Annotated in this window: 69 protein-coding genes and 1 pseudogene (1 of these 70 only partly in view); 50 read left to right on the plus strand and 20 right to left on the minus strand. The window is 60.0% G+C overall.

The annotated features are described in order from the left end of the window. Positions 1-1,020 carry the 5' end (the start) of an FdhF/YdeP family oxidoreductase gene (locus tag HNO82_RS06195; RefSeq protein ID WP_175343094.1) on the minus strand. The gene continues 1,302 nt to the left of window position 1, outside the view, so the window shows 1,020 of its 2,322 coding nt (coding positions 1-1,020); it begins with the start codon at positions 1,018-1,020; the stop codon falls past the left edge of the window. A 359-nt stretch (positions 1,021-1,379) separates the two neighbouring features. On the opposite strand from HNO82_RS06195, the gene HNO82_RS06200 reads away from it, so the two are divergent. Genes HNO82_RS06200 through HNO82_RS06215 form a run of 4 tightly spaced genes read left to right on the plus strand, consistent with a single transcriptional unit; the run spans position 1,380 to position 4,481 of the window. After that, positions 1,380-2,393 carry an acyl-CoA dehydrogenase family protein gene (locus tag HNO82_RS06200; RefSeq protein ID WP_249776951.1) on the plus strand — a complete coding sequence of 338 codons (1,014 nt, stop codon included), beginning with the start codon at positions 1,380-1,382 and terminating at the stop codon, positions 2,391-2,393. Beyond that, positions 2,381-3,166 carry a PIG-L deacetylase family protein gene (locus HNO82_RS06205; protein ID WP_175343096.1) on the plus strand — a complete coding sequence of 262 codons (786 nt, stop codon included), beginning with the start codon at positions 2,381-2,383 and terminating at the stop codon, positions 3,164-3,166. Before HNO82_RS06200 ends, HNO82_RS06205 begins: the two co-directional genes overlap by 13 nt. After that, a complete protein-coding gene (locus HNO82_RS06210; protein WP_175343097.1) occupies positions 3,163-3,756 on the plus strand; it encodes an SAM-dependent methyltransferase in 594 nt (197 codons plus the stop codon). The genes HNO82_RS06205 and HNO82_RS06210 overlap by 4 nt, the downstream gene beginning before the upstream one ends. Positions 3,757-3,803: 47 nt before the next feature. Continuing rightward, entirely contained in the window at positions 3,804-4,481 is a 678-nt protein-coding gene (locus HNO82_RS06215) for a glycosyltransferase family 2 protein (RefSeq protein WP_175343098.1), read from the plus strand. On the opposite strand, the gene HNO82_RS06220 is transcribed toward HNO82_RS06215, so the two are convergent. Continuing rightward, complete coding sequence (locus HNO82_RS06220; protein ID WP_175343099.1) at positions 4,478-5,896, minus strand: YihY/virulence factor BrkB family protein; 1,419 nt, start codon at positions 5,894-5,896, stop codon at positions 4,478-4,480. The two genes, HNO82_RS06215 and HNO82_RS06220, sit on opposite strands and share 4 nt — an antisense overlap. Positions 5,897-6,264: 368 nt before the next feature. On the opposite strand from HNO82_RS06220, the gene HNO82_RS06225 reads away from it, so the two are divergent. Next, entirely contained in the window at positions 6,265-7,698 is a 1,434-nt protein-coding gene (locus HNO82_RS06225) for an NAD-dependent succinate-semialdehyde dehydrogenase (RefSeq protein ID WP_008326977.1), read from the plus strand. 92 nt (positions 7,699-7,790) lie between these two features. Here HNO82_RS06225 and HNO82_RS06230 read toward each other — a convergent pair whose 3' ends face one another. The 3 genes from HNO82_RS06230 to HNO82_RS06240 form a co-directional block, all read right to left on the minus strand. Then, positions 7,791-10,724, minus strand: a complete 2,934-nt coding sequence (locus HNO82_RS06230; RefSeq protein ID WP_175343100.1) for a DNA translocase FtsK — start codon at positions 10,722-10,724, stop codon at positions 7,791-7,793. A 154-nt stretch (positions 10,725-10,878) separates the two neighbouring features. Further along, complete coding sequence (locus HNO82_RS06235) at positions 10,879-11,448, minus strand: DNA-3-methyladenine glycosylase I (RefSeq protein WP_034350509.1); 570 nt, start codon at positions 11,446-11,448, stop codon at positions 10,879-10,881. 30 nt (positions 11,449-11,478) lie between these two features. Next, the gene (locus HNO82_RS06240) at positions 11,479-12,492 is read right to left on the minus strand and encodes a serine/threonine protein kinase (protein ID WP_175343101.1); all 1,014 of its coding nucleotides are present in this window, start codon (positions 12,490-12,492) and stop codon (positions 11,479-11,481) included. Positions 12,493-12,617: 125 nt separating this feature from the next. On the opposite strand from HNO82_RS06240, the gene HNO82_RS06245 reads away from it, so the two are divergent. Next, on the plus strand, positions 12,618-13,313 hold the full coding sequence (locus tag HNO82_RS06245) for a UPF0149 family protein (protein WP_175343102.1): 696 nt from the start codon (positions 12,618-12,620) through the stop codon (positions 13,311-13,313). A 105-nt stretch (positions 13,314-13,418) separates the two neighbouring features. Here HNO82_RS06245 and orn read toward each other — a convergent pair whose 3' ends face one another. Then, positions 13,419-13,988, minus strand: coding sequence for an oligoribonuclease (gene orn, locus HNO82_RS06250; protein ID WP_008326970.1), 570 nt, complete (start codon positions 13,986-13,988; stop codon positions 13,419-13,421). A 174-nt stretch (positions 13,989-14,162) separates the two neighbouring features. Between orn and HNO82_RS06255 the strand changes: the two genes are divergently transcribed. The 3 genes from HNO82_RS06255 to rsgA are packed head-to-tail and all read left to right on the plus strand — an operon-like array spanning position 14,163 to position 16,810. Further along, positions 14,163-15,446, plus strand: coding sequence for a M48 family metallopeptidase (locus tag HNO82_RS06255; RefSeq protein ID WP_175343103.1), 1,284 nt, complete (start codon positions 14,163-14,165; stop codon positions 15,444-15,446). Positions 15,447-15,506: 60 nt separating this feature from the next. Further along, positions 15,507-15,863, plus strand: coding sequence for a 4a-hydroxytetrahydrobiopterin dehydratase (locus tag HNO82_RS06260; protein ID WP_175343104.1), 357 nt, complete (start codon positions 15,507-15,509; stop codon positions 15,861-15,863). Further along, positions 15,863-16,810: a ribosome small subunit-dependent GTPase A gene (gene rsgA, locus HNO82_RS06265; RefSeq protein ID WP_175343105.1), complete on the plus strand. Its 948-nt coding sequence runs from the start codon at positions 15,863-15,865 to the stop codon at positions 16,808-16,810. Before HNO82_RS06260 ends, rsgA begins: the two co-directional genes overlap by 1 nt. A gap of 12 nt (positions 16,811-16,822) precedes the next feature. Here the strand turns inward: rsgA and HNO82_RS06270 are convergent, their stop codons facing one another. Further along, positions 16,823-18,931: a TonB-dependent siderophore receptor gene (locus HNO82_RS06270; RefSeq protein ID WP_175343146.1), complete on the minus strand. Its 2,109-nt coding sequence runs from the start codon at positions 18,929-18,931 to the stop codon at positions 16,823-16,825. A gap of 445 nt (positions 18,932-19,376) precedes the next feature. On the opposite strand from HNO82_RS06270, the gene argF reads away from it, so the two are divergent. The 3 genes from argF to ppnP all read left to right on the plus strand — a co-directional run bounded on the left by argF (position 19,377) and on the right by ppnP (position 22,044). Further along, complete coding sequence (gene argF / locus HNO82_RS06275) at positions 19,377-20,291, plus strand: ornithine carbamoyltransferase (RefSeq protein ID WP_175343106.1); 915 nt, start codon at positions 19,377-19,379, stop codon at positions 20,289-20,291. 61 nt (positions 20,292-20,352) lie between these two features. Further along, positions 20,353-21,687, plus strand: a complete 1,335-nt coding sequence (gene argG, locus HNO82_RS06280) for an argininosuccinate synthase (protein ID WP_008326964.1) — start codon at positions 20,353-20,355, stop codon at positions 21,685-21,687. Positions 21,688-21,729: 42 nt separating this feature from the next. Continuing rightward, positions 21,730-22,044 carry a pyrimidine/purine nucleoside phosphorylase gene (gene ppnP / locus HNO82_RS06285; RefSeq protein ID WP_145606412.1) on the plus strand — a complete coding sequence of 105 codons (315 nt, stop codon included), beginning with the start codon at positions 21,730-21,732 and terminating at the stop codon, positions 22,042-22,044. A 78-nt stretch (positions 22,045-22,122) separates the two neighbouring features. Here ppnP and murB read toward each other — a convergent pair whose 3' ends face one another. Beyond that, positions 22,123-23,154: a UDP-N-acetylmuramate dehydrogenase gene (murB, locus tag HNO82_RS06290; RefSeq protein ID WP_008326962.1), complete on the minus strand. Its 1,032-nt coding sequence runs from the start codon at positions 23,152-23,154 to the stop codon at positions 22,123-22,125. 136 nt (positions 23,155-23,290) lie between these two features. Between murB and HNO82_RS06295 the strand changes: the two genes are divergently transcribed. The 5 genes from HNO82_RS06295 to HNO82_RS06310 all read left to right on the plus strand — a co-directional run bounded on the left by HNO82_RS06295 (position 23,291) and on the right by HNO82_RS06310 (position 26,148). Next, the gene (locus HNO82_RS06295) at positions 23,291-23,776 is read left to right on the plus strand and encodes a YajQ family cyclic di-GMP-binding protein (protein ID WP_034333613.1); all 486 of its coding nucleotides are present in this window, start codon (positions 23,291-23,293) and stop codon (positions 23,774-23,776) included. A 352-nt stretch (positions 23,777-24,128) separates the two neighbouring features. Next, positions 24,129-24,689 (plus strand): PAAR domain-containing protein, encoded by a 561-nt coding sequence (locus HNO82_RS06300; RefSeq protein ID WP_175343107.1) that lies wholly within the window; start codon positions 24,129-24,131, stop codon positions 24,687-24,689. Beyond that, positions 24,689-25,456 carry a hypothetical protein gene (locus tag HNO82_RS06305; protein ID WP_249776953.1) on the plus strand — a complete coding sequence of 256 codons (768 nt, stop codon included), beginning with the start codon at positions 24,689-24,691 and terminating at the stop codon, positions 25,454-25,456. The genes HNO82_RS06300 and HNO82_RS06305 overlap by 1 nt, the downstream gene beginning before the upstream one ends. Further along, complete coding sequence (locus HNO82_RS22090; protein WP_217509823.1) at positions 25,453-25,932, plus strand: hypothetical protein; 480 nt, start codon at positions 25,453-25,455, stop codon at positions 25,930-25,932. The genes HNO82_RS06305 and HNO82_RS22090 overlap by 4 nt, the downstream gene beginning before the upstream one ends. A gap of 27 nt (positions 25,933-25,959) precedes the next feature. Continuing rightward, the gene (locus tag HNO82_RS06310) at positions 25,960-26,148 is read left to right on the plus strand and encodes a hypothetical protein (protein WP_175343109.1); all 189 of its coding nucleotides are present in this window, start codon (positions 25,960-25,962) and stop codon (positions 26,146-26,148) included. A gap of 125 nt (positions 26,149-26,273) precedes the next feature. On the opposite strand, the gene aroG is transcribed toward HNO82_RS06310, so the two are convergent. From aroG to HNO82_RS06330, 4 genes are all read right to left on the minus strand, one after another. Further along, complete coding sequence (aroG, locus tag HNO82_RS06315) at positions 26,274-27,347, minus strand: 3-deoxy-7-phosphoheptulonate synthase AroG (protein ID WP_008326955.1); 1,074 nt, start codon at positions 27,345-27,347, stop codon at positions 26,274-26,276. A 551-nt stretch (positions 27,348-27,898) separates the two neighbouring features. Then, the gene (tldD, locus tag HNO82_RS06320; RefSeq protein ID WP_175343110.1) at positions 27,899-29,359 is read right to left on the minus strand and encodes a metalloprotease TldD; all 1,461 of its coding nucleotides are present in this window, start codon (positions 29,357-29,359) and stop codon (positions 27,899-27,901) included. A 25-nt stretch (positions 29,360-29,384) separates the two neighbouring features. Next, positions 29,385-30,191, minus strand: coding sequence for a carbon-nitrogen hydrolase family protein (locus HNO82_RS06325; RefSeq protein WP_175343111.1), 807 nt, complete (start codon positions 30,189-30,191; stop codon positions 29,385-29,387). 90 nt (positions 30,192-30,281) lie between these two features. Then, complete coding sequence (locus HNO82_RS06330; protein WP_175343112.1) at positions 30,282-34,574, minus strand: YhdP family protein; 4,293 nt, start codon at positions 34,572-34,574, stop codon at positions 30,282-30,284. 319 nt (positions 34,575-34,893) lie between these two features. Here HNO82_RS06330 and glnE point away from each other — a divergent pair, with 319 nt between their 5' ends. Further along, positions 34,894-37,608, plus strand: coding sequence for a bifunctional [glutamate--ammonia ligase]-adenylyl-L-tyrosine phosphorylase/[glutamate--ammonia-ligase] adenylyltransferase (glnE, locus tag HNO82_RS06335; protein ID WP_175343113.1), 2,715 nt, complete (start codon positions 34,894-34,896; stop codon positions 37,606-37,608). A gap of 99 nt (positions 37,609-37,707) precedes the next feature. On the opposite strand, the gene HNO82_RS06340 is transcribed toward glnE, so the two are convergent. The 5 genes from HNO82_RS06340 to tkt all read right to left on the minus strand — a co-directional run bounded on the left by HNO82_RS06340 (position 37,708) and on the right by tkt (position 43,152). Beyond that, entirely contained in the window at positions 37,708-38,436 is a 729-nt protein-coding gene (locus HNO82_RS06340) for a class I SAM-dependent methyltransferase (RefSeq protein WP_034350506.1), read from the minus strand. 175 nt (positions 38,437-38,611) lie between these two features. Then, on the minus strand, positions 38,612-39,124 hold the full coding sequence (locus HNO82_RS06345) for a hypothetical protein (protein ID WP_008326936.1): 513 nt from the start codon (positions 39,122-39,124) through the stop codon (positions 38,612-38,614). A gap of 237 nt (positions 39,125-39,361) precedes the next feature. Further along, complete coding sequence (gap, locus tag HNO82_RS06350; RefSeq protein ID WP_008326926.1) at positions 39,362-40,375, minus strand: type I glyceraldehyde-3-phosphate dehydrogenase; 1,014 nt, start codon at positions 40,373-40,375, stop codon at positions 39,362-39,364. Positions 40,376-40,567: 192 nt separating this feature from the next. Further along, a complete protein-coding gene (locus HNO82_RS06355) occupies positions 40,568-41,095 on the minus strand; it encodes a GNAT family N-acetyltransferase (protein ID WP_175343114.1) in 528 nt (175 codons plus the stop codon). A 14-nt stretch (positions 41,096-41,109) separates the two neighbouring features. Further along, positions 41,110-43,152 carry a transketolase gene (gene tkt, locus HNO82_RS06360; RefSeq protein ID WP_349627552.1) on the minus strand — a complete coding sequence of 681 codons (2,043 nt, stop codon included), beginning with the start codon at positions 43,150-43,152 and terminating at the stop codon, positions 41,110-41,112. A 160-nt stretch (positions 43,153-43,312) separates the two neighbouring features. On the opposite strand from tkt, the gene HNO82_RS06365 reads away from it, so the two are divergent. From HNO82_RS06365 to HNO82_RS06460, 20 genes and pseudogenes are all read left to right on the plus strand, one after another. Beyond that, positions 43,313-44,038, plus strand: a complete 726-nt coding sequence (locus HNO82_RS06365; RefSeq protein WP_008326917.1) for a 16S rRNA (uracil(1498)-N(3))-methyltransferase — start codon at positions 43,313-43,315, stop codon at positions 44,036-44,038. Between the two features lie 121 nt (positions 44,039-44,159). Further along, positions 44,160-44,498, plus strand: coding sequence for a type II toxin-antitoxin system RelE/ParE family toxin (locus tag HNO82_RS06370; RefSeq protein ID WP_175343116.1), 339 nt, complete (start codon positions 44,160-44,162; stop codon positions 44,496-44,498). Next, positions 44,495-44,776: a helix-turn-helix domain-containing protein gene (locus HNO82_RS06375; RefSeq protein WP_008326915.1), complete on the plus strand. Its 282-nt coding sequence runs from the start codon at positions 44,495-44,497 to the stop codon at positions 44,774-44,776. The genes HNO82_RS06370 and HNO82_RS06375 overlap by 4 nt, the downstream gene beginning before the upstream one ends. A gap of 325 nt (positions 44,777-45,101) precedes the next feature. Next, entirely contained in the window at positions 45,102-46,931 is a 1,830-nt protein-coding gene (gene atzF, locus HNO82_RS06380) for an allophanate hydrolase (protein ID WP_175343117.1), read from the plus strand. 22 nt (positions 46,932-46,953) lie between these two features. After that, positions 46,954-47,967, plus strand: coding sequence for an ABC transporter substrate-binding protein (locus HNO82_RS06385; RefSeq protein WP_008326910.1), 1,014 nt, complete (start codon positions 46,954-46,956; stop codon positions 47,965-47,967). Between the two features lie 7 nt (positions 47,968-47,974). Beyond that, positions 47,975-48,820 (plus strand): ABC transporter permease, encoded by an 846-nt coding sequence (locus tag HNO82_RS06390; RefSeq protein WP_175343118.1) that lies wholly within the window; start codon positions 47,975-47,977, stop codon positions 48,818-48,820. Further along, positions 48,817-49,674, plus strand: coding sequence for an ABC transporter ATP-binding protein (locus HNO82_RS06395; protein WP_034350020.1), 858 nt, complete (start codon positions 48,817-48,819; stop codon positions 49,672-49,674). The genes HNO82_RS06390 and HNO82_RS06395 overlap by 4 nt, the downstream gene beginning before the upstream one ends. 58 nt (positions 49,675-49,732) lie before the next feature. After that, positions 49,733-50,830: a BMP family ABC transporter substrate-binding protein gene (locus tag HNO82_RS06400; RefSeq protein WP_034350017.1), complete on the plus strand. Its 1,098-nt coding sequence runs from the start codon at positions 49,733-49,735 to the stop codon at positions 50,828-50,830. Positions 50,831-50,851: 21 nt separating this feature from the next. Beyond that, positions 50,852-52,000, plus strand: a complete 1,149-nt coding sequence (locus tag HNO82_RS06405; RefSeq protein ID WP_175343119.1) for an ABC transporter permease — start codon at positions 50,852-50,854, stop codon at positions 51,998-52,000. Then, positions 51,993-52,913, plus strand: a complete 921-nt coding sequence (locus tag HNO82_RS06410; RefSeq protein WP_008326900.1) for an ABC transporter permease — start codon at positions 51,993-51,995, stop codon at positions 52,911-52,913. The genes HNO82_RS06405 and HNO82_RS06410 overlap by 8 nt, the downstream gene beginning before the upstream one ends. A gap of 24 nt (positions 52,914-52,937) precedes the next feature. After that, a complete protein-coding gene (gene biuH, locus HNO82_RS06415; protein WP_175343120.1) occupies positions 52,938-53,633 on the plus strand; it encodes a biuret amidohydrolase in 696 nt (231 codons plus the stop codon). 1 nt (position 53,634) lies between these two features. Then, positions 53,635-55,203, plus strand: coding sequence for an ABC transporter ATP-binding protein (locus HNO82_RS06420; protein ID WP_175343121.1), 1,569 nt, complete (start codon positions 53,635-53,637; stop codon positions 55,201-55,203). Continuing rightward, on the plus strand, positions 55,200-55,883 hold the full coding sequence (locus tag HNO82_RS06425) for a cysteine hydrolase family protein (protein WP_175343122.1): 684 nt from the start codon (positions 55,200-55,202) through the stop codon (positions 55,881-55,883). Before HNO82_RS06420 ends, HNO82_RS06425 begins: the two co-directional genes overlap by 4 nt. After that, positions 55,880-56,257, plus strand: coding sequence for an oxalurate catabolism protein HpxZ (gene hpxZ, locus HNO82_RS06430; protein ID WP_008326892.1), 378 nt, complete (start codon positions 55,880-55,882; stop codon positions 56,255-56,257). Before HNO82_RS06425 ends, hpxZ begins: the two co-directional genes overlap by 4 nt. A 34-nt stretch (positions 56,258-56,291) precedes the next feature. Continuing rightward, positions 56,292-56,993: a GntR family transcriptional regulator gene (locus tag HNO82_RS06435; RefSeq protein WP_175343123.1), complete on the plus strand. Its 702-nt coding sequence runs from the start codon at positions 56,292-56,294 to the stop codon at positions 56,991-56,993. 184 nt (positions 56,994-57,177) lie between these two features. Then, positions 57,178-58,155: a bifunctional riboflavin kinase/FAD synthetase gene (locus HNO82_RS06440; RefSeq protein ID WP_008326885.1), complete on the plus strand. Its 978-nt coding sequence runs from the start codon at positions 57,178-57,180 to the stop codon at positions 58,153-58,155. Positions 58,156-58,278: 123 nt separating this feature from the next. Beyond that, positions 58,279-61,173, plus strand: coding sequence for an isoleucine--tRNA ligase (gene ileS / locus HNO82_RS06445; protein ID WP_175343124.1), 2,895 nt, complete (start codon positions 58,279-58,281; stop codon positions 61,171-61,173). 74 nt (positions 61,174-61,247) lie between these two features. Continuing rightward, a complete protein-coding gene (gene lspA, locus HNO82_RS06450; RefSeq protein WP_008326883.1) occupies positions 61,248-61,763 on the plus strand; it encodes a signal peptidase II in 516 nt (171 codons plus the stop codon). Between the two features lie 62 nt (positions 61,764-61,825). Further along, on the plus strand, positions 61,826-63,022 hold the full coding sequence (gene coaBC / locus HNO82_RS06455) for a bifunctional phosphopantothenoylcysteine decarboxylase/phosphopantothenate--cysteine ligase CoaBC (protein WP_008326879.1): 1,197 nt from the start codon (positions 61,826-61,828) through the stop codon (positions 63,020-63,022). Between the two features lie 71 nt (positions 63,023-63,093). Next, positions 63,094-63,342: pseudogene (locus HNO82_RS06460) on the plus strand (dCTP deaminase/dUTPase family protein); the annotation flags it as partial. 331 nt (positions 63,343-63,673) lie between these two features. Here the strand turns inward: HNO82_RS06460 and HNO82_RS06465 are convergent. After that, the gene (locus HNO82_RS06465; protein WP_175343126.1) at positions 63,674-63,958 is read right to left on the minus strand and encodes a helix-turn-helix domain-containing protein; all 285 of its coding nucleotides are present in this window, start codon (positions 63,956-63,958) and stop codon (positions 63,674-63,676) included. Positions 63,959-64,061: 103 nt separating this feature from the next. Next, on the minus strand, positions 64,062-64,544 hold the full coding sequence (locus HNO82_RS06470) for a protein-tyrosine phosphatase family protein (protein WP_175343127.1): 483 nt from the start codon (positions 64,542-64,544) through the stop codon (positions 64,062-64,064). Positions 64,545-64,721: 177 nt separating this feature from the next. Here HNO82_RS06470 and HNO82_RS06475 point away from each other — a divergent pair, with 177 nt between their 5' ends. From HNO82_RS06475 to HNO82_RS06495, 5 genes are all read left to right on the plus strand, one after another. Continuing rightward, the gene (locus tag HNO82_RS06475; RefSeq protein WP_175343128.1) at positions 64,722-65,054 is read left to right on the plus strand and encodes a helix-turn-helix domain-containing protein; all 333 of its coding nucleotides are present in this window, start codon (positions 64,722-64,724) and stop codon (positions 65,052-65,054) included. A 545-nt stretch (positions 65,055-65,599) separates the two neighbouring features. Then, complete coding sequence (locus HNO82_RS06480) at positions 65,600-66,571, plus strand: HamA C-terminal domain-containing protein (protein ID WP_175343129.1); 972 nt, start codon at positions 65,600-65,602, stop codon at positions 66,569-66,571. Next, complete coding sequence (locus tag HNO82_RS06485; RefSeq protein ID WP_175343130.1) at positions 66,564-69,131, plus strand: DEAD/DEAH box helicase; 2,568 nt, start codon at positions 66,564-66,566, stop codon at positions 69,129-69,131. Before HNO82_RS06480 ends, HNO82_RS06485 begins: the two co-directional genes overlap by 8 nt. 209 nt (positions 69,132-69,340) lie before the next feature. Beyond that, on the plus strand, positions 69,341-69,973 hold the full coding sequence (locus HNO82_RS06490) for a hypothetical protein (protein ID WP_175343131.1): 633 nt from the start codon (positions 69,341-69,343) through the stop codon (positions 69,971-69,973). Between the two features lie 56 nt (positions 69,974-70,029). Beyond that, on the plus strand, positions 70,030-70,398 hold the full coding sequence (locus tag HNO82_RS06495) for a DUF2513 domain-containing protein (RefSeq protein ID WP_175343132.1): 369 nt from the start codon (positions 70,030-70,032) through the stop codon (positions 70,396-70,398). A gap of 3 nt (positions 70,399-70,401) precedes the next feature. Here the strand turns inward: HNO82_RS06495 and HNO82_RS22455 are convergent, their stop codons facing one another. Continuing rightward, positions 70,402-70,650: a TraB/GumN family protein gene (locus HNO82_RS22455; RefSeq protein WP_217509824.1), complete on the minus strand. Its 249-nt coding sequence runs from the start codon at positions 70,648-70,650 to the stop codon at positions 70,402-70,404. Between the two features lie 1,187 nt (positions 70,651-71,837). On the opposite strand from HNO82_RS22455, the gene HNO82_RS06505 reads away from it, so the two are divergent. The 7 genes from HNO82_RS06505 to HNO82_RS06535 all read left to right on the plus strand — a co-directional run bounded on the left by HNO82_RS06505 (position 71,838) and on the right by HNO82_RS06535 (position 87,163). Beyond that, on the plus strand, positions 71,838-73,031 hold the full coding sequence (locus HNO82_RS06505) for a Fic family protein (protein WP_175343134.1): 1,194 nt from the start codon (positions 71,838-71,840) through the stop codon (positions 73,029-73,031). Between the two features lie 2 nt (positions 73,032-73,033). Next, positions 73,034-74,245, plus strand: a complete 1,212-nt coding sequence (locus tag HNO82_RS06510; RefSeq protein ID WP_175343135.1) for a Fic family protein — start codon at positions 73,034-73,036, stop codon at positions 74,243-74,245. Continuing rightward, the gene (locus HNO82_RS06515) at positions 74,242-75,573 is read left to right on the plus strand and encodes a HipA domain-containing protein (protein WP_175343136.1); all 1,332 of its coding nucleotides are present in this window, start codon (positions 74,242-74,244) and stop codon (positions 75,571-75,573) included. Before HNO82_RS06510 ends, HNO82_RS06515 begins: the two co-directional genes overlap by 4 nt. Positions 75,574-75,932: 359 nt before the next feature. Then, on the plus strand, positions 75,933-80,528 hold the full coding sequence (locus tag HNO82_RS06520) for an NACHT domain-containing protein (protein WP_175343137.1): 4,596 nt from the start codon (positions 75,933-75,935) through the stop codon (positions 80,526-80,528). 2,059 nt (positions 80,529-82,587) lie between these two features. Then, the gene (locus HNO82_RS06525; protein WP_175343138.1) at positions 82,588-83,643 is read left to right on the plus strand and encodes a tyrosine-type recombinase/integrase; all 1,056 of its coding nucleotides are present in this window, start codon (positions 82,588-82,590) and stop codon (positions 83,641-83,643) included. A 2-nt stretch (positions 83,644-83,645) separates the two neighbouring features. Beyond that, positions 83,646-85,544, plus strand: a complete 1,899-nt coding sequence (locus HNO82_RS06530) for a hypothetical protein (protein WP_175343139.1) — start codon at positions 83,646-83,648, stop codon at positions 85,542-85,544. Positions 85,545-85,546: 2 nt separating this feature from the next. Next, entirely contained in the window at positions 85,547-87,163 is a 1,617-nt protein-coding gene (locus tag HNO82_RS06535) for a site-specific integrase (RefSeq protein WP_175343140.1), read from the plus strand. Positions 87,164-87,181: the final 18 nt, after the last annotated feature.

The following is an 87,181-nucleotide window of genomic DNA, read 5'->3' on the forward strand; positions in this document are numbered from 1 at the left end:
CCACTGGGCCGCGCGCGCGGCCGCCGCGAATTCCTCGAAGCCACTAGTGTGTTCCTCGATGAAGGCCACGTCCAGCAGGCGCGGCAAACCTTCAGTACGGGCGCGGTCGTCGCGTTCCAGGATGCGCTTGGCCATGCCGATGGCGGCGGCAGTGTCGCCACCGATCCTGATCTGCACATATTGCGAACTGATGTCGGTATGTACGGGGGTGATCATCTCCTTGGGCGATTGCGGATTGACAAAGCGCTCCAGGCCGCGTTCGCGCAAGGGATTGAAGGTGATCACCGGGACGCCGCGCTTGCGCGCCTGCTCCAGTGGATGCAGCATGCGCGGGGCATTGGTGCCGGTGTTGTGACCGAAGAAGAGGATGCACTCGGTCTGCCCGAAATCGTCCAGCGTGACCGTGCCCACCGGTACGCCGATGGTCTGCGGCAGCGCCACCGATGTGGATTCGTGGCACATGTTGGAACTGTCCGGCAGGTTGTTGGTGCCATACATGCGCGCCATGAGCTGGTACAGGTAGGAGGTCTCCAGCGAGGCGCGTCCGGAGGCATAGAACACCACCTTCTTCGGATCCATGGCACGCAATTGCGCGGCGATGTCATCGAAGGCCTCGTCCCACGAGACCGGCAGATAGCGGTCGCTGGCGGCGTCGTATTTCATGGGCTCGGTGAGGCGACCGGTGGATTCAAGTTCGAGATCGTTCCAGCTTTCCATCTCGGCCACGGTATGCCGGGCGAAGAAGTCAGGCGTGGCACGCTTGCCGGTGATTTCCCAGGCGGTGGCCTTGGCGCCGTTCTCACAGAATTCGAACAGATGCGGATCCGCCGGCTTGGCCCAGGAACAGCTGACGCAGGCAAAGCCATCGGGCTTGTTCTGCTTCATCAGGATGCGCGTGCCAGTAGCGATCACGTGCTCCTGCTGCAGAATGGCACCCAGTGCCTTGACCGAGCCCCAGCCACCGGCGGCGTTGTTGTATTCGTCGAAATGGGCTTGTTCGGGGATATCCTTGGTTTTCATGTCGCTTCTCCGAGCGTGACAGTTTCGTGGGGGGACGCCCTGCGTAATCACCTGGTCGCCCTTTGGCGCAGCGCATGAACATCTTCTGACATCTTCTGCGTCCGGAGCTTCATGATGAAAGTGACGACGCAATTTGGCTGTAGGCGCTGCACCGATTTTCAGCGCTCCGCATTCCTACAGGCAGCGCTGCGACATGCCCCTGCGCTAATGAATTCCTACGGCAAACACGGCAGCGCGCCGACATCTTGCCAGCGCGAATACGCGCATACTGCCTCCCATTGCACAGCCTGTGCGCTTGATCTTTTCCCCGCATCATGATGAGCAGCCCCGCCCGCCGTTATGCTCCACCCTGCCCTTCCTTGCCTGCCGCGCTCGAGGAATTCATCGCGCCCGCCCTGCAGGAAGCCAGCCACGCGCAGCTGCCCATGGTCGTTGCGCGCCTGCTGCGTCAATTGGTGGTGGCGGGACTGGACCGCTTGCCCCTGCCCGGTCAGGGCGAGACGCTGGGTCGCTGGCAAACGCTGGCCGCCGTCGCCGCTCAGGATCTGTCGCTGGCCAAATTGTTTGAAGCCCATACTGACGCCCTGGCGATCCTGGCCGAGGCCCGGCGGCCCTTGCCGCTGCATTCCATCTGGGCCGTCTGGTGTGCCCAGGGCCGACCGGGCAGCCTGCGCATGACGGCACAGGGAGATCACGTCATCCTCGACGGCGAGAAATCCTGGTGCTCCGGCGCGACCGCTGTCACCCATGCCCTGCTCGGCCACCGTGACGACGACGACCGCTATTGGCTGCTGGCGCTGGAGCTGGGTCAGCCGGGCGTCACCATCATCGAAGATGACTGGGATGCCGTCGGCATGGCAGCCACGCGCACCGCGCGCCTGCACCTGCGCAACGTGGTAGCGCAGGTGGTCGGTGCTCCCGGCTTTTATCTGGAGCGTGCCGGTTTCTGGCACGGCGGCGTCGGCATTGCCGCCTGCTGGTACGGCGCTGCCAGCGCGCTGGTAGCCGCATTGCGACAAGGCTTGAGACGGCGCGCCGACAGCCATGCGCTGGCGCGACTGGGCAGTGCGCTGTGCGGCCAGCATGCGGCAGCCACCTGCCTGCGCGAGAGTGCCGCACGCATTGATGCTCATCCACGCGCCAACGCCATGCAGGATGCCCTGCGCGCCCGTCTGATCGTGGAGCGATCCAGCCTGCAGATCATCGATGATCTGGGGGCCGCACTCGGTCCCCACCCCTATTGCGGCAGCCGGCACAGTGCGCGCCTGCTGGCCGACCTGCCGGTGTGGCTGCGCCAGAGCCACGCCGAACGCGATCTGGCGGCGCTGGCCAGCGCCAGTCTTGAAGAGGAGCCTTCTCCATGCCTACTGTGAATGCCACGCCGTCCATCGTGACGGCAGACTCGGCGCGCCATATCGATATCGTCCATGGCACCGCCGAGGAGGTGTGGCAATCCTGCCAGCGCCTGCACGCTCTGCCCGAACTGGAGCTGTGCCACCTGGTGCCGCCACGCTCACGTGCGGTCATTCTGGCGCCGCATCCCGATGACGAAACGCTGGGTTGTGGCGGACTGATCGCGCAACTGGCCGGCATGATGCGTGAAATCGCAGTAGTGGCCGTCAGTGACGGTGAGCACAGCCATCCTGCGACATCACCCCTGGCCGCGCGCCTGCCCCTGCTGCGTGCGGCGGAGAGCCGGGCGGCGCTGGAATGTCTGGGCGCGGGTCAGGCACAGATCCTGCGGGCCAGGATTGCGGACGGCCAGATCGGCCAACATCGGCTGGAACTGAAGGCCTGGCTGATCGCGCAATTGCGCCCTACCGACATCGTCTTTGCACCGTGGCGCCTGGACGGCCATCCCGATCACGAAACCGTGGGCGAAGTGGCCGCCGAACTGGAACACGAACTGGGCTGCAAGCTCGTGGAAGTGCCGATCTGGGGCTGGCACTGGGCGCAACCACTGGGGGGCGATTTTCCCTGGGGCCGGGCGCACAAACTCAGCTTCGATGCCGGAACCGGCATGATGAAACGGCGCGCCCTGCGCTGTTATCACAGCCAGGTCGGACGCGACGGCCAACGCGATCCGGTGTTGCCGGCCGGCGTGCTGGCGCACTTCGTGCGGCCCTATGAGGTGTTCTTCCTATGACGACAGCGCAGTTTCCGGCCAGCGGCCATTTCGACCAGTTGTACGCGGGCAGCGACGATCCCTGGAAGACGCGCGAGCGCTGGTACGAACAGCGCAAGCGCGCCATCATCGAGGCCATCCTGCCGCGTCGGCAGTGCAATGCCATCTTCGAACCCGGATGCGGCAGCGGTGAACTGACGCTGCAACTGGCGACCCGCTGCCAGTGGCTGATGGCCTCCGATTTTTGCGCGGAAGCGGTGCGTATCGCCCGGGAAAAGACCGCGCACCTGCCGCACGTCCAGGTGCGCCGGCAGTCGCTGCCCGAACAATGGCCGACGGCGGCGCAGGACATGCCGCCGCTGGGGCTGATCGTGTTTTCCGAGCTGTGCTACTACTTCGACGCACCCAACGTGGCCGAGCTGGCGGCGCTGGCCGCCGCCAGCCTGGCGCCGCAGGGCCACCTGCTGGCCTGCCACTGGAAGAAGGATTTCGATGACCGCCTGCTGGCCACCCAGCCCATGCACCAGCTCATCGATACCCACCCGCGCCTGAAGCGCCAGGCCTGCTATGAAGACGAGGACATCCTGATCGATCTCTGGCGCAGGATCTGATCCAACCTTGATATCGCACGCACACCATCATTCTGGAAGGAGTGAGCATGATCGGCATCGTCATCCCCGCGCACGACGAAGAAGCCACCCTGCACGCCTGCTTGCGGGCCGTGCGCAAGGCCGCTTCGCATGCGCAACTGCAGGGCGAGGCAGTACGCATCGTGGTGGTGCTCGACAGTTGCAGCGATGCTTCCGAGGCCATCGCGCGCCGTCACCCGGTGAGGCTGCTGCCGCTGCAGGTCGGCAATGTCGGCGTGGCGCGCCATCATGGCGCCCGCTCACTGATTGCCGAGGGTGCACGCTGGCTGGCCTTTACCGATGCCGATACCCTGGTCTCGCCCGACTGGCTGGCAGCACAGCTGCACCTGAAAGCGGAAGCGGTCTGTGGCACGGTCACACCCGACAGTTGGCACGATCATCCTCCGGAAGTGCAGCAACGCTTCGCGCGCCACTATCGCGACCAGGACGGCCATGACCATATCCATGGTGCCAATCTCGGCGTCAGTGCAGAAGCGTATGTGCGCGCAGGCGGTTTTCCACCGCTGCGCTGTCATGAGGATGTCGCCCTGGTACAGGCCCTGCAGGGCATCGGCGCCCGCATTGCCTGGAGCGCGCAGGTGCGCGTGGTCACCAGCACCCGCCAACAGAGCAAGGCGCGCGGCGGCTTTGGCGACACCCTGCGACGCTGGGCCAGCGAGGACAGTGCAGCCCTTCTGCCGGTTTAGCGCGCGTTGTCTCCTGATCGCACCACCTGCTGCGCCTGCTCGATGCTCACGTGATGATCTTCCACGGTATTGACCAGCCGCTGGCGCCTGGCACGTGAACCGAAGTTGTTGGCGTAGATCCAGGTGAATTCGGCCCCCAGCAGGAAGATCTGCGCCGAATAGTAGATCCACAGCAGCAGCAGCGCGAACGAGCCGGCCGCCCCGAAGCCCGAGGTCATGCCGGTGCTGCCCAGATACAGGCCGATCAGGTACTTGCCGATGATGAAGAGCACGGTCGTGGCCCCGGCACCGATCCACACGTCATGCCAGGACAGGGTCACGCGCGGCATGAACTTGTAGATCATCGAGAAGAGCGTGGAGAACACCACGAAGGACAGCACGAAGTTGAGCATCTGCAGCAACAGTTGCCAGCCCTCGAACCAACCGCCCCACCAGCGTCCCAGCGCCGCCAGCGCCGCACTGACCACCAGCGAGATGATCAGCAGGAAGCCCAGACCGATGATGAGACCGAAGGACAGCAGCCGCGTACGCGCCAGTTGCCACACACCGCTCTTGCGCTTGACCGCGGGGATGCGCCAGATGCGGTCCAGTGCACTCTGCAGTTCGGAAAACACGGCCGTGGCACCGATGACCAGCGTCACCACCGAAATGCCGGCGGCGATCATGCCCTCGCGCGGCTGGCTCACCGACTTCAGCAAACCCTGAATGGCGAAGGCCCCTTCGGTACCGACGATGTCGCGGATCTGGTTGACGATCTCGCCCTGCGCGGCGTCGTGGCCGAACAGCATGCCGGCCACCGCGATGGCGATCACCAGCATGGGCGCAATCGAGAAGATGGTGTAGTAGGCGATGGCCGCGCCCATGCTGGGCGCGAAGTCATCGATCCAGGCATTGATGGCGGCCAGGGTCATCTGCCAGGCCTGCTGGGCGCGCGTGCCGCCCCGGATCATCTTGACCTCGGCGGCCGGGTCCAGGTAATCGGAGGGCGCCGGTTCCAGCCTGGCCTTGACGATATCGATGCGGGCCGGCGCATCCGCTGGCAGTGGCGCTTCCTTGTTGCCCTTGGCCGCCGCCGCCCTGGCTCGCGCCGCCCCCTTGCGCCAGGCCGCGATCAGGGGCATGGCCAGGGTCACCACGCGCAAGGCGCGCTCCAGTCCCGCCGGCAGCCCATGGTGGCTGCTGCCATGGGAGGCGGTCCCGGCGTGCGCGACGCTCTGCCCCGCCGCCTGGCCCGGTAGCGATGAGGCTGCGGCACGCTGCTGGCGGCGCCTGCGTCCCAGCCATAACCCGACACCGGCACTGAGCAGTGCACCGGCTACCAGGCCACCAGTGGATGGCACGCCGCCCTCGGCCGGATCAGGGCTGGCTGCAGTATCACGGGAAGCGGGACGAAACGGGTCGGAAGAGCTGCTCATGGAGACCTCGGCTTGACATATTGTTGTGGCAGTGTGACCGATGCGCGGTAATGATTGTTCCTTTTCGTGGGCAGCCCGTCCAGCCCTGTAGGAAGCCGCTGTCGGCGCCCCGGCAAGCAACGCGAAAACGGTGTGCGTGGTATAAAGGATGTCTTGGTGAAAGTCTTCACTGGCGGCATATCGCGTATGAACATTGCACATGAACATCGCCCATGACCCTGCCGCGTGAACATCACCCGTGAACCAGAGCGGCACGCGCCGGTCTGTCTGCATTCTCCCCAGGCCATCGCGCCTGCCCTGCGTTGTCGGCGTCGTTGCCGGAGCGGGCGGCGCCGGCCCTCCCCCAACCTGACGAACGAGGATTGCCCATGTATAAGGACGTACAGCTTTTCATCAACGGCGAATGGACCGCCAGCGCCTCCGGCCGCACCATCGATGTCGTCAACCCGGCGACCGAAGAAGTGATCGGCAAGATTGCCCACGCTGACCGCAGCGACCTGGATCGTGCGCTGGAAGCGGCCAAAAAGGGCTTCGAGACCTGGCGCAACATGTCCGCCTTCGAGCGTTCCAAGATCATGCGCCGCGCCGCCGACCTGCTGCGCGAACGCGTGGACGAAGTGGCGCGCCTGATGACCATGGAACAAGGCAAGCCGCTGGGCGAAGCCAAAATGGAAACCCTGGGCGCAGCCGATACCATCGACTGGTTCGCCGAGGAAGCCCGCCGCACCTACGGCCGCCTGGTGCCGGCCCGCGTGCCGGGTGCCTACCAGATGGTGATCAAGGAGCCGGTCGGTCCGGTGGCCGCCTTCACTCCGTGGAACTTCCCGATCAACCAGGTGGTGCGCAAGCTGTCGGCAGCGCTGGCTGCAGGCTGCTCCATCATCGTCAAGGCTCCGGAAGAAACCCCGGCCTCCCCGGCTGAACTGATCCGCGCCTATGCCGATGCCGGCGTTCCGGCAGGCGTCATCAACCTGGTCTATGGCGTGCCGGCCGAGATCTCGGAATATCTGATCCCGCATCCGGTGATCAGGAAGATTTCCTTCACCGGCTCCACCCCGGTAGGCAAGCAGTTGGCAGCACTGGCCGGCCAGCACATGAAGCGGGCCACCATGGAGCTGGGCGGTCATGCGCCGGCCATGGTGTTTGATGATGTGGATGTGGATCTGGCGGCCAAGACCCTGGCCACCTCCAAGTTCCGCAATGCTGGTCAGGTGTGCGTGTCGCCGACCCGCTTCCTGGTGCAGAAGGGTGTTTTCAATGCCTTCGTCGACAAGTTCGTGACCTATGCCGAACAGCTGAAGGTAGGCAATGGACTGGAAGCCGGCGTGAACATGGGTCCGGTGGCCAACAAGCGCCGCATCCCGGCACTGGAAGCGCTGATCGACGATGCCGTCGCACAAGGCGCACAACTGCGTACCGGTGGCAAGCGCATGGGTGACAAGGGTTACTTCTTCCAGCCGACCGTGCTGACCAACGTGCCACTGCATGCCCGCGTGATGAATGAAGAGCCCTTCGGCCCGCTGGCCCTGATCAATTCCTTCGAGACCCTCGATGAAGTGATCGCCGAAGCCAACCGCCTGCCCTTCGGTCTGGCCGCCTATGCCTTCGCCAAGTCGGCCCACACCAAGCACGCCCTGGCCGCGCGCGTGGAAAGCGGCATGCTGACCATCAATCACCTGGGCCTGGCGCTGCCGGAACTGCCTTTCGGCGGCGTCAAGGACAGCGGCTACGGTTCCGAAGGCGGCACCGAGGCCATCGAGGCTTACATCAATACCAAGCTGGTGACGCAACTCGATGTGTGACGGCTTGAGTTGATGGGCTGATCGCCCTGCGCGATCAAAAAAAATCGGCGGACCTGCAAGGGTCCGCCGATTTTCTTTTGGCGCTACGCTTATTATTCTTCGCCACCGCCACCCGAAGGCGGCACCAGGATATCGCGGCTGCCATTGCGCGACATGGCCGAGAGTACACCGGCCGTTTCCATCTGCTCCACCAGACGCGCGGCGCGGTTGTAGCCGATGCGCAATTGCCGCTGCACCGAGGAGATGGAAGCTCGCCGCGTCTTGAGCACGAAGGCCACCGCTTCGTCGTAGAGCGGATCGGATTCTGCATCGCCGCCCTCGCCACCGGCGAACATGTCGGCCTGGGCCGTGTCCTCGGAAATCGGCGGGGCCAGGATTTCCTCGATATAGCGCGGCTCACCGAAGGACTTCAGGTACTCCACCACACGGTGCACCTCCTCATCCGATACGAAGGCGCCATGCACCCGCTGCGGATAGCCCGAGCCCGGCGGCAGGAACAGCATGTCGCCATGGCCCAGCAGGGATTCGGCCCCCATCTGGTCCAGCACGGTGCGCGAGTCGATCTTGGAGGAGACCTGGAAGGCCACGCGAGTCGGGATGTTGGCCTTGATGAGACCGGTGATGACGTCCACCGAAGGACGCTGGGTCGCCAGGATCAGGTGGATGCCAGCCGCGCGCGCCTTCTGTGCCAGACGCGCAATCAGTTCTTCCACCTTCTTGCCGACCACCATCATGAGGTCGGCCAGTTCGTCGATGACGATGACGATGGTCGGCAGTTTTTCCAGCGGCTCGGGCGCGTCGGGCGTCAAGCTGAAGGGATTGGGGATTTTCTCACCCCGGGCAGCGGCTTCATCGAGCTTCTGGTTGTAGCCGGCCAGGTTGCGCACGCCCAGCTTGGACATCTTCTTGTAGCGCCGCTCCATCTCTTCCACCGCCCAGTTCAGCGCATGCGCGGCTTCACGCATGTCGGTCACCACCGGCGCCAGCAGGTGCGGGATGCCTTCGTAGATCGACAGTTCCAGCATCTTGGGATCGATCATGATCAGGCGCACTTCCTCGGGCGTGGCCTTGTAGAGCAGCGAGAGGATCATCGCATTGATGGCCACCGACTTGCCCGAACCCGTGGTGCCGGCCACCAGCATGTGCGGTGCGCGCGCCAGGTCGGTCACCACGGGCGTGCCGGTGATGTCCTTGCCCATGGCAATGGTCAGGTGCGAAGCCGACTTGCGATAAGCCTGCGAATGCACGATCTCGGAGAGCTTGATCATCTGTCGACGCGCATTGGGCAGTTCCAGGCCCATGCAGGTCTTGCCGGGAATGGTCTCGACCACGCGGATGGACGTCAGGCCCAGGGCGCGCGAAAGATCTTTCATCAGGTTGACCACCTGGGCGCCGCGCACGCCTTGTGCGGGCTCGACCTCGAAGCGGGTGATCACCGGACCGGCCTCGGCGCCCAGCACCGTGACCGGCACCTTGAATTCGCGCAGACGCTGCTCGATCAGGCGACCGGTTTCCTGCAATTGTTCGGGGTCGACCTCGATGCGCGATTCGGGCACTTCATCGAGCAGATCCAGCGAGGGCAGCGGGATGTCCACACGCGGCTCGTCGATATCGTCGATCCCCCCCTGCGATGCCATCGCGACCGCTTGCACATGGGCGGGGCCCGGATCGGGCATGCGTACCGCGAAGGCCGGAGCAGGCTGGATGGGCGGCTGTTCGGGCGCCGGGTCGGGCAGCATGTCGAACCAGGGAGCGTTGAAGGTGCCCAGGTCGATGGGTTCCTGCGGTTCGGGCATCGGTGCCGTGAAGGGCGGCACGGCGGGAGCGACGACCGGCGGCGGCACTGGAACCGCAGCGGGCAGCGGCTGTCCCTGCGGGCTCAGAGGCACGATGGGCGGCAACTGCGGTTGCGGTTGCGACGGCAGCAGCGCGGCCGTGTCCTGCTCGCCGCTGCTCTGCTGCAGCGAACGCATCAGGCGCGTGGGCACCACATCGGCGCGCTCGGCTGGCTTGTCTGCCGCACTCCCCGCCTCAGGGGGACGACCCACGCTGCTGATGCGAATGCTGCGGGTAGGCTGGGCCGGTGCCGGATTGCCGCGCGCAATGGAGGGCGGAATCGGACGGATCGGCGGGGATGGCGTGGCCGCGCGCGACAGGCTGGCATCGGCTGCGGCACTGGCCGCGGAGATGGCACGACTGGCAGCAGCACGCGCCAGCATGGCTTCGGTCGGACGCAGGCTTTCGAAGGCGGCCCATTCGGATTCCGGACGCGGCTTGGCGGCGGGCCCCGCCTGACGCGCATTGAGCGAGGGCCACTTGCCGCCCTGCGCGCTGCCGGTGGGCGTGGCCTGGCCGTTGCGGCTGCCGCCGGTCAGGGCCGACAGGGGGACTTTCCAATCGTCGCGCGGCGCTTGCTCGGCCGGACGTTCGGGTGCCGGGGCCGGCGTCAGGCGCGCCGGACGGGGACGCGGTGCGAAGGGCGAGGCAGGCGGTACGCGCTTGGCAGCGGCCGACGAGGGCGCGCGCGGCAGCGGTGCCCGGCGTTCCGAACCCGGCGGGAAGCTGTTGCGGGATGGGCCGGCACTGCCGTGATGACCGCTCATGCGTACCCGTTCGCTTTCGATGCTGCCGCGGCGCGGCGGCCCGAGGTCCAGCTCCGGATGCTCATCGCGCCCCACAGGGGCGCTGCGACCGAACATCGCGCTCAACACCCATTTCAATCCCAGCGCCAGCAAACCCAGCATCAGCACGGCGGCGATGCCACGGCTGATCTTGCCGCCCAGCGCATCCATGAGGGCCGCGCCCAACAGGGCGGCCCCCGGTCCTTCATCGCCGGAGACCAGTTGCGAACGCACCAGCGACTCGACCGCACTGCTGGCCCCCAGCAGCAGCAGGCTGCCGCACCACAGGCGAATGGCACCGCGCCCGCCGAAGATGGACTTGCGGCCGAGCGCGCGCGCTACCGTGCGCAGCAGCAGCGGCAGCAGCCAGAGGACCGACCAGCCAAACCATTTGACGAAAATCATGCTACTCCCAAACTCCACCGGCCTGGCAGCGCCAGACGGCCTCGTGAATCCATACGGTGCAAGCTATTGCTGCATCGCAGGCTGCGAGTGTAAACCAAACCGGCGCCCTGCCGCCGCACATCGGCTGGCCTTTTGGTGCAGAGCACGCCCGGCCTCAACGGCCATGACAATGGCAATCCATCACGTGATCATTGATCACGCCCACGCCCTGCAGATAGGCATAGATGATGGTGGAACCGACAAACTTGAAACCGCGCCTGGCCAGTTCCTTGGAAATCGCATCCGACAGCGGGGTCTTGGCCGGACAATCCGCCAGCGAGGCCCAGCGGTTGACGATGGGCTGGCCATCGACCTTGCCCCACAGATAGGCGTCGAGCCCGCCCACTTCCTCGCGCAGTTGCAGATAGGCACGCGCATTGCCGATGGTGGCCGCCACCTTCAGGCGGTTGCGCACGATGCCGGGATTGGCCAGCAATTGCGCCACCTTGCGCTCGTCATAACGGGCGATCTTCTCGGCATCCCAGTCGTCGAAGGCGGCACGGTAGCTCTCGCGCTTGTTGAGCACGGTCTCCCACGACAGCCCGGCCTGGGCTCCTTCCAGGTTGAGCATCTCGAAGAGGCGCCTTTCATCGTGGCAGGGCACCCCCCATTCGTGGTCGTGATACTGCACATAGCGCGGATTGGCCAGGTTGACCCAGCCGCAGCGGACAGGTGTTTGCGTCATGATCATGTTGCTTTCTTCATATCGGCCAGATCAGACCGGCCACAGCGGCGGCTCATCCATCAGCGCGATCTGTTCGCGCAGCTCCAGGATGCGGTCCTGCCAGTATCGTTGGGTATTGAACCAGGGAAAGGCTACCGGGAAGGCCGGATCATCCCAGCGCCGCGCCAGCCAGGCGGAATAATGGATCAGGCGCAGGGTGCGCAGGGCTTCGATCAGATACAGCTCGCGCGGCTCGAATTCGCAGAAACTTTCATATCCCGCCAACAGGTCGGCCAGCTGGCCCACCATCTCGCGGCGCTCCCCCGAGAGCAGCATCCACAGGTCCTGCACGGCAGGACCACTGCGGCTGTCATCGAAATCGACGAAGTGCGGGCCGGCGTCGGTCCACAACACGTTACCGACATGGCAATCCCCATGCAGGCGCAGCGTGCGGATCGCCCCGGCCCGGTCGTAGCAGCGACGCACGCCGTCCAGTGCCTGCTGGACCGTGGTGCGCCAGGCGGTGGCCACATCCATCGGGATGAAATCATGCGCCAGCAGCCAGTCGCGCGGTTCTTCGCCGAAGCTGGTGATATCCAGCGCGGGGCGGGCAGCGAAAGGACTGCGCAGGCCGACCGCATGGATGCGGCCAATGAAGCGCCCCAGGCGCTCCAGGGTATCGGCGTCGTCCAGCTCGGGCGCGCGGCCCCCATGGCGGCGGAAAACGGCGAAGCGGAAACCGGCATGGCGATGCAGGGTAGCGCCGTTGTCCAGACGCATGGCGGGCACCACTGGCACCTCTTCGTCGGCCAACTCCTGCGAAAATGCGTGTTCTTCGAGGATCTGTTCCTCACTCCAGCGCAAGGGACGATAAAACTTGGCCACCAGCGGCGGGCCGTCCTCCATGCCGACCTGGTAGACGCGGTTTTCATAGCTGTTCAGGGCCAGCAGGCGACCGTCGCCATACAAGCCCAGCGCATCGAGGGCATCGAGCACCGTATCGGGCGAGAGCGTGGCGAAGGAAGTGGCGTCGGGCAGATCGGGAGCGGGGGCGGCGGGATTCATCCGTCTATTGTACTGTCCGCAGGCGTGGGCGCCGCATCAGAATGCCGGGCGCCAACCGACAACACTCGCGCCCCCGGCGCAATGCCTTTACACTCCTGCCTTTAGCATCAGTCACTGGAACCATCATGCAGCTTGACCAGCCCCTTTCCGACGCCGAATTCGACGAACTCGACGATTTTCTCCTCTCCGATCGCTGCGCCGACGATGTGATGACCATGGACACCCTGCACGGCTACCTGACGGCGCTGGCCATCGGTCCGCAGGAAGTGCTGATGGCAGAATGGCTGCCGCGCGTCTGGGGCAGCCGTCCCGAAGACACTCCGAAGTTCAAGAATGGCAAGGAAGCCGAGCGCATCACCAGTCTGATCGCGCGCACCATGAACGAAATCGCCATCACCTTCGAGGTCGCGCCCAAGGAATATGAACCGCTCTTCTGCGAGCGCGAGCACGAAGGCAAACCGCTGCTGGATGCCGAAGCCTGGGCCTGGGGCTTCTGGGAAGGTATCCAGTTGCGCGCGGCGCAGTGGGATGAAATCTTCCACTCCAACCTGGCGCCGCTGATGCGTCCGATCTACCTGCTCGGATCAGAAGAGCTGGAAGAGGAAGAAACCAGACTCATCGACGACCCGGTCAAGACCCACAAGCTGGCCATCGAGATCGAAGCTGCCATCCCGCACATCCACCGCTACTGGGCGCCCAAGCGCAAGTCGGCGGTGGAACAGGTGCAGCGCGATGCGCCCAAGACCGGTCGCAACGATGCCTGCCCCTGCGGCAGCGGCAAGAAGTACAAGAAATGCTGCGGGGCAGATTCGGAAGAATGATTCACCCACCCCCATGAAAAAGGCGCGCCAGATACCGGGCGCGCCTTGTTTCTTCATACAGGACGTTTTTTTCTGCCAACCGCCCTGCCACCCTGCCACCTTGCATCATTCCTTGATGAAGTGCTCGCGGTAGTACTTCAGTTCTTCGATGGATTCGAGGATATCGGCCAGGGCGGTGTGCATCTGGCGCTTCTTGAAACCGGTGGCGATTTCGGGCTTCCAGCGCTTGCAGAGTTCCTTCAGGGTCGACACATCCAGGTTGCGATAATGGAAGAATTCTTCCAGCTTGGGCATGCCGCGCACCATGAAGCGGCGATCCTGGCAGATGGAATTGCCGCACATGGGCGACTTGCCGGCCGGGACGTATTGCTTCAGGAAGGCGATGATCTGCTGTTCGGCGTCGGCTTCGGTGACGGTGGAGGCCTTGACGCGGTCGATCAGGCCGGAGCGGCCGTGGGTGCCCTTGTTCCAGGCGTCCATGCCGTCCAGCAGCTCGTCGGACTGGTGGATGGCCAGCACCGGGCCTTCGCCCAGCACGTTCAGTTCGGCATCGGTAACCACCACGGCCACTTCGATGATGCGATCCTTGTCCGGATCCAGGCCGGTCATTTCCATATCGACCCAGACCAGGTTCATTTCATTGGGACGGACAGGCGCGGCGGGGGCTTGTGACATAATTCTTCCTTATTGACGGGATGGGGTCTGGCCCCATCTACTGCAGGGTTCATTGCTGGGTTCGCTCGCCCGGATCGGACCGGACGGCACGGCGCGCAAGCCTGCCACCGGCGTCGGCTGGGGCAGATCGCGGGCCTGGGCCTCGAACTTCCGCCATTTTCGCACAGGGACAGCATGTCTTCACTTTCGTTTTCGGTTTTGTTCGTCGTATTCCTGGCCATCAGCCTGGGCGTGCGTTTCTGGCTGGCCTCGCGCCACATTCGCCATGTCATCGCCCATCGCGCCGCCGTGCCCTCCGAGTTCGCGGAAAAGATCCCGCTATCGGCCCACCAGAAGGCGGCCGACTACACGGTTGCGCGCACCAAGTTCGGTCTGGTGACGCTGCTGGTCAATGCCGCGGTCCTGATCGGCTTCACCCTGCTGGGCGGGCTGCAATGGCTCTCCAGCCTGCTGCTGGGCTGGACCGGGGGGCCGGGCATGCTGTACCAGATTGCGCTGGTGGCCGGCTTCGGCCTCATTTCTGGCGCAGTGGACCTGCCCTTCGACTACTACCGCCAGTTCAGGCTGGAGGCCGGTTTCGGCTTCAACAAGATGACCCCTGGCCTGTTCTTCAGCGACATGATCAAGCAAACCCTGCTGGGCGCCGTGATCGGCCTGCCGCTGCTGTGGGTGGTGCTGGTGTTGATGGAGAAGGCCGGCGCACTGTGGTGGTTTTATACCTGGATCGTGCTGTGCGCTTTCCAGCTGCTGATGCTGGTGATCTACCCCAGCTTCATCGCGCCGCTGTTCAACAAATTTACCGCGCTGGAGGATGACAGCCTGCGCAGCCGCATCGAGGGCCTGATGCAGCGCGTCGGTTTCGCCTCCAAGGGCCTGTTCGTGATGGATGGTTCCAAGCGCAGCGCGCATGGCAATGCCTACTTTTCGGGCTTCGGTTCGGGCAAGCGCATCGTCTTCTTCGATACCCTGCTGGCGCGCCTGGCCCCGCATGAGATCGAAGCGGTGCTGGCCCATGAACTGGGTCACTTCAAGCTCAAGCACATCGTCAAGCGCGTGGTGGTGATGTTCGGTCTGTCGCTGGCCTTCCTGGCGCTGCTGGGCTATCTGAAGGGCCAGGCCTGGTTCTACACCGGCCTGGGCGTGGAGCCGATGCTGCTGGGCAGTAACGATGCCATGGCGCTGATCCTGTTCATGCTGGTGCTGCCTATCTTCACTTTCCTGTTCTCGCCGCTGTCGTCGCTGTCCTCGCGCAAGCACGAGTTCGAGGCCGATGCCTTCGCCGCGCAGCACACCAATGCACAGGACCTGGTCTCGGCGCTGGTCAAGCTGTATGAAGACAATGCCTCGACCCTCACGCCCGATCCGCTGCACTCGGCCTTCTATGATTCGCATCCGCCGGCGTCACTGCGCATCCAGCATCTGCATGGCGCGATGGCTGCAGCCGGCGGCAATCACTAAATTTTTCATCGTATTCAAGGCGGGCGTCATGAATGACATTGCCCGCCGCAGGAGAACCCCATGAGCATCACCGCAAGCACCCTCGCCGCTTCCCGCTGCATCCAGCCCATCGAGGCACTGGATGAGGCCGCCATCGCCAGCCACCTGGCCGCCCTGCCCGAGTGGAAGATCGAGGGCGGCAAGCTGGCGCGCAGCTTTGCCTTCGGCAACTATTACGAGACCCTGGCCTTCGTCAATGCAATCGCCTGGATCATTCACGCGGACGACCATCATCCGGAACTGGTCGTCACCTACAACCGTTGCAGCGTGAAGTTCGACACCCACAGCGTCAATCAAGGCCGTGGCGGTCTGTCGGCCAATGACTTCATCTGCGCGGCCAAGGTCGACGCCATCTTCGCCCAGCGTGCACCGGCCTGATGGGAGTCCGCAAGCAAGGTGCGCGCAGCGCACGGGCGGGATCGGCAACGGGCAAGGCCGAGCTGGAACCGGGGCTGGTCATTGCCGCCCACGGACGTCACTACCTGGTGCAGGCAGGTGAACAGAAACTCAATTGTGTCACCCGCGGCAAGAAGAGCGACGTGGCCGTGGGCGATCATATTCGTCTTGCGCGCACCTCTGCCGACCAGGGCGTGGTGGAGAGCATCGACGAGCGTCGCACCCTGCTCTATCGCTCGGACCAGTACAAGTCCAAGCTGCTGGCGGCCAACGTGGATCAACTCTTCATCGTGGTGGCGACCGAACCGAGTTTTTCGGATGATCTGGTCTCGCGTTCGCTGGTGGCCGCCGAATCAGCTGGCGTGGCGGCGCACCTGATCCTGAACAAGACCGATATCACCGAAGCGCTGCCGAGGACGCGCGAGCGCCTGCAGGTCTACGCGCGGCTGGGCTATCCGGTGCACGAAGTCTCGGCCAAGGCGCAGCCGGAAGAAACCCGCGCGGCCTTCATGCCGCTGCTGGCCGGCAAGAGCACCATCCTGATCGGGCAGTCGGGGATGGGCAAGTCCTCCATCATCAACCTGATCGTGCCGGACGCCGATATCGCCACCCGCGAGATTTCGGCCGCGCTCGATACCGGCAAGCACACCACTACCTTCACCCGGCTATACCAGATGGAGCAGCAAGCCAGCATCATCGATTCGCCGGGCTTCCAGGAGTTCGGGCTGTACCAGCTGTCTGAAGGCATGCTGGAACGCGCCTTCCGCGACTTCACGCCGTATCTGGGCAAGTGCCGTTTCTACAACTGCCACCATCTCAACGAGCCGGGCTGCGCGGTGCTGGAGGCGGTGCAGGCCGGCGAGATTGCGGGCATGCGGCACCAGCTGTATGCGCAGCTGGTGCATGAGTCTTCGCAGACCTTGTACTGATCCTGCTGCCGCTCAGAACTTGTAGGCCGCCGTGAAGACCAGCGCACGCGGTGCGCCCGGTGCGATCTGCGACACACCGGTGGCGCTGGCATAGTAGCGGCGGTTGCTCAGGTTGGTGATCGCCAGCGTATAGTCGGCCCGTGCCAGGCGATAGCCCAGCATGGCGTCCCAGCGGGCGTAGCCAGGCAGTTCGAGCAGGTTCTCGCGATCGGCAAAGCGCGCGCCCTCATAGACTAAGCCGGTCTCGCCGAACCAGCCCTGGGGAGGCGCATAGGCGACGAACAGGCTGCCGTTGCGCGCCGACACCCCTGACGGGCGTTTGCCCGCCAGTTGCGTCTCGGCCCTGACGACGCGTGAATTCTGCCAGGTCCAGCCACCGCGCACGAACCAGTGGCGCGCCAGCTCTCCGGCCACGCTGAACTCAATGCCGCGATTGCGTTCCAGCCCGGTCTGGCTGAATACGTCGGGCTGTACCGGATCGCGCACGATGCGGTTGTAGAGTTCCAGTTCGAACCAGGCCAGCGTGGTGCTGATTTTGCGCTGGAGCCAGTCGCTCTTGACGCCGGCTTCGAGCTGGCGGCTGAATTGCGGCCCGAGGTCGTTGCCATTGCCCTTGGCGCCCGGAGACAGACCGATCACGTCGCCACCGACCGGTGCGTAGTTCTTGCTCCAGGAAGCGTAGAAATGATGCTCGGGCAGTGCCTCCCACACCGCACCGATGCGCGGGCTCAGTGCATGACTGGAGCGCTCGCTGCGCAGCTTGAGCAGGCGGCTGCGCGAATCCACCTCGAAGTGATCCCAACGCAAGCCCACCAGCCCCTTCACGCGCGCGCCCAGGTCGATCTGGTCTTGCGCATAGAAACCGGTCGTCTTCACCTTGTGATAGTTCATCTGCCAGGGCTGCGGCAGCGAACCTGCGTTGTCGTGCTGGTCCGGGTCGGTCAGGGAGACCGGGCGCGCCGAGCCCATCCACAGCCTGGGCTCGCGCTTTTGCCAGCCGTACTCGGCACCGGCCAGCAACTGGTGCTGCACTGCGCCCGTGGCGAGCTTGCCCAGCACTTCCAGATTGACCTGTACATTGCGCTGCTGCAGGTTCTGCTGAAAGCGGCTGCGCTGCACGCGCCCCAGATCGGGCCCCGCGCTCACAAAGGGTTGGCTGGTGAAGGTATTGTCAAAGTCGCTGTTGAGATCGAACACGCTCACCTTCTGGCGCAGGCTCCAGTCGGGCGCGATGGCGCGTATCAGGGTGGAGCGCAGGTTCAGGCTGGTATCACGAATGAAGTCGCGTCCGGCCGCACCGAAGAAGGTGCGATCGGACGCCACCGGCAAGGTATAGGCACGGGCCGTACCATTGCGCGTGACTGCCGTCACCCGCGCCGGTACGCCGCGATCGGGGATGCGGTCGTATTCGTCGTAGTCGGCTTGCAGCAGCCAGCTGTCAGGGCCGGACTCCCATTTCAGCGCGGGCGCGAAGTATTGGCGCGTGCCCCGCACCTCATGGCGGAAGTGCGTCTCGTGCTCACGCCCGGCATTGATGCGCAGCGCCCATTGCGCTCCCAGCGGACGATTCCATTCCACCGCCGCGCCCAGCTGGCCGCGACTGCCCCAGGTGGCCGACACCAGGCCAAAGTCTTCCCGTGTGGGCTGCTTGCTGATGCGGTTGATCACGCCGCCGCCACTGCCGCGCCCGTAAAGGACGGCGGCCGGGCCCTTGAGGATCTCGATGCGCTCGATGTTGCCCAGACTGCGCACGTATTGCGCATCGTCGCGCATGCCGTCCAGAAGCGTGTCGCCCGCATTGGAAAAGCCCCGCAGCCGGAAGGCATCGAAGCGCGTATCGGAGACATTGGACACACCCGGCACCCCGACCAAGGCGGCCGCCAGCCCACGACCACCGTAAGCCCGGACTTGGGCAGCATCGACCGCCTGCACCGTCTGCGGCACTTCGCGCACATCGGTGGCGGTGCGGGTAGCGCTCTCCAAGGGACCAGGACGCGGATCCTGCACGCTGCGCTGGCCGCGCACCTCGATCGCAGGCAGGGGGGCGGCGTCGCTCCCCTCGCCTTCTTCTGCCGCATCAGCGGCATAAGAAGGTATGGGAAACGCGAACAAGGCGGCCACCAGAGCCGCCGACAAGGTGCGCAGCTTCGGCGGTGAAGCAAGGGTAGAGCAGCAAGACCGCTGCAAACCCCGCAGGCGACTCGGCAAAGAAGACGTGTGCGACATGACAGCTATTCCTTTCAGGCAATGGAAAGCTGCGGATTCTAGCCATCTAAATAGTAATAATTCTCATTTATAACGGGACTTTGGCCGATCGCTCGCACTTAGTGAGCATTCCTCGAAAAAGCTGGATGCGGTTTTCGAAAAGTTTCTTCACGTGGATAGAAGGAATTCGAGGCGCCCACGCGGTGGTGTGCGCGGATCTTCACCTTTGACGCAAAAAGGCCGATGCCGAGGAGTTTCTTTCAGGCAAGTACTGCGGGTATCTTTTTGAGCCGAATCCCTTATAATCTAAGGAGTTAACGACTATCGGCGGCAGGCGCCACACTGGCCGCCGTTTTTATTTATGGCAATCAAACACTACCTTCAGTTTTCCGACTTTACGCTTGATGAATACGAATACGTGATCGAACGTTCCCGTGTGATCAAACGTAAGTTCAAGAATTACGAGCCCCATCACACGCTGGCCGATCGTACCCTGGTGATGGTGTTCGAAAAGAACTCAACCCGTACCCGCCTCTCGTTTGAGGCTGGCATGCACCAGATGGGCGGCGCGGCAATCTACCTCAACACCCGCGACAGCCAGCTTGGCCGTGGCGAGCCGGTGGAAGATGCGGCCCAGGTGATGTCGCGCATGTGCGACGTGATCATGATCCGCACCTACGGCCAGGAAATCATCGAGCGCTTTGCCGCCCATTCGCGCGTGCCCGTCATCAACGGCCTGACCAACGAGCAGCATCCCTGCCAGGTGCTTGCCGATGTGTTCACCTACATCGAGCATCGCGGCAGCATCCAGGGCAAGATCGTGGCCTGGGTCGGGGACGCCAACAACATGCTCTATTCCTGGCTGCAGGCAGCCGAGGTGTTTGGCTTCCATGTCAACGTCTCCACCCCCAAGGGTTACGACATCGATCCGGCCCAGGTCTCGCCGGGCAACAAGCACTACAGCTTCTTCGCCGATCCGGCCGATGCCTGCCAGGATGCCGACCTGGTCACCACCGACGTGTGGACCAGCATGGGCTACGAGGCCGAGAACAATGCCCGCCTGAAGGCCTTCGATGGCTGGATCGTGGACCAGGCCAAGATGGCGCGCGCCAAGAAGGATGCGCTCTTCATGCACTGCCTGCCCGCGCACCGTGGCGAGGAAGTGGCCGCCGAAGTGATCGACGGCCCGCAATCGGTGGTCTGGGACGAGGCGGAAAACCGCCTGCACGTGCAGAAGGCCCTGCTCGAATACCTGGTGCACGGCCGCTTCGATTAAGCCGCCTGCCCCCTACTGCAAGAATCACGCTCAACACTTCAATCATCGCAACGTCAAGATCATGTCCAACATCCTGCAATCCGTCCCGGTCAATCAAAAAGTCGGCATCGCCTTCTCCGGCGGCCTCGATACCAGCGCCGCACTGACCTGGATGCGCCAGAAGGGCGCCATCCCCTACGCCTACACCGCCAACCTGGGCCAGCCGGATGAGCCGGACTATGACGCCATCCCCAAGAAGGCCATGCAGTACGGTGCCGAACTGGCGCGCCTGATCGACTGCCGCGAACAGCTGGCCAATGAAGGTATCGCCGCCCTGCAAAGCGGTGCCTTCCACATCTCCACCGCCGGCATCACCTACTTCAACACCACCCCGCTGGGCCGCGCCGTGACCGGCACCATGCTGGTGTCGGCCATGCGTGAAGACAACGTCGACATCTGGGGCGATGGCAGCACCTACAAGGGCAACGACATCGAGCGCTTCTATCGCTACGGCCTGCTGGTGAACCCCAACCTGAAGATCTACAAGCCCTGGCTGGACAGCACCTTCATCGACGAACTGGGCGGCCGCAAGGAAATGTCCGAGTTCATGATCAAGTCCGGCTTCGACTACAAGATGTCGGTGGAAAAGGCCTACTCGACCGATTCCAACATGCTGGGCGCGACCCACGAAGCCAAGGACCTGGAATTCCTCAACAGCGGCATCAAGATCGTGCAGCCCATCATGGGCGTGGCGTTCTGGCGCGATGACGTGGAAGTCAAGGCCGAGACGGTCACCGTGCGCTTCGAAGAAGGCCGTCCGGTGGCGTTGAACGGCAAGACCTTCGCCAGCATGACCGAGCTGATCCTGGAAGCCAACCGCATCGGTGGCCGCCATGGCTTGGGCATGAGCGACCAGATCGAGAACCGCATCATCGAAGCCAAGAGCCGCGGCATCTACGAAGCCCCGGGCCTGGCCCTGCTGTTCATCGCCTACGAGCGCCTGGTCACCGGCATCCACAACGAAGACACCATCGAACAGTACCGCGACAACGGCCGCAAGCTGGGCCGCCTGCTGTATCAAGGCCGCTGGTTCGATTCGCAAGCCATCATGCTGCGCGAGACCGCCCAGCGCTGGGTGGCGCGCGCCATCACCGGCGAAGTCACGGTGGAACTGCGTCGCGGCAATGACTACTCGATCCTCAACACCGAGTCGCCCAACCTGACCTACCACCCGGAACGCCTGACCATGGAAAAGGGCGAAGGCAGCTTCTCGGCCATCGACCGCATCGGCCAGTTGACCATGCGCAACCTGGACATCGCCGACACCCGCCAGAAGCTGTCGATCTACCAGAACACCGGTCTGCTCGATTCCAGCACGGCCGTGTCGCTGCCGCTGCTGGGCAAGGACGAAAAGTAATTCCAGCTGGATTCACCTTTACCGTTTAATGGAAGCGATTCGATGAGCACTCAATTCGACAACGTCACCGTCCTGAAAAAGGGCAACGTCTACTTCGACGGCAAGTGTGTCTCGCACACCGTGCTGCTGGCCGATGGCAGCAAGAAGACCCTGGGCGTGATCCTGCCCTCGACGCTGAACTTCAGCACCGGCGCACCGGAAATCATGGAAATCAACGGCGGCAGCTGCCGCGTGCGTCTGAAGGGCGAAGAAGCCTGGAATACCTACGCTGCCGGCACCACCTTCAGCGTACCGGGCAATTCCAGCTTCGACATCGAAGTGACCGAGACCCTGGATTACGTCTGCCACTTCGGCTGATACATCCCGAGCCTGAATGAAAAAGCCGTCCGGTAGCGATACCGGACGGCTTTTTTACGTCTTCACACAGGAGTGCGCTCAGATGAAGACCGGTTCCGGCTCCAGCTGCACGCCGAACTTTTCCTTCACATCCTCCTGGATCGCCCTGGCCAGCCTGGCTACCTCCGCCCCGGTCGCGCCGCCCCGGTTGACCAGCACCAGTGCCTGTTGTTCATATACCCCTGCACGCCCGATGCTCTTGCCCTTCCACCCGCAGCGGTCGATCAGCCAGCCGGCGGCGAGCTTGTAGTGATCGTCATCGACGCGATAGCTGACCAGGTTGTTGTATTGCGCCAGCAAGGTATCGCGCAGACGGGCCGACACGATGGGGTTCTTGAAGAAGCTGCCGGCGTTGCCGATCTTCGCGGGATCGGGCAGCTTGCGGGTACGGATGGCGATGACGGCCTCGGCAATGTCACGCGGGCCGGGTTCAGTGATGCCGCGCTCCTGCAGGGCCTGGGCAACGTCGGCGTAGTTGGCATTGGCGTGCCAGTGCTTGGGCAGTGCGAATGTCACTGCCAGTACCACGGCGCGGTCGCGCAGTTCCTGCTTGAAGATGCTGTCGCGGTAGCCGAAGCGGCAGGCTTCATGGTCGAGGGTGAGCAGTTCGCCGCTGACCAAGTCGAAGGCTTGCAGGCTGTGGAAACGGTCCTTGATCTCGATGCCGTAGGCGCCGATGTTCTGGATGGGCGCGGCACCGACGCTGCCGGGGATAAGTGAAAGATTCTCCAGCCCGCCCAGGCCCTGTTGCAGCGTCCACTGGACGAAGGCGTGCCAGTTCTCGCCGGCGGCGGCGCGCACGTAGATGAAGTTTTCATCCTCGCCGGTGATCTCTATGCCCCTACCCTGCATATGCAGCACCAGTCCGCTGAAGTCTTGTGTCAGCAGCAGGTTGCTGCCGCCGCCCAGGACCAGGCGCGGCAGGGCCATCAGGGCGCTATCCTCGCGCAGCGCATGGAGGGTCCGGGCATCCGTGACGGGCAGGTAGGCACGGGCCCGTGCCTCGATCCCGAAGGTATTGAGGGTGCGCAGGGAAATGTCGTGCTGGACGGGAAGTGAAGAAGTGCTCATAGGGGTGGGATTATATCGCCCACGCGGGGGCAAATCCGCTGACAGCGGCCTGGCGATGGCGGCGGGGGCGCCAGTCCGTTAAAATCACGGCTCAGACGCCGGCCTTCGCCGGCTGCAAGAACATAAGGAACAAGCCATGCCCTCATTCGATACCGTCTGCGAAGCCAACCTGGTGGAAGTCAAGAACGCCGTGGACCAGGCCAACAAGGAAATCTCCACCCGTTTCGACTTCAAGGGCACCGATGCCCGCGTCGAGCAAAAGGAACGTGAACTGACTGCATTCGCCGACTCGGACTTCCAGCTCAGCCAGGTGCGCGACGTGCTGACCAACAAGATGACCAAGCGCAACGTCGATGTGCGTTTCCTGGACGAAGGCAAGATCGAGAAGATCGGCGGCGACAAGGTCAAGCAGGTCATCAAGGTGAAGAACGGCATCGAAAGCGACGACGCCAAGAAGATCGTGCGCGTCATCAAGGACAGCAAGATGAAGGTCCAAGCCAGCATCCAGGGCGACGCCGTGCGCATCACCGGCGCCAAGCGCGACGACCTGCAGGCGGCCATGGCGCTGCTGCGCAAGGAGATCAAGGAGATTCCGCTGGAGTTCAACAACTTCCGCGACTGATCCCCTGCATCGCATTCCACAAAAAACGCCGGCTATTGCCGGCGTTTGTTTTTGGCGCCAGCTCGATGATATTCGAGAAAACGTAGCTGATTGCTTGAGGGCAAGCGGGTTTCCGCGCCGCCAAATCTACACTCCTTCCACCCAAAAATATCGGCGTCTCTTGAAGCGAGCGCTGATGGGCTGTTTGGGCAAGCTGCCAACTGACGGAAGGAGCAAAGATGGAACACACGCAACCCGAAACGCTGCACCTCGCAGTCCGAGACCGACTCAATCCGCGTCGAGAAGGCGCTTGCGCCATTGGCATCACTTCGTCGCAGCTGCGGGAATATCCCGCCTCCAACGGAGGTTTGAAATGAAGATCATCGGCTGGATTCGCTATGGCGATAAAGCCGCCTGCGGCGGGACGGTGATTGAGGGTGACCAGACTTGCCGCAGTCATGGGCGGGCTTATGCCTTTCAGGGGGCTCGGGTGGCTTGCCGACAGGACTGCATCATTGCTGATGGATTTCCTCGCTCTACGCTCACCAATGGACGGGCTCAGGTTATTCATGGGATGAAGACCAGTGCCGGGTGTCCATTGCTTTCCACGCTCAATGAGGTTGATGGCGTGGGCAATGCGAGCGGTGAAGCAGTCGCGTCCAATTTCTATCAAACAACCCAAGGCGACTGGCTACCAAAATTTGGACCTGAACATCTCACAGAAGAAAGCCCGGATGAACAAGTGCGCGCCATCGATGGCAAGACCGGCGAGCCGATACCTGATCTGGCGTATTACATCAAGGCACCGGACGGAACTACTTACGGCGGCTACACCGATGCCAACGGCTTATGTGAACGAGTCGCGACCTATCATCCTGAGGAACTGAGCGTCTGGTTCGGCGAGGATGCAGAAACAAAAATGCGGGAGGGATGATGGGAGCAAAGGTCAAGACTAACCACGAAAAGGGCTCAACGGTGCCGGTGAAGCACGACCGCAAAGTACGTTTGTTACTATGGGGAGGCGCTGCAACTCCATCAGACAATTACACCTTCGAGCACGCAAAAAACAACGTACTGCGCGACTATAAAGCTCAGGACAAAAGCAAATTTATCTTAGTGGTAAAGCGGATATATGTCGCAAAAGACATTGTCAGCATCATCAATTCGCAAACGACTGGAAGCATTCAGTCTCTCGACATATGGACGCACGGGGGCCCTCAAGCACTATACCTAACTACCGCAGATCCCCCACCGCCGAAGGACTCCTCGTGGATTAGGAAAAAAGCTTATGAAGCAAATAGATGGGTCCTACACAACTCCAGTCTATACCGCACAAGAACCCGAATGATATTCAATGCAGCGGGATGGGTGGAAGGTTCCGCACTGGTGGACGACATAGAGTTTTCGAAGTTTTCCGAAAATGCGAGAGTCGAACTACATGGATGTGCAACAGCGGCAAATCCATCCGATGCCGACAACATCGCCGCCGATATTTCAGAAAAACTAGCCTTAGCAGGAAAAGAAATGTCATTCGTAATCGGCCATATTGAGAATGCTGTTCCGGTTATCAAAGGTGAAGGAAAAACACGCGCGCCAGAGCAAGACTATAGGTTCGGTGAAAGAGCGATATTCAAGCACGGAAAACTGGTCTCTATTACGGAAAAACAAGGCGACCTTAGCGACAAAGAGCTTGAAAAATGATGCGAAAAAAATATCTGGCACATACTTTCATCAGCGCCTCGTTACTTCTATTGGGTGCCATAGGTATCTGCGTTTATCCATTCACGCTGTCAAATCCAGACGTAACGATACAAGTCTTCGATAGGCGTTATGCCTGCGGTGAATGCTATGTAGCATTCGGAATATCAAAGATCGAGGGGCGCGATGAAAGCAACCGACAAAACTCACCTTACCGGTTCGAGGACTGGGATGTTCTCGTTCTGTTCAGGGGGAATGACTCCTACCTATCCAGATATCAAGATGAGTTGTTTGAAAAGGACCCGGCATGTACATGGCCGACGTTTCGTCTCACAGGCCAGTTCAAGCGTCGTTTGATTTATGCCCTGATCTTCAATGGCGACCACTATGACGGCCTCTACTTCGATGCAAACTCAGGCGTCGCGATCAATACGGAGCCAAGCTGCAAGACCGTAGCGCGAGAGACTGCATTGCCCTAGGGCCAGAATTCCATTTTTGGAAATCAAATGAAAAGACTCGGCCTATCCTCTTCTTTCTTCTTTGCCGGACTGCTCACAATCTGGGCGGCGCTGTGGGCAGGTAGCCATCTGCCCGCACGTCCCGGTATTTCGGCACAAAAGATAATTGGCAAGCTTCTGACGCTCATATTGATGCCCGCGTTGCTGTATCTCGCCAGCTATGTTGTCGGCAATTGACCGGATAGCGTCATGAACAAAGGATACCGGACCCAAAACAACAAAGCCCTGGCTCCCACCAAGGCTTTGTTCACAACCTCACGCCAGCAATCACCGGCGCATCAATCTCTCTTCAACGACAAGCCTCAAGCCGCATCCCGCTCATCCCCCACCAAACGACGCTGCTTGACCGAATCCGCCAGGCCCTGCAACACTTGCAGGCTTTCTTCCCAGTTGATGCAGCCATCGGTGATGGACTGGCCGTAAGTCAGCTCCTTGCCCGGCACCAGGTCCTGGCGACCGGCGACCAGGTGCGATTCCACCATCACGCCGACGATGCGGGTGTCGCCGGCTGCCACCTGGCGGCCGATGTCGGCGCAGACCGGGATCTGGTTTTCCGGCTTCTTGGAGCTGTTGGCGTGCGACGCATCGATCATCAGGCGCGCCGCCAGGCCGCTCTTGGCGATGTCCTGGCAGGCGGCTTCCACGCTGGGCGCATCATAGTTGGGCTGCTTGCCGCCGCGCAGGATGATGTGGCAATCCTCGTTGCCAGCGGTGGAGACGATGGCCGAGTGGCCGCCCTTGGTCACCGACAGGAAGTGGTGCGGCTGCGACGCGGCCTTGATGGCATCCACGGCGATCTTGACGTTGCCGTCGGTACCATTCTTGAAGCCCACCGGGCAGGACAGGCCAGACGCCAGTTCGCGGTGCACCTGCGACTCGGTGGTACGGGCACCGATGGCACCCCAGCTGATCAGGTCAGCAATGTATTGCGGGCTGATCACGTCCAGGAATTCGGTACCTGCCGGCAGGCCCAGGTCGTTGATGTTCAGCAGCAGCTCACGGGCCGCACGCAAGCCGTCGTTGATGCGGAAGCTGTTGTCCATGTACGGGTCGTTGATCAAACCCTTCCAGCCCACCGTGGTGCGCGGCTTCTCGAAATAGACGCGCATGACGATTTCCAGCTCGTTCTTGTGACGCTCACGCTCCACCACCAGGCGACGCGCATACTCCATGGCGGCCTTGGTGTCGTGGATGGAGCAGGGGCCGATGACGACCATCAGCCGGTCGTCCTGGCCGTGCAGGATGCGATGCAGCGCAGTGCGCGCTTCGGCGGTGGTGCGCTCGACCTTTTCAGTGCAGGCGAATTCGCGGATGAGATGCGAGGGGGGGACCAGTTCTTTCATTTCTCGGATGCGAAGATCGTCAGTGCGCGGCATTTTTTTCTCCTGGTGTACTGCAATGATTCAGCTGGAAATTGACCAAAAAAAAACCGCCATCACTGGCGGTTTTTTAGGAAATCGGTTTTGTCTTTTTACGAACGCTTACCGCTTTTCACCGCCGTGGGGCTGGAATAGCTAAAGTAAAAATAAAAGTAAGCGCGGGCGAAAGACATGTCTGGCGTCATGGGTTAAGTGAAGCAGGCATTCATAGTGCTACAAATCAGGGGCTTTGGCAAGCAACAAGACGAAAAGGAGATGTTGCGGCGCAAATGCAACATTTAATCATTAATAGTGAACAAAATGAACAATTGTTGCAAAAATTGCCAATAAAAACGCCAACTACACAACAAAAAATCAATGACTACGCAAGCCTTGCGCAACACTGCGTACCCGGACGGCTGTAGCATTCCTGCAAAAAAAGTGAAGATTTGATCTGACCACGTCAGTTTTTCCTGCTTCGGGACGACATTTTCCCGCCTTCGACATGAAAAAAACCGCCGGTCGCTGAGACCGGCGGTTTTCACAAGAAGCGATGCAGCGATGAACGATCAGGCCGTGCCACCCACGGTCACGCCATCCAGGCGCAAGGTCGGCTGCCCGACCCCCACCGGCACACTCTGGCCTTCCTTGCCGCACACGCCGACACCCGAATCCAGGCGCATGTCATTGCCGATCATGGAGACGCGGTTGAGCACATCCGGGCCATTGCCGATCAAGGTCGCGCCCTTGACCGGATAGGTGATCTTGCCGTCCTCGATCATGTAGGCCTCGCTGGCCGAGAAGACGAACTTGCCATTGGTGATGTCCACCTGACCACCACCGAAGTTGACGGCATACAGGCCATTCTTGACCGAGGCCAGGATCTCGCCCGGATCCTTGTCGCCGCCCAGCATGTAGGTATTGGTCATGCGCGGCATGGGCAGATGGGCAAAGGATTCGCGGCGGGCGTTACCGGTGACGTCCATCTTCATGAGGCGCGCATTCATGGTGTCCTGGATGTAGCCCTTCAGGATGCCGTCTTCGATCAGCGTGGTGCACTGAGTCGGATTGCCTTCATCGTCGATGTTGAGCGAACCGCGACGATCGGCGATGGTGCCATCGTCCACCACGGTCACGCCCTTGGCGGCCACGCGCTCGCCGATGCGACCGGAGAATGTCGACGAACCCTTGCGGTTGAAGTCACCTTCCAGACCGTGGCCGATGGCTTCGTGCAGCAGGATGCCGGGCCAGCCGGGGCCGAGCACCACCGTCATCGGGCCAGCCGGGGCCGGGCGCGCATCCAGGTTCACCAGAGCGGTGGCCACCGCTTCGGAGGCATACTTTTCCAGCAGGGTCTCGGAGAAATAGCCGTAGTCATAACGCCCACCGCCACCGCTGCTGCCCATCTCGCGACGGCCATTCTGTTCAGCGATCACGGTCACCGACACGCGCACCAGCGGGCGAATATCCGCCGCCAGCACACCATCGGCGCGCGCCACCAGCACCACGTCGTATTCACCGGAAAGGCTGGCCATGACCTGTTTGACGCGCGGGTCCTTGGCGCGGGCGATGCGCTCGATGCGTTCCAGCAACTGCACCTTGGCCGTGGCATCGAGCGAAGTCAGCGGATCATGCGGCAGGTACAGCGCGCGACCACCGGCCGGGGTCATGGCACCGGCCACCTTGATCTTGCCACTGCCCTGGCGGGCGATGGTGCGGGTCGCGGCGGCGGCATCCAGCAGGGCCGACTCGGAAATCTCGTCCGAATACGAAAACGCGGTCTTGTCGCCCGACACGGCGCGCACGCCCACGCCCTGGTCGATGGAAAAACTGCCGGTCTTGACGATGCCCTCTTCCAGGCTCCAGCCTTCGCTCTTGGTGAACTGGAAGTAAAGATCGGCGTAATCCACCTTGTGCGTGAACATGCTGCCCAGGGCCTTGAGCAGCTTGGATTCGTCCAGGCCGAAGGGAGTCAGCAGCACGTCGCGCGCCACTTGCAGGGCGCCCATGTTGGGTTCAAATAATTTCATAGCGTCTTGTCGGAAGGCAAAAAGGTCAAAGCTTGCGGTGGCGTAGCGCCGGCAAACTTTCTCGAACGTATTGTAGACGATGGGGATCAATGTCGCCGATCACAAGCCCCTCCCCCTCGGGGAGAACCGAGACGATCTCGCCCCAGGGATCGACCAGCATGCTGTGGCCCCAGGTGCGGCGGCCATTGACGTGCTCGCCGCCCTGCGCCGACGCCAGCACGTAGCACTGGTTCTCGATGGCGCGGGCGCGCAGCAGCAGCTCCCAGTGGGCGCGGCCGGTGGTATAGGTGAAGGCGGCGGGCATGACGATCAGGGCGCACTCGCCCATGGCGCGGTAGAGCTCCGGGAAGCGCAGGTCGTAGCACACTGACAGCCCGACCCGTCCGAACGGCGCCTCGAAGCTGCGTACCTCGCTGCCGTATTCGATGGTGCGGGCTTCGTCGTAGTTTTCTTCACCTCGTACGAAATTGAACAGGTGAATCTTGTCGTAACGCGCCACCCGCTGGCCATCCGGTCCATAGACCAGTGAAGTATTGAGCACCTTGCCGGAAACCGCCGACTGTAGCGGCAGCGTGCCGCCCACCAGCCACAAGCGGTGCTGGCGCGCCAGGGCGCTCATGTGCTCCTGGATGGGGCCGCTGCCATCGGCTTCGGCATGGGTCAGCTTGTCGCGCTCGTGGCGGCCCATGATGGGCCAGTATTCGGGCAGCAGCACCAGCTGCGCACCTTGCCGGGCAGCTTGCGTCACCAGCCGCGCAGCCGCATCGAAGTTCTCTTGCGGCTCGGGGGTGGAGACCATCTGGATCGCCGCCACCTTGAAGGAATCATTCATGTCTGCCTCTTGCCAGCGTGGGGTGGGTTGAAACAATGCCGCCAGTATGGCCCATCCTGACCTGCCGCGCAGGGCTGCCGCAGGACCGGATCAGGCACCGGAATTGATGCGCGCTCCCGGCTCGGGCGCCCGGCGCCGCTCAGGCGGGGCCACTGAGGGGGCCGGTGCCAGGTCATTGACCGGCTTGTCGTCGGTCTTGCCGTTCTTGTCCTTCTGCAGCACTTCGCGGGCCCGCTCGCCATCCACCGGTGTGACCTGCCCCTGCTTGACCACGATGGGATCGCTCCACGGGCCGGTCACCTTGTATTCGAAGCTGAGCGACTTCATCACCGGATTGCGCAGGAACAGTTGCGCCAGCAAGGTACTCACTCCCACCACCGGATTGACTGCCATGGCCACCACGGAGGCGGTGCCGAGGTTGATCTCGGGGATCACCACCACATGCAGATCCTGGGTTTCGCGGGCGATGTCGGCCGAACCGCTCATCAGCACCGAGGCCGTCACGCCGGTCATCTTGAGGTTGTCGGTGCTGGCGATGCCCTTGGCGATGCTGGCGGTACCGGCCACGGTGTCGAAGGCAAAACCTTGCGAGAACACGTCCCGGAAGTCCAGCGTCAGCCGGCGCGGCAGCGCCTGCAGGTTGAGCACCCCCAGCAGCTTGGCCGCACCCGGATCAACCTTCAGGAACTGGCCGGAGTGCACATCCATGTGTACCTGCCCGGCCAGGGTGGCCATGTCCATGGCATAGGGCGGCGCCTTCCAGCTGAGATCGCCATCGAGCTTGCCGTGCCCGCCGCGGATGGTGCCGGGATAGCCGAAGCGTTCCAGCAGCTTGCCCGCATCCTCGATATCGAGCGCATAGGTGAAGTTGGACGTGTGATTGCTGCCGAAGCTGAGCCAGTTGCCGGCCGCCCGGAACTGCGCATCGGGATTGGCCAGCAACAGGCGGCTGATGCGCCATTCGCGGCCTACCGAGGTGACGATGTTGCTGGCATCGAGCTCCAGCCGGCCCAGCTTCTTGCCGCCCAGCTCGAACTGCTCGGCCCGGATGTCAAGGGCGGGCATCTGCAGGTGGTCGTCACTCTTGTCGGCACTGGCGGGCTGGGCCGTGTCGGCGGCGGTGCCGGACTTGGGAATGACCAGCGAGGACAGGCGCGCCGTGACCTTGCCGGCACCGCGCGCACTGGCGGGCTCGTCCCAGGTCACGGTACCGGAGGCCTGCCGGGACTCCAGGCTGATCTGCCAGGCATTGCGGCGGTGGCTGGCTTCCAGGACCAGCTGGTCGAGTTTCTTGCCCATCATGTTGAACTCGCCCACCCGGGCCGACACGCTGTCCGGCTCCAGATACTGCGTCACGTCGCTGCTGCCGAGCCGGTCGTTGCCTGCGCTGCTGGCGGCCTCGTTGCCGGCCAGCGCCTTCTTCAGGGCCAGCCAGGTATCGGCATCCAGGCTGTCGGTCGCCAGCGCCAGCCTGAGACCGGAAGCAGGCGTCGGCGCCGGCTGGTTCCAGCCGATGCCGCCGCTGGTGACGCGCCAGGCATTGCCGTTGCCGGCCACGCGCTCGCGTACATAGCGCGAGGCCACATGAGGACCCAGCGCCACGCGCATTTCCTCGCGTTCGATCAGTGGATCGGAAGAGGCCAGCGGCAGCAGATCGAAGCGCATCGGCAGGCTGTCCTGCACCCCTTTGCGCAGCGGCACCGGCAAGTCCGCGCCCAGGCCGGCCAGGTTCGACTCGACCGTGACCTCCGGCTGCCCCGCACGCACCGCCACCGTCGCGGTGTAACGCGTGCCACCGGAGAAGCGCGTCAGCAGGCGCTGCAGCGAAGGATCGGGGTATTGCTTGCGCAGATTCTCGATGTTGATGGCGCCGTCCAGGCGTACCTGGCTACTGCCATCCTTCTGCGTGCCGCCGCTGATGGCCAGATTGTCGCCCAGGAATTGCCCGTGCACGCCATTGAGCGTAAAACCGCTTTCGTTGAACTCGACCTTGCCACTGGTGCGATAGATGGGCGGCAGTTCAGGCAGCAGGTCCACATCGTTGTTGGCGAAATGGAAGACGCCCTGGGCACGGGTCTCGATGGCGTGATTGAGCGGCATCTGGAACTTCAGGTCCAGCCGCGCTTCACCACTGGCCGTGGTGTGCTCCATGACGTTGCCGGTCCAGCGTGCCACCGGGCTCTGGTTGACGTATTGCAGGAAGGCCGGCATGGGGCCGTTGGCCACGCCGTCGATTTCCAGCACGGCATCATGCGATTCGACATCGGCCACGCGCGCGCTGACCGGGCCCAGCCGCGCGCCCAGGGTGCGGGCACCCTCAGCCTTGATCTCCAGTCGTGTACGGTCGATGCTGATGTGTCCCCGCCCCTCCTCCAGCAAGGGCCATTCGGGTTCCTTGCCGTCGCGACCGACATGACCGGGCGTGTAGTTCAGCTTGAGGCCGTCGAAATCACCCGCGAGCTGGAACACGCCCTTGGGCTGCTCGCCCGGCTTGGTGGTCTGGAAGGGGAAATCGGCCAGCGCGCCCTTGAGCTTGAACCGTACGTCCTTGAGATTGCCGGCCAGCAAACCCTCGGTAAGCCAGCGATGCAGCGGTTCGCTCAGGTGTTGCGGGAGATAGCGGCGAATCGCCTTCACATCGAAGCTGGTCAGCTCGCCGTGCAGGTCGACGCTGCCGAGCGAACCACCCTGCAACGGTAGCAGGTGCTGACCACTGAGACTGCCGGCCACGCCCGGCTGGGCAAACTGCATCTGGTCCAGGTCCACCTGCAGGGTCTGGTCCTTCAGGTATTGCCAGCGCGCCTGCAGCCTGAGGCTGTCAAAGGGCAGACTGGACTCGCGGAACAGATCGGTGGGCAGCTCCACCGCCAGTTGCCGCGCATCGACCTTGACGGATCCGCCCTTCTCGCTGGCGTCAATCTCGCCGGAGAGGTTGCTGAAGCCGGGGAACGCGGCCCACTGCGCGCGCGCCGGCTGGACGCCGTTCCTGCGCGGCTCGACATGGGCCGGCAAGCCCTTCAGGCCCAGCCCCTGGAAGCGACCATTGACACGATAGGAACTCAACTCGGGATAGCTGCCCTGCCATTGCACGGTGAAGTCATGCAGCTCCCCGCGTGGCGCCAGGTCATCCAGCAACTTGCGCTGGGAGGGCGCCAGCGGCAGGCGGGCGGCCAGTTGCGACAAGGTCTGCAGATTCAGGTAGGTAGCCTTGAGGCTGGTGCGCTCGGCCTTGAGCGCAGTGGCCGGTTCATAGCTCTCGGCAATCGAGGTCGGCGGCAGGACGAAGCCGTCCGGCGTTTCGATGGAGAAATCGGTCAGCGTGACCTGGTGTCCATTGGCGCCGAAGGTCGGTACGCCATCCTCCAGATTGGGTCCCAGCGTTTCGCTGGCGGAGATGCGGCCATTGACACGCTTGAGCGAAAGCGGCTCCAGCTGGCGCGACAGGCGGGCATTGAAGTCGGTCAGGCCGAGGTCGGCGGTGAAGTTGGCCACCTTGGCATGGTCCAGGGTCAGCCAGGCCCGCACCGAACCGCGACCGCTGTTGATGGCGATCGGGTAATCGAACCAGGCGCGCCAGACCGACAGGTCGGTATTGCGCAGATCCGCATACAGCACGCCCTTCCAGCGCGCGATGTCGGAACTGCGTCCGAAGGCCGGATGACTGAAGTCGGCCCGCACATCCAGAGGGGCAGCCATGTCCTGCGGCGGGATGGCGCGCAACGACAGACGATGACGCAGCCAGCGGTTGTGCAGTACCAGGTTGACGTCTTCCAGCACCAGTTCCGGGGCACGGCGCAATTCATCATTCCAGCGCAGCTTGCTGTGACGGATCACGATTTCGCGCTGGGACAGCAACCAGTCCAGGCTGCTGCCGTCGCCGCCGGCCGGCACCGGAATACCGGCCACGTAAAACTTGCCGGCGGCATCGCGCCGGATGGCCAGGTCGGCCCCTTCGATGCTGAGGTTCTCCAGTCGCAGGGAGGCCACCAGGACGCTGCTCCAGGACAGCGTGGTAGACACGCGCGGCAGGCTCAGGGCCGGTTCGCCCTGCTGGTCATGGACGGTGAGATTGGTCAGGGAGAGCTGCGGACGCAGCCCGCTCCAGGAGGCCTCGATGACATCGATGCTGACCGCACGACCGATCTCGTGCGAGACCAGCGCCTCGATACGCGACTTGTAGTGGCCGATCTCGGGCAGCACCGCATAGCGCAGCACCAGGAACAGTGCGCAAAAGACGAAATAGGCTGCCAGCAGCAGCTTGAGGGTGAAGCCCAGGACATGGTGGGTGGCCCGGTTCAGGCGCCGATAGCTGCCCCGCGCAAATCGCCAGCACAGCGCCCAGCGGCCAGGCTTGGGTGTGGCGTTATGTTGTTCTTGGGACATCAGGTTGCAAGGCGGCTCGGCAAATGAATGGAATCGGGCAGGCAGCATGATCGCATGGAAAACCGGCCCATGCCATCGTGACAATGGGACTATGAGGGGCAAAAACGGCGATAAGTTTAAAAAGGAAGGCTAGAATCGCTTGATTGGCTGCTCTTCCAGCAGATCGTCAGTGCGCAGTCTGCGTCAATCCCGCCGGACACGCGTCACACGCGGGCGATCCGCCCTGCCTGCATTGTCGGCACGGGCCGGCCCGCTCTGAAGCGGGAGGGGCAGCGGTTTTCCTCCTTTTACACCTTGTCGTGGAGCTTTGCGGTCTCTTATGTCTGTTCATCCTCTCTCTCTGGTCGACGCCTCCACCTCCCGCTACTACACCCGCTGGACTCAGGCCGATCCGGCCCGCCCGGCCCTGGTCGCGCAGACGGCGGCGCAGCCCATGGACCGCGCCGCCATGCAGCGACGCCTGGCGACCGACCTCGAGGCCGGCCTCGCCCTGCCGGCGGCCATGCGGCGTCTGCGCAACCTGATCATCTGCAGCCTCATCACGCGCGATCTGGATGGCCGCGCCGACCTGGCCGAAGTGGTGGCCACCATGACCGGTTTTGCCGATTTCGCCGTGCAGACCCATCTGGCGGCCCTGATGCAGGAACAAATCGCGCTATATGGCATCCCGGTCGGTGAAGAATCAGGACGCCCGCAGGAAATGATCGTGCTGGGCATGGGCAAGCTGGGTGGCGGGGAACTGAATGTTTCTTCCGACATCGACCTCATCTTCGTCTATCCGGAAGATGGCGACACCCGCGCCGAGGCCGGCCAGAAGTCGCTGTCGAACCATGAATTCTTCGTGCGCCTGGGCAAGAAGCTCATCGGCGCCCTGGCCGAGATCACCGCAGACGGCTTCACCTTCCGCGTCGACATGGCGCTGCGCCCCAACGGCAACTCCGGCCCGCTGGTAGCCAGCTTCAACATGGTCGAGGAATACCTGGTGCGCCAGGGCCGCGAATGGGAACGCTATGCCTGGACCAAGGCCCGCGCCCTGACCGGTACCGAAGAAGACATCGCTGCCCTGGAAGCGATCAGCCGGCCCTTCATCTTCCGCCGCTATCTGGACTTTGGCTCCATCGATGCCCTGCGCTCCATGCACGGCCAGATCCGCGCCGAGGTCAAGCGCCAGGAAGCCCTGCATCCCGACCGCAGCAACAACGTCAAGCTGGGACGCGGCGGCATCCGCGAGATCGAGTTCACCAGCCAGGTGTTCCAGCTGATCCGGGGCGGACGCGACCCCGAGCTGCGCGACCGCTCCACCCGCACCACCCTGCGCACCCTGGCCACCAAGGAACTGCTGGCGCCCGAGGTAGTGGACCAGTTGCTGGAGGCTTATACCTTCCTGCGTGACCTGGAGCACCGCCTGCAGTATCTGGAAGATGCGCAGACCCATACCCTGCCCGTCAATCCCGACGACCTGCTGCTGGTGGCCAACATGATGGGCTACGCCGACAGCCCGGCGCTGCTGCAGGAACTGGAGCGCCAGCGCGCTATCGTGGCCGCGCAGTTCGATGCCATCTTCGCCGACAAGCAATCCGAGGGCGAAAGCGAAGGCCCCACGGTGGCCGTGAGCGAGAACGACAATCTCGAAGGGCTCACCGAGGCCCTGCGCCTGGTGGGTTTTCCCGAGGAAGATATCGACAACGGCGCGCGTCGCCTGCATCTGACCTGGCAGTCGCCGCGCATGCAGAGCCTGCCCGAGGCCAGCCGCAACCGGCTCAACACCGTCATCAACAACTGTCTGCCGCTGCTGGCCGCCTTGCATTACGACCAGTTGCCCGCGCTGGGCCGCCTGCTCGATTTTCTCGAAGCGATCGCCCGGCGCGCGGCCTACCTGGCCCTGCTCACCGAATATCCCTACGCCCTGCAGCGGCTGGTGCGCATGATCGGGGCCAGCGGCTGGGCTGCGACTTACCTCACGCGCCACCCGCTGCTGCTGGACGAACTGCTGGACGACCGCAATCTCAAGGCCGCCTCCGACTGGAACGCCTTTGCCGACACCTGCCGCCGTCAACTGGCCAGTGCCGAGGGCGATACCGAACGCCAGCTCGACATCCTGCGCGAGCTGCATCACGCCGAACTGTTCCGCCTGCTGGCGCAGGATCTGGAGGGTGATCTGTCGGTGGAAAAGCTGGCCGATGAACTCTCGGCCCTGGCCGACGTGCTGGTGCAGGTCACTCTCGAGGCGATCTGGCAGACCATCGCCCAGCGCCACGTCGAAGTCCCCCGCTTTGCCGTGATTGCCTACGGCAAGCTGGGGGGCAAGGAACTGGGTTATGCCTCGGACCTGGACGTGGTCTTCCTCTACGACGATGACGACCAGGAAGCACCGGCGCTGTATGCCAAGCTGGCCCAGCGCTTCATCACCTGGATGACCAGCCACACCCCGGCCGGTACCCTGTTCGACATCGACATCGCCCTGCGCCCGGATGGCGCCAGCGGCTTGCTGGTGTCGCCGCTGTCCTCCTTCGAGAAATACCAGTTGAATGCCGCCTGGATCTGGGAGCATCAGGCCCTGACGCGGGCGCGCTTCTGTGCGGGCGATGCGGCCATCGGCGAGCGCTTCGAGGCGCTGCGCGAACGCGTGCTGCGCCAGCCGCGCGATGTGAACAAGCTGGAAGAGGAAGTGCTGTCCATGCGCCGCCGCATGCGCGAAGCCCATCCCAACCGCAGCATGATGTTTGATCTCAAGCACGATGAAGGCGGCATGATCGACATCGAGTTCATGGTGCAGTATTTGGTATTGCGCCATGCCTGCGACCATCCGCAGCTCACCGGCGACATCGGCAACATCGCGCTGTTGAAACTGGCGGCCCAACTGGGCCTGATCGATGGCCTGCTGGCGGCCGAAGCGGCCAATGCCTATCGGCTCTTCCGCAAGCTGCAGCACCAGATCCGCCTGCAGGGCTCGGAGCGCGCCCACATCGATGCGATCCGGGTGGAACATGAACGGGCTTGCGTGATCCGGCTCTGGCAGCAGGTTTTCGGTTGACGCCTCCAAGGCGCGGTGAAGAAAAAAACGGGAGGCGCCTTGCGGTGCCTCCCGTTTTTTCCTTTGACTTCACCTGCGTGACATCCTGTATGACCTCTTTTAATTCATGGGCTTGACCGCCACCAGGTTGATCAGGGTTTCTTCCCGATCCGCCTTGGGCTTGATGCCAAAGACACGCTCCAGCAGACCCAGGTCTTCGCGGCTCCACCACAGGTAGGGATAGGAGATCGCCTGCGGCGCCACCTCGAACCCGGCGCTGCGCACCAGGGCCAGATATTCGCCGGCGGTCTTTTGCACCTCCATCGGATGGCGGAACAACAGGCGGATGATCCACGAATGGATGTAACGCCTGGTCGATTCGGCGAACAGGAGAATACCGCCCGGTTTGAGGACGCGGTAGAACTCGCGGATGGCTTCTTCCTGATCGATCAGGTGATGGAAGGTCTGGTGGCAGAACAACAGGTCCACGCTGTTGTCCTCCAGGTGCATGCGCGAACTGGAGCACTGGATGAATTCGGCACGCAGGCCCTCGGCCTCGGCCTCGCTGCGGGCTGCGGCGATCATGTTGGCATCGATGTCCATGGCGATCAGGCGCTGCGGAGCAAAGCGCTGGTGCAGCTTCTTGAGCGAGCGGCCCCAGCCGCACCCGACGTCGGCCACCACGGGATAGCTGCTGCGACGCTCGGCAATGAGCCGCTCCAGATCCTGCAGGGCGCGTTCCAACACGTGCAGGGTCCAGGTCGGCGTACGCAGGAACCAGAGGCCGAAGGCGGTCTCGGGGACGTGCTCCGGCATGGCCGGAGGCAAGGGCGGTGAGTGTGAGTTCATGTCGTTATGCTTGTTGTACTGGCCGGATGCCGGGCCGGTACTGGCGGACATCCGGGTCGCCGGCGGTTCCCCCTGCCGGCTGATGGAAAAATGCCCCGCAAGCGAAGGCGCGCGGGGCATCAGATGTTACCGGCTGGCAAGCAGGACTGCAACTTTCCTGCGCCTGTTGCTGCCCTCAGTACTTGGGCGGAGTCTTCTCGTCCCGGCTGGCGCGGCGATCGCTGCTGCCATCACGCGAAGACGAGGAGCTTTCGCGGTCGCGCGAACGGGCGTTGTCGCGGTTGGAGTCGCGGTCGCGGGTGCGGCTGCTGCGGTCGCTGTCCTTGCTGTCCTTGCTGTCCTTGCCATCCTTGGCCTTGGCGTCATCCTTGGCGGCGTCGGGCGCCGGCGCAGGCGGTGCCACGGTCTGGATGCCCTTGGCGGCCATGTATTCGTGCATGTCCTTCCAGCCGGTGAAGATGCCGGCCTTCAGGGCGTCGGGATTGCGCTGGTAGCAGTCTTCCAGGCTCTGGCCGGCCTGGCGGCAGCCGGCGCCCAGGGCGATGCCTTCGGCCTTGGCCTCTTCCGGGGTCTGCTTGGGCTTGGAAAAGCTGCTGATGTAGTCGCACGCGGACAGCGAGAAGCTGACGGCGGAAATCAGGGCCAGGTTGGCCAACAGGCGACGAGCCTGGGATGAGCTTGCTGACATGCGTTGCCTCGTTGGGTCGGTTGCTCTTGTTGTTGACGGGCCGTACGGCCCTTGGCGGCAAATGGACAAAAGGCCATTGCAAGCGACGCTCGCAACAGCCTTCTGATCCGTTTGCAGGCTGATTCATCTATTTTCACCGCGGCAAGCAGGCCTGCATACGAGGAAAAGAAGCCGAAACAGCCCTGAAATTGACGCTCCCGACCGGGGAACCCCGGCCAGAGCGCCAGATCACGCGTCTTATTTGGCGTTGGCCAGGGCGACGGTGGTGTCGAGCATGCGGTTGGAGAAGCCCCACTCGTTGTCGTACCAGGACGACACCTTCACCAGACGGCCGGAGACCTTGGTCAGGGTGGCGTCGAAGTTGGACGATGCCGGGTTGTGGTTGAAGTCCACCGACACCAGCGGATCGGTGTTGTAGGTCAGGATGCCCTTGAGCGGACCGGATTCGGAAGCGGCCTTCAGGATGGCATTGACTTCATCCACGCTGGTGTCGCGCGAGGCCACGAAGGACAGGTCGACGATGGACACGTTGATCGTCGGCACGCGGATGGCGTAGCCGTCCAGCTTGCCGTTCAGTTCCGGCAGCACCAGGCCGACGGCGGCGGCAGCGCCGGTCTTGGTCGGGATCATGGACTGGGTGGCCGAACGGGCGCGGCGCAGGTCTTCGTGATACACGTCGGTGAGCACCTGGTCGTTGGTGTAGGCGTGGACGGTGGTCATCAGGCCGTTTTCCAGACCGATCTTGTCGTTCAGCGGCTGCACCAGCGGGGCCAGGCAGTTGGTGGTGCACGATGCGTTGGAGATCACGGTATCCGAAGCCTTGAGCACGCCGTGGTTGACGCCGAAGACGACGGTGGCATCCACATCCTTGCCGCCCGGAGCGGAGATGATCACCTTCTTGGCACCGCCCTTGATGTGGGCGCTGGCCTTTTCCTTGGTGGTGAAGAAACCGGTGCATTCCAGCACCACGTCCACGCCCAGCTCGCCCCAGGGCAGCTCGGCCGGATTGCGCTGGGCCAGCACCTTGATGCGGTCGCCGTTGACGACGATGGAGTCGCCCTCCACGGTCACGGTGCCCGGGAACTTGCCGTGGGCGGTGTCGTACTGGGTCAGGTGGGCATTGGTCTTCGGATCGCCCAGGTCGTTGATGGCGACGATCTCGATGTCGTGCTTCTTGCCGCCTTCGTAGTGAGCGCGCAGGATATTGCGGCCGATGCGGCCATAACCGTTGATTGCTACGCGAATTGCCATGCTCTTCTCCTCAAGTAGTAAAAATCAATGCAAACCGGTAGTCGGGAAAGCGACCTGCCCGACAGCTTGCACCCTGGCGGCGCCGCCCGTCGGACATGAATCCTTCTTTTCCGGCCTTTTTGTTCAGTTGTTCTTGCCGTCCCTGCCTGCCCTGCTCATCCTGCCAATCCATCCAGTCCCGCGCTCATCCGCTCAGGAGTGGAGCTTGCGCCAGACGAAACCGATCTCGTCGAGTTCACTGCCATCATCCCAGGTGAACGTTTGTTCATAAAGCCTTTCGGCCCCGAGCGACTCGAAAAATTCCCCGGCGCCTTCATTCTTGCTCAGCACCCAGGCCATCAGGCCGGTCGCACCGGCACTGATGAGGGTGGCGGCGACGTTGGCCAAGAGGCGCTTGCCCAATCCCTTGCGCTGCTCATCGGGCAGCACGCAGATCGCGGTCAGCTCGGCATCGCAGCCGAAGCGCGACTCGGCCAGCGTCATGCCGGAAGCGAAGCCGATGATCTCGCCCCCGCTTTCGGCCACGAAGGTGCAGGCGGCGTCCGAAGACGCTTCCAGCACCTGCTCCCACAGCTTGACGCTTTCCTCGGGCTTGAGGTGATCCAGGTAGCTGTCGGGCACCAGGCCGCGATAGGCGGCGCGCCAGGCGTCGATGCGCACGCCGGCGATGGAGGCCGCATCGCCCTTCCTGGCGCGGCGGAACAGGACTTCTTCAGTCATGGACACCAGACTGCTCAAGCCAGTACTGCCTTGGCCTTGGCCACCACGTTCTCGACGGTGAAGCCGAAGTGCTTGAACAGCACGCCGGCCGGGGCTGATTCGCCGAAGGTATCGATACCGACCACGGCGCCTTCCAGGCCCACGTACTTGTGCCAGAAGGCGGTCACGCCGGCTTCGATGGCCACGCGCGGAACACCGCGGGTCAGCACGGAGGCCTTGTAAGCCGCATCCTGGCGGTCGAACACATCGGTGGAGGGCATCGACACCACGCGCACGGCGATGCCTTCAGCGGTCAGGGCGTCAGCGGCCTTGGTAGCCAGTTCGATTTCGGAACCGGTAGCGATCAGGATCACCTTGGCATCGGCCGCATCGCGCAGCACGTAGCCGCCACGAGCGATGTCCTTGACCTGGGCGTCGGTACGCTCCTGGAAGGGCAGGTTCTGGCGCGAGAAGATCAGGGTGCTCGGGCCATCGTGACGCTTGATGGACTCGGCCCAGGCCACGGCGGTTTCAGTGGTGTCGCACGGACGCCAGTTGTCCAGGTTGGGGATCAGGCGCAGGCTGGAGACGTGTTCCACCGACTGGTGGGTGGGGCCGTCTTCGCCCAGGCCGATGGAGTCGTGGGTGAACACGAACAGCGAACGGATCTTCATCAGCGCCGCCATGCGCAGGGCATTGCGGCTGTAGTCGGAGAAGGTCAGGAAGGTCGCGCCGAAGGGCAGATAGCCGCCATGCAGGGCGATGCCGTTCATGATGGCGCTCATGCCGAATTCACGCACACCGTAGTTGATGTGGTTGCCGCGCTGGTCGGCGCGCACGGCCACCGATTCCTTCCAGTTGGTCAGGTTCGAGCCGGTCAGGTCGGCCGAGCCGCCCAGGAATTCCGGCAGCGCCTGCGCGTAAGCCTGGATGGCGTTCTGGCTGGCCTTGCGGGTGGCGATGGTTTCCTTCTTTTCCAGCGTGGAATTGATGTAGGCGGTCACGGTCGATTCGAACGCGGCCGGCAGCTCGCCCTTGAGGCGACGCAGCAGTTCGGCGGCCTCGGCCGGGTATTGGGCGGCGTAGCTGTCGAAGGTCTGCTTCCAGCTGGCTTCGAAGTCGGCGCCGGTGGCCTTGGCATCCCAGGCGGCGTAGACGTCAGCGGGAATCTCGAAGGGTGCGGAGGTCCAGCCCAGCGCTTCGCGCACGGCGGCGATTTCCTTGTCACCCAGGGCGGCGCCGTGCACCTTGTCGGTGCCGGCCAGGTTGGGCGAACCCTTGCCGATGACGGTGCGGCAGCAGATCAGGGTCGGCTTGTCGGCCAGCTTGGCCTGGTGGATCGCCGCGCTGACAGCTTCGACGTTGTGGCCATCGACAGCGGGGATGACGTTCCAGCCGTAGGCTTCGAAGCGCTTCGGGGTGTCGTCCTTGAACCAGCCTTCGACGTGACCATCGATGGAGATGCCGTTGTCGTCATACAGCACGATCAGCTTGGACAGGTTCAGCACGCCCGCCAGCGAGCAGGCTTCGTGCGAGATGCCTTCCATCAGGCAACCATCGCCGACGAAAGCATAAGTATAGTGATCGACCACGGACAGGCCGGGCTTGTTGAATTCGGCGGCCAGCAGCTTTTCAGCCAGCGCCATGCCCACCGCATTGGTGATGCCCTGGCCCAGCGGACCGGTGGTGGTTTCCACGCCCGGGGTGATGTGCACTTCCGGGTGGCCGGCGGTCTTGGAATGCAGCTGGCGGAAGGCCTTGATGTCCTCCATCGACAGGTCGTAGCCGGTCAGGTGCAGCAGCGCGTACTGCAGCATGGAGCCGTGGCCGTTGGAGAGTACGAAGCGGTCACGGTTGGCCCACTGCGGGTTGGACGGGTTGTGACGATAGTGCTTGGCCCACAGGGCCACTGCGATTTCGGCCATCCCCATCGGCATGCCCGGGTGTCCGGAATTGGCTTTTTGAACTGCATCCATCGCCAGCGCGCGGATCGCGTTGGCCATCTTGTCGGTGGGGAGAGTGGAAATCATGTCGAGGTCTGAGTTTGCTGTGCGGGAGGCGCTGTCAGGCGCACCAATCGGGTTTTGTAGCCAAAGCGCCGCCCCGGAAGGCCAAGTGCAGCGCGGGGCCGTATTTTACCAGAGTGCGCCGGGGGGATTAAAATTCGGGACCAGCCCGTAACCGGACTGACAACTTTTTTCATGTCTTTTTGATCTTCTTCGCCCAGGACCCTGCCCCATGCCCCGCTTTTACTTCCCGCACCCCCTCGGCATTGGCTCGGCCCTGGTCCTGCCCGAGCAGATTGCCCATCACATCCAGGTGTTGCGCCTGCAACCCGGCGATACGGTGACCCTGTTCAATGGCGAAGGCGGCGAGTACACCGCCAGTCTGAGCGCCATTGAGAAGAAGCGCGCCCACGCCGAAGTGAAGACTTTTTCTCCGCGCGAAGCCGAACTGCCCTATGCGCTGACTTTGGCCCAGGCCCTGCCGGAAGGGTCGAAGATGGACTGGATCGTCGAGAAAGCCGTGGAACTGGGCGCCACCGCCCTCCAGCCGCTGGCCGCGCAGCGCTGCGTGGTGCGCCTGTCGGGCGAACGCGCCGAAAAGAAGCAGGCGCACTGGCAAGGCATCGTGCATGCTGCCGCCGAGCAATGTGGTCGCAATCGTCTGCCACAGCTGGGCGAGGTGACCGACTTCAAGCGCTGGATCGCCCAGAGCGACCTGCACCGCCGTATCCTGCTCTCCCCGCGCGGCACCGAGCCGCTGTCGGGCTGGGCGCGCCATCATCCGCCGCAGGCCGTGACGGTCATCGTCGGCCCCGAAGGCGGTTTCAGCGAGGAAGAGGAAGACCTGGCCTGCGCCCAGGGTGCGCTGATGCTGTCCATGGGCAGCCGCGTGCTGCGCACCGAGACCGCCGGGCTGGCGGCATTGGCGGCCTTGAATGCGGTGTGGGGGGAGCTTTGAAGAAAGCTTCATACCGCTGATTTCCGGGCAGCTTGGCCGATTTCCTGTATTTGCCCCTTTATGAACCAATAACTTGGCGACGCCCGTTGCGGCAATATATAAAAAATTGTATATTTGCCGCATGTCCGATCCCAAACCCGTCGAGTTCCGCGGCAGCGCCCTTGATGACCTTCGCGCCTTTCCTCTTGAGGCAAGGCGCGAAGCAGGTCATCAACTGGACCAGGTACAAAACGGCCAGGAGCCGGACGATTGGAAGCCCATGATCACCGTGGGACAGGGAGTGAAAGAGATTCGGGTCCGCGAGGCCTCCGGTGCGTTCCGGGTCATTTACGTTGCCAAGTTCGCCGACGCCGTCTATGTACTTCACTGCTTCCAGAAGAAGACTGAGAAGACCAGCAAGACCGATCTGGACCTGGCCGCGAAGCGTTACCGCGATTTGTTGAAGGAGTTAGGGCAATGAGCAATCAACGATTTTCCAGCATCTGGGATGCCATCGAGGACACCCCGGAAGAAGCGGAAAACATGAAGCTGCGTTCCGTCCTCATGACGGCACTGAAGAACCACCTTACCCGCACGGAAATGAGCCAGGCACAAGCCGCCAAGCTCTTCGGGGTGACTCAGCCGCGTGTCTCCGATCTGATGCGAGGCAAGATCAACCTGTTCGGACTGGATGCGCTGGTGAACATGGCCACGGCTGCCGGCCTGCACATCGAAATGCGTGTAATCGAATCTGCTTGAGGTTCTCGACACTCGTCGTTTGAAAATAATAGGCAACTGTCCGTATCTCGGACTTGTTGCCAGGGCGGACGCATTGGACATCGACGAGAAACCGCCTGATTCCCGTGCAGCCCACCACGACGGACGTCCAAATTCGGCGCACGCCTCCCCATTTTGTCTCGCTGACAAAACTCTTCATTTACCCTCGCGCAACTTGCCTTCCAGCACTTCACCTCGCAAACCCGCGTGGTGAAGCCTTTTGTCGTTTTCCAGCCGCATGACGGACCAGCTGGCACGCCTCCTGCTTAAAGATATTCAATCTTGTATTCAAGTTTGAATATCCACCATGACCACTACCCACGCCCTGCAGCAAGCCGCCCCCGAGGCCGCCCCGACCACCATCGCCGCCACCCTGGCGGCCTACCGGGAAGGCCGCAGCACGCCTGGCAAGGTGGTAGCCGAACTGCTGGCGCGTATCGACAGCAGCGGGCGCGATGAAGTCTGGATCAGCCGGGTGCCGTCCAAGCAACTGAAACAACAAGCCGCAGCACTGGACCTGATGTTGCAGATCAAGGGCGAAGCGGTGCTGGAGAGCATGCCGCTGTTCGGCATCCCCTTCGCCGTGAAGGACAACATCGACGTGGCCGAGATGGTCACCACCGGGGCCTGTCCCGAATTCGGCCGGCTGGCCAGCGAAAGCGCCACCGTGGTGCAACGCCTGCAAGCCGCTGGAGCACTGCTGGTGGGCAAGACCAACCTGGACCAGTTCGCCACCGGCCTGGTCGGCGTGCGCTCCCCCTACGGCGCGGTACGCAACGCCATCAAGTCGGAATATGTCTCCGGCGGCTCCAGTTCGGGTTCAGCGGTGGCCGTGGCCCTGGGGCAGGTCATGTTTTCGCTGGGCACCGACACCGCAGGCTCGGGCCGCGTCCCCGCCGCCTTCAATCATCTGGTGGGCCTGAAGCCAACCAAGGGCCTGATCAGCGCACGCGGCCTGGTGCCGGCCTGCCGCACCCTGGATTGCATCTCCATCTTCGCCCACGACGTGGCCGATGCCTGGCGCGTACTGCACAGCGCTTCCGGCTTCGATGCCGAGGATGGCTATTCGCGCCGCCCCACCATGCTGGGCGTGAAGCGCCGGGGTTATCGCATCGCCATCCCCGATCACTGCGAATTCTTTGGCGACAGCCTCGCCCAGGAAGCCTGGGAGCGCAGCCTGGCGCAGATCGCCGCCCTCCCCGGCGTGAGCCTGGCGAAAATTCCGTTCGCCCCCTTCAGTGCCGCCGCAGAACTGCTGTACCAGGGCCCCTGGGTGGCCGAGCGCCGTGCAGCCCTGGGCGACTTCTTCCAGGAGCACCGGGACGCCATCCACCCGGTGGTAGGCCAGATCACCGCCCAGGCCGACGACTACGACGCCGTAGACAGCTTCAACGCTCAATACCGCCTGGCCGACCTGCGCCGCCAGGCCGAAAACCTGCTCGAAGGCAGCGACCTGATGCTGGTGCCGACCACCACCACCTTCCCCACCATCGCCGAAGTCGAGGCCGATCCGGTGGTGCGCAATGCGCAGTTGGGCCATTACACCAACTTCGTCAATTTGATGGACATGTCGGCCCTGGCCATCCCCGCCGTGTGGCGCCGTGATGGCTTGCCCGCCGGGGTGACCCTGATCGGGCCGGCCGGTGCCGATCATCTGCTGGCCGAAGCCGGCGCACGCATGCAGCAGCAACTGGGCGGTGCGGCGCAAGCCGACACGATTGCCGCCGCCCCGCTGCCCTTCAATGAAAGCACCATCAAGGTCTGCGTGGTGGGCGCCCACCTGGCCGGCCAACCGCTGAACTGGCAATTGCTGGAAGCCGGTGCGCGCCGCGTGGCCGTCACCCGCACCGCTGCCCACTATCGTCTCTACGCCCTGGCGGGTACCACGCCACCCAAGCCGGGCCTGGCCCGCACCGAAGGCGACGGCGCCGCCATCGCGGTGGAAGTGTGGGAAATGCCGCTGCGCCAGTTCGGCGGTTTCGTCGCCGCCATCCCGGCGCCGCTGGGCATCGGTACGGTGGAGCTGGCCGATGGCAGCAGCGTCAAGGGCTTCATCTGCGAGCCGGCCGGCATTGCCGACGCCACCGACATCACCCACCACGGCGGCTGGGTTCCCTACCTCCATTCCTTGAACTGACACCCTCACCACGGAGCTGCTCATGAAAAAGAAGTCCCCCGCCGCAATCCACGATACCACCCGCCGCGACTTCATCGCCAAAGCCGGTGCCGTCGCCGCCACCGCCGCCATCGCGGGCGCCCCGGCCATCCTGCGGGCGCAGACCGTCCCCATCCGCATCGGCTACTGGCCGGTGGCCGCCGGCCTGCCCTTCTATGCCGCAGTGGAAGCAGGTTACTTCAAGCAGGCCGGACTGGAAGTGCAAGCGATCAAGTTCGCCGGCGCCCAGCAAGTGATGGAAGCCATGCTGGCCGGCCGCGCCGATGGCTCGGCCAATGGTACCGGTGCCGGCAACCTGGCCATCGGCGAGATCGCGCAGCCGGGTCTGTTCAAGATCTTCGCCACCAATCCCAGCAACGCCAAGTACGTGCTCGATGAATTCCTGGTGCCCAAGGACAGCACCGTCAAATCGATCGCCGAACTCAAGGGCAAGAAGGTCGCCTCCGGCCCCGGCATCCAGAACGTCACCCTGGCCAAGACGGTACTCGAACGCGCCGGTGCCACTGGCGCGACCGTAGTCGAACTGCCCATCGGCCAGCATGTCGCTTCGCTGGCCGCCGGCCAGGTCGATGCCGCCTACACGCTGGAACCGACCGGCACCGTGGGCCGCATGAACAACAGCACCCGCGTGCTGGAGGCAGGGGTCATCGCCAAGTACATCCTCGGTGATCCGATGGCGCCCTGGCATGGTGGCGCCGCCGCGCTGACCACCGAATTCATCAAGAAGAATCCGGAACTCACGCGCAAGTACATCGCCGCCTATGCCCGCGGCATCGAGCTGGTGCGCAAGCAACCGGATCAGGCGCGCGCCTACCTGAAGGGCTATACCGCCATCGAGGGTTCGCTGACCAATGAAGTCCCGCTGGCGGCCTACATGCTCTACAACGAATTCAAGCCCAGCGATATCGCCTACTTCCAGAAGTTCTACGACCTGTTTGTCGAGAAGGGCGTGTTCTCCCAACGCATCGTGGTCGACAACCTGATCTACAAGGGTTGAGCGCATCATGAACGAGACCATCGCTCCTGCCGTGACCGTGGCGCCCAAGCCTTCCGCTACCTCGACCACGGCGCCGCCGGCGACCCGGCCGCGCAAGCGGGCGGCGCTGGGCCGTCTGCTGCCCCTGGTCGGTCCCGTAGCCTTGTTCGTGGTGTGGGACCTGGTGGTGCGGGCCGGCTGGATCAAGGCCATCCTGCTGCCGCCGCCGGAAGCCACTCTCATGGCCATGTTCAAGGGCCTGGCCGGGGGACCGCTGCTGCTGGATTTCAGCGTGACCGTGATCCGCACGCTGGAAGCCTTTGCCATTGCCGCCGTGCTGGGCCTGCCCATGGGCGTCCTGCTGGGCAGCAACGAGCGCGCCTATCGCAGCGTGGAATTCCTGATCGACTTCTTCCGTTCCACGCCCTCCTCGGCGCTGATCCCGCTGTTCCTGCTGATCTTCGGGGTGTCCGACATCAACAAGGTCGCCATCGCCGCCTTCGGCGCCTTCCTGATCGTGCTCTTCAACAGCGCTTACGGCGTGCTCAATGCGCGCAAGCAGCGGGTGATGGCGGCCAAGGTGATGGGGGCCTCGCGCTGGCGCATCTTTTGCGACGTGCTGATCTGGGAAAGTCTGCAGGCCAGCTTCGTGGGGCTGCGCAGCGCGGTCTCGATGGCGCTGGTGATCGTGATCGTGGCGGAGATGTTCATCGGATCCGAGAACGGTCTGGGCCATCGCATCATCGATACCCAGCAGGTATTGAACGTACGCGAGATGTACGCCGCCATCCTGTCGGCGGGCGCGCTGGGCTATGCCCTGAACGTGGTCTTCATCATCATTGAAAAACGCATCGTGCACTGGAGCGGAAGATGAGTGTCGTGATCAGCCCCAAAATCGACCTGCCCCCGGAAACGCCCTTCGTTCCCGGGCCGCCAGGCACCCACATCACCATCCGCGGCCTGACCAAGCATTTCGCCGGCTGGCCGCTGTATGAAAACTTCGACCTGGATATCCCCAAGCACCAGATCGTTTCCATCTTCGGCCCCAATGGCTGCGGCAAGTCCACGCTCATCAACATGATCGCCGGCCTGATTCCGATTGACGCCGGACAGATTCTGTTTGACGGAAAATCGCTGGCGCAGACCAAGATCGGCTACGTGTTCCAGAACTACCGCGATGCCATGTTCCCGTGGCTGCGCACCATCGACAACATCGCCTATCCCTTGAAGCTGGAAGGCAAGTCCAAGGCCGAGATCAGGCATCGGGTCGATGAACTGGTGGCGTCCTTCGACGTGAAGTTCGACCTGATGCGCTATCCCTACGAACTCTCGGGTGGCCAGCAGCAGACCGCTTCCATCATGCGCGCCCTGGCGCCGGGGCCGGAGGTGCTGTTCCTGGATGAACCCTTCTCGGCGCTGGACTTCGAGATGACCCTCTTCATCCGTGAAAAGCTGCAACAGGTGTTCCTGCAGACCGGCACCACCATGGTGCTGGTATCGCACGACCTGGAGGAAGCGGTCTACCTGGCCGACCAGATCCTGCTGTTGACCAAGCGTCCCACGGCAGTGGCAGACATTCTGCATTACCAGGACCCACGGCCGCGCACGGTGGAAACGCTGTCGCAGCCGGGCTTCATCGCCGCCAAGAAGCTGTCCATGGAAATCTTCCAGCGCGAAGTGCGCAAGCCGGCGCGCATGCAGGCACCGGGTTCGCTGGCGCTGTCCTGAGTCGTACCGAATCAGTGATCCACCCCCACCATCCACGTTCTCATTGGAGCGCAACAACATGAAAAACCGCCGCGATTTTCTGAAACTGTCCGGAGCCGCCGCCCTGGGCGCTGCCTTCCCGCTGGAGCTGATGGCTGCCAGTCCCTTGACCGTGGGCTTCATCTATGTCGGCGCGCGCGATGACTTCGGCTACAACCAGTCGCATGCGCAGGCCGCGGCCATCATCAAGAAAATGCCCGGCATCAAGGTGGTCGAGGAAGAAAAAGTGCCCGAGACCGTGGCCGTGCAAAAGACCATGGAAGCCATGATCCAGCAGGATGGCGCCACCCTGCTCTTCGCCACCTCCTTCGGCTACTTCGATCCGCACGTGCTCAAGATCGCCGAGAAATATCCCAAGGTGCGCATCGCCCACTGTGGCGGCCTGTGGACCGCCGGCAAGCACCCCATGAACGTGGGCAGCTTCTTCGGCTACATCGAAGAGTGCGAATACCTCTCGGGCGTGGTGGCCGGCCACATGAGCAAGAGCAAGAAGCTGGCCTTCATCGCCGCCAAGCCGATTCCGCAGGTGCTGCGCAACATCAATGCCTTTACTCTGGGGGCGCAGTCGGTCGACCCGTCCATTACCTGCCACGTCATCTTCACCGGGGACTGGTCGCTGCCGGTCAAGGAAGCCGAGGCCGCCAACAGCCTCATCGACCAGGGTTGCGATGTCATCACCTGCCACGTCGATGGCCCCAAGGTGATCGTGGAGACTGCAGAAAAGCGCGGCGTCATGACCACCGGCTATCACGCCAGCCAGGCTGCGCTGGCCCCCAAGGGCTACCTGACCGGCGCCGAGTGGAACTGGGCCACGCCCTATACCGAGATCGTCAAGGCCACGCTGGAAGGCAAGCCGATGATCAATTTCCTGCGCGGCGGCCTGAAGGACAACTTCGTCAGGATGTCGCCCTACGGTGCTGCCGTGAGCGCAGCAGCGAAGAAGAAGGCCGACGAAATCAAGGCGCAGATGCTGGCCGGCAAGTTCCAGATCTTCAAGGGCCCGATCAAGGACAACAAGGGCAATACCGTGATCCCGGCCGGCACCACGCAAGTCCAGACCGACGTCGTGCTGGAGAAGATGAATTACCTGGTGGCCGGTGTGGTCGGCCAGGTCTGATCCAAGCTGCAGGATCGCCTCATGACTTCCCTCCCCGCTCCCGGCGTGGCCGCTGCCGCCAGCCCGCCCTTGCTGCGCCTGCGTTCGGCCCTGCTCAATGGTGCCGCACCGGCCTTGCCCACACTGTGCGCACTGGCCGGTACGCTGCTTTTGTTCGTGCTGTTCCTGCTGGTGCAGGGCAAGCCGGCGGGCCAGGCCTGCCTGCTGATCTTCCAGGGTGCATTCGGCACGATGTTCGCCTGGCAGAACACCTTGCAGCGCGCCGCCCCGCTGCTGTTGACGGCGCTCTGCGTGGCCTTGCCGGCGCGCGTCGGGCTCATCGTCATCGGCGGGGAAGGCGCGCTGGCGCTGGGCGGGCTGGCAGCGGCGGTGATGCCGCAGTGGCTGCCGGTCCTGCCTTCGCTGGTGATGCTGGTGGCCATGGCGCTGGCCGCGATGCTGGCCGGTGGGCTGTGGATTGCACTGTGCGGCGGGCTGCGCCAGTGGCGCGGGGTCAACGAGACCATCTCCAGCCTGCTGCTCTCCTATCTCGCCGTGGCGATCTTCAAGCATCTGGTGGAAGGCCCGCTGCGCGACCCGGCAAGCCTCAACAAACCCTCGACACTGCCCCTGCCGGACGCTTATCTGGTAGGCTCCCTGCCCGGACTGGACGTGCACTGGGGCCTGGCCTGGGGCGCACTGGCCTGTCTGGCGGCGTGGATTTTCCTGCGCCACAGCGTGGCCGGCTTCGCCATGGGAGTGGTCGGCGGCAATATCCGCACCGCGCGGCTGGTCGGCCTGCCGGTCAATCGGCTCATACTCACCGCGTGTGCCCTGGGGGGCGCAGCGGCGGGACTGGCGGGCATGTTCGAAGTCAGCGCCGTGCAGGGCAGCGCCACCAGTGCGCTGCTGGCCGGCTATGGGTTCTCGGGCATCCTGGTGGCCTTTGCGGCGCGCCAGAATCCGCTGGCCATCATCGTCTGCGCCATCGTCATCGGTGGCGTGGAGGCCAGCGGCAGCCTGCTGCAACGGCGCCTGGACCTGCCCGACGCCACCACTCTGGTGCTGCAGGGCCTGCTGTTCTCCAACCTGCTGGCCTGGGAAGCCATCACCGGGCGTCTGTCGGCGCTCAAGCTGCGCTGGCAGCAACAGGCGCACGCCATTCCCGCCACGGAGGCCGGCCATGTATGACATCGATCTCACCACCCTGCTGCTGGCGCTGTTCGCCGGTGCGATCCGGGTCGGTACGCCCTTTCTCTTCGTCAGCCTGGGCGAGTGCCTGACTGAAAAAGGCGGGCGCGTGAACCTGGGGCTGGAAGGCATCCTGGTCTGCGGCGCCATGACCGGTTACGCCGCCTCCTTCTACAGCGGCTCGGCCTGGCTGGGCGTGCTGGCGGCCGGCTGCGCGGGGCTGTTGCTGGGCATGCTGCATGGCGTGGTATGTTCGCTGCCGCGCGTCAACGACATCGCCTTCGGCATCGCGCTGATGCTGCTGGGTACCGGCCTGGCCTTCTTCCTCGGCAAGCCTTTCATCCAGCCGCAGGCGCCGATGCTGCCGGCCATCGATCTCGGTGCCTGGAGCAGCAATGCGCGCCTGCATCACGCCTTGCAAATCAATGCGCTGTTCTTCGTCGGCGTGCTCCTGGCCCTGGTGCTGCAATGGGGCCTGTCGGCCACGCGCTGGGGACTGGCCTTGCGGCTGGTGGGCGATCATGCCGAGACCGCCCGTGCCCTCGGTTACCGGCTCACCGCTACGCGCATTGCCGCGACCGCAGCAGGCGGCTTCCTGGCCGCCGTCGGCGGGGCCTACCTGTCGCTCTACTACCCCGGCAGCTGGAACGAGGGACTCTCCAGCGGCCAGGGCTTGATGGCCGTGGCCCTGGTGATCTTCGCGCGCTGGCAGCCGTGGCGCTGCCTGCTGGCCGCACTGCTGTTCGGCGCCGCCGGTGCACTGGGGCCGGCCTTGCAGGCGGTGGGCGTGACCTCCGGCTATTACCTCTTCAACGCGGCCCCCTATGCGCTCACGCTCTTGATCATGATCATCACCTGCCGTCCCGACCGCACGCTGTCGAGCGCGCCGGGCGAGTTGAGCCTGACCCGATAAATCCACGATCCCCAAGGAGAAACCATGTCCGAACGCTACATCCAGGCCGAACCCTATCCCTGGCCCTACGACGGCGCCCTGAGCCCGGCCAATACCGCGCTCATCGTCATCGACATGCAGACCGACTTCTGCGGCATCGGCGGTTACGTGGACAAGATGGGCTACGACCTCTCGCTCACGCGCGCCCCCATCGAACCGATCAAGAAAGTGCTGGCTGCCATGCGCGCCGGCGGCTACACCATCATCCACACCCGCGAAGGCCATCGGCCCGACCTCTCCGACCTGCCCGCCAACAAGCGCTGGCGCTCGCGCCAGATCGGCACCAATGGCGTGGGCATCGGTGACGCCGGTCCGTGTGGCCGCATCCTGGTGCGCGGCGAACCGGGCTGGGAAATCATTGCGGAACTGGCGCCCATCGAGGGCGAGATCATCATCGACAAACCCGGCAAGGGTTCCTTCTGCGCGACCGACCTGGAGATGATTTTGCACACGCGCGGCATCCGCAACATCGTGCTGACCGGCATCACCACCGATGTCTGTGTCCACACCACCATGCGCGAAGCCAATGACCGTGGCTTCGAGTGCGTGATGCTGGCGGACTGCTGCGGCGCGACCGACTACAACAACCATCTGGCGGCGCTGTCCATGATCAAGATGCAGGGTGGCGTGTTCGGCGCGGTCTCCGATTCGTCCGCACTGATCGATGTGTTCGGGGCCTGACATGCACGCCCTGGAGCTGGAGATCATCAATGCGGGCAAATCCTTCGGCAGCTTTCGCGCGCTCGACGAGGTATCGCTGAAGATCCGCGCCGGCACCATCCATGCGCTGCTGGGCGAGAACGGTGCGGGCAAGAGCACGCTGGTCAAGGGACTGGTCGGCTATAGCCCGCTGGACCAGGGCAGCATCGTGGCCGACCGCCGCGAGGTGGAGATCCGCAGTGCGCGCGTACCCAACCAGCTCGGCATTGGCATGGTCTATCAGCACTTCACGCTGGCGCCCAGTTTGACGGTGGCCGAGAACCTGCTGCTGGCGCGCGGCGACCTGCCCTGGCGCATCCGCTGGGGCAGCGAGCGCGCGGCGCTGGAAGAATTCATGGCGCGCATGCCCTTCAAGCTGGCCCCGGAACGGGTGGTCAGCAGCCTCTCCGCCGGCGAAAAGCAGAAGCTGGAAATCTTGAAGCAACTCTATCTGCGCCGCCGCTTCCTGATCCTGGACGAGCCGACCTCGGTGCTCACCCCGCAGGAAGCCGACGAGGTGCTGGGACTCATGCACGCCCTGACGCGCCAGCAGGAACTGACGGTGCTGATGATTACCCACAAGTTCCATGAAGTGAGCGCCTATGCCGACGACGTCACCGTGTTGCGCAAGGGCCGCCTGGTCGGCAGCGCCCAGGTTGCGCAGACCACGCCGGATGCACTGGCGCACTGGATGATGGGTCATGCCCGTGCCGAGCAGGCTCCGGTGGCGCGGGAGAAAGTGCCAGCGGACGCGGGCGTCGGGCTCGATGTGAAGAATCTGACCGTCAACAACGATCGCGGCGTGGCCGCCGTGCGGGCGCTGTCGCTGCAAGTGAAGCGTGGGGAAATTGTTGGCCTGGCCGGCATCTCCGGCAACGGCCAGAAGGAACTGGTGGAAGCCCTGCTGGGCCAGCGGCCTCACCTGCTGGGCGAGATCCATGTGGACGGTGCGCCCTATCGCGCCACCCGTGAGCAGATGCGGCGCCTGCGGGTCTTCGCGCTACCGGAAGAACCGCTGCGCAATGCCTGCATCGCCGGCATGAGCGTGGCCGAGAACATGGCGCTGCGTCACTTCGACGTGGCTCCCTACAAACGCGGCGGCTGGCGGGTCGACCGCAGCGCCATGCAGCGTCGGGCGCAAGCGCTGATCGCCGCCTTCAACGTCAAGCCGCCTCTGCCTGAACGGCCCATCGGCACGCTATCCGGCGGCAACGTCCAGCGCGCCGTGCTGGCACGCGAGCTGGGCGAGGAAAGCCAGGACGGTGCGGCCAACGTACTCATCGTCGCCAATCCGGTCTTCGGGCTGGATTTCGCCTCGGTGGCCGACATCCACGCGCGATTGCTGCAGGCCCGCGCACGCGGCGCAGCGGTGCTGCTGGTGAGCGAAGACCTGGATGAACTGCTGGAACTGTCCGACCGCATCCTGGTGATGACCGAGGGTCGCATCGTGCACGTGGCTCAGGACGTAGCCACGCAAGGTGCGGACCGCGCCACCCTGGGCCGCTGGATGGCCGGCCACTCCGAACAATCTACCCACGCCGAGGCCGCATGATCCGTATCGACGCCTTCCCCTATCCCTATCAGTTCCATCCGCGCAGCACGGCGCTGGTGGTCATCGACATGCAGCGCGACTTCGTGGAAGAAGGCGGGTTCGGCAGTGCGCTGGGCAATGACGTGCGACCGCTGGGCGCCATTGTGCCAACCGTGGCCGCGCTGCTCGCGCTGGCGCGCCAGACGCAGATGCTGGTGGTGCACACGCGTGAATCGCACCTGCCCGATCTCTCGGACTGTCCGCGCGCCAAGCGCCTGCGCGGCAATCCCACGCTGGGCATCGGTGATGTGGGGCCGATGGGGCGCATCCTGGTGCGCGGTGAACCGGGCAACCAGATCCTGCCGCAGCTGGCCCCCATGGTCGGCGAGATCGTCATCGACAAACCCGGCAAGGGCGCCTTCTACGCCACCGACCTGCACACGCAGTTGCAGGAACGCCGCATCACCCATCTGCTGGTGGCCGGTGTGACCACCGAAGTCTGCGTGCAAACCTCCATGCGCGAAGCCAATGACCGCGGCTATGAATGCCTGGTGGTGGAAGATGCCTGCGCCAGCTATTTCCCCGAATTCCATCGCGCCACGCTGGAGATGCTGACCGCCCAGGGCGGCATCGTTGGCTGGCGCGCCCCGCTGGCGCAACTGCAAGGCGCCGTGGCCGCCTACGCCGGAGAAAATCCATGATGCAAGTGAACCTGCCCCACGTCGTGGCCGAGGTCGAGCAAGCCTTTGCCGATTACGAATACGCCCTGCTCATCAACGACATCCCGGCGCTGGACCGCTGGTTCTGGTATGACCCGCAGACCGTGCGCTACGGCGTGGGCGAAGTGCTGCTGGGCGGCGAGGCGATCCGCCAGTACCGCAAGACCTGCACCCCGGTGCCGGCCTCGCGCAAACTGCATCGCACCGTTGTCACCACGTTCGGCAGCGACTATGCTACGGTCTCCACCGAATTCACCGACCATACATCGGACCGCATCGGTCGCCAGATGCAGACCTGGGTGCGCATGGAGGAAGGCTGGCGCATCGTTGCCGCCCATGTCAGCCTGATGGCATGAATCCCCTGCCCCATCGAACCGGAATGCCCGCACCATGACCGCCACCGTCGCCAACCCGCTCGCCGAACAGGTCTATCACCGGATCAAGGACGACATCTTCAGCTTCCGCCTGCTGCCGGGCGACAATTTCACCGAGACTGAGATGGCCCAGCGTCAGGGCGTCTCACGCACGCCCTTGCGCGATGCGCTGTTCCGGCTGCAGCGCGAAGGTTATCTGGAAGTGGGCTTCCGGCGCGGCTGGAAGGTCTGCCCGATCGACTTCGACCGGCTCGACAATCTCTACGATCTGCGCATCGTGCTGGAAATGGCCGCGCTGGACAAACTCTGCAGCCAGCGGGATCCGAGCGCCGAACTGGAGCAGTTGAACGCCATCTGGCTGGCCGAACCGCAAGCGCGCCACACCGATGCCGTCAAGGTGGCCGAACTGGACGAGGCCTTCCACACCAACCTGGTGGCCGCGGCCGGCAATGTGGAAATGACGCGGGTGCATACCGAAGTCACCGAAAAGATCCGCATCGTGCGGCGCCTGGATTTCCTCAAGAAAAAGCGCATCGAAGCCACCTACGAGGAACACGGCAAGATCCTGCAACTGATCGCCAAGCGCCGCGCCACCGAAGCGCAGATCCTGCTGCGCGCCCACATCACGCAGAGCAAGCTGGAGGTCAGAAAGATCACCATCTGGATGCTGGCCGAGGCACGCCAGCTCCAGGAGCCGGAAGCGGCGCTGGCCCGCTGACAGCGCCTGGAACAATCCTTCACATGAAAGATTGCCAACTTTTCCCGCCGGAAAGATGAAAAACTGCGCTCGATCGCGGCATCTGCCCGCTTGGTCGGCGCCGAGCCGCCACCAAATCAAGGAAAGCCGCCGAAACCATTTATAATGGAAGGCTTTTGTAACAGCGCATCTTTCCAGCGGCTCAATGAAGGTATTTCGCGGACTTCCCACAGCCGAATCGCGCGCCCCGTGCGCGCTGACCATCGGCAATTTCGACGGCGTGCATCTGGGCCACCAGGCCCTTTTGGCGCGCGTGCGCGAGGCCGCCGCCAAGCTGGGGCTGGACGCGGCGGTGATGACCTTCGAACCGCATCCACGCGAATTCTTCGCCCAGCTGGCCGGCACCCCCGAACGCGCTCCGGCGCGCATCGCCAACCTGCGTGACAAGCTCGAAGCCCTGGCCAACTCCGGCATCGACCGGGTAGTGGTGGAGCATTTCGGCAGCCATTTCGCCGCCCTTTCCCCCCAGGATTTCATCGAGAAGATCCTGGTCCAGGGCCTGCACGTGCGCTGGTTGATGGTCGGTGACGACTTCTGCTTCGGCGCCCGCCGCGCCGGCACGCTCGACACCCTGATCGCGGCCGGCAAGCAGTATGGCTTCGAGGTCCATGCCCTGCCCACGGTGACCAATGCCGGTGTACGCATCTCCTCTTCGGCCGTGCGCGCGGCGCTGGCCGAGGGCGATTTCACCCTGTCGCAGCAGTTGCTGGGCCATCCCTACGCCATCAGCGGCCGGGTCGTGCATGGCAAGAAGCTGGGCCGCACCATCGGTTTCCCGACGCTGAACATGCGCGTGGGCCACAAGCGTCCGGCGCTCTCGGGCATCTTCGTGGTGCAGGTGCATGGACTGGCCGAGCAGCCGCTGCCGGCGGTGGCCAGCCTGGGCGTGCGTCCGACCGTGGACGACAGTGGCCGGGTGCTGCTGGAAACCCACCTGCTGGATTTCCAGGGCGATTGCTACGGCAAGCTGGTGCGGGTGGAGTTCCTCGAGAAGCTGCGCGACGAGGAAAAGTACGTCGACCTGCCCACGCTGACCACGGCCATCGCCCGTGACGTGGACAATGCCCGCGCCTGGTTCCGTGAACATGCCGGCTTGGCCGTCTCGGCCACCGACCGAATTTGATCGCTGGGCGGTTGCCGGAGCCCCGCTTCGGCCACCGTCCAGCCGCCCCATCCAGCATTTCGCCAGCGCGCATCTTGGCGCGCGCGGCTCCTGAATCAACCTGCATTCAACGAAAGTCCTGTCATGTCCAATAACGAATCCTCCGCCAAACCCGGCAAACCGGAAAAAGCCGGCAAGGCCCCCTCCAAGTATCCGGTCAACATGACCGAAACCGGCTTTCCCATGCGCGGCGACCTCGCCAAGCGCGAGCCTCAATGGGTCAAGGAATGGCAGGAGAAGAAGGTCTACGAGCGCATCCGCAAGGCCTCGGCCGGCCGCCCGAAGTTCATCCTGCACGACGGCCCCCCGTATGCCAACGGCGACATCCACATCGGCCACGCCGTCAACAAGATCTTGAAGGACATGATCGTCAAGGCCCGCAACATGGCCGGCTTCGACGCGCAATACGTGCCGGGCTGGGATTGCCACGGCATGCCCATCGAGATCCAGATCGAAAAGCAGTTCGGCAAGAACCTGCCGGTGGCCGAGGTGCAGGCCAAGGCGCGCGCCTACGCCGGCGAGCAGATCGAGCGCCAGAAGGCCGACTTCATCCGCCTGGGTGTGCTGGGTGAATGGGACAACCCCTACAAGACCATGAACTTCTCCAACGAAGCCGACGAGCTGCGCGCCCTCGGCAAGATCCTGGAGAAGGGTTACGTCTATCGCGGCTTGAAGCCCGTGAACTGGTGCTTCGACTGCGGTTCCGCCCTGGCCGAGGCCGAGGTGGAATACCAGGACAAGCGCGATCCGGCCATCGACGTCGGCTTCCCGTTTGCCGAACACGACAAGGTGGCTACCGCCTTCGGCCTGACCGAGCTGCCGACCCGCAACGGCTACATCGTCATCTGGACCACCACGCCCTGGACCATCCCGGCCAACCAGGCGCTGAACGTGCATCCGGAATTCGAATACGCGCTGGTGCAGACCACCCGCAACGGTGAAGCCACCCTGCTGATCCTGGCCAAGGACCTGGTCGAATCCTGCCTGCAGCGTTTCGGCCTGGAAGGCCAGATCATCGCCACCACCACCGGCGAGAAACTCTCGCTGATCCGCTTCCACCATCCGCTGGCCAAGGCCGATGCCGGCTACGATCGTCTCTCGCCGGTCTTCCTGGGCGACTACGTGACGGCTGACAGCGGCACCGGCATCGTGCACTCCTCGCCGGCCTACGGTATCGAGGACTTCGTCTCCTGCAAGGCGCACGGGATGAAGGATGACGACATCCTCAACCCGGTCATGGGCGATGGCCGCTATGCCTCCTGGCTGCCGCTGTTTGCCGGCCTGACCATCTGGGAAGCCTCCAAGCCCATCTGCGGCAAGCTCGATGAAGTTGGTTCGCTGTTCAAGCTGGTCATGTTCGATCACAGCTACATGCACTGCTGGCGCCACAAGACTCCCATCATCTATCGCGCCACCTCGCAATGGTTCGCCAGCATGGACAACACGCCCAAGGATGGCGGCCCCAGCCTGCGCCAGACCGCGCTGCAAGGCATCGAGGACACCGCTTTCTTCCCCGGCTGGGGCAAGGCGCGCCTGCATGGCATGATCGCCAACCGTCCGGACTGGACGCTGTCGCGTCAGCGCCAGTGGGGCGTGCCGATGGCCTTCTTCGTGCACAAGGAAACGGGTGAACTGCATCCGCGTACACCGGAGCTGATCGAACAGGTCGCCCAGCGCATCGAGAAGAGCGGCATCGAAGCCTGGCAGGCACTGGACCCCAAGGAATTGCTGGGTGAAGACGCCGAGCACTACCTCAAGAACCGCGACACGCTGGACGTCTGGTTCGATTCCGGCACCACCCACCAGACCGTGCTGCGCGGCTCGCACGCACAGCAGTCGCAGTTCCCGGCCGACCTCTACCTGGAAGGCTCGGACCAGCATCGCGGCTGGTTCCACTCGTCGCTGCTGACCTCGTCGATGTTGAATGGCCGCGCGCCTTACAAGGCCCTGCTCACGCACGGCTTCGTGGTCGATGGCGAAGGCAAGAAGATGTCCAAGTCCAAGGGCAACGTGGTGGCCCCGCAGAAGGTCTCGGACTCGCTGGGCGCGGAAATCCTGCGCCTGTGGGTAGCCTCGACCGATTACTCGGGCGAGCTGTCGATCTCGGACGAAATCTTGAAACGCGTGGTGGAAGCCTACCGTCGCATCCGCAACACCCTGCGCTTCCTGCTGGCCAACACTGCCGACTTCGATCCGGCGCAGCACGCCGTGCCGGTGGCGGAGATGCTGGAAATCGACCGCTATGCCATCGCCAACATGGCACGCCTGCAAGCGGAAGTGCTGGCGCACTTCGAGACCTACGAATTCCACCCGGTAGTGGCCAAGCTGCAGATGTACTGCTCGGAAGACCTGGGCGGCTTCTACCTGGACATCCTCAAGGACCGCCTCTACACCAGCGGCGTGGAGTCGGCTGCACGCCGCTCGGCCCAGACCGCCGTGTGGCACATCACGCAGTCGCTCCTGCGCCTGATGGCACCGATCCTGTCCTTCACGGCCGAAGAAGCCTGGCGCTTCTTCGCCGGCAAGGAGGCCTTCGAGGCCAGCGGCGAAACCATCTTCTCGCAGGTCTACTACGCCCTGCCGGAAGTGGCAGATAGTGCGGCCCTGCTGTCCAAGTTCGCGGTGCTGCATGAAGTGCGCGCAGCCGTCACCAAGCAGCTGGAAGAAGTGCGTATCGCCGGCAGCATCGGTTCTTCCCTGCAAGCCGAGGTGGAACTGAAGGTCGCCGGCGAGAAGGCGGCCCTGCTGGAAAGCCTGGGCGATGATCTCAAGTTCGTGCTCATCACCTCGGCTGCCCGCGTCACCCCGGTAGCGACGGTGGAAGAGGAAGCCGTAGTGGTCACGCCCTCGACGCATCAGAAATGTGAGCGTTGCTGGCACTATCGCGCCGATGTCGGGTCTCATGCCGATCATCCGGGCCTGTGCGGTCGCTGCTACAGCAACCTGTTCGGCCAGGGCGAACAGCGCCGCTTCGCCTGATCCGGGCAGGACGGCCTTGCTAGCGGCCCGCTGCCTTCTGCGGCGGCGGGCCGCCCACTCCAACAAGAACATCCATGGCAACCAAAAAGCGCTCCTCCTCTTCCGGTTCTTCGTCCACCCTCCAAGGGCTGCTGCCCTGGCTGGGCATCGCCACCATCGTGCTGCTGCTGGATCAGCTCACCAAGATCACCATCCTGAAACTGTTCCACTATGGCGAATCACTGCCGGTGACCGGTTTCTTCAATCTGGTCCTGGTCTACAACAAGGGCGCGGCCTTCAGCTTCCTGGCCGCCAGCGGTGGCTGGCAGCGTTATCTGTTCACCGCCATCGGCATTGGCGCGGCGGTGTTCATCATCCACCTGCTGCGCAAGCATCCCGGTCAGCGCATGTTCTGCTGGGCGCTGGCGCTGATCCTGGGCGGTGCCATCGGCAACGTGCTTGACCGCGTGGTCTATGGACACGTGATCGACTTCCTCGACGTCTACGTCGGCAACTGGCACTGGCCGGCCTTCAACATCGCCGATAGTGCGATCTGCGTGGGTGCGGTATTGTTCGTCGTGGACGAACTGCGCCGCGTCTCCAAGAAGTAGGCAAGTCCGCCCGTTCGCACGTCTGAACACGCCTGCGGTACGCCGCATTCCGGGAGCAAACAATGGATCTGGCTGGCAAGAAAATCGTACTGGGCCTCACCGGCGGCGTGGCCTGCTACAAGGCCGCCATGCTGGCGCGCGAACTGGGTCGCGCCGGCGCCGCCGTGCACGTGGTCATGACCGAGGCGGCCACGCACTTCATGACCGCCGTCACCATGCAGGCCCTGACCGGCAACCCGGTCTACACCGACCAGTGGGATGCGCGCATGGACAACAACATGCCGCACATCAATCTCACGCGCGACGCCGATGCGGTGGTGATCGTGCCCTGCTCCACCGATTTCATCGCCAAGCTGGCCCACGGGCATTGCGACGACCTGCTCTCCACCCTGTGCGTGGCCCGTCCGGCCCGGGTGCCGCTGATGGTGGCCCCGGCCATGAATGTGGAAATGTGGCAGAACCCGGCCACCCAGCGCAATGTGCGTCAGATCCGCGAGGACGGCATCCTCCTGCTGGGGCCGGACGCCGGTGCGCAAGCCTGTGGTGAGGTCGGCGAAGGCCGCATGCTGGAGCCGGCGCAACTGCTGGAAGAGATCGTCGCCGCCTTCCAGCCCAAGGTGCTGGCCGGTCGCCGCGTGCTGCTGACGGCCGGGCCGACGTTCGAGCCGATCGACCCCGTGCGCGGCATCACCAATCTGTCCTCCGGCAAGATGGGTTATGCCATCGCCCGCGCCGCCCGCGAAGCCGGGGCCGATGTCACCCTGGTGTCGGGCCCGACGGCGCTGCAGACGCCTTTTGGCGTGCACCGGGTGGACGTGCAGACGGCGCGGCAGATGTATGAGGCGGTTTTGGGCAATGTGAAGGAAAAAGACTTGTTCGTGGCGGTTGCGGCCGTCGCTGACTGGCGCGTGGCCAATGCCAGCGACCAGAAACTGAAGAAACAGGACGAAAACGACACGCCGCAGCTGGAGTTCGTCCAGAATCCTGACATCCTGGCCAGTGTGGCCGCCCTGCCCCAGCGCCCGTATTGCGTCGGTTTTGCCGCCGAGTCGGAGAATCTGGAGCAATATGGCGCAGCCAAGCGGATTCGCAAGAACATTCCGCTCTTGGTCGGCAACATCGGTCACCAGACCTTTGGTCGGGATGACAATGCTCTCATGCTGTTCGACGCCCAGGGCCACAGCGCCCTGCCGCGTGCGGACAAGCAGACCCTGGCCCGCCAGCTGGTGCGCGAGATTGCGCGCCGCATGGCGGCCTGACGGTGCACGGCCCGCGTCTTGCGGGCCGTGTCTTTTGTACGCTTTTGTTTTTTGGAATCCGATTACGCCTCATGAAGACCATCGACATCAAGATCCTCGACCCCCGCATGAAAGACCAGTTACCCGCTTACGCCACCCCCGGCAGCGCCGGCCTGGACCTGCGGGCCTGCATCGATGCGCCGCTGACGCTGGCGCCGGGTTCCACCCATCTGATCCCCACCGGCCTGGCGATCCACCTGGCCGATCCGAACTATGCCGCCGTGATCCTGCCGCGCAGCGGCATGGGCCACAAGCATGGCATCGTGCTGGGCAACCTGGTCGTTATCCGCAATCAAAACAACAGTCTCAACTGTTTCAATTAAGCCTATTAAGGCCTGTAATAAGAATTATTAATCCTTAATTCCGCACCACCAGGCAGTGTCTCATCTGTCTCCCTCCTTCGTCTTCCGCACTTTCCCCCATCTGTACTTTGTCAGTCCTTCTTAGGTCTGGAGCTTCTTTTTTGTTGCGCCTCAAGGCGGCAGCAGTAAAACGTTCTGTCTAAAAATGAAAAAAGCCCGCCAGATTTCTCCGCGGGCCACCTCAGATTTCTGTTTGAAATCTTCTACTTGATGATTTCCAACATGCACTTATTCGGCTCAGCCTGCTTTGTTACTGGCTTTTGAGAGCCAACTGCTTTTTCCCCTCATCAGCGGCTTCTAATGCACTGCGCACCTTATTCATGAAGTCATCAACGTTGATACCCAATTCCGAGCACCAAACGATTAGTTCAACGGCCGTAATTCTTCGTTCGCCCGTTTCAACCTTGCTCACATATCCTTGGTAGTGTCCTAGAGCTGTAGCGAGGTCACTTTGCTTTACGCCAGCCGCCTCCCTTTCCTCTCGCAATAACTGCAAGAAGACTTTCTCGATATACCTGTATTTGTCCTTTTCCATCGGCGCTCCAGATTCTGCGCCGGTAGTTTGAATTAAAACCTGCAATTCTCCATTTTGGCATATGCCAATTTAGGGAATCACGGTATAGTAGTCGCCAATCATTTCAGCGGCCCATAGTTTTCGCGACGTCGATGAGCAGTTTCTTCACGCTCTGATTGGCTCTTTTCAGTCTCTGCTCTTCTACCTCAAATCCATAGATGGCATTGAGAGCTGAAGCGACACCGCAGGAGCGAGATATGCCGGCCCCACAGTGAACTATCACGGTGTGTATCGAATATGGAAGCACGCGAACGAACTGATGTACTTCCAAAGCCTGTTCTTTCGTCATCGCGTCTCCCAGCTTCTTTTGAGCTCTGTCGGTGAGCTCACGCGCCAAGAAGTCGACATCACTAAAACTGAGCCTCAAGAGAAATTCATGTGGCGAAAGGATTGCTGGAGCGGAGCGGGCGTTGACGATTGAAATCATGGCGACGCCGGGCAGGAGAGGAATTCGTTCTGCATCCCCCTCTGAAAGCGCCAGAACTCGTTTACCTGTTAATGGCGGGCGATGAATCGCTGCGAAGATATCTTTGATTCTCTGGCTCATGGCGCGATTGTTTCAGAGCCACCCATCATCGGCAACAGCATTGAGAACAAGCACTGGCCCCGCCAACCGCCCCTGGCAAGCCGAACCGGCAACTTACTGCCGCAACAGAATTGAATACCCAATTAGAGGCAACATTTTGCCTTTTAAAGATTTTGAAGATTCATCCGGAGAAGTGGGATGCCCACAACAGAATTTGACTTGCACCATGACACGCCAGAAGAAATGGAATTTGAAATTGGCGAACAGATTAAGCGGTATCGCATCAACAAACTGGCATTAGACCAGAAGTCACTTGCGATGCGTGCTGGCGTGAGCGAGAGAACGCTGAGGAATCTGGAGATGGGGAATGGGAGTTCGCTACGGAGCTATCTCCGGGTTGTCCGTGCCATGGGACGCTATCCCTGGGTGCTGGCCGTGGTGCCTGATGTCGCGACGAAAGTGTTTGTGGTGCGAAAGATTAAGCAGCGGCAGAGAGTGTATAAACCAAAGACCGAATCTAGTGAAAATTGATGGGTCTTTGGCGCACGCCGGATTAAGGCAGCGAATTATTTGATGGTCGGCTTTTGGCGTTTACGTTTCCGCTCATTCGAAACTTTCTTTGAATGCTGGCGAAGTATTGATTTTTTTTTTTGGGGGGGGGGAAACACTCTTTCCGATATCTGTGTACGCAGTGGCTTCGGTAGTCTTACTATTCACCGTCGGTTCTTCGATTTCATGAGCGTCGTCGCCAACTACTTCGGGTGCGCTATCCGAAGTCGATTTCAAACGACTGCAAGCTGACCTGAAAAACTGGTCCGACTTGAAATTTCATATGCTATTGAAAAGGAGAGTCAGGGGCTGCCTCAACGCTAAAAGTTGCCTTCTTGTTCAACAAGTCCGCTTATCGATTAATAGACAAAGAAACACCAATAAATCAAGCAGATTTGCAATTTCTTGCCCAAGAAACATTCTTCAGATTACCATCTGGCAGTAAAGTTGAGTTAAGTTAGAAGCTCGACAATTAGTGCATCTACGTGGGGACGCTAGATGCAAATTCTGCAAGGGGACCTTCACTAATGGCAGTGCAAGTTGATGAATTTCGTCCGGGGGAACATTTCGGCAAGTTATTGGGGCCACGAAATGTTGATGCACGAATAAAAAAATGCAGCGTTCATGAAGAGGGATTGCCGTCGGTTTCTGCGCATTTCCTCTACCCCGCGTTCAAGAAGGGAAAGCCGTCCGTTCCCGAACTCGTGAAAATGCTGATGCGGGAAATCACCGGTTTCTGCGCAACGAAACAACAGCGACGCAAGGCGAAGCAAGAAGATGCAGAAAGCGCCTATGACTCCAGAGCCGTAGAAGACCTGGCCGACTGGGCCAAAGACCTATTCATCAAGACAAAAGAATCCAGCAAACGCTCAGGCGAAGGCGGCGAGCTTTTGCTTTACGTCTTTATCGAACACTATTTGAAAGCGCCTCTTGTGCTTTCAAAGATGCGGCTGAAAACCTCTCCCTCTATGCCGGTCTACGGGGCAGATGGTGTTCATGCGATGTGGGATGAAAAAGGCAAGCGGCTGACCATGTTCTTTGGCGAGTCGAAGCTTCATAAAACTTTCGCCGGCGCCATGGCGGATGCAGCTGAATCTATTGGCTGGCTGGCCAACAATACAGACGCCCGCATGGACAATGAGCTCCAACTAACCACCGGACATATCGATTTAGATGGTTTTCCTCCTGCGCTAGAAGAATATCTGCTCCGCTACCTTCATCCCTATGACACGGAAGAAGGTAACCGTCGAAGCGACAGGTTTGCAATCCTTATTGGCTACGATTACAACGTCTATGAGAGGCTGGTGACATCAAGCCCAGATGATGCCGAAGAAGAATTCATTGAGCTCTATAGAAAGAGCCTTAGTCAGAAGTTACGCACCGCCCAGACACATCTCCAAGAACACGGTGTATCGCTAGCATCCGTCGACCTCTTCTTCCTGCCTCTGCCTGGCGTTCAGGAATTCCGTGATGCATTCAATAGGGAGCTCCATGGATAACTTTAGCCTTCAGCTCGCCCATCGAGTAGCAAAACATGAGCAATTCCAGACTGCATATGAATCGTTGCAGAAAGAAAGTTTGGCCTCCCTCTCTGGACGCGAACCTGGGATTCAGACTGGAGAACAGAACAAGCTTTTGCGCTCGGCCTTAATTCTCGCTCAGTCCGGCAAGAGCGAATATTCGATGCTTGCCCAAGACATCGTCTATGCTCTGGCGACACTTCCCCTGGAAAGCAATCAAAGAGCCGTTTGCCAACACATCCTGGCCCTACTTGGCAACTTCCCTGCTAGCGACTTTCTGAAGGGCGATGGCCATTCACATAGCGCCTTGCCATGGCAGCTGCAGCTCAGTGAGCAGGTTCGCCGCGATGAGAATTTCGTTACCGTACTCGGCAAGAAAGTCCTTCTGACTGATTTTCAAGCGAATGTTTGGGATGAGCTCGAGAAAGAGCAGTTCCTAAGCATCGCTGCACCAACATCTGCTGGAAAGTCGTTCCTGATTCAGCTTTATCTGAAGGCAATGCTTGGCAACTCTGACCGCCTGCTCGACATTGCCTATGTTGTTCCGACTCGCTCGCTAATTCATGAAGTTCAAGCGTCATTGACGAAAGCATTCCAAGATTTCGACAATGCCCCAATTATCAGTAGCGTTCCACGCTCGGACGAGCGTCTAGCTGCGAATCAATCACGCATCTTCGTGTTCACACAAGAACGGCTCCGCACCGCTATGGACGAGAGCGAACTTGCGCTGGATTGCCTGATTGTGGACGAAGCCCAACAGATTGCCGACGGCTCCCGCGGCATGCTTCTGTTGTCATGCTTGGAAGACGTGCATCTTCGTGCACCGCATGCTCAGATTCTATTTATCACCCCTGGTTCTCGAAGTGGTTCTTCCATCGGTGCCCTCATGGGCTTGGGCGAGCTACCCTCTGTTGAAACAACCCTTCGACCGGTTCGCCAAAACCTCATCTATGTGAACTTCAAGAGCGCCAACAAGAAGCAGCACTTACAGCTGACACTGCATCGCGAAGAGCAAGACGCGCTTTCTTTAGAAAAGGTCCATCTGGACGGCGAGCCGGTCACAAACGCCGGCGCACGCTTTCTGACGGCGGTCATGAAGCTTGGCGACGAAGGGCAAAACCTTGTTTATGCGTCAGGAAAGGCCGCAGCAGAAGACATGGCGGCCTCGATTGTTGCTTCGCTAAAAGCGACAGGTGGCGTCCCCAAGCCATCGCCCTCCTTACTTGAGCTGTCTGACTTTGTTAAGCGTCACGTGCATCCGCAGTATTCGCTCGCCGAATGTATTAAATCTGGTGTGGCGTATCACTACGGCAGTATGCCGACCACATTGACCAAGGCCATCGAAGAGTATTTCTCAAGTGGCGCACTCAAATACCTTGTGTGCACCTCGACTTTGCTCCAGGGTGTGAATCTCCCTGCGCGAAATATCTTCATCCGCAATCCCAAGAAAGGCAAAGGCAAGCCAATGGGACCAGAAGACTTCTGGAACCTAGCTGGACGTGCCGGTAGGCTTTCCAAAGATACTCACGGCAACGTATTCCTCATCGAATACAGAAAATGGGATAGGCAACCGGTCGAAGAGGAACGACAAAAGGAAGTCACGCCATCATTGAGCAAGGCCTTTACCTCGGCTCATTCGGAGGTGATGGAATTCATCCAAGACGAGAACCATGTTTCTGGAGTGAAAGAGACCAACTTTGCGGAAAGCGTGTTCACCCGCCTGTTCATTGATGCCAAGGACGGCCTCATGGAACAGACCATAGAACGCGCAACAATGGGGCGAGTGCTGGAAAGCGCAGACGCAATCCGGGATGCCATCTACGAGCACCTTAACAAGGTCAAGCTGCCGCCAGAAATCCTGAAGCGCAATGCATCGGTATCCCCATTGCGACAACAAGCCATGTTTGACGTTCTTGTTGCTGCGGTCAAAAGTGGAAAAACAAAGCAATATGTTCCTCCGCATCCGCTGCAAACCAACAACGTTAAGGAGCGACTCAAGTTCGTAATGACCTTGATTCACACGCATCTGGAAGGTGTTGAAACTGACCGTGAAAACTATTTCGGCTGGTTCGCCCTGAGCTGGATGCGAGGCAATTCGCTACGAGACATGATTGAGTATCAGCTCCGTTATGCGCGCGACAAGGCCGAAGAAGATGGTAAAGCAGAGCCTGAGCCACGGACAGTAATTATCAAAGTCCTAGATGACGTAGAGAATAAACTGCGATTCCATTACGTCCGCTACATCGGCTGCTACATTGACCTGCTGAAGCATGCGGTTGACGTCATCTCACCGGACCGCGAGCTTGATGTGCCGGCCATTCCACTGTTCCTCGAATTGGGTGCCTGTAGTGGGACCATGATTGGATGCATGGAACTAGGATTGTCTCGCATCGCCGCGAAGGAACTTAGAGATATGTTCGACCGGAACGACCTAGATTCTGTGGCCATTAAGAAGAGACTAAAAAACCTCAAGATAAAGGATTCGCAGCTCTCTCCAATCATCATCAGCGAAATAAAGCGACTTGGCTTAGTGTCGTAGACATGATGTGGACGCAGCGTAAACCACGTTCGGAGGCAAGACAGTTTTACCAATATTAAGATTCCGGCCATACGAAAGGGGGTTGCAAAACGTAATTGCAGCGATTTTAAGTCCTAATTTTCACCTTGCGACAGTGGACTCTGCGCATTAGCTTTTCCTCGTGAAATCGGTTGCAACACTGAGTCCCTTCTTTAGATAAATGAAAAACCATGATTGAATACAAGAAGCTCCACATTCCACTCCCCGAATTCAAACTTTTTGAGGACTTGGCGAACATCGAGTGGGAACTGAATCGAGCAAAAAAATACTGCTCTAGCGCACAAGCTATGTATGTTGCGGCTTATAAAGGTCAGCCGGTTAGCGATGACAAGGTGCTGGTCGACATCGATGGCCTTGTCATTGCTGCCATCATCCGCTACACACGTTGCTTCAACACCGGCGTACGATTTGGCTTATCAGATAAAGACATCGCTACGATATCTGACGACCTCAAGAAATTCCACGACCACTTTGACAAAGTCCGCTCCAAGCATGTAGCACACTCAGTGAGCGCTTACGAACAGCCATTTTCACATGTGCACATAGAACGCAAGCATGGCGAATGGCTTCGGGACTCCATTCATCTTTCTCACGGCAATGCGATAGCTGAGTTTAATGCCGATAACGCTATGGCTTTGGAAAAGCTGATTGATGCCGTACTGCAAATCGTTATTCAGAAGAAGGAGGACGCTCACGCAAAAGCACTAGCAGTTTTCAAAGCGTTACCAGATAGCGAGCTTGAAAAGTTTGGCTCTTACGTTGAAAAGGAAATTTCGCCAAAAACTGTGGCTAAACCGAGATAAATGCGGACGCTTGTCCACTTAAAAATTGCCCGCATACGCGGGCAGAATATCAAAAATTGGAAACTTGGTCACTCTGCATCGTTGAGAAGCGGAGACCCACCTACACTTGCACCAGGCAAGGAAGCCTCGACCATCCGTATCTGTCTCCTGCCCCTTGCGCTCGGATTTGCGGTCACGTAGAACTGTTGACCGAGGCCGGCTATGTCGAAGGCATCAAAATAATCCGCGACTCAACAGGGGAATACCATTGGGAAGTTATGACGCCGAGGCTGACCGTGGCCGGCCACGACCCGCTCGACACCATGCGCTCCAACACGGTGTGGACTACAGTCAAGGATATGGCCAAGAAGAAAGGTATCGACCTCACGTTCGAAGTCGTCAAGCAGTTAACGGGTGTAGCTCTAAAGCAGGTGTTGGGCGGCTGATTTTTATGTCCGCCCTTTTTTCTCAATCAGCGAGGTCGGTCGGCCCATTTGCTGGAGCAGGTTGCCTTCTTCGCAAAAGTGCAAGCCGCCAACAACAATTAGCGTCTTCCGCGGGGATTTGCACAACTCATTGACGCGACTCGCCCAAGACGTATTGCGGCCTGTCAGCACTGGATGACGGAGAGAAGGGATAGTTACAATGACCTTCTTCTGAACGCGCGAAATATCGTAGCAAGGTCTCGCTTGGCCCAATCAGCGTACAGCCCTTTGAATGACTTGTCGCTTTCAGGGGTTTACAATCCAAATATTTTAATAGATATCGCAGTAAAACATCATAGGCTGCGCCCAGGCCCAAGACACAAAATCAAAAAATAGAGCCCTTGGGATGAATAGGTCGCGGGACTTCTCTTGGTTAGTCCACTCCAGGTGGAACCTCATTGCTAAGGTTGAGGCGGCGCTTAGCTTTTAAAACGGACACCCGCTTTGCTAAGCCTTGCTAGTCTTTCGACTAGACCTCCTTACTGGCTGTTGGCTCTCACCGAAGCGGCAGGCAGGATTTTTGTTCTCTTAATATAAAGGGAGCATGTGGTATGTATCGCCGCTCAATCTCGGGGCACGAACCGAGCCACGGAGTAAATACCGCATCAATATGCAGAAGCCCCGACAAGCGGGGCCTCTGGTCCATCGGGTCCGATTCCTCTTACCTAGCGATTGCTAGACCAAGCAGAACCTGGCGGGCGACCTCGCGAGTCGGCTCAAGAGGTCCTATGGTACAGGTTATCAAACTGGCGCTGAGGCTGCAATCGTCTGGACAACTAGGTCAACATTATTGGCGTGGCGATAGTCTTCGTCAACAGCCCATTCCTAGCGGCATCGAAAACAGCACCATATTCGGTACTACGCTTTACCCGTCCGGCAGCGGTCTCCGTGTCGGTCATAACGCTACTCTGCCCGTCAGACCAAGCCCCTCGAATACGCCGTCCATATTTCCATAGAGCGCCCGTATGTTAATTCCTAGAGTGAAGACGTACTTCGTCCGAGACCTCGCATTGTCGCGGCTAATCTGAACGGCAAGGAAGATACAGAAATTTAGCAGTCCTTGCAGTCTCATTTTCTATGCGTGGAAATGCCACCACACCCCGCTTTAGCAACATCGGAAAAACTGTTCCGGCAGGGCCGACTAACTTCCACTATCGGAATGAAATTGCCGCTTAGGCAAAGCCCCAAAATTTGTTATTTCCACGCTCATCTTTTTTTCATAAAAAAAGAAGTTCATTCTAGTCAGATGACAAATACCTATGCCCAATCCGAACATATAGCGTCCCCTCACGGCAATTTATTCATTGACCTTGAATTTCAGCCAGAACATGCCGACAAATTGAAGGTGCAGTCGCAACAAATCATCGGCTTGCAGCTACTCCAGAGCGCAAAGGATGAGCATGCGTACTAACATAGAAATCGATGTGGACCTCATGAAAGAGGTCCAGCTCGAATGCAACATCAAATCAAAAAAGCAAGCGATAGACCTAGCCCTGCGGACACTCCTGAGACTCAATCGCAAAGAGACGATTGCTCAGCATATCGACAACGCAGGTAGTGATGACGGCCCTATCGACTTGAGCCTTCTCGAAACGGTCAAGCGCGAATGCAACCTGAAATCTACAACGTCGGCCATTGAGCTGGGTCTGCGTTCTATCCTTCGCATTATTCGCCAAAATTCCGTTCGCCAGCTTAGCGGAGCGAGGGGCCACGATGGAGACATCGTTTGGTCGCCGCCATCCGAGATGCTGTTCGACCGCCTTAGATACCCCATTGGCGAGCGAGTAGCCGTTAGCTACGACCGTCGACGTCTCGACGACTACCAGCCGAACGTCGATTTCATGTTGCCACGCGAGCTGGCACACGAACTCTTGCAGGCATCTACCCTAGCGGTGGGGCATCCTGATACGACCAAAGAGGTCAGCGCCTTATCAATGATGGACTTCATCTGGGGCGGAGTTCGTTTGAGAGGCAGTGGCTTCTCGCGCTATGGTGCACGAAACGTACTGTCATCCGATGAGCGCCGGTATGACTCCGAAACTACTGATGTACTGGGCCACTGGGCGGCATATCTGCATCTAATCTGGGGAGTCGGGGGCCTGGAGCTGACTTGCGAAACAATTCGAGAAATACGGGAGCAACATGTCTCCGGAATTCTCGCTCCGGAAGAAATGGGAAGATATCGCCAGCAGCCCAAAAACGTCAGAGGCAGCCGGTATGTTCCTCCGAGCGAGGAGAGCCTGCTAGATGAGATGATGGACGTTCTCATTCGAAAGGCGGGTGCAATCATCAATCCTATTGAGGCCGCCTTTTTCCTTTGGCTCCACCTCGCATACCTGCATCCATTTGATACCGCAAACCACCGCGTGAGCCGCACGGCTATGAACATTCCGTTGCTCAAGGCATGTCTTGTTCCCATCACTTTCGTCAACGTGGACAGAATTGACTACCAAAAGGCTATGTTGGGCTTCTATGAGTTTGGAGACATATCAATCGCAGCAGACCTGTTCGTCTGGACCTACATGCAATCTGCCCGTCGATATGCGGGATTTTGCGTTGAGGGTGCTTGGTCCCAAGAATATTTGCGGCGCTGAGCATGGTGAAAACGACAGATGACATTGCAGCATTCGTTCGTACCTTCATCCACAAAAATGGTGTCAACGAAGAGAGCATCGCTGTTCAGTCGGGATTGGAGCAATCAGTTGTGCGCAGCATTTTAGCCGGACATGCTGATTACGACGCCCGTACCTTGGTAGCACTTCTGAATGGCGCAGGCCTAGAAATGTGCATCATCCCGAAAATGTCATCGCAGACTCTGGAAATTCTCTTCGATTCGACAAAACCTACGGTAAAGACCAGAGTGGACATTGCAGTTGATGGTCTTCGCGCTCAGGAAGAAGCATCGAACACCCACATCGAAATCTCCGCAATGAAGAAAGAAGAGTCACTTAATTGGAGACCGGCTGCGGAGATGCTATTTACCGCGTTGGCGCAACCCTGGGAGAAGCGTCCAGCCAGTAAATACCGCCTAGAGCTTCTGGCACAGTATCGTCCGAATGTCGACTCACTCCTCCCTCAGGGGCTGGCAGATGAATTGGCGGTACTTGGCGAGGAACGCGCTGCACAGGAATTCTTCATGCCGACACGGCAAATGGAGAAATTTGTACTCGAATTCTCCTGGGCGTCGTGCAGGTTGGAACGAGAAAAAATGTCGCTCGAGGAGGCCAAGAAGATAATTGATGACGACGCTCCAAGATGGAGGGATGAAGCGTTGTTAGTTTCGAACGCGGATGCTATCAAGATGGTCATGCAATACGGCAGAGAGTGGCCGCTATCCATCGATTTTGTTCGCAATTCGCATGTTCAAATCATGAAGGATTTGCTAGCTACCCGCCATCTTGGCCGCACGCGAACAATTGATATACAGGTCGCGAAATCCCGATTTATGCCGTTGTGCAGAGCACCAGACATCGATGAAATGCTCGAGCTAGTGTGCGCATTGGCTGCAGAAATTAAGAATCCCATAGAAGCCGCGTTTTTTCTATGGCTACATATTGCTTACCTTCAGGCGTTTATTGAGGGAAATACACAGGCTAGTCGGGTGGTGGCAAACATCCCGCTGGTAAAGGCATGTTGCATTCCCATTTCGTTCATCGAAATTAACATCCACGACTACACCATGGCGATGCTGGGCTTCTATGAGTTGGGGGACGTCTCTATAGCGGTAGATGTCTTCGAATGGTCGTATCGCCGGTCGGCCGAACGCTATACCGGGATTTGGCACCTAAGTCATAAGGCAAGGTCATGAGCGCTATACGCCATCTTCTAGTCACTAGCTATGCTCAGGCAATCGGAAATATCCGCTGCGAATTACATCGCTCAAACTTCGACTTCTATTACTACCCACATTGGCAGGCATCAACTGGGTCATTCCCCTTGTCACCGCACTTAGCGCTAAACGAGGAAAAATTCGCATGGGGGGCCACCTACGGCTTCGTCGAGAATCTACTCCCCGAAGGCGATGCGCGCATGGCGGTCATGAAATACAGTCGACTGAACGCCGACAACTTGTTCGCGATGGCCCACCTTTTTGGTGCTGAACCGGCAGGCGCCGCAAGTTTCTTCTTTCACTCAGGGACTGCTGCTCTGCCTTCGTCTCAAGCACCATTTTTGCGGGAAATCGATGACGAAGAGATTTCTGAGCGCATTCAGGCCCGGCACCGCTGCGTTCCGTTTGCGCAATGGGATGGTGTTTGGTATCAGTCGCTGGCCGGCGTTCAGGATAAGCTCCAAGTCATTTGGCACGACGAAAGACTTTTCTTGGCCGGTGGCTCACTCACCTCAACTCATATCCTAAAGCCAGAGCCTCGGGGGGAGCGAACTCCTTACTTGGTCGCAAACGAACACTTCTGCATGTCATTGGCTGCGGCCGTTGGCCTTGACGTGCCTCGTGTCCAAATCCACCGAGTCCCGGAGGCAGTCTTGCTCATTGACCGCTTCGACCGAACGTATACCCCAGGTGTCGATGTGCTGCAGCCAGGAACGGTCGGCAGAACACACATCATCGATGCCTGCCAAGCATTGGATATGCCTAGCTGGAGGAAATACGAATGTCTCGGAGGGCATGACGACCGCTCCCCGGAGAGGCGGTACGGAGTCAGTTTTGAGAAGATTTTTGGTTTGGTGCCGCATTTTGCGGATACGCCGGCCGCCAAAATTAACATTGTTCGATGGGCCCTGTTTAACCTAATTATTGGCAACTCAGACGCGCACGGGAAGAACATTTCGTTTCGCCAGTCCGCAACTGGCATCATACCGGCGCCGTTCTATGACCTGGTCTCTGTCCAAGTGTATGGTGACAAGGTGCTCCAAGAGATGGCAATGGCCTTTGGAGACCAATTCCTGGCTGCCCATGTTGGAGAGGTCGACTTGCGTAGCTTCGCCGGAGTAGCAGCCATCCCGCCATGGGAGCTGATGCAAGAGTTGGTCAATATGGCAACTGCAATCAAGGACCTGGCGCCAGCGCTCATGGGTGACACAGACTATACTCTTCAAGAACGGGAGTTGGTCGGCCGTATTGCGGCCTATGCAACCACGCAGGCGCATAGACTCCTGATAATTGGGACTGGCAGCTAAAGGATAGGCATGCTCGATAAACCGCGCTTTACCGGCATACCAACTTGTTCGTCCGCATCATACACATCGAAATTGATATGCCGCGCTTGCCGCATAGCTTCTATCGTGTCACGCAGATAATCGTCCTCAATTCTACATTTCGCTATGGAACAGATTTATGAGCAGAACACATAACTGCGAGTCGCTCTGCTCATAGCTCTGATGGCCCATCAGCGCACGTCGATTAGTTCTCAAGTGCTCTGGCGGCATTCAAAAAATACAATGCCTGCCCTTCAGAAAGCTATATCGAACCCACCTCATCACCGCACCGATACCGTACACTCTCTGCCAACGGAAACCATTCAAAGAGAAGCAATAAGATGGACCCATTGACATCCAAAGTCGCAACTTCGGGGATAGGTGCATTCCTTAAAAAGGTGGGAGAACTAGCGGTCGACCAGTACGACGATTGGAGGCTGTCTAGTCGGGTATCTGCCGGAGAGGATATCGCGCACGAAGGAACTCTCAGAGCGCTTGTACAAGAGGCGCTGCAGAGGCTTGTCTCCAGACCCGGTCGTCTGCCCCCGACATTCGGAAATCCGGACATCCTGGCGTGGCTACTTACCGCCGAATTTCTGGACCCGTTTATCTGGGTGGTAGTGGCTACTGGAAATGGGCAGCAGCAAGACGGCGGTCTTGCGCGCAAATTCTTGGCAGCACAGTATTCCAAAGTAACCGGTGATTCTGAGAGAACGGCGGAAGGCACAATCAATATTGTTGCCAGCGTTGTGGTGGGCAAGCTTCAGCTTGGGGAAAAGCGTAAGGTCGCGTTCAACCAGGCGTTGAGCAGATTATTGAACTCGGGATTTCAGCGATATTTCCAAGCCGAACTTCGTCCCAACCCTTCTGAATTCGATTTGTATCGCTTGCGAGAACTGGCACGAGCACTTATCGAGACCGGCAGAACAAACTGGAAAATGCCGGCCTTCATAGCGCCTTTTGTCCTTGAGGCTGCCCAAAAAACGAAAAATGCGCCCGCAGTACCAGTTAACACAACAGTCCTCGTCTCCGGAATTCAACGTGGGTCTCGCACAGTAATCTCCGGCCCTGGTGGCATCGGAAAGACAACGTACCTTCTCCAACTTGCTACCGAAATTCTCGCCCACCGAAGAGCCGGCATTCCTATCTATGTTGACGCCGTCACGTGGGCGCAGTCAAATCAGCCAATTCTGGACTTTGTTGCCAACGGCCCTGCCGCTCGCATTCAATTCCTCTCGGCCTCAGATTTGACCTGGTTCGCAAAGGGCGGACACCTCGTTCTAATGGTGAACGGCTGGAACGAGATTCCCGCGAGTAAGAAGTCTCACCTTCAAATGGAGCTGAATTCGCTTCTTACCACCCTTCCCGACCTTCCTATAGTCATCGTCTCACGCACACCTCATGACGCTGGGAATCTGGAAGACCCAAGGGAAATCGAAGTCATCGGGATAACTTGGAGAGGGCAACAAGAAATTATCCGCAACGAACTGGATGCGACGCCCGCACGAGACCTTACAGAGCGTATTGAGCGAGACGGGCGTCTTTTACTTGCCGCCAAGAGCCCTCTTATTCTCAGGGGTCTAATTTCTCGGGCTAGAAATGGTCTCTCTGCTTCGACGGTCGTATTTGACCTACTTGGCTCTGTAGTCCAGGAGCTGGAAGAGCATGTGGCTTACAAGCCCGTTCTGAACGCTGCGCCGACACACGGGGTTCAAAGGTTCTATCTCGAAGAGCTAGCGTGCGCGATGACGAACCAACGCACGGTCCAAATCGCAGAGGTAGATGCATTTACCGCAATTTCGAAAGGCTTCCAACGTATATCTCACGCGGTGGGCACCAGCGTTTCATTCCCGCAAGTCCTAGAGACGCTAGGCAATCATCATTTGATTAATGTGCAGGGCAACCAGGTCAGATTTGCACATCAGCGAATTCAAGAGTATTACGCGGCCTCCCGCATTCTGGAAATCTGCGCCAAGGAACCTGAAAACACCGCGATGCTTCAACATATGGCCAATGAGCCATATTGGAATGACGCACTCAACCTCGTCTCAGAGAAACTCAAGACGTCTGTGAACACTGGGCTACAACGCGGACTGCTAGTGCAATCCGCGCTATCTGTAGATTTGCTCTATGCATGCGAGCTCGCAGGGCGTACCGGCTTACAACGCGCCGATGCCCCCGATTTATATGACCAAATCTGGAAGAAGCTTGATGAACTATCTATGTCGCCCGTCAATGAGGTGGCCGACCTGGCAGTTTCGGGTGTGGTTTTAAGCCAATTCCCTGAATTCAAAACACGGATTTGGCAGGCATTAGAAGCAGAGGACTCAGCATCCAAGCACACCGTCAGTAGACTCATCTCAAAGTCGCTCTCTGTCAGCCAGCTTGGCGATGATGTTCTGAAAAGAGTGATTAATTGGAGTGGCCCGGCGCAAATCGGTTTAATGTTTGAACTTTCTGAAACTCCGGAGAACTATGAATTCCTTTTGGAATTTGCCAAAGTAGCCCCAGACCATGAAGTACGAAGGGCCGCACTCACGGCACTTCTTTGGTCGTACCCTGCCTCGCCGGCAGCAATCGAAATTTGGCTCAGTGCGCCATTGACAGTGGCGGCCCATACTTCAGTCCTCGCTGATATTCGCTACGCCTACGAACAAGGAGTTGAATCTCAACGGATACGAGAGCGCCTCAGTTGCATGGCGAGAGAGCATATTAGCGACGAGCAGCGCTTATATATTTTCGCGAACTTTCCAGGGGCATTGGACGCTGTGCCCATAGAGGCTGTTTTCAGGGCAATATCCCAAGAGCGCTCAAATCAAGAACCGCTACCGATGGTCAATATCGCTCTTGAACATGCTCCCGAACGACTATATGAACTTGCTATAGACACGCTCTTTGACGGCCAGCGCACCCCTAATTGGACCGCCGCGATTTTCCCAACCATGCCGGGCGTGAAAAAGCACGCTGTATTTGAACGCGCACTGCAGTCGCTAGGTGCCGGCACTATTCCCCGAAGCGACTTTTCGAAGATTGCTCTCCTGGCAAACCACGATGACATTCGCGACTGCATTTCTCAAATCCTAAAGCTGATTTCTTCAGATGTGCCGATATCAGAGTCAGACCGTAAGGTGCTGCCCGACCTTGAAGACATACTGAGATTCGTCGACGGCTCATTACTGTATGAGGTCGTACTAGAACAATCAAAAGCCGCTGGCTATAGCACGTCCGTTAGGCTCATACGATTCATCACCAACCGCCACGAGGATGACGTCACACCACGCGAGACTCAATTCCAATGGAAGGTCACAAGCGAGCAGCTAAAGTCACTCTTGAAAGCCTTTTCGTCCAAACGATTGGGGCCGAATGAGCCGACCGCAGAACTTCATATTCTGCTGGCCCAACTGGCTGCAGATATTGCCCCGACAGAGCACGAGCAACTTATTCTTCTCGCGTTAGACCAGCACCTTGCCGAATTCCGGAAATACTATGCCGCCATGAATGCATGGGAGCGCGACGGCAACCCGCGACTTCGCCCTCACTTACCGGCAATGAGCGGCTCCCTCATGCAATCGATTACTAAGCTAGGGTATACAGCAGTACCGAAACTACTCCAAAAAATTCACCTCCCTGAGGCTGCCGACGTTATACCAACTACGCTACAGCGAATCACAATGGGACCCTGGCTCGCAAAGAGAAAAGGAGTCTCTATCTCTGTATCCGGACGGATAGCTGAGGGATTAGAGCGGCAAGATGCTGGCCAGGCTATGCAACAGCCAGATGGTTTACACCAGCAAGCCACGGACGAAATCGCGCATCATATGGCTGAATTGTTACAGCGGGAAACCAAAGCTGCAAAAATTAGAGAGGCAGCAGACCCTAAAAACAAAATCACCTCGAGAGGTCGCGTCGGCATTTACGCGAAGCTTCTCGCTTCGATTCCTAGCGCCCACGTTATAGAGCCCTCTAAGCAAGTTCTATGTAGCGGACTGCTCGACTCATGGCAGTTCATAGATGTCATGAAAGAGCTTCTGATGAACGGATGGAATTTCGAAGACGAAGACGTATTCCGAGCACTTGAGCAGAAAATTGAGACCGCGACAACTTCCCTTTACAAGGAAGAGGAAGTCATCTGCACACTTTATCAGTTGGCGTTTTCAGTGACGTCGTTACACGTGCTATCTCATTCACCATCGCATTATCTGACGCAATGGCAAACGTTCTCCTATCCCTCAAAAATCGTCAGAGTTCTTGGAGAATCAAAGACAAGCTACGCATGGAATATCTTGCTACAGGTAGAAAAGCTGGCTACCAAGCACGCTCCTAATCGAGACGAAATCGGAATGGCCCTTTGCAAATCGCTTTCACGTACACCTACTGAATCGATACTTCCTCTTCTTGAAGACCGAACTATTTTCAGCCTATTCAGAACGTCCTGGATGCGTGAAGAATTTGCATCCTCACTTTTATTAGCTGCACACGGGGGGAAAGAACGAGTAGAAACTATTCTGTCTACACTCCGTAACACCGCGTGCCTTGATGGAGATGACTTTGAATATGCAATACTCCAAAAGTTGGGAGAGGACGACGAAACCATATTGCATTTTGGACTAACAGCGGCCGACGCTGGACGCGCCAATGACGACCAACATCCAGCCTTCCGTGCTCTCTTGAACCTGGCTTCATATACAGAGCCCTTGAGTGGAAACATCTATGAGATTACTCCCAAAGCTTGCGACGCATTACGTAAGGAACTCTATAGCCGCGCGTCAAAGAATGGAGTTGCCATGAACGGAGCAAGATTAATGCTAGCTGCGATTGAAGCCAAGCGCCGCGAAAACGGCCGGCCAGCTCAGGAGCAACGTCATCCGTTCCCTACCGAGGGCACGTCTTGGACCGACGTTTTACTCTTGCCGGAGGCATCTTCCCAGGCTTCCTAGGCCAACGCGAGATGGGGCTCCCCTGCATCTCCTGTAGGCAGTCTGTAGTGAGACCCGTAACTCCCGCAACAGACGGTGTCAGGTCAGTCCCTTGGTTGGAGTCGGAACGCCACATAGTCAGCATGTGTTCCATGGATTCGGGTCCGATGCGGTCGACAGCGTAGGGAATAGATTAATGAGGAGCAAGTTCGCGCAGGCGGCCAGATGCAAGCGCCAAGTAGAGAAGCTCGCCTATCGAAAGAGGCCCCACGTGCGTATAGTCGCCATGCCATGCTTCTCGGGCTATTCGGTCTAGTTTTTCGCATTCCATTTTCGTGCTCGCTGAACGTTGATAGTTTCGCGGCAAAGACTACCTTCATGCAGGACAAATCGGGAGTGTTGAGAGCGGATATTCACCTTCTGTTGCAAAATTTTTAGTCCAGTATTGTCAGATACTTAAGTCCATTTTGATGGTAAGCCCCTCCCACCTTAGACTGCAATATTCCGCCGAACATGTCAGGCGTTTAGATGTATGCAACATCGCTATTGAGAGGAGCTGCGAAGATGCGCAGGAAAGACGGAGTGTTTCCCCCAGAATGCTTCATCGACCGGAATGGCCGTCGCGTGTTGGCCGAGTCGGGGCAGCCAGGGATGGATGGACGCGAGGGAATGGGGTCTACGACTGAATTGATTCTGGCGCGTTTCGCGTCTTGCCTTGCGGACGCCTCCGTTGCTGGACTCAACGGTCCACAACTTAACGACCTGAGCCGGTGGATTGTGCTTGCAAGCCACGCAGCACAATCCCTCGACGAGGTCAAGCAGGTCTCGCCCGCCAGCTTCTTAGATAGCAACAACCGCCGAGTCCTTGCAGATTCAGGAGAACCTGGAATGAGCGCGATTGAGGGAATCGGCTCGTCCACCGAGATGACTCTCGCTCGCTTCGCTAGCATGCTGGCTCACAAGAGCGGCTGGATGATGAATACCTCTCAGTACCAAGACCTGCTACGCTGGGTCAACATGTGTTGGCCAGTCTAAAAAAGCCAAACATTTAATCGGGTAGATTGGACTATAACCAAAACAAAGATTTTAGGTGCGCTCCTCCCATGAGGGACCTACGATGGGAACGTGCATATGACGATTGGTTGCCGAGCGATAGAGATGTTGTTGAGGACTCGATATTCCTATTCCACAGGTCCACGCCCGATTGCTTCATGAAACCAAACGGACTTTATTCCGACATCCAACTCGTCCAGATCAAATACCAAACCGACTGACAAAGAAAAAATGCTGTCCACAGCAAATGTCATGCGCCTCGATAGTGTCGTATCAGCACAACACTACGTTAAAAAACTCTCACGTTTAAAAAAATAATTTAAGGCCCCTATCGCGGGCAAATTCGATTTACCAACACCAAAAATCTACTCCAGAATTTTGGATATCTTCCGGAATATAAATTCTGGCTGAACACCGCGTCCCATCTAATTTTTTGGATTTAGTGAAAACAAAAAATTACATCGATGCGCGGCAAATGTATAACAGAGAACGAAAATTCTGCGACTTGCGATACAGAATATTTAGCGCTATACGCATCGAGTCAAACTCACTCGACGGCAAAAAACACCCCTCTTCACAACTGCGAATCGGCAAGCTAGCTTAGAGACATGTCTATGAAATTGAGGTCTCAAAATGCAGCTGACGAATCTATTTTTCAAATCGTGCGATTTTTCATCTTGTCACGGACTGAAGGACGCGGATAGCCCCAGCTACGTTCCCAGCCCTGCGCAAGAACGGCATCAGTCCGCAGCGACTATCTTGGCGGGAAAGCTGCGTCCACACATTGGCTACAGCAGCCCCTACCTGAATGCGAAGCCAGAGCTTTGACTCATGCGGAACCAATTCATATCGCTAGAGGCTGGCTGATTATGCTACCGAGCTTGCACTTCTTTGATTCTTCCAGATTTCAATCTCTGCCGAAAGCAGAGAGGGAAGAATTTCGCCTTCTTCAGAAAAAGTGGGGTATCGCCGAGAGAACGCCATACTTTATGGGAACGAGGATGACGACTTCGATTTTGATAAATCCTTGAATGGATTCGTCACCTATCTCCAAGGACCTAAGCGGAAAAGTCCAAACACCTGGCGTACCTACACGGTATATACGTCTGAATTCATCGAATTTCTGGATGGGCAATCATGCCACTGGTTTGATGCCGACCAAGACCTCATTGATTACTACTACTCCCTAAAAATCAATGGGTGCGCGGGGCTTCCCAAGGTTGACGAGAACTCTTGGAACGTAATCCAAACTGCAATCACGCATCTATACAAATTTGCACTGAAGAAAAAACTCATCACAAATCTTCCGTTCTCTACTCGAGCGTCCTACTCTCGCTTCCACCAGGGGGAGGAAATCGCGGACGAACTTCGGACTAGAGGCACGCCGAAGCCGGTGAATTACATCAGCCTTGAGCAATACAAAGAACATTGGCGGCCTCTTATCAATCGGCAAGAGCAGGCGCAAAGGAATAGCGCCCTCATCGAAATGCTCATATGCACCGGCTTCCGCATATCCGAAGTACTGAACCAAGATATTTATTCACTACCAGACCCAGATAATTCCCGCTGGGCCGGGATGAAGGTCATTCCTGTGCGAGTGCTAGGGAAGGGAAACAAAGTCCGCGTAGTTCCAGTACCAAAGCGCATCTTGCGTGCTGTCCATTTTTATATGGAGGAAGACCGTAGGGATGCTTTACTGCGCGGCAAGGTCAAGGGCAATAAGCGCTCGGAAAAAGTCTTCCTCTCTGAAAACGGAGAAAAACTATCCGTGCGGCAGGTCGAAGAGATATTCATGCAACTGTCCAAAGCGACAGGCATCAAGCTCACCCCACATGGCTGCCGACACATGTATGCCACTTTCATGCGTTCACTACTTCAAGAAGTGGTTTGCGAGAATGACCGCAACATCCGCAATGGTGAGCCAGACCGGTTTGCCAAACTGCTAGGTGACCCAGACCAGATTCTGCAGAAGCTACTCGGCCATGCCAATGTGGAGACGGTCTTCATCTATACCGAAATCTGCCCCGAGGTTTACGGGATGCTAGACACCGCATCATCCAGACTCGATGCGGCCGTGGTTTGACCTTGAAGAAGAAATTCATCGTGCCTAAAGTTAGTGAACCAACAAAGAGAAAATCCAAGTTCGCTGGATTGCCACCTCCGCCCAAGTCCGTTGCGCTTCTTGGCACTCTAGTCTTTGACCATCCGGATTTCACCGGTCCGGGTTGCGTGCTGGACTTAACGTCCTATGAGACAAATCATCCGCTGGCTCGAGATTTCATTGCAGGCATGACGAAGTATGTCGCCATATCTAAAATCGAAGGAGAAAAAAGCCTTTTCGCATACTATGCGAGCATCCGCATTTTCATGGACTTCTGTGTGGCCGAGAAGGTGCCATCTACTTTCAGAATGCGAGATATCGAGAATGAATTTCTTCGAAAGTACAAGGCATTTCTGACCGACCACTACCTGGATAACAAGTCCTCGGTAAAGCGCCGCCGGTATGGCGACCTTGTTCGTCTACTTGACGCAGGCGAACTCGCTGGACTTCGGCAACCGACTGAGAAACCTCCTCGCAATTTCAAGTTCATCGATGACGGCGACAGAACTGAGCCATATATGGACTCAGAATCTATCGACATGGAAGCTGAGTTCTCCAAGGCAGTCGACCAAGTCAAAGAGCGAATCGAGCGAGGCAAAGTATTACTCGAGCAAGGCACCAACCCCAGAAGCCTAAAAGCTCCCCGGAACAGAAAAACAGGGCAAATCGAGAGACAAACTGACAACCGGCCGTGGAACCGACTAGAAAATTTAATCTGGTATGTCGTGAACGTTCTGGAAGGTCAATATAAACCAACTAAGGCAGTCAAGAAAGACCACTCAAGCTATGTTAAAGCTATCAGTGGCGGATGGCATGGCCCCTTCCGGCTGAACGATGTTTTTGGCCATCTGTATCCACTGAATCATGACATGAGTCCGTTTCTCCAGTTGCTAATTCAAAAAACGGACCTGAATGAGGCACCCATCGCCACACTTAAAAGAGACTGCCTTCGTCATGTTGGTGGTAATAGCTATAACCTTGACTACGTCAAGAAGCGTAGTAAAGGCGTTCGAGGCAGTAAACGACTTGTCGATGATGGCCCGTATTCGGCCGTATCCATCATCAGACTGCTTTTGCAGCTAACTGAGCCTCTGGTCGCCTTTGCTGAGGAAGAGCATAAGAACGATTTATTTCTATGTTTGACCATTGGAGGCGGCACTACGCCGGTTAAGCCATTTGATACTTGCTACGGAAAGTATCTGCTGAACGGTGCGGACGGTTGGGCTGAACAACGCGGATTGAAAGACCAACACGGCGATACGTTAAAAGTTAGAAGTCGTAGACTTCGCACGACGGGTCTAAACAAAGACTATCGGCGCCATGGCAATCTGAAGAAGACAATGACCTATGCGGCCCATCGGAGTACAGAAACCACAGAGCGGCACTACATCAACAACAAAAGTAATAGGTTGACTCACGACCGGACGGTCGTTCGGGGTATCAAGGGCGCGATGTCAGTTAGCAAGCCGGCTATCGTCATCGACATCGATGTGGCCACCGCGTCCGCGAAATTGAAGATGTCCAAGGAATCCACCAAGAAGATTCTCGAAGGGGAGCAGGATGTGCTCTTCGTCTCTTGCCGAGATTTCAACAATCGTCCTGACGGCCCTGCCGAAACGCCATGCGACCAACCATGGGGATGCCTTGGGTGCGGTAACGCCATCATTACCCCACACGTTCTTCCTCGCGTCATTCTCTTCCGCAACTTTATGCTCAAAGAAAAGAAACTCCTTACAGCAGACGAGTTCAGTGACAAATTCGGCAGCTCACTCGAAATTATTGTGAATGACATCTTGCCCAGCTTCAAAGCTAGCTTCATTGAGCACGCTGAGCAGCAGGCCACTAATGAAGTGTTCTATGTACCTATCCACTTTCGGAGCTAATTGTGTCTCGCCGAGCATTAATCAAACAACAAGATATCGCTAGCGCCGCACTGCTGGGGCAGAGCAAAATTTATCCCGCAGAAAAGCAGGTAACAAGGGAAAACATCTTCTGCCACGGCATATGGTCCGGCAAGGAATATGTTGAGCTCCCAGGAAGGGACAAGAACGACCAGTTCAACTTTACTCGCGTGGGCGGATTTCCTGATGGCCTTGCTGTCACGGCAGCAGAATTCTGCTATTCATTGCTCAAGAATCCGATTGAGTCGCACCAGGAGTTGGCTTGGCTGAGCATCGCTCAGCATCTGAGCTGCTTTACAGATTTCGCAAACTACGCCGTTTTCAAAGGATGCTACAGACTGTCTGATGTGGACCAGCCACTTCTGGAGGATTACTTGAATGTACTGATGAATGGCGACGACCTACGCAAGGCAAAGTCTATCGAGCGAACAAAGAGCATCATCACTACGATCTATCTTCTATGGGATTACTCACCGCGCTTGAGCGAGCCATTTCTTGAAACCCCATTCAACTGTAGCAAAGAAGACCTCCTCTCGGGCATGTCGAAAACAAAGCTCTCGTCCGAGAACAAGACTCCGCCGATTCCTGAGGCCATTTTCGGCCCTATCATGGGCATCTGCTTTGACTATGTTCAAAAACATAGTGGCACCATTCTGTGCGCATGGAAAGCACTTCAGAACGAATGGGACAATCAAATCAAGAATTTAGCTCTGTCAGACAGCGGCAAGGAAAAGCGACTGACAAAAGCTGCTCGAAATATCCTCGCGTCGTTACCGGCTACCTGGCGCAAGAACGGATGGACAAAGAGAGGCGACCTATACAAAGAACTGTATAGCCTTCGCAATGCTTGTCTCATGGTAGTCCTCGCTTATTCGGGCGTTCGCGCCTCAGAACTCTTTAACATTTGCGCGAATTGCTGTGTCTATGACGATGTAAGTGACGACGAACGAATCCACTACTTGAACACAACACTCCGCAAACATCGACACAAAGGCTCGAAAGATACCTGGGTCATCGTTGAAGAAGTTGTTGACGCGATTAGAATTTTGGAACAGTTGACAGTCCGCGCCCGCATAGCCTTTGCCAAAAGTCATTTGGTGATAACGGGCATGCAATCAGATTTCTTCAGTGTCCAGAAAATTGACGATTTCCGCGGGTATCAGATGTTCACGACAGAAGGCCTTATTGAAGCAATCAACACATTCCAGCGACATATTGGTCAAGAGCTCATTTATGCCCCCATTCCCCTTTGGACTGATGAGAACGGCCAAAAGGTGCCTTGGCACTTCACTCTGATGCAGTTCCGCAGAACACTGGCCCGGTACATCGCGCGTCAGCCCTATGGAATCATCGCGGGGATGCGTCAATACAAGCATGTTCTGGTTACTGTTTTCCAAGGGTATGCCAGCTTAGATGCCGAGTGGATAAACATTCTCCATGAAGAAGACGCCTTCTCGTCACTTGATTGCCTCAATGAACTGGCCCTGGGATTGAAGATGCAATCTGTTGCTGGTGAAGCCGCCCAGGAGCTGAAACGTACCTTCGAAGACCAATTTGGGGGGCGTGACCTGCTCCCCAAGATTAGTACGGTAATGATGTAGAGTCTGCCCCATACGGAG

Source organism: Herbaspirillum sp. C9C3, from assembly GCF_013359625.1.
Classification (GTDB): domain Bacteria; phylum Pseudomonadota; class Gammaproteobacteria; order Burkholderiales; family Burkholderiaceae_D; genus Herbaspirillum.

Bases quoted from the DNA above. Each gene is read 5' to 3' on its own strand.
- HNO82_RS06205 (WP_175343096.1), top strand. From the start codon at position 2,381: ATGCCTACTGTGAATGCCACGCCGTCCATCGTGACGGCAGACTCGGCG.
- HNO82_RS06210 (WP_175343097.1), top strand. From the start codon at position 3,163: ATGACGACAGCGCAGTTTCCGGCCAGCGGCCATTTCGACCAGTTGTAC.
- HNO82_RS06215 (WP_175343098.1), top strand. From the start codon at position 3,804: ATGATCGGCATCGTCATCCCCGCGCACGACGAAGAAGCCACCCTGCAC.
- HNO82_RS06220 (WP_175343099.1), bottom strand. From the start codon at position 5,896: ATGAGCAGCTCTTCCGACCCGTTTCGTCCCGCTTCCCGTGATACTGCA.
- HNO82_RS06225 (WP_008326977.1), top strand. From the start codon at position 6,265: ATGTATAAGGACGTACAGCTTTTCATCAACGGCGAATGGACCGCCAGC.
- HNO82_RS06230 (WP_175343100.1), bottom strand. From the start codon at position 10,724: ATGATTTTCGTCAAATGGTTTGGCTGGTCGGTCCTCTGGCTGCTGCCG.
- HNO82_RS06235 (WP_034350509.1), bottom strand. From the start codon at position 11,448: ATGACGCAAACACCTGTCCGCTGCGGCTGGGTCAACCTGGCCAATCCG.
- HNO82_RS06240 (WP_175343101.1), bottom strand. From the start codon at position 12,492: ATGAATCCCGCCGCCCCCGCTCCCGATCTGCCCGACGCCACTTCCTTC.
- HNO82_RS06245 (WP_175343102.1), top strand. From the start codon at position 12,618: ATGCAGCTTGACCAGCCCCTTTCCGACGCCGAATTCGACGAACTCGAC.
- orn (WP_008326970.1), bottom strand. From the start codon at position 13,988: ATGTCACAAGCCCCCGCCGCGCCTGTCCGTCCCAATGAAATGAACCTG.
- HNO82_RS06255 (WP_175343103.1), top strand. From the start codon at position 14,163: ATGTCTTCACTTTCGTTTTCGGTTTTGTTCGTCGTATTCCTGGCCATC.
- HNO82_RS06260 (WP_175343104.1), top strand. From the start codon at position 15,507: ATGAGCATCACCGCAAGCACCCTCGCCGCTTCCCGCTGCATCCAGCCC.
- rsgA (WP_175343105.1), top strand. From the start codon at position 15,863: ATGGGAGTCCGCAAGCAAGGTGCGCGCAGCGCACGGGCGGGATCGGCA.
- argF (WP_175343106.1), top strand. From the start codon at position 19,377: ATGGCAATCAAACACTACCTTCAGTTTTCCGACTTTACGCTTGATGAA.
- argG (WP_008326964.1), top strand. From the start codon at position 20,353: ATGTCCAACATCCTGCAATCCGTCCCGGTCAATCAAAAAGTCGGCATC.
- ppnP (WP_145606412.1), top strand. From the start codon at position 21,730: ATGAGCACTCAATTCGACAACGTCACCGTCCTGAAAAAGGGCAACGTC.
- murB (WP_008326962.1), bottom strand. From the start codon at position 23,154: ATGAGCACTTCTTCACTTCCCGTCCAGCACGACATTTCCCTGCGCACC.
- HNO82_RS06295 (WP_034333613.1), top strand. From the start codon at position 23,291: ATGCCCTCATTCGATACCGTCTGCGAAGCCAACCTGGTGGAAGTCAAG.
- HNO82_RS06300 (WP_175343107.1), top strand. From the start codon at position 24,129: ATGAAGATCATCGGCTGGATTCGCTATGGCGATAAAGCCGCCTGCGGC.
- HNO82_RS06305 (WP_249776953.1), top strand. From the start codon at position 24,689: ATGGGAGCAAAGGTCAAGACTAACCACGAAAAGGGCTCAACGGTGCCG.
- HNO82_RS22090 (WP_217509823.1), top strand. From the start codon at position 25,453: ATGATGCGAAAAAAATATCTGGCACATACTTTCATCAGCGCCTCGTTA.
- HNO82_RS06310 (WP_175343109.1), top strand. From the start codon at position 25,960: ATGAAAAGACTCGGCCTATCCTCTTCTTTCTTCTTTGCCGGACTGCTC.
- aroG (WP_008326955.1), bottom strand. From the start codon at position 27,347: ATGCCGCGCACTGACGATCTTCGCATCCGAGAAATGAAAGAACTGGTC.
- tldD (WP_175343110.1), bottom strand. From the start codon at position 29,359: ATGAAATTATTTGAACCCAACATGGGCGCCCTGCAAGTGGCGCGCGAC.
- HNO82_RS06325 (WP_175343111.1), bottom strand. From the start codon at position 30,191: ATGAATGATTCCTTCAAGGTGGCGGCGATCCAGATGGTCTCCACCCCC.
- HNO82_RS06330 (WP_175343112.1), bottom strand. From the start codon at position 34,574: ATGTCCCAAGAACAACATAACGCCACACCCAAGCCTGGCCGCTGGGCG.
- glnE (WP_175343113.1), top strand. From the start codon at position 34,894: ATGTCTGTTCATCCTCTCTCTCTGGTCGACGCCTCCACCTCCCGCTAC.
- HNO82_RS06340 (WP_034350506.1), bottom strand. From the start codon at position 38,436: ATGAACTCACACTCACCGCCCTTGCCTCCGGCCATGCCGGAGCACGTC.
- HNO82_RS06345 (WP_008326936.1), bottom strand. From the start codon at position 39,124: ATGTCAGCAAGCTCATCCCAGGCTCGTCGCCTGTTGGCCAACCTGGCC.
- gap (WP_008326926.1), bottom strand. From the start codon at position 40,375: ATGGCAATTCGCGTAGCAATCAACGGTTATGGCCGCATCGGCCGCAAT.
- HNO82_RS06355 (WP_175343114.1), bottom strand. From the start codon at position 41,095: ATGACTGAAGAAGTCCTGTTCCGCCGCGCCAGGAAGGGCGATGCGGCC.
- HNO82_RS06365 (WP_008326917.1), top strand. From the start codon at position 43,313: ATGCCCCGCTTTTACTTCCCGCACCCCCTCGGCATTGGCTCGGCCCTG.
- HNO82_RS06370 (WP_175343116.1), top strand. From the start codon at position 44,160: ATGTCCGATCCCAAACCCGTCGAGTTCCGCGGCAGCGCCCTTGATGAC.
- HNO82_RS06375 (WP_008326915.1), top strand. From the start codon at position 44,495: ATGAGCAATCAACGATTTTCCAGCATCTGGGATGCCATCGAGGACACC.
- atzF (WP_175343117.1), top strand. From the start codon at position 45,102: ATGACCACTACCCACGCCCTGCAGCAAGCCGCCCCCGAGGCCGCCCCG.
- HNO82_RS06385 (WP_008326910.1), top strand. From the start codon at position 46,954: ATGAAAAAGAAGTCCCCCGCCGCAATCCACGATACCACCCGCCGCGAC.
- HNO82_RS06390 (WP_175343118.1), top strand. From the start codon at position 47,975: ATGAACGAGACCATCGCTCCTGCCGTGACCGTGGCGCCCAAGCCTTCC.
- HNO82_RS06395 (WP_034350020.1), top strand. From the start codon at position 48,817: ATGAGTGTCGTGATCAGCCCCAAAATCGACCTGCCCCCGGAAACGCCC.
- HNO82_RS06400 (WP_034350017.1), top strand. From the start codon at position 49,733: ATGAAAAACCGCCGCGATTTTCTGAAACTGTCCGGAGCCGCCGCCCTG.
- HNO82_RS06405 (WP_175343119.1), top strand. From the start codon at position 50,852: ATGACTTCCCTCCCCGCTCCCGGCGTGGCCGCTGCCGCCAGCCCGCCC.
- HNO82_RS06410 (WP_008326900.1), top strand. From the start codon at position 51,993: ATGTATGACATCGATCTCACCACCCTGCTGCTGGCGCTGTTCGCCGGT.
- biuH (WP_175343120.1), top strand. From the start codon at position 52,938: ATGTCCGAACGCTACATCCAGGCCGAACCCTATCCCTGGCCCTACGAC.
- HNO82_RS06420 (WP_175343121.1), top strand. From the start codon at position 53,635: ATGCACGCCCTGGAGCTGGAGATCATCAATGCGGGCAAATCCTTCGGC.
- HNO82_RS06425 (WP_175343122.1), top strand. From the start codon at position 55,200: ATGATCCGTATCGACGCCTTCCCCTATCCCTATCAGTTCCATCCGCGC.
- hpxZ (WP_008326892.1), top strand. From the start codon at position 55,880: ATGATGCAAGTGAACCTGCCCCACGTCGTGGCCGAGGTCGAGCAAGCC.
- HNO82_RS06435 (WP_175343123.1), top strand. From the start codon at position 56,292: ATGACCGCCACCGTCGCCAACCCGCTCGCCGAACAGGTCTATCACCGG.
- HNO82_RS06440 (WP_008326885.1), top strand. From the start codon at position 57,178: ATGAAGGTATTTCGCGGACTTCCCACAGCCGAATCGCGCGCCCCGTGC.
- ileS (WP_175343124.1), top strand. From the start codon at position 58,279: ATGTCCAATAACGAATCCTCCGCCAAACCCGGCAAACCGGAAAAAGCC.
- lspA (WP_008326883.1), top strand. From the start codon at position 61,248: ATGGCAACCAAAAAGCGCTCCTCCTCTTCCGGTTCTTCGTCCACCCTC.
- coaBC (WP_008326879.1), top strand. From the start codon at position 61,826: ATGGATCTGGCTGGCAAGAAAATCGTACTGGGCCTCACCGGCGGCGTG.
- HNO82_RS06465 (WP_175343126.1), bottom strand. From the start codon at position 63,958: ATGGAAAAGGACAAATACAGGTATATCGAGAAAGTCTTCTTGCAGTTA.
- HNO82_RS06470 (WP_175343127.1), bottom strand. From the start codon at position 64,544: ATGAGCCAGAGAATCAAAGATATCTTCGCAGCGATTCATCGCCCGCCA.
- HNO82_RS06475 (WP_175343128.1), top strand. From the start codon at position 64,722: ATGCCCACAACAGAATTTGACTTGCACCATGACACGCCAGAAGAAATG.
- HNO82_RS06480 (WP_175343129.1), top strand. From the start codon at position 65,600: ATGGCAGTGCAAGTTGATGAATTTCGTCCGGGGGAACATTTCGGCAAG.
- HNO82_RS06485 (WP_175343130.1), top strand. From the start codon at position 66,564: ATGGATAACTTTAGCCTTCAGCTCGCCCATCGAGTAGCAAAACATGAG.
- HNO82_RS06490 (WP_175343131.1), top strand. From the start codon at position 69,341: ATGATTGAATACAAGAAGCTCCACATTCCACTCCCCGAATTCAAACTT.
- HNO82_RS06505 (WP_175343134.1), top strand. From the start codon at position 71,838: ATGCGTACTAACATAGAAATCGATGTGGACCTCATGAAAGAGGTCCAG.
- HNO82_RS06510 (WP_175343135.1), top strand. From the start codon at position 73,034: ATGGTGAAAACGACAGATGACATTGCAGCATTCGTTCGTACCTTCATC.
- HNO82_RS06515 (WP_175343136.1), top strand. From the start codon at position 74,242: ATGAGCGCTATACGCCATCTTCTAGTCACTAGCTATGCTCAGGCAATC.
- HNO82_RS06520 (WP_175343137.1), top strand. From the start codon at position 75,933: ATGGACCCATTGACATCCAAAGTCGCAACTTCGGGGATAGGTGCATTC.